The 113,875-nt window shown below is 66.5% G+C and carries 116 protein-coding genes and 4 pseudogenes (2 of these 120 running past the window's edge); 53 read left to right on the forward strand and 67 right to left on the reverse strand.

All coding sequences use genetic code 11. The annotated features are described in order from the left end of the window. The 3 genes from AB431_RS25190 to AB431_RS31065 all read left to right on the forward strand — a co-directional run. Positions 1 to 575: the 3' portion of a GAF domain-containing protein gene (locus AB431_RS25190; protein WP_144418364.1), read on the forward strand. 91 nt of this gene lie to the left of the window's left edge; only the last 575 of its 666 coding nucleotides appear in the window; the start codon falls outside the window, past its left edge; its stop codon occupies positions 573 to 575. A gap of 98 nt (positions 576 to 673) precedes the next feature. Then, a complete protein-coding gene (locus AB431_RS25195) occupies positions 674 to 2,158 on the forward strand; it encodes a sugar transferase (RefSeq protein WP_047332237.1) in 1,485 nt (494 codons plus the stop codon). Between the two features lie 115 nt (positions 2,159 to 2,273). After that, the gene (locus AB431_RS31065; protein ID WP_200902667.1) at positions 2,274 to 2,432 is read left to right on the forward strand and encodes a hypothetical protein; all 159 of its coding nucleotides are present in this window, start codon (positions 2,274 to 2,276) and stop codon (positions 2,430 to 2,432) included. Between the two features lie 247 nt (positions 2,433 to 2,679). On the opposite strand, the gene AB431_RS25200 is transcribed toward AB431_RS31065, so the two are convergent. Then, the gene (locus AB431_RS25200; protein ID WP_047332238.1) at positions 2,680 to 3,714 is read right to left on the reverse strand and encodes an oxygenase MpaB family protein; all 1,035 of its coding nucleotides are present in this window, start codon (positions 3,712 to 3,714) and stop codon (positions 2,680 to 2,682) included. Between the two features lie 70 nt (positions 3,715 to 3,784). On the opposite strand from AB431_RS25200, the gene AB431_RS25205 reads away from it, so the two are divergent. Continuing rightward, complete coding sequence (locus tag AB431_RS25205) at positions 3,785 to 4,381, forward strand: TetR/AcrR family transcriptional regulator (protein WP_047332239.1); 597 nt, start codon at positions 3,785 to 3,787, stop codon at positions 4,379 to 4,381. Here AB431_RS25205 and AB431_RS25210 read toward each other — a convergent pair. After that, the gene (locus tag AB431_RS25210; RefSeq protein WP_047332240.1) at positions 4,363 to 4,833 is read right to left on the reverse strand and encodes a hypothetical protein; all 471 of its coding nucleotides are present in this window, start codon (positions 4,831 to 4,833) and stop codon (positions 4,363 to 4,365) included. The two genes, AB431_RS25205 and AB431_RS25210, sit on opposite strands and share 19 nt — an antisense overlap. 214 nt (positions 4,834 to 5,047) lie before the next feature. Here AB431_RS25210 and AB431_RS25215 point away from each other — a divergent pair, with 214 nt between their 5' ends. The 4 genes from AB431_RS25215 to phoU all read left to right on the forward strand — a co-directional run bounded on the left by AB431_RS25215 (position 5,048) and on the right by phoU (position 10,185). Next, entirely contained in the window at positions 5,048 to 6,043 is a 996-nt protein-coding gene (locus tag AB431_RS25215) for an acyl-ACP desaturase (protein WP_047332241.1), read from the forward strand. Positions 6,044 to 6,069: 26 nt separating this feature from the next. Then, on the forward strand, positions 6,070 to 7,203 hold the full coding sequence (gene dusB / locus AB431_RS25220; protein WP_047332242.1) for a tRNA dihydrouridine synthase DusB: 1,134 nt from the start codon (positions 6,070 to 6,072) through the stop codon (positions 7,201 to 7,203). A gap of 229 nt (positions 7,204 to 7,432) precedes the next feature. After that, complete coding sequence (locus AB431_RS25225) at positions 7,433 to 9,424, forward strand: LCP family protein (protein WP_047332243.1); 1,992 nt, start codon at positions 7,433 to 7,435, stop codon at positions 9,422 to 9,424. Between the two features lie 95 nt (positions 9,425 to 9,519). Next, the gene (gene phoU / locus AB431_RS25230) at positions 9,520 to 10,185 is read left to right on the forward strand and encodes a phosphate signaling complex protein PhoU (protein ID WP_047333790.1); all 666 of its coding nucleotides are present in this window, start codon (positions 9,520 to 9,522) and stop codon (positions 10,183 to 10,185) included. Positions 10,186 to 10,242: 57 nt separating this feature from the next. On the opposite strand, the gene pstB is transcribed toward phoU, so the two are convergent. The 6 genes from pstB to AB431_RS25260 all read right to left on the reverse strand — a co-directional run bounded on the left by pstB (position 10,243) and on the right by AB431_RS25260 (position 16,132). After that, entirely contained in the window at positions 10,243 to 11,019 is a 777-nt protein-coding gene (gene pstB / locus AB431_RS25235; protein ID WP_047332244.1) for a phosphate ABC transporter ATP-binding protein PstB, read from the reverse strand. A 9-nt stretch (positions 11,020 to 11,028) separates the two neighbouring features. Beyond that, positions 11,029 to 11,943: a phosphate ABC transporter permease PstA gene (gene pstA, locus AB431_RS25240; RefSeq protein ID WP_047332245.1), complete on the reverse strand. Its 915-nt coding sequence runs from the start codon at positions 11,941 to 11,943 to the stop codon at positions 11,029 to 11,031. Then, positions 11,940 to 12,995 (reverse strand): phosphate ABC transporter permease subunit PstC, encoded by a 1,056-nt coding sequence (pstC, locus tag AB431_RS25245; protein ID WP_235435757.1) that lies wholly within the window; start codon positions 12,993 to 12,995, stop codon positions 11,940 to 11,942. The genes pstA and pstC overlap by 4 nt, the downstream gene beginning before the upstream one ends. Positions 12,996 to 13,040: 45 nt before the next feature. Next, the gene (gene pstS, locus AB431_RS25250; protein WP_047332247.1) at positions 13,041 to 14,174 is read right to left on the reverse strand and encodes a phosphate ABC transporter substrate-binding protein PstS; all 1,134 of its coding nucleotides are present in this window, start codon (positions 14,172 to 14,174) and stop codon (positions 13,041 to 13,043) included. A gap of 186 nt (positions 14,175 to 14,360) precedes the next feature. Then, positions 14,361 to 15,329, reverse strand: coding sequence for a mycothiol synthase (gene mshD / locus AB431_RS25255; protein WP_047332248.1), 969 nt, complete (start codon positions 15,327 to 15,329; stop codon positions 14,361 to 14,363). Next, positions 15,326 to 16,132: a response regulator transcription factor gene (locus AB431_RS25260; RefSeq protein ID WP_162489462.1), complete on the reverse strand. Its 807-nt coding sequence runs from the start codon at positions 16,130 to 16,132 to the stop codon at positions 15,326 to 15,328. The genes mshD and AB431_RS25260 overlap by 4 nt, the downstream gene beginning before the upstream one ends. 186 nt (positions 16,133 to 16,318) lie before the next feature. Between AB431_RS25260 and lmeA the strand changes: the two genes are divergently transcribed. From lmeA to AB431_RS25305, 9 genes are all read left to right on the forward strand, one after another. Next, on the forward strand, positions 16,319 to 17,134 hold the full coding sequence (gene lmeA, locus AB431_RS25265; RefSeq protein ID WP_047333792.1) for a mannan chain length control protein LmeA: 816 nt from the start codon (positions 16,319 to 16,321) through the stop codon (positions 17,132 to 17,134). Beyond that, positions 17,131 to 17,550, forward strand: coding sequence for a thioredoxin family protein (locus tag AB431_RS25270; RefSeq protein WP_047332249.1), 420 nt, complete (start codon positions 17,131 to 17,133; stop codon positions 17,548 to 17,550). The genes lmeA and AB431_RS25270 overlap by 4 nt, the downstream gene beginning before the upstream one ends. Positions 17,551 to 17,570: 20 nt before the next feature. Beyond that, a complete protein-coding gene (locus tag AB431_RS31635) occupies positions 17,571 to 17,672 on the forward strand; it encodes an Ms5788A family Cys-rich leader peptide (RefSeq protein ID WP_350355560.1) in 102 nt (33 codons plus the stop codon). Between the two features lie 90 nt (positions 17,673 to 17,762). Then, the gene (locus AB431_RS25275; protein WP_047332250.1) at positions 17,763 to 18,239 is read left to right on the forward strand and encodes a DUF4395 domain-containing protein; all 477 of its coding nucleotides are present in this window, start codon (positions 17,763 to 17,765) and stop codon (positions 18,237 to 18,239) included. Positions 18,240 to 18,272: 33 nt separating this feature from the next. After that, complete coding sequence (locus AB431_RS25280) at positions 18,273 to 19,106, forward strand: sulfurtransferase (protein ID WP_047332251.1); 834 nt, start codon at positions 18,273 to 18,275, stop codon at positions 19,104 to 19,106. Between the two features lie 2 nt (positions 19,107 to 19,108). Next, positions 19,109 to 19,411 (forward strand): DUF1416 domain-containing protein, encoded by a 303-nt coding sequence (locus AB431_RS25285; RefSeq protein ID WP_047332252.1) that lies wholly within the window; start codon positions 19,109 to 19,111, stop codon positions 19,409 to 19,411. 263 nt (positions 19,412 to 19,674) lie between these two features. Beyond that, entirely contained in the window at positions 19,675 to 20,322 is a 648-nt protein-coding gene (locus tag AB431_RS25295; protein WP_047332253.1) for an FABP family protein, read from the forward strand. After that, complete coding sequence (locus tag AB431_RS25300) at positions 20,322 to 20,642, forward strand: hypothetical protein (protein WP_047332254.1); 321 nt, start codon at positions 20,322 to 20,324, stop codon at positions 20,640 to 20,642. The genes AB431_RS25295 and AB431_RS25300 overlap by 1 nt, the downstream gene beginning before the upstream one ends. 22 nt (positions 20,643 to 20,664) lie before the next feature. Next, positions 20,665 to 20,973 (forward strand): hypothetical protein, encoded by a 309-nt coding sequence (locus AB431_RS25305; RefSeq protein WP_047332255.1) that lies wholly within the window; start codon positions 20,665 to 20,667, stop codon positions 20,971 to 20,973. Positions 20,974 to 21,263: 290 nt separating this feature from the next. Here AB431_RS25305 and AB431_RS25310 read toward each other — a convergent pair whose 3' ends face one another. After that, positions 21,264 to 22,124, reverse strand: coding sequence for an aminodeoxychorismate lyase (locus AB431_RS25310; protein ID WP_235435967.1), 861 nt, complete (start codon positions 22,122 to 22,124; stop codon positions 21,264 to 21,266). 56 nt (positions 22,125 to 22,180) lie between these two features. On the opposite strand from AB431_RS25310, the gene AB431_RS25315 reads away from it, so the two are divergent. Further along, positions 22,181 to 23,269 (forward strand): folate-binding protein YgfZ, encoded by a 1,089-nt coding sequence (locus tag AB431_RS25315; RefSeq protein WP_047332257.1) that lies wholly within the window; start codon positions 22,181 to 22,183, stop codon positions 23,267 to 23,269. A 137-nt stretch (positions 23,270 to 23,406) separates the two neighbouring features. Then, positions 23,407 to 23,592 (forward strand): DUF3073 domain-containing protein, encoded by a 186-nt coding sequence (locus AB431_RS30180; RefSeq protein ID WP_082135802.1) that lies wholly within the window; start codon positions 23,407 to 23,409, stop codon positions 23,590 to 23,592. 34 nt (positions 23,593 to 23,626) lie between these two features. On the opposite strand, the gene purM is transcribed toward AB431_RS30180, so the two are convergent. After that, entirely contained in the window at positions 23,627 to 24,697 is a 1,071-nt protein-coding gene (gene purM, locus AB431_RS25320; RefSeq protein WP_047332258.1) for a phosphoribosylformylglycinamidine cyclo-ligase, read from the reverse strand. 48 nt (positions 24,698 to 24,745) lie between these two features. Further along, positions 24,746 to 25,363: a DUF2461 domain-containing protein gene (locus AB431_RS25325; RefSeq protein ID WP_047332259.1), complete on the reverse strand. Its 618-nt coding sequence runs from the start codon at positions 25,361 to 25,363 to the stop codon at positions 24,746 to 24,748. 29 nt (positions 25,364 to 25,392) lie between these two features. Between AB431_RS25325 and AB431_RS25330 the strand changes: the two genes are divergently transcribed. Further along, positions 25,393 to 25,827: a cupin domain-containing protein gene (locus AB431_RS25330; RefSeq protein WP_047332260.1), complete on the forward strand. Its 435-nt coding sequence runs from the start codon at positions 25,393 to 25,395 to the stop codon at positions 25,825 to 25,827. 58 nt (positions 25,828 to 25,885) lie between these two features. Beyond that, the gene (locus AB431_RS25335; protein WP_047333793.1) at positions 25,886 to 27,208 is read left to right on the forward strand and encodes a DUF2867 domain-containing protein; all 1,323 of its coding nucleotides are present in this window, start codon (positions 25,886 to 25,888) and stop codon (positions 27,206 to 27,208) included. Positions 27,209 to 27,211: 3 nt separating this feature from the next. Here AB431_RS25335 and purF read toward each other — a convergent pair whose 3' ends face one another. Next, the gene (gene purF, locus AB431_RS25340; protein ID WP_369802946.1) at positions 27,212 to 28,738 is read right to left on the reverse strand and encodes an amidophosphoribosyltransferase; all 1,527 of its coding nucleotides are present in this window, start codon (positions 28,736 to 28,738) and stop codon (positions 27,212 to 27,214) included. Positions 28,739 to 28,830: 92 nt separating this feature from the next. Continuing rightward, positions 28,831 to 29,223 (reverse strand): sterol carrier family protein, encoded by a 393-nt coding sequence (locus AB431_RS25345; protein WP_047332262.1) that lies wholly within the window; start codon positions 29,221 to 29,223, stop codon positions 28,831 to 28,833. A gap of 56 nt (positions 29,224 to 29,279) precedes the next feature. Between AB431_RS25345 and AB431_RS25350 the strand changes: the two genes are divergently transcribed. Beyond that, a complete protein-coding gene (locus AB431_RS25350) occupies positions 29,280 to 29,705 on the forward strand; it encodes a PPOX class F420-dependent oxidoreductase (protein WP_047332263.1) in 426 nt (141 codons plus the stop codon). A gap of 151 nt (positions 29,706 to 29,856) precedes the next feature. Continuing rightward, the gene (locus AB431_RS25355) at positions 29,857 to 31,002 is read left to right on the forward strand and encodes a hypothetical protein (protein ID WP_144418365.1); all 1,146 of its coding nucleotides are present in this window, start codon (positions 29,857 to 29,859) and stop codon (positions 31,000 to 31,002) included. Here the strand turns inward: AB431_RS25355 and AB431_RS25360 are convergent. From AB431_RS25360 to purL, 5 genes and pseudogenes are all read right to left on the reverse strand, one after another. Then, positions 30,947 to 31,408, reverse strand: a complete 462-nt coding sequence (locus tag AB431_RS25360; RefSeq protein ID WP_235435759.1) for a tail fiber domain-containing protein — start codon at positions 31,406 to 31,408, stop codon at positions 30,947 to 30,949. The two genes, AB431_RS25355 and AB431_RS25360, sit on opposite strands and share 56 nt — an antisense overlap. 88 nt (positions 31,409 to 31,496) lie before the next feature. Continuing rightward, complete coding sequence (locus tag AB431_RS30880) at positions 31,497 to 31,640, reverse strand: hypothetical protein (protein ID WP_158423561.1); 144 nt, start codon at positions 31,638 to 31,640, stop codon at positions 31,497 to 31,499. 144 nt (positions 31,641 to 31,784) lie between these two features. After that, complete coding sequence (locus AB431_RS25365) at positions 31,785 to 32,336, reverse strand: CPBP family intramembrane glutamic endopeptidase (protein ID WP_047332265.1); 552 nt, start codon at positions 32,334 to 32,336, stop codon at positions 31,785 to 31,787. Beyond that, a complete protein-coding gene (locus AB431_RS25370; protein WP_082135803.1) occupies positions 32,333 to 34,117 on the reverse strand; it encodes an alpha/beta-hydrolase family protein in 1,785 nt (594 codons plus the stop codon). The genes AB431_RS25365 and AB431_RS25370 overlap by 4 nt, the downstream gene beginning before the upstream one ends. Continuing rightward, positions 34,114 to 36,392: pseudogene (purL, locus tag AB431_RS25375) on the reverse strand (phosphoribosylformylglycinamidine synthase subunit PurL). Before purL ends, AB431_RS25370 begins: the two are co-directional and overlap by 4 nt. A gap of 409 nt (positions 36,393 to 36,801) precedes the next feature. Here purL and AB431_RS25380 point away from each other — a divergent pair. Further along, entirely contained in the window at positions 36,802 to 37,647 is an 846-nt protein-coding gene (locus AB431_RS25380; RefSeq protein WP_047333796.1) for a DUF4436 domain-containing protein, read from the forward strand. A 22-nt stretch (positions 37,648 to 37,669) separates the two neighbouring features. On the opposite strand, the gene AB431_RS25385 is transcribed toward AB431_RS25380, so the two are convergent. Further along, the gene (locus AB431_RS25385) at positions 37,670 to 38,944 is read right to left on the reverse strand and encodes a M18 family aminopeptidase (RefSeq protein ID WP_047333797.1); all 1,275 of its coding nucleotides are present in this window, start codon (positions 38,942 to 38,944) and stop codon (positions 37,670 to 37,672) included. 42 nt (positions 38,945 to 38,986) lie between these two features. On the opposite strand from AB431_RS25385, the gene AB431_RS25390 reads away from it, so the two are divergent. After that, the gene (locus AB431_RS25390; RefSeq protein ID WP_047332266.1) at positions 38,987 to 40,009 is read left to right on the forward strand and encodes a Dyp-type peroxidase; all 1,023 of its coding nucleotides are present in this window, start codon (positions 38,987 to 38,989) and stop codon (positions 40,007 to 40,009) included. Further along, positions 40,009 to 40,806 (forward strand): family 1 encapsulin nanocompartment shell protein, encoded by a 798-nt coding sequence (locus AB431_RS25395; RefSeq protein ID WP_047332267.1) that lies wholly within the window; start codon positions 40,009 to 40,011, stop codon positions 40,804 to 40,806. The genes AB431_RS25390 and AB431_RS25395 overlap by 1 nt, the downstream gene beginning before the upstream one ends. Positions 40,807 to 40,860: 54 nt before the next feature. Here AB431_RS25395 and purQ read toward each other — a convergent pair whose 3' ends face one another. The 3 genes from purQ to AB431_RS25410 are packed head-to-tail and all read right to left on the reverse strand — an operon-like array spanning position 40,861 to position 42,500. After that, positions 40,861 to 41,532 carry a phosphoribosylformylglycinamidine synthase subunit PurQ gene (purQ, locus tag AB431_RS25400; protein ID WP_047332268.1) on the reverse strand — a complete coding sequence of 224 codons (672 nt, stop codon included), beginning with the start codon at positions 41,530 to 41,532 and terminating at the stop codon, positions 40,861 to 40,863. Next, positions 41,529 to 41,768 (reverse strand): phosphoribosylformylglycinamidine synthase subunit PurS, encoded by a 240-nt coding sequence (purS, locus tag AB431_RS25405; RefSeq protein WP_047332269.1) that lies wholly within the window; start codon positions 41,766 to 41,768, stop codon positions 41,529 to 41,531. Before purS ends, purQ begins: the two co-directional genes overlap by 4 nt. Positions 41,769 to 41,819: 51 nt before the next feature. After that, positions 41,820 to 42,500 (reverse strand): ATPase, encoded by a 681-nt coding sequence (locus AB431_RS25410; RefSeq protein WP_235435760.1) that lies wholly within the window; start codon positions 42,498 to 42,500, stop codon positions 41,820 to 41,822. A gap of 10 nt (positions 42,501 to 42,510) precedes the next feature. On the opposite strand from AB431_RS25410, the gene AB431_RS25415 reads away from it, so the two are divergent. Together AB431_RS25415 and AB431_RS25420 are read left to right on the forward strand one after the other, a co-directional pair. Then, on the forward strand, positions 42,511 to 43,149 hold the full coding sequence (locus AB431_RS25415) for an MBL fold metallo-hydrolase (protein WP_047333798.1): 639 nt from the start codon (positions 42,511 to 42,513) through the stop codon (positions 43,147 to 43,149). A gap of 25 nt (positions 43,150 to 43,174) precedes the next feature. Continuing rightward, a complete protein-coding gene (locus AB431_RS25420; protein ID WP_047332271.1) occupies positions 43,175 to 43,981 on the forward strand; it encodes an SDR family NAD(P)-dependent oxidoreductase in 807 nt (268 codons plus the stop codon). Here the strand turns inward: AB431_RS25420 and AB431_RS25425 are convergent. From AB431_RS25425 to AB431_RS25440, 4 genes are all read right to left on the reverse strand, one after another. After that, positions 43,970 to 44,674: a DUF2334 domain-containing protein gene (locus tag AB431_RS25425; RefSeq protein WP_047332272.1), complete on the reverse strand. Its 705-nt coding sequence runs from the start codon at positions 44,672 to 44,674 to the stop codon at positions 43,970 to 43,972. The genes AB431_RS25420 and AB431_RS25425 overlap by 12 nt on opposite strands. 68 nt (positions 44,675 to 44,742) lie before the next feature. Then, positions 44,743 to 45,231, reverse strand: a complete 489-nt coding sequence (locus tag AB431_RS25430) for a glutathione peroxidase (RefSeq protein WP_047332273.1) — start codon at positions 45,229 to 45,231, stop codon at positions 44,743 to 44,745. Between the two features lie 10 nt (positions 45,232 to 45,241). Continuing rightward, complete coding sequence (locus tag AB431_RS25435) at positions 45,242 to 47,344, reverse strand: S9 family peptidase (protein WP_047332274.1); 2,103 nt, start codon at positions 47,342 to 47,344, stop codon at positions 45,242 to 45,244. Then, on the reverse strand, positions 47,341 to 48,231 hold the full coding sequence (locus AB431_RS25440; protein WP_047332275.1) for a phosphoribosylaminoimidazolesuccinocarboxamide synthase: 891 nt from the start codon (positions 48,229 to 48,231) through the stop codon (positions 47,341 to 47,343). Before AB431_RS25440 ends, AB431_RS25435 begins: the two co-directional genes overlap by 4 nt. 51 nt (positions 48,232 to 48,282) lie before the next feature. On the opposite strand from AB431_RS25440, the gene AB431_RS25445 reads away from it, so the two are divergent. From AB431_RS25445 to AB431_RS25460, 4 genes are all read left to right on the forward strand, one after another. Further along, on the forward strand, positions 48,283 to 48,921 hold the full coding sequence (locus tag AB431_RS25445) for a hypothetical protein (protein WP_047332276.1): 639 nt from the start codon (positions 48,283 to 48,285) through the stop codon (positions 48,919 to 48,921). 188 nt (positions 48,922 to 49,109) lie between these two features. Then, entirely contained in the window at positions 49,110 to 49,301 is a 192-nt protein-coding gene (locus AB431_RS25450; protein WP_047332277.1) for a ferredoxin, read from the forward strand. Continuing rightward, positions 49,301 to 50,863: a GMC family oxidoreductase gene (locus tag AB431_RS25455; RefSeq protein WP_047332278.1), complete on the forward strand. Its 1,563-nt coding sequence runs from the start codon at positions 49,301 to 49,303 to the stop codon at positions 50,861 to 50,863. The genes AB431_RS25450 and AB431_RS25455 overlap by 1 nt, the downstream gene beginning before the upstream one ends. A 6-nt stretch (positions 50,864 to 50,869) precedes the next feature. Continuing rightward, positions 50,870 to 51,619, forward strand: a complete 750-nt coding sequence (locus AB431_RS25460; RefSeq protein ID WP_047332279.1) for an amidohydrolase family protein — start codon at positions 50,870 to 50,872, stop codon at positions 51,617 to 51,619. On the opposite strand, the gene AB431_RS25465 is transcribed toward AB431_RS25460, so the two are convergent. Then, on the reverse strand, positions 51,607 to 52,260 hold the full coding sequence (locus AB431_RS25465; protein ID WP_047332280.1) for a TetR/AcrR family transcriptional regulator: 654 nt from the start codon (positions 52,258 to 52,260) through the stop codon (positions 51,607 to 51,609). The two genes, AB431_RS25460 and AB431_RS25465, sit on opposite strands and share 13 nt — an antisense overlap. 51 nt (positions 52,261 to 52,311) lie before the next feature. On the opposite strand from AB431_RS25465, the gene AB431_RS25470 reads away from it, so the two are divergent. Further along, positions 52,312 to 53,133 (forward strand): mycofactocin-coupled SDR family oxidoreductase, encoded by an 822-nt coding sequence (locus AB431_RS25470; protein WP_047332281.1) that lies wholly within the window; start codon positions 52,312 to 52,314, stop codon positions 53,131 to 53,133. Here the strand turns inward: AB431_RS25470 and AB431_RS25475 are convergent. From AB431_RS25475 to purB, 3 genes are read right to left on the reverse strand one after another with little or no spacing between them, the layout of a single operon-like run. Continuing rightward, entirely contained in the window at positions 53,101 to 54,042 is a 942-nt protein-coding gene (locus tag AB431_RS25475) for a tellurite resistance/C4-dicarboxylate transporter family protein (RefSeq protein WP_047332282.1), read from the reverse strand. The two genes, AB431_RS25470 and AB431_RS25475, sit on opposite strands and share 33 nt — an antisense overlap. A 1-nt stretch (position 54,043) precedes the next feature. After that, entirely contained in the window at positions 54,044 to 55,270 is a 1,227-nt protein-coding gene (locus AB431_RS25480; protein ID WP_047332283.1) for a cytochrome P450, read from the reverse strand. 6 nt (positions 55,271 to 55,276) lie between these two features. Then, positions 55,277 to 56,695, reverse strand: a complete 1,419-nt coding sequence (purB, locus tag AB431_RS25485) for an adenylosuccinate lyase (protein WP_047332284.1) — start codon at positions 56,693 to 56,695, stop codon at positions 55,277 to 55,279. Between the two features lie 38 nt (positions 56,696 to 56,733). Here purB and AB431_RS25490 point away from each other — a divergent pair, with 38 nt between their 5' ends. Continuing rightward, complete coding sequence (locus tag AB431_RS25490; protein WP_047332285.1) at positions 56,734 to 57,468, forward strand: DUF429 domain-containing protein; 735 nt, start codon at positions 56,734 to 56,736, stop codon at positions 57,466 to 57,468. A gap of 54 nt (positions 57,469 to 57,522) precedes the next feature. Here the strand turns inward: AB431_RS25490 and AB431_RS25495 are convergent, their stop codons facing one another. Both AB431_RS25495 and AB431_RS25500 read right to left on the reverse strand, forming a co-directional pair. Beyond that, positions 57,523 to 58,521: an SDR family NAD(P)-dependent oxidoreductase gene (locus tag AB431_RS25495; protein WP_047332286.1), complete on the reverse strand. Its 999-nt coding sequence runs from the start codon at positions 58,519 to 58,521 to the stop codon at positions 57,523 to 57,525. Positions 58,522 to 58,539: 18 nt separating this feature from the next. Next, positions 58,540 to 59,169: a TetR/AcrR family transcriptional regulator gene (locus tag AB431_RS25500; RefSeq protein ID WP_047332287.1), complete on the reverse strand. Its 630-nt coding sequence runs from the start codon at positions 59,167 to 59,169 to the stop codon at positions 58,540 to 58,542. A gap of 105 nt (positions 59,170 to 59,274) precedes the next feature. Between AB431_RS25500 and AB431_RS25505 the strand changes: the two genes are divergently transcribed. After that, a complete protein-coding gene (locus AB431_RS25505) occupies positions 59,275 to 60,186 on the forward strand; it encodes an alpha/beta hydrolase family protein (RefSeq protein WP_047332288.1) in 912 nt (303 codons plus the stop codon). Here the strand turns inward: AB431_RS25505 and AB431_RS25510 are convergent. Continuing rightward, positions 60,183 to 60,971 (reverse strand): maleylpyruvate isomerase family mycothiol-dependent enzyme, encoded by a 789-nt coding sequence (locus AB431_RS25510; RefSeq protein WP_047332289.1) that lies wholly within the window; start codon positions 60,969 to 60,971, stop codon positions 60,183 to 60,185. The genes AB431_RS25505 and AB431_RS25510 overlap by 4 nt on opposite strands. An 87-nt stretch (positions 60,972 to 61,058) precedes the next feature. Here AB431_RS25510 and AB431_RS25515 point away from each other — a divergent pair, with 87 nt between their 5' ends. Continuing rightward, the gene (locus AB431_RS25515) at positions 61,059 to 62,330 is read left to right on the forward strand and encodes a cytochrome P450 (protein ID WP_047332290.1); all 1,272 of its coding nucleotides are present in this window, start codon (positions 61,059 to 61,061) and stop codon (positions 62,328 to 62,330) included. Here AB431_RS25515 and purD read toward each other — a convergent pair. After that, positions 62,317 to 63,588 carry a phosphoribosylamine--glycine ligase gene (gene purD, locus AB431_RS25520; RefSeq protein WP_047332291.1) on the reverse strand — a complete coding sequence of 424 codons (1,272 nt, stop codon included), beginning with the start codon at positions 63,586 to 63,588 and terminating at the stop codon, positions 62,317 to 62,319. The genes AB431_RS25515 and purD overlap by 14 nt on opposite strands. 27 nt (positions 63,589 to 63,615) lie before the next feature. Then, the gene (locus AB431_RS25525) at positions 63,616 to 65,154 is read right to left on the reverse strand and encodes an acyl-CoA carboxylase subunit beta (protein ID WP_047333799.1); all 1,539 of its coding nucleotides are present in this window, start codon (positions 65,152 to 65,154) and stop codon (positions 63,616 to 63,618) included. A gap of 218 nt (positions 65,155 to 65,372) precedes the next feature. Between AB431_RS25525 and AB431_RS25530 the strand changes: the two genes are divergently transcribed. Beyond that, on the forward strand, positions 65,373 to 66,017 hold the full coding sequence (locus AB431_RS25530; protein ID WP_047332292.1) for a TetR/AcrR family transcriptional regulator: 645 nt from the start codon (positions 65,373 to 65,375) through the stop codon (positions 66,015 to 66,017). Here the strand turns inward: AB431_RS25530 and AB431_RS25535 are convergent, their stop codons facing one another. The 6 genes from AB431_RS25535 to AB431_RS25560 all read right to left on the reverse strand — a co-directional run bounded on the left by AB431_RS25535 (position 66,018) and on the right by AB431_RS25560 (position 72,256). Then, positions 66,018 to 67,337: an amidohydrolase family protein gene (locus tag AB431_RS25535; protein WP_047332293.1), complete on the reverse strand. Its 1,320-nt coding sequence runs from the start codon at positions 67,335 to 67,337 to the stop codon at positions 66,018 to 66,020. A gap of 19 nt (positions 67,338 to 67,356) precedes the next feature. After that, positions 67,357 to 68,538 (reverse strand): thiolase family protein, encoded by a 1,182-nt coding sequence (locus AB431_RS25540; protein WP_047332294.1) that lies wholly within the window; start codon positions 68,536 to 68,538, stop codon positions 67,357 to 67,359. Next, positions 68,538 to 68,960: a Zn-ribbon domain-containing OB-fold protein gene (locus AB431_RS25545; RefSeq protein ID WP_235435761.1), complete on the reverse strand. Its 423-nt coding sequence runs from the start codon at positions 68,958 to 68,960 to the stop codon at positions 68,538 to 68,540. The genes AB431_RS25540 and AB431_RS25545 overlap by 1 nt, the downstream gene beginning before the upstream one ends. Further along, positions 68,953 to 70,365, reverse strand: a complete 1,413-nt coding sequence (locus AB431_RS25550; protein ID WP_047332296.1) for an SRPBCC family protein — start codon at positions 70,363 to 70,365, stop codon at positions 68,953 to 68,955. Before AB431_RS25550 ends, AB431_RS25545 begins: the two co-directional genes overlap by 8 nt. Before the next feature lie 19 nt (positions 70,366 to 70,384). Beyond that, complete coding sequence (locus AB431_RS25555; protein WP_047333800.1) at positions 70,385 to 71,290, reverse strand: SDR family NAD(P)-dependent oxidoreductase; 906 nt, start codon at positions 71,288 to 71,290, stop codon at positions 70,385 to 70,387. Positions 71,291 to 71,365: 75 nt separating this feature from the next. Beyond that, entirely contained in the window at positions 71,366 to 72,256 is an 891-nt protein-coding gene (locus tag AB431_RS25560) for an enoyl-CoA hydratase/isomerase family protein (RefSeq protein ID WP_047332297.1), read from the reverse strand. Positions 72,257 to 72,379: 123 nt separating this feature from the next. Between AB431_RS25560 and AB431_RS25565 the strand changes: the two genes are divergently transcribed. From AB431_RS25565 to AB431_RS25575, 3 genes are read left to right on the forward strand one after another with little or no spacing between them, the layout of a single operon-like run. Beyond that, positions 72,380 to 72,817: an SRPBCC family protein gene (locus tag AB431_RS25565; RefSeq protein ID WP_047332298.1), complete on the forward strand. Its 438-nt coding sequence runs from the start codon at positions 72,380 to 72,382 to the stop codon at positions 72,815 to 72,817. After that, positions 72,814 to 74,007: an acyl-CoA dehydrogenase family protein gene (locus AB431_RS25570; protein ID WP_047332299.1), complete on the forward strand. Its 1,194-nt coding sequence runs from the start codon at positions 72,814 to 72,816 to the stop codon at positions 74,005 to 74,007. Before AB431_RS25565 ends, AB431_RS25570 begins: the two co-directional genes overlap by 4 nt. Then, complete coding sequence (locus AB431_RS25575; protein ID WP_047332300.1) at positions 73,997 to 75,052, forward strand: acyl-CoA dehydrogenase family protein; 1,056 nt, start codon at positions 73,997 to 73,999, stop codon at positions 75,050 to 75,052. The genes AB431_RS25570 and AB431_RS25575 overlap by 11 nt, the downstream gene beginning before the upstream one ends. A 4-nt stretch (positions 75,053 to 75,056) precedes the next feature. Here AB431_RS25575 and AB431_RS25580 read toward each other — a convergent pair whose 3' ends face one another. Then, positions 75,057 to 76,271: a cytochrome P450 gene (locus AB431_RS25580; protein ID WP_047332301.1), complete on the reverse strand. Its 1,215-nt coding sequence runs from the start codon at positions 76,269 to 76,271 to the stop codon at positions 75,057 to 75,059. Positions 76,272 to 76,401: 130 nt separating this feature from the next. Here AB431_RS25580 and AB431_RS25585 point away from each other — a divergent pair, with 130 nt between their 5' ends. Genes AB431_RS25585 through AB431_RS25595 form a run of 3 tightly spaced genes read left to right on the forward strand, consistent with a single transcriptional unit; the run spans position 76,402 to position 79,809 of the window. Beyond that, on the forward strand, positions 76,402 to 78,474 hold the full coding sequence (locus tag AB431_RS25585; RefSeq protein ID WP_047332302.1) for a CoA transferase: 2,073 nt from the start codon (positions 76,402 to 76,404) through the stop codon (positions 78,472 to 78,474). Continuing rightward, positions 78,461 to 78,694 (forward strand): hypothetical protein, encoded by a 234-nt coding sequence (locus AB431_RS25590; protein WP_047332303.1) that lies wholly within the window; start codon positions 78,461 to 78,463, stop codon positions 78,692 to 78,694. The genes AB431_RS25585 and AB431_RS25590 overlap by 14 nt, the downstream gene beginning before the upstream one ends. Further along, entirely contained in the window at positions 78,691 to 79,809 is a 1,119-nt protein-coding gene (locus tag AB431_RS25595; RefSeq protein ID WP_047332304.1) for a thiolase family protein, read from the forward strand. The genes AB431_RS25590 and AB431_RS25595 overlap by 4 nt, the downstream gene beginning before the upstream one ends. A 9-nt stretch (positions 79,810 to 79,818) precedes the next feature. Here AB431_RS25595 and AB431_RS25600 read toward each other — a convergent pair whose 3' ends face one another. Continuing rightward, positions 79,819 to 81,039: a CaiB/BaiF CoA-transferase family protein gene (locus tag AB431_RS25600; RefSeq protein WP_047332305.1), complete on the reverse strand. Its 1,221-nt coding sequence runs from the start codon at positions 81,037 to 81,039 to the stop codon at positions 79,819 to 79,821. An 87-nt stretch (positions 81,040 to 81,126) separates the two neighbouring features. Between AB431_RS25600 and AB431_RS25605 the strand changes: the two genes are divergently transcribed. The 5 genes and pseudogenes from AB431_RS25605 to AB431_RS30640 all read left to right on the forward strand — a co-directional run bounded on the left by AB431_RS25605 (position 81,127) and on the right by AB431_RS30640 (position 86,885). Continuing rightward, positions 81,127 to 82,350, forward strand: coding sequence for a CaiB/BaiF CoA-transferase family protein (locus AB431_RS25605; protein WP_047333801.1), 1,224 nt, complete (start codon positions 81,127 to 81,129; stop codon positions 82,348 to 82,350). After that, positions 82,326 to 83,567, forward strand: coding sequence for a CoA transferase (locus AB431_RS25610; protein WP_047332306.1), 1,242 nt, complete (start codon positions 82,326 to 82,328; stop codon positions 83,565 to 83,567). The genes AB431_RS25605 and AB431_RS25610 overlap by 25 nt, the downstream gene beginning before the upstream one ends. After that, a complete protein-coding gene (locus AB431_RS25615) occupies positions 83,564 to 84,010 on the forward strand; it encodes a VOC family protein (protein WP_047332307.1) in 447 nt (148 codons plus the stop codon). The genes AB431_RS25610 and AB431_RS25615 overlap by 4 nt, the downstream gene beginning before the upstream one ends. A 51-nt stretch (positions 84,011 to 84,061) precedes the next feature. Then, the gene (locus AB431_RS25620) at positions 84,062 to 85,255 is read left to right on the forward strand and encodes a cytochrome P450 (protein WP_047332308.1); all 1,194 of its coding nucleotides are present in this window, start codon (positions 84,062 to 84,064) and stop codon (positions 85,253 to 85,255) included. A gap of 2 nt (positions 85,256 to 85,257) precedes the next feature. Next, positions 85,258 to 86,885: pseudogene (locus AB431_RS30640) on the forward strand (AMP-binding protein). Positions 86,886 to 86,906: 21 nt separating this feature from the next. Here AB431_RS30640 and AB431_RS25630 read toward each other — a convergent pair. Both AB431_RS25630 and AB431_RS25635 read right to left on the reverse strand, forming a co-directional pair. Then, a complete protein-coding gene (locus AB431_RS25630; protein WP_047332309.1) occupies positions 86,907 to 88,235 on the reverse strand; it encodes a phosphotransferase family protein in 1,329 nt (442 codons plus the stop codon). Continuing rightward, on the reverse strand, positions 88,232 to 89,029 hold the full coding sequence (locus AB431_RS25635; protein WP_047332310.1) for an SDR family NAD(P)-dependent oxidoreductase: 798 nt from the start codon (positions 89,027 to 89,029) through the stop codon (positions 88,232 to 88,234). The genes AB431_RS25630 and AB431_RS25635 overlap by 4 nt, the downstream gene beginning before the upstream one ends. A 130-nt stretch (positions 89,030 to 89,159) precedes the next feature. Here AB431_RS25635 and AB431_RS25640 point away from each other — a divergent pair, with 130 nt between their 5' ends. Then, on the forward strand, positions 89,160 to 90,203 hold the full coding sequence (locus tag AB431_RS25640; RefSeq protein WP_047332311.1) for an acyl-CoA dehydrogenase: 1,044 nt from the start codon (positions 89,160 to 89,162) through the stop codon (positions 90,201 to 90,203). 13 nt (positions 90,204 to 90,216) lie between these two features. Beyond that, on the forward strand, positions 90,217 to 91,356 hold the full coding sequence (locus tag AB431_RS25645; RefSeq protein ID WP_047332312.1) for an acyl-CoA dehydrogenase family protein: 1,140 nt from the start codon (positions 90,217 to 90,219) through the stop codon (positions 91,354 to 91,356). Here AB431_RS25645 and AB431_RS25650 read toward each other — a convergent pair. Continuing rightward, the gene (locus AB431_RS25650; RefSeq protein WP_047332313.1) at positions 91,353 to 91,550 is read right to left on the reverse strand and encodes a hypothetical protein; all 198 of its coding nucleotides are present in this window, start codon (positions 91,548 to 91,550) and stop codon (positions 91,353 to 91,355) included. The genes AB431_RS25645 and AB431_RS25650 overlap by 4 nt on opposite strands. A 101-nt stretch (positions 91,551 to 91,651) precedes the next feature. Here AB431_RS25650 and AB431_RS25655 point away from each other — a divergent pair, with 101 nt between their 5' ends. Beyond that, positions 91,652 to 92,947, forward strand: coding sequence for an amidohydrolase family protein (locus tag AB431_RS25655; RefSeq protein ID WP_052960392.1), 1,296 nt, complete (start codon positions 91,652 to 91,654; stop codon positions 92,945 to 92,947). On the opposite strand, the gene AB431_RS25660 is transcribed toward AB431_RS25655, so the two are convergent. From AB431_RS25660 to AB431_RS25705, 9 genes are all read right to left on the reverse strand, one after another. Beyond that, positions 92,910 to 94,424: an adenylate/guanylate cyclase domain-containing protein gene (locus AB431_RS25660; RefSeq protein ID WP_047332314.1), complete on the reverse strand. Its 1,515-nt coding sequence runs from the start codon at positions 94,422 to 94,424 to the stop codon at positions 92,910 to 92,912. The two genes, AB431_RS25655 and AB431_RS25660, sit on opposite strands and share 38 nt — an antisense overlap. A gap of 4 nt (positions 94,425 to 94,428) precedes the next feature. After that, the gene (locus AB431_RS25665) at positions 94,429 to 95,367 is read right to left on the reverse strand and encodes an SMP-30/gluconolactonase/LRE family protein (RefSeq protein ID WP_052960393.1); all 939 of its coding nucleotides are present in this window, start codon (positions 95,365 to 95,367) and stop codon (positions 94,429 to 94,431) included. Further along, positions 95,364 to 95,867 carry a nuclear transport factor 2 family protein gene (locus AB431_RS25670; RefSeq protein ID WP_047333804.1) on the reverse strand — a complete coding sequence of 168 codons (504 nt, stop codon included), beginning with the start codon at positions 95,865 to 95,867 and terminating at the stop codon, positions 95,364 to 95,366. Before AB431_RS25670 ends, AB431_RS25665 begins: the two co-directional genes overlap by 4 nt. Before the next feature lie 15 nt (positions 95,868 to 95,882). Then, positions 95,883 to 96,659, reverse strand: a complete 777-nt coding sequence (locus AB431_RS25675; RefSeq protein ID WP_047333805.1) for an SDR family NAD(P)-dependent oxidoreductase — start codon at positions 96,657 to 96,659, stop codon at positions 95,883 to 95,885. A 5-nt stretch (positions 96,660 to 96,664) separates the two neighbouring features. Continuing rightward, positions 96,665 to 97,486, reverse strand: coding sequence for an SDR family oxidoreductase (locus AB431_RS25680; RefSeq protein WP_047332315.1), 822 nt, complete (start codon positions 97,484 to 97,486; stop codon positions 96,665 to 96,667). A gap of 372 nt (positions 97,487 to 97,858) precedes the next feature. Next, positions 97,859 to 99,157, reverse strand: a complete 1,299-nt coding sequence (locus AB431_RS25690; protein WP_047332317.1) for a cytochrome P450 — start codon at positions 99,155 to 99,157, stop codon at positions 97,859 to 97,861. Further along, complete coding sequence (locus AB431_RS25695; protein ID WP_047332318.1) at positions 99,154 to 100,083, reverse strand: LLM class F420-dependent oxidoreductase; 930 nt, start codon at positions 100,081 to 100,083, stop codon at positions 99,154 to 99,156. The genes AB431_RS25690 and AB431_RS25695 overlap by 4 nt, the downstream gene beginning before the upstream one ends. A gap of 28 nt (positions 100,084 to 100,111) precedes the next feature. Beyond that, positions 100,112 to 100,912, reverse strand: a complete 801-nt coding sequence (locus AB431_RS25700) for an enoyl-CoA hydratase/isomerase family protein (protein ID WP_235435762.1) — start codon at positions 100,910 to 100,912, stop codon at positions 100,112 to 100,114. After that, positions 100,909 to 102,105: a cytochrome P450 gene (locus AB431_RS25705; protein ID WP_047332319.1), complete on the reverse strand. Its 1,197-nt coding sequence runs from the start codon at positions 102,103 to 102,105 to the stop codon at positions 100,909 to 100,911. Before AB431_RS25705 ends, AB431_RS25700 begins: the two co-directional genes overlap by 4 nt. Positions 102,106 to 102,209: 104 nt before the next feature. Between AB431_RS25705 and AB431_RS25710 the strand changes: the two genes are divergently transcribed. Next, positions 102,210 to 103,022, forward strand: coding sequence for an enoyl-CoA hydratase/isomerase family protein (locus tag AB431_RS25710; protein WP_144418366.1), 813 nt, complete (start codon positions 102,210 to 102,212; stop codon positions 103,020 to 103,022). A gap of 2 nt (positions 103,023 to 103,024) precedes the next feature. Further along, on the forward strand, positions 103,025 to 104,227 hold the full coding sequence (locus AB431_RS25715) for an acyl-CoA dehydrogenase family protein (protein WP_047332321.1): 1,203 nt from the start codon (positions 103,025 to 103,027) through the stop codon (positions 104,225 to 104,227). On the opposite strand, the gene AB431_RS25720 is transcribed toward AB431_RS25715, so the two are convergent. The 12 genes and pseudogenes from AB431_RS25720 to AB431_RS25770 form a co-directional block, all read right to left on the reverse strand. Continuing rightward, the gene (locus AB431_RS25720) at positions 104,224 to 104,970 is read right to left on the reverse strand and encodes an enoyl-CoA hydratase/isomerase family protein (protein ID WP_047332322.1); all 747 of its coding nucleotides are present in this window, start codon (positions 104,968 to 104,970) and stop codon (positions 104,224 to 104,226) included. The genes AB431_RS25715 and AB431_RS25720 overlap by 4 nt on opposite strands. Beyond that, positions 104,970 to 105,767: an enoyl-CoA hydratase/isomerase family protein gene (locus tag AB431_RS25725; RefSeq protein WP_047332323.1), complete on the reverse strand. Its 798-nt coding sequence runs from the start codon at positions 105,765 to 105,767 to the stop codon at positions 104,970 to 104,972. The genes AB431_RS25720 and AB431_RS25725 overlap by 1 nt, the downstream gene beginning before the upstream one ends. Next, on the reverse strand, positions 105,764 to 106,735 hold the full coding sequence (locus AB431_RS25730; RefSeq protein ID WP_304413802.1) for a nitronate monooxygenase family protein: 972 nt from the start codon (positions 106,733 to 106,735) through the stop codon (positions 105,764 to 105,766). Before AB431_RS25730 ends, AB431_RS25725 begins: the two co-directional genes overlap by 4 nt. Before the next feature lie 14 nt (positions 106,736 to 106,749). Then, a complete protein-coding gene (locus AB431_RS25735; RefSeq protein ID WP_047332325.1) occupies positions 106,750 to 107,595 on the reverse strand; it encodes an enoyl-CoA hydratase/isomerase family protein in 846 nt (281 codons plus the stop codon). Next, positions 107,592 to 107,831, reverse strand: coding sequence for a lipoyl domain-containing protein (locus AB431_RS25740; protein ID WP_047332326.1), 240 nt, complete (start codon positions 107,829 to 107,831; stop codon positions 107,592 to 107,594). The genes AB431_RS25735 and AB431_RS25740 overlap by 4 nt, the downstream gene beginning before the upstream one ends. Before the next feature lie 14 nt (positions 107,832 to 107,845). Beyond that, positions 107,846 to 108,754 (reverse strand): annotated as a pseudogene (locus AB431_RS31640) (alpha-ketoacid dehydrogenase subunit beta); the annotation flags it as partial. Positions 108,755 to 108,916: 162 nt separating this feature from the next. Then, a pseudogene (locus tag AB431_RS31645) lies at positions 108,917 to 109,879 on the reverse strand (thiamine pyrophosphate-dependent dehydrogenase E1 component subunit alpha); the annotation flags it as partial. A gap of 22 nt (positions 109,880 to 109,901) precedes the next feature. After that, entirely contained in the window at positions 109,902 to 110,303 is a 402-nt protein-coding gene (locus AB431_RS25750; RefSeq protein ID WP_235435763.1) for a nuclear transport factor 2 family protein, read from the reverse strand. 6 nt (positions 110,304 to 110,309) lie between these two features. After that, complete coding sequence (locus tag AB431_RS25755; protein WP_047332328.1) at positions 110,310 to 110,714, reverse strand: Zn-ribbon domain-containing OB-fold protein; 405 nt, start codon at positions 110,712 to 110,714, stop codon at positions 110,310 to 110,312. Then, complete coding sequence (locus AB431_RS25760) at positions 110,711 to 111,880, reverse strand: acetyl-CoA acetyltransferase (protein WP_047332329.1); 1,170 nt, start codon at positions 111,878 to 111,880, stop codon at positions 110,711 to 110,713. The genes AB431_RS25755 and AB431_RS25760 overlap by 4 nt, the downstream gene beginning before the upstream one ends. Beyond that, the gene (locus tag AB431_RS25765) at positions 111,877 to 113,379 is read right to left on the reverse strand and encodes a class I adenylate-forming enzyme family protein (protein ID WP_047332330.1); all 1,503 of its coding nucleotides are present in this window, start codon (positions 113,377 to 113,379) and stop codon (positions 111,877 to 111,879) included. Before AB431_RS25765 ends, AB431_RS25760 begins: the two co-directional genes overlap by 4 nt. Next, positions 113,376 to 113,875, reverse strand: the 3' end of a protein-coding gene (locus AB431_RS25770) for an LLM class flavin-dependent oxidoreductase (protein WP_047333808.1). 574 nt of this gene lie beyond the right edge of the window; the window shows 500 of its 1,074 coding nt (coding positions 575-1,074); its start codon lies beyond the right edge, outside the window; it ends in the stop codon at positions 113,376 to 113,378. Before AB431_RS25770 ends, AB431_RS25765 begins: the two co-directional genes overlap by 4 nt.

Consider the following 113,875-nt stretch of genomic DNA (forward strand, 5'->3'; position numbering starts at 1 on the left):
GTCTGGCCGGCCCAGAACACGACCAGACCGTGCGGGCGGTCGTCGACCTGATTTCCGGCGAGCAGAGCGCAGTCGACTCAATCGTCGAAGACGCCCTATCAGAGCCCGAGCGGCTGGAGACGTTGGAGCGCCTCGGCAATCACGACGACAACCGGAGCGCGACCCTGGATCGGGTGGCCACGCTGACCGTCGAGGCGCTGGGCACTCAGTTCGCAGCGGTGTCCGTCGTCTACCCCGACCGTCAGGTGCTGGCGGGATGCAATGCGAGCGACGAAGAAATGCCGCGGGTTCGCCCCATCGAGATGTCGATCTGCAAGTACACCGTGGCCAGCCGGGAGCCGCTGGTGGTCGACGACACCCGAACGCATCCATTGCTCGCAGATCATCCGGCGGTAGCCGATGGGGTGTTGGCCTACGCGGGAATTCCGTTGATCGACAACAACGGTCACGTGGCTGGGACGTTGTGCACGTGGGACACGCGCCCGCGGCATTGGTCCAGTGGCCAGGTGCAGATCCTCAACGATCTCGCCGCAGTCGCACGCCAACGACTACTCGCGGAACCACACGACAAGTGACTGTTGTTGAAGTTCGCCACACGGGGGGATATATGACTCGATGGGTAGTGAAGCCGGGTAGCCTCCCGCTTGTGGTTCGGTGGGTGAAGTGAGCGGTCATGGCCATACGAACACTTCACGTCGAGCGTCCGCCGGCCACGCCGGTTCATAACAGCAAGCTGGCCCCGCGCAAAAAGACCTTTGCCGAGCGAGTCCGCACCGACCCGCTGAGCACGATCATCACCGTTGCCATCGATGTCTTGTCCGTGTCGATCGCGACCGCCCTCGGCACCTGGTGGGCAGTCTCCAAGCACGAGTACCCCCCGGGCCAATGGTGGGTGATCCTGTTCGTGCCGGTCGTGATCGCCATGCTCGGCGCGCGCGGCGTATACCGGCGGCGTCTGAACCGGGAATTCCTCGACGAGCTCGGCCCCATCGAAGCCACGGTCGCCATCTCGACGATGTTCCTGCTCGGCGGCATGCTGATCGGCAACGAAACCGGGCGACCCGGCGCGACGGTGGTCAAGATCTGGCTTTGCGCCGCGGTGTTGATGCCGTTCGGCCGGTTGGTCCGGGTGATCATTCAGCGCAGCCTGCGGCGCCACCACCATTTGGTCGCACCGACGCTCATCGTCGGCAACGGTCGCGTCGCCGGTCACATCATCAACCGCCTCGAGGAATTCCCCGAATACGGTCTCGGACCGGTCGGCATCATCGACGCCGAGCCATGGTTCGGCCAGCCCGGTGATCCACGTCCGGACATCCCCTACCTGGGGCCGCCGGAAGACATCAACAAAGCCATCCGGGACACGGGCGCCCAGAACGTCGTCATTGCGTTCTCCCGGACGCAGGACCAGGTGCTCACCCATGTCGTCCGGGCTGCCCACCAGAACGGGCTGCGGGTTTGGGTGGTGCCGCGGATGTTCGACACGATCGGCGAGCGAGCCCGGATAGAGCACATCGGCGGTACGCCGCTGCTGGCGCTACCCCACACCAACCCCCGCGGCTGGCAGTTCACGGTCAAGCACATATTCGACCGGGTGGCGTCTTTCCTTCTGCTGCTGCTCATTTCCCCGGTGTTCCTCAGTCTGGTGCTTCTCGTGAAGTTGAGCTCGCCCGGGCCGATCTTCTTCCGGCAGCCCCGGGTGGGACGCGACGGCCGCGTATTCGACTGCTTGAAGTTTCGGACGATGCGAGCGCCCGACGCCGCCGATGCCGCCTTCCGGCTCAAGACCGGTGCCGCTCCCGGCGGCGTCGAAGGTGTCGACCGGCGCACCAAGATCGGCAAAATCCTGCGCGCCACATCACTGGACGAACTGCCGCAGTTCCTCAACGTCCTCAGGGGCGAGATGAGCCTGGTGGGTCCGCGACCCGAACGGCCGGAGTTCGTCGAGTTGTTCGAGGCGCAGATCCAACGCTACGGCGAGCGGCACCGCGTACGAGCGGGTGTCACCGGTTGGGCCCAGGTGCACGGGCTACGTGGGCAGACGTCCATCGCCGATCGTGCCGAGTGGGACAACTACTACATCGAGAACTTCTCGATCGCCCTCGACCTCAAGATCCTGGCGCTGACCGTGCCGGCAGTGCTGCGCCGTGCCGAGTAAAGGTTCGATAACGACGCGGTTAGCTGGTGTGTGAAAAATACGGGGAGTGGGTAACCGCCAGTTAACGCATCGGGGAGCGGGGCAGTCCTGTTTCACGCGCGCCTCAGGAGTTAACATGAGTCACCCCTTGCTCACCTCGACCGATGTTATTCGTCACGCCATCGCCGACGAGGTCCGGCGCCTCGGCGGCACCGACGAGAACATCGATGACATTGCCTTCGCTGCGTCATATGCCGTCATGTGCTGGGGATTGACTGCGTCAGAAGCCAATTGACGTCTTCGTCAGTTCCGCGACGCAGCCGCCTTCGAAGCTTGATCGAGCCCGCCCGCGTGATCGGACAGGCGACGGGCGAGTGCCGCAATCCATTTGCCTGACGACGCCTCACGATCAGCCGCGCTCAGCGCGAGAAGCCATTGTTGCCGTCGGCAAAAATTGCGCTGGCAAGCATTGGCGGGTTCCGAGCCCGAAGTTGCTGGCATGACCGGCCATTGGGGCTTTGACTTCTGATTTCGTCGTCAAACTACGATATTGCCGCGTTTTCCGCCGGGCATGCGTCGCCCAAGTAATGAATTCCCTTGTCACGCTCCGCCTCTGGCGGCAGATTCCGCGGCGGGGTGTGAACCAGCGGGCTGTCGAGCGGAATTCGCCCGGTGGCCCGGTCCCAACCCCCACGAGCGCGCGGGTGCATCCGGCGACGCTTGGGCAACGTCTTGAACGCCAAATTCACCATTCGGCCGAACAGCCAATGCAGTCGCTCGTCTCGCTTGGACCATGTGTAGCCCATCAGGTCGCGGACCGGCTGATCGTAGAGACCGACCGTGACCCACACCGCGAAGGGGCCGAACGCCTTGAGATACGCCGACCACAGGAAATCTGGAATCCATTGCAGTGAAGGATGTTTCGGCATTGTCGATAGGTCAAGCACCTCACGGGTAGCCCAGTTGTTCTCCAACACGTTGCGGCACATATGGTCCCAGTAGGCTTGAAAATCCTCCCAGCTGGCCGGCACCGGCCGCATGCTCATGCCATACATTCGGTACCACGTGACGTGCTCGTCGAACAGCTGGCGCTTCTGGTCCTCGGTGAGGCCGTCCCCGAAGTGCTCGGCGGTCAGGATGGTGCCCATGAAGAACGTCGCGTGCGCCCAATAGAAGACGTCGGGATTCAACGCGCTGTAGCGACGGCCTTGGGCGTCAACACCTTTGATCGGGATGTGGTAGTCGCGCACTTCCGCTCCGGTCATGGGCGCCCGATCACCGTCGAACACCACCCCGCCGATCGGGTAGAGCGAGCGCAACAAGCGCGGTAGGCGCTCCATGAAGAAGATCGAGTGCTCCTCGACAGCGGCGCCGAGTTGGGGATGCATATTCTGCATCGAGCCGGCCCACGGCCCCTGCAGCAGTCCGCGCCAGTCGCCGAAATACTTCCACGTCAGCGAATCAGGACCGAGCGCCGCGGGCGGCCCGGAATACCCTCCGTCCGTCACCGGGCAGCCGGCTGCCGCCTGCGCGCCCTCGCTGGTGACGGGGCACGTTGGGGACGTATCTTGACTCAACTGGTGACCTTCCCGGGAAACGCCGTGGCATTTTGACTACATGCGTTGTCACCAAGAGCTTAGGAGGGATGTGACGTCGGGTCAACGACGGGGCCGCTGGTCCGGCGTTCCGCTGCCGGACCGCCAGGTGCTGCGCCGCGACGAATTGATCGCCGCCGGTGTCACGCTGCTCGGCAGCCCCGACGGCCCGGCGCTGACGGTACGAGCCGTCTGCCGTGAAGCCGGCCTCACCGAGCGGTACTTCTACGAGAGCTTCCCCGACCGGGACGAGTTCGTCCGGGCGGTCTACGACGATGTCTGCACTCGCGCCATGACGGCGCTGATGTCCGCCGCGACCCCTCGCGACGCGGTCGAACAGTTCGTGGCCCTGATGGTCGACGATCCAGTGCGAGGACGCGTGCTACTGCTGGCGCCGCAGGTCGAGGCCGTGCTGATCCACTCCGGCGCCGAGTGGATGCCGAGCTTCATCGAACTGCTGCAAAGCAAGCTGACCGCGATCAGTGATCCGATGCTGCAGAAGATGATGGCCACCGGGCTGATCGGAGCTCTGACCGCACTGTTCACCGCCTATCTGGATGGCCGGTTAACGCCGTCGCGGGACCAGTTCATCGACTATTGCGTCGACCTCCTGCTGGCCCGGGCCGCGGGTTATCCGCCGGCGACCTGACCCGCCTCGCCCGGAACATTGCCGGTCTGCTCGAGTTCGCTGGCCTGGCTCTGCTGCGCTTCAGCCTGGGCCTGAGCCAGTTTCTCCTCGTAATCGGAGCGTGCAGCGCGACCTTCCGGGCTGCCCATCGAATTACCCGGCACGCCGGCCGTCGCGAAGGTGTTGTTGCAGTTCAGGTACAACAGAATCCGGTTGCCGGGGTTGGTACCGCTGGAGTCGAGAAAATCGGCACTGCGCGATCCGGTGACGACGCATTGGTCGGTCGGCAGGAAGCTGCCGACTCGGGTGGCGATGGTCGCCGACTGGCCGGCCTGGCTGATCTTCTGCGATGCGTCGGCGTACGTCATGCCGGCGTATTCATTGATCGCGAAGGCGGTGCCGGAGCCGAACACCACAACCGATGCCGCCGTTGCGGCCACGCCGCCGATGCCGAGGACCAGGTAGTTCTTCATCGCGACCTCCGGACATATGCGTTGCCTGTGGATTTACGTACCGGATGCTGGTACTCCCTAGTGCGCAGATAGTACGCCGCGTCGCGGACGCGCGCAGCGCACCGAGGCGCCATGACTGCCAGGTAACGACATGCCCAACAATCGGAACTTGAATGTCACCGGAGTACACAGATATATTGAGTGCAACCACTAGGAACAGATAACTGGAGGGCTCATGTCGCAAGACCTGACCGACCTCGAACTTTTGCACGAGCTGGAACCGGTGGCGGAGAAGCTCATCAACCGCCACATCACGATGATGAAAGACTGGAATCCGCACGACTACATCCCGTGGTCGGATGGCAAGAACTTCTACGCCCTCGGCGGCCAGGACTGGGATCCCGAGCAGTCCAAGCTCTCCGAGGTCGCCCGCACGGCGATGGTGCAGAACCTTCTCACCGAGGACAACCTCCCGGCATATCACCGCGAGATCGCGATGAACTTCTCGATGGACGGCCCCTGGGGGTACTGGGTCAACCGGTGGACCGCCGAGGAGAACCGGCACGGCATCTCCATCCGCGACTACCTGGTGGTCACCCGCAACTGCGATCCCGTGGAGCTCGAAGAGCTGCGGATGGAGCAGATGACCCGTGGCTTCTCGCCAGGGCAGAACCAGCAGGGCGATCTGTTCGCCGAGAGCCTGTTCGACTCGGTCATGTACGTCAGCTTCCAGGAGCTGGCCACCCGGGTGTCGCACCGCAACACCGGAAAGGCGTGCAACGACCCCGTCGCCGAGCAGCTGCTGGCCCGGATCTCGAACGACGAGAACCTGCACATGATCTTCTACCGCGACGTCAGCGAGGCCGGCTTCGACGTGGCCCCCAACCAGGCGATGAAGTCGCTGCACCGGGTGCTGCGCAACTTCAAGATGCCCGGATACACGGTGCCGGACTTCCGCCGCAAGGCCGTCATCATCGCCATGGGCGGCGTGTATGACCTGCGTATCCACCTCGACGACGTCGTGATGCCGGTGCTCAAGAAGTGGCGCATCTTCGAGCGCGACGACTTCACCGGCGAAGCGGCCGCGATGCGCGATGATCTTGCGAACCTGATCACCGAGATCGAAGAGGCCTGCGACAAGTTCGAAGAGTCCAAGGCGCGCAAGCTCGAACGGGACGCGCGCCTGGCCGAGAAGCGCAGCGCCAAGGCATTGGCAGGGGCGGCGACATAGTCGACTACGCACCAGCGGCCACCGGGCTGCGGATCGGGCCCTTCGCCCTCCGCAGCCCGGTCGTCTTGGCGCCCATGGCCGGTGTCACCAACGTCGCCTTCCGCACGCTGTGCCGCGAACTCGAGGAAGAACGAGCCGGCACCGTAGCGGGGCTGTACGTGTGCGAGATGGTCACCGCCCGCGCGCTCGTCGAGCGCCATCCCGTCACGATGCACATGACGACGTTCGCTCCGCAGGAGTCGCCGCGCTCGTTACAGCTCTACACCGTCGACCCGGCGACCACCTATGAGGCCGCCCGGATGATCGTCACCGAGGACCTCGCCGACCACATCGACATGAACTTCGGCTGCCCGGTGCCCAAGGTCACCCGCCGCGGCGGCGGGGCCGCCCTGCCGTACAAGCGCCGCCTTTTCGGCCAGATCGTCGCGGCCGCAGTCCGCGCCACCGAGGGCACCTCGGTGCCCGTGACCGTCAAGTTCCGGATCGGAATCGACGACGACCACCGCACCCACCTGGATGCCGGCCGGATCGCCGAGCAGGAAGGCGCTGCTGCGGTGGCGCTGCACGCCAGGACCGCCGCCCAGCGCTACTCCGGAACCGCGGACTGGGACGAGATCGGCCGGCTCAAAGAGGCGGTGACGACGATCCCGGTCCTCGGCAACGGCGACATCTTCGAAGCCAACGACGCCTTGGCGATGATGGCCGCGACCGGGTGTGACGGAGTCGTCATCGGCCGCGGATGCCTGGGCCGGCCCTGGCTGTTCGCCGAGCTGTCCGCGGCGTTCACCGGTTCACCCGCCCCGACCCCGCCGACCCTCGGCGAAGTCGCCGACATCGTCCGCCGCCACGGCAAGCTGCTGGCCGATCACTTCGGCGAGGACAAGGGCATGCGCGACATCCGCAAGCACGTCGCCTGGTATCTGCACGGCTTCCCCGCCGGTGCCGACATCAGAAGAGCGTTGGCACTGGTCAAGACGCTGGCAGAGCTCGACGGCCTGCTGGACCGGCTCGACCGGGACGTTCCGTTCCCGGACGCCGGGACCGGACCGCGCGGACGTCAGGGCTCGGCATCATCGGTCACCCTGCCGGAGGGCTGGCTCGACGACCCCGACGACTGCACGGTGCCGGCGGGCGCCGACGTCATGCACTCCGGAGGCTGAACCGAGACAGTCTCGACATCAGTGCGAGCTGGCGATCGGACCGCTTGTCTCAGTACGATGGTGATCTTGTTGTGGGGCCGCTGGAGTGGCGGACACCCACCGACTGCTGCTAGAAGACATAGGACAGTTGAGACGGCCGCGCATCGTCGCCGGCCGAGGTGCCGAGACAACCGCACCAAGATTGCAAGCGCAGAGACGCGCACGACCACGAGTCGGAGGCGACTGGAACATGAGTGATGGCGGCAACGCCACGCCTGGCCAGCACCGCGCCCCCGATGAGGGCGAGCGGGTGACGCGCACACCCCGGGCCGCGGCCGGCTCCGCGCCGTGGGAACGCGTCCCGCCGGCCGCCCCGCCGAGCGGTAATCACACCAAGGGCGTCACGGTCGCCGATCTGATTGCCAAGGTGTCCGGCTCTCGGCCGCCGATCGAGCCCACCCGGCACCGCGCCGAGGCCGACGATCACGACGACGACGCCACTGACCTCTTCGTCACCGACCTCACGGTGCCGATCCCCGTCGTCACGGCCGCGTACGCCGACGAGGTGCCCGACCTCGAGGCGATCAATCGCGCGCGCGGATCGCTGGCCGCCGACCCCGGCCCGGCCACCCCACCGTCGAGCCCCAAAAAGAAGAAGGCCAAGTCACGTCGCAAGCCCGTGCTGTTGGCCGGGCGATCCGCAGCGGCGATCTTCGCGGTGTCGGCGCTGGTGCTGACCGGTGGCGCCTGGCAGTGGCAGTCGACCAAGAATGATCTGCTGCGCAATGTCGCGGCGCTGGACACCAATTCGCGCGACATCATCGACCCCGGTGCCCAGTTCGGCGACGAGAACTTCCTGATAGTCGGCGTCGACAGCAGGACCGGCGCAAACGGCGAGATGGGTGCGGGCACCACGGAGGACGCCGGTGGCGCCCGCTCGGACACCGTGATGCTGGTCAACGTCCCCGCCGACCGAAAGCGTGTCGTTGTGGTGTCCTTTCCCCGCGACCTGGCCATCACCCCGGCCTACTGCCAGGCGTGGGATCCCGACTCGGGCAAGTACGGCCCGGTCGCGGACAAGATCACCGGCGAGATGAGTGACGACTACCGCTACACCGAGACGAAATTGAACTCCGCGTACGCCTATGGCGGACCGAAGTGCCTGGTCAAGGTCATCCAAAAGATGTCGGGGCTGTCGGTCAACCGATTCATGGCCGTCGACTTCGCCGGCTTCTCCAAGATGGTCGACGCGGTCGGCGGCGTCGAAGTGTGCAGCACCACCCCGCTGAAGGACTACGAGCTGGGCACCGTGCTGGAGAACGCCGGGCGCCAGACGCTCGACGGCCACACCGCGCTGAACTACGTCCGGGCCCGCCAGGTGACCACCGAGGTCAACGGTGACTACGGCCGAATCAAGCGCCAGCAGCTGTTCCTGTCCTCACTGCTGCGTTCGATCATCTCCAAGGACACCCTGTTCAGCCTCAGCAAGCTGAACAACGTGGTCAACGAGTTCATCGACGACACCTACGTGGACAACGTGCGGACGAAGGACCTGGTCGATCTCGGCCAGTCGCTGCAGGGCGTCAACGCCGGCCGGATCACGTTCGTGACCGTGCCCACCACCGGCATCACCGACAGCGACGGCAACGAGCAACCCCGCACCCAGGACATCCGCGCCCTGTTCGACGCGATCATCAACGATGACCCATTGCCCGGCGAGAACGACACCAACGCGACGACGAGCCCGATGACCGCGTCACAGAACGCACTTCAGGCCGCCAAACCCAGCCCGGTGCAACAGCAGGCCGAAACGACGCAGACCGAATTGGTCAACGCGGTGACCACCGACCCGCACGACATCACCGTGCAGGTGTCGAATGCCACCGGGCAGGACGGACTGGGCTCCACCGCCGCCACCGCCTTGAAGCTGCATGGCTTCCACGTGCTGGCCCCGGACGACTACACGGGCACCGTCACCGCGACGACGGTGAAGTTCTCGCCGGGCAACGAACAGGCCGCCGCCACCGTCGCCGCGGCCTTCCCCGCTGCCCAGATGGAGCGGGTGTCCGGCCTGGGCGATACCGTTCAGGTGGTGCTCGGACCCGATTTCAGCAGCGTGGCGGCGCCGCCGCCGAGCGGATCAGCGGTCAGCGTGCACGTCAGCCACACCTCGAAGAGCACGCCCACCGAACTGCCCGAAGACCTCACTGTCACCAACGCCGCGGACGTCACCTGCGAATAAGCCGGGCTTCGCATGACCGGCGTCTGCTTTCATTCACCGTTCGTTCATGCCGCCTCGGCATACTGGGTGCACTGGCAGAAAGTAGGGTGGACGCCATGCGGACCGCATACCACGAGCAGCTCGATGCTCTGACCAACCAGCTGGCCGAAATGTGTCGGATGGCCGGACTCGCGATGGAACGAGCGACACAGTCGCTGCTCCAGGCCGATCTGGTGCTGGCTGAACAAGTGATCACCGACCACGAGCAGATTTCGGCCGCCAGTGCGCGTGCAGAGGAAGCCGCCTTCGTACTGCTTGCCCTGCAGGCACCGGTCGCCGGCGACCTGCGGGCGATCGTCAGCTCTATTCAGATCGTCGCCGACGTCGACCGGATGGGAGCGCTGGCGCTGCACGTCGCCAAGATTGCCCGCCGCCGCCATCCCCAGCACACCCTGCCGGAGGAAGTCAACGGTTACTTCGCTGAAATGGGCCGTGTCGCAGTCGATTTGGGCAACAGTGCGCGCGAGGTGCTGCTGTCCAGGGATCCGGAGAAGGCGCGCCGTATCCGCGAAGAAGACGACGCGATGGACGACCTGCACCGGCATCTGTTCACCGTGCTGATGGATCGCGAGTGGAAGCACGGCGTGGCCGCCGCGGTCGACGTGACGCTGCTGGGCCGCTTCTACGAGCGCTTCGCCGACCACGCCGTGGAGATCTCCCGGCGGGTGATCTTCCAGGTCACCGGCCGACTGCCCGAAGAAGAGGAAATCGCGGCCACCTAGAGACATGCGAAAAAGGCCGGTATCGCTTTGCGATCCCGGCCTTTTCGCTGTGCGGGCCTAGCCGAACCGGCCGGAGATGTAGTCCTCGGTGGCCTTCTGGCGCGGGTTGGAGAAGATCTTCTCGGTGTCGTCGATCTCGACCAGGCGCCCCGGCTTGCCGGTGGCCTCCAGATTGAAGAATGCGGTCTGATCGCTGACGCGCGCGGCCTGCTGCATATTGTGCGTGACGATGACGATCGTGAACTCCTGCTTGAGTTCGGAGATCAGGTCCTCGATGGCCAGCGTGGAGATCGGATCCAGCGCCGAGCACGGCTCGTCCATCAACAGGACGTCGGGCTGCACGGCGATCGCACGGGCGATGCACAGCCGCTGCTGCTGGCCGCCGGACAGACCACCACCAGGCTTCTCCAGGCGGTCCTTGACCTCGTTCCAGAGGTTGGCGCCCTTCAGCGATCGCTCGCAGGTCTCGTCGAGCACCTTCTTGTTCCGAACGCCCTGCAGCTTCAGGCCGGCCACCACGTTGTCGCGAATCGACATGGTGGGGAACGGGTTTGGCCGCTGGAAGACCATGCCGATGGTCTTGCGCACACCCACCGGGTCGACACCGGAGCCGTAGATGTCCTCGCCGTCGAGCAGTACCGAACCCTCGACCCGGGCACCCGGGATCACCTCGTGCATGCGGTTGAGCGTGCGCAGCACCGTGGACTTGCCGCAACCAGAGGGCCCGATGAACGCGGTGACGTTGCGCGGCGGCACCGACAGCGACACGTCGGCGACAGCGTGGAACGCGCCGTAGTAGATGTTGACGTCTTTGAGATCAAGCCGCTTGGCCATCGAAGGCTCCTAAACCTTTTTGGGGGCAAAGAATTTGGCGATGAAGCGCGCGCCGACGTTGAGGATCGCGATGAGCACGATCAAGGTCAGCGCCGCGCCCCAGAGCCGGTCGGTCGGGACGGGATTGGCGCCGGCGCCTGCTGATGTCTGGTCGTACATCATGCCGGGCAGGGAGCCCATGAAGCCGTTGAACATGTCGAAGTTCATCGCCTGCGAGTAGCCCACCAGGATCAGCAGCGGTGCCGTCTCGCCCATGACGCGGGCCAGCGCGAGCATGATGCCCGTGACGATCCCCGACAGCGCGGTCGGGATGACAATGCGCGCAATGGTTTTCCACTTCGGCACACCGAGTGCGTAGCTGGCCTCGCGCAGATCCATCGGAACGATCCGCAGCATCTCCTCGGTGGAGCGCACGATCACCGGGATCATCAGAAGCACCAGGGCAAGCGAGACCGCGAAGCCCGAGCGCCCGAAGCCCAGCGTTGCCACCCACAGCGCATAGATGAACAGTGCGGCGACGATCGAGGGCACACCGGTGAGGATGTCGACCATGAATGTGGTGACCTTGCCCAGCCGGGTGCCACCGCCGTACTCGACCAGATAGATGCCGACGAACACACCGACCGGAATCGAGATCACCGCGCAGAAAAGACCTTGCAGCAGCGTGCCGATCAGGGCGTGATAGACACCGCCGCCGGACATGAACGCCGTCATGCCGGACTGCGAATGCGTCCACCATCCGCTGTCCAACACGATGCCGATGCCCTTGGTGATCACCGAGTACAGCACCCAGATCAGCGGCACCACCGCGACGAACACCGACAGTGTTACCAGAACCGTGGCGGTGTTGTTGGTCAGCTTGCGACGCAGGCTGACCGACTGGAAGGTGGGCGCCTTGACCGGCTTGTCCAGCGTCGAGGTCATCGGGCTCCCCTTCCGGCCACCGCGGCACGGGCCGCCGAGTTGACCACGAACGTCAGTACGAACAGCACCAAGCCGGCGGCGATGTAGGCGCCCGCCTTGTACTGGTCGTTGAATTCCGATGCCGCCGAGGCGATCTTGCTGGCGAAGGTGTAGCCGGCGTCGAACAGCGACCAGCCGAACGCCTTCTGGGTGCCGCGCAGGATGATCAGCAGCGCGATCGTCTCACCAAGGGCACGACCGAGCCCGAGCATCGCACCGCTGATGTAGCCGGACAGCCCGAACGGAAGCACCGTGGTCCGGACGACCTCCCAGCGGGTCGCGCCCAGCGCGAGCGCGGCCTCGATCTGACCGCGCGGAGTCTGGACGAAGACCTCGCGGGTGACCGCGGTGATGATCGGCAGGATCATCACCGCCAGCACGATCCCGGCGGTGAAGATCGTCCCGCCACCGGCCACCGATGCGTTACCGGAGTCGAACAGGAAGAACCAGCTGAGGTTCTTGTTCAGCCACAGCGCGAACGGCTTGAGCACCGGGGCCAGCACGTAGAGGCCCCAGACGCCGTAGATGATCGACGGCACGGCGGCCAGCAGATCCACCATGTAGCCCAGCGGGCCGGACACCCGGCGCGGGGCGTACTGCGTCAGGAAGATCGCGATACCGAGCGCGACCGGCATCGCCAGGACCAGCGCGAACAGTGAGACGAACACCGTCACCTGCAGCAGGTCCAGGATGCCGAACTTCATGTGGGCGGTGTCGGTGGTGACCCAGTTTCCGCCGTAGGTGAAGAAGTTCGCGTCGTTTCGCCCCAGTGCCGGTACCGCACGCCAGACGAGGAACAGGCCGATTGCGGCGATCAGCGCGATGACGAGAATGCCGGAGCCTTCGGACAGCGCCCGGAAGACCCGGTCGCCGAGGCGCACCTTCGCGTGTCCGGACGGGTTCGTCGGGATCGAAGGCTTCGTCGGGAAGGGTGCGGCCACGACCTCGCCCGATCCAGCCTCCGCCGGATTAGGCCCGGGCACGTCTTGGGTCACATCCACCCCATCGCTCACTGATCTCTCCATCGTCACCGCAATCGACCTGCCTCGCCAGCGCTGTTACTGAATTGCGTTGACGGCGGTGAGCAACCGCTGCTTGAACGCGTCCGGCAGCGGGACGTAACCGGCAGCCGCCAGACCCGACTGACCGTCGTTGGCCGCCACGGTCAGGAACGACTTGACCGCGGCCGAGGTGTCGGCGTCATATCCCTTGGAGCAGACGATCTCGTAGGTCGCCAGCATCAGCGGGTAGGCACCCGCGGCCTTGGTGGCGTACAGCGAGTTCAGGTCCAGCTTCAGATCATTGCCTTCGGCCGCGAACTTCGCGGAGTCGATGGCGGCCTTGGCGGAGTCGTCACTCAGCGCGACGGGTCCGCCGCCATTGTCGATCTGGGCGGCGGTCAGCTTCGCCTGGTCGGCGAAGCCCTTCTCGACGTAGCCGATCGCACCCGGGGTGGCCTGCACGGCCTGCACGACGCCGGCCGACTTCTGAGCGCCCTCACCGGCGCCACCCTGGAACTCCTTGCCCGCACCCTTGGTCCAGGTCTGCGGAGCAGCGGCGGTCAGGTACTTCTGGAAGTTGTCGGTGGTGCCCGAGGAGTCCGACCGGTAGATCGGCGTGATCTTCTGGTCCGGCAGCGAAGTTCCGCCGTTCAGCGCGGCGATGGCCGGGTCATTCCAGTTGGTGATGGCACCGGTGAAGATCTTGGCCAGCACATCCGGGTTGATGACGAGCTTGTCGACGCCGGGCAGGTTGTAGCCCAGCGCGACGGGGCCGAAGACCAGCGGTAGGTTCCAGGCCGGGTTGCCACCGCAGCGCTTGGCGGCGGGATCGACCTGATCCTTGCCCAGCGGCGAGTCCGAGCCCGCGAAGTCGACCTGGCCGGCAATGAACTGGGTGACGCCGGCGCCGGAGCCGGTCGGGTTGTACGAAAGGTTCTTGCCCGCGCACTTCTGGCCCCACACCTGGTTGAACACCGCGATGGCGTTCTGCTGGGCGGTCGAGCCCTCGCCGGTGAGAGCGTTCTTGCCACCGCAGTCGGCCGACGCGCTGGACGAACCGGACGCCTTGGTTCCCGACGTGCCGGACGACGACGAGTTGTTGTCGCTCCCGCAGGCGGTGAGCGTCAGGCCGGTGATGGCCGTTGCTGACGCAGTCACGAGGAACGCCTTGCCAAACCTGTTCAGATTCACCTATCCCACTTTCTCCAGTGTTGCCGTGTTCGCCCCGGTAGGAGCACATGCACCACCCGGCAAGTTAGGCGTTGGTAGTGGACGGAACCCACCCGGAATATGAACGGAAGGTGAACAGGTAGATGAACGCGGCGTTGCGGCCAGCCGCTAACTCGCTGTGACCACCGCAGTAGTTAATATTTGCTGTTAGACCGATTGGTAGGCGGTGTCGATGTTTGAGACAGCAAATCCAAGGCGCTCATAGGTTTTCACCGCGGCAGTGTTGTCCGCTTCGACGTAGAGCATGACTTCCGGAGGGCAGGAGCGCAGCGACCCGGGAATGTCATCCGGAGGGCAGGAGCGCAGCGACCCGGGAATGTCATCGGGTTTTTCCTGCGAACCGAGCCGCCGCGCGAGGTGTTGGATGCCCACCAGGGTCAGCAGGCCGCCCAGCCCGCGGCCCTGCGCGGCGGGGTCGACTCCGACCACATAGACCTCCCCGAGGCCGGGGTGGTCGGCATGCACCTTCGTCCAGTGGAATCCCAGCAGCCGGCCGGTCTCGGCGTCGATGGCCAGGAACAGACCCTCGGGATCGAACCACGGCTCACGACGTCGTTCGTCCAGGTCGGCCTGGTCCCAGCCGCCCTGTTCCGGATGCCACGAGAAGGCGGCGTTGTTGACCCGCAGCAGCTCGGCGTCGTCGGCTGAACCGGCGTAGGTACGGATCCGAACGCCGTCGGGTACGCCGGTTTCCGGGACGTCGCGAAGCGTCCGGCGCATCTGCATCAGCTCCCGAACGACCGTCAGCCCGAGCCCGTCGGCCAGCGCCCGGGCCGCGGGCAGGGTGCCGTGTGCCCAGAATCGGACCGGACCGTCACCGGTGTCGGTGGCCGCGCGCAGCAGCGCCGTGCCGATGCCGCGACGACGCGCACGCGGTTCCACGACAAGCTCACCCATCGCCTCGCCGCCGTCACGCCCCGGGGTCAGATTGAGGTAGCCGACCACTCGGTCGCCCTCGGTGGCCACCAGATGCCGGGTGCGAGACAGGGGCAGCTCGCGTAGCACCTGCTCGCCCACCGGGGCGATCCCGTCGGTTCGGGTAGCAGCCTCGATGACGGCGCGCACCTGCTCCTGTTCAGCCGATGTCAGGGCGGTGCGCCAGCGCGGCGCGGTCACTGACTGCGCAGCGGCTGGGACACCGAGCCCGACCGCACGCTCAGCGAATCGGAGATCGCGTCATCCCCGTCGTCGAACGCGTCCTCGTCGTCGTCCTCGACGAAGTCCGACTCGACGGGCGCGGGTCGGCCCTTGGCCGGACGGACCGCCTTGTATCCCACGTTGCGAACGGTGCCGATCAGCGATTCGTATTCGGGCCCGAGTTTGGCGCGCAGTCGGCGCACGTGCACGTCCACGGTGCGAGTGCCGCCGAAGAAGTCGTAACCCCAGACCTCCTGCAGCAGCTGCGCACGGGTGAAGACCCGGCCCGCGTGCTGCGCCAGGTATTTCAGGAGCTCGAATTCCTTGTAGGTCAGGTCCAGCGGGCGGCCGCGGAGCCGCGCTGTGTAGGTGCCCTCGTCGATGACCAGTTCACCGAGGCTCACCTTGCCCGCGCTCTCCTGGCTGGCCACTCCGCCACGGCGGCCGACCAGCAGCCGCAGCCGGGCGTCGATCTCGGCCGGCCCGGTGCTGGGCAACAGGATCTCGTCGAGACCCCAGTCCATGTTGACCGCGACCAGGCCGCCCTCGTTGACGACGGCCACCACGGGCACCGACGTACCGGTGGTCCCGAGCAGGCGGCATAGGCCACGGGCGGCCGCCAAATCCGTGCGGGCATCGACGATCGCGACGTCCGCCGAGCCTGCTTCCAGCAGCGACGAGACTTCGGTGGGCGCGGCCCGCACGGAGTGCGCAAGCAACGCCAGCGACGGCAGCACCGATTCGGGGTGCGGGTCGACGGTGAGAAGTAGCAGGTCCAACAAATTCTCCAATGCCCCGGATACTCATCGCCAACAGCGTCGTCGCGGTGACCTACCAGACTCATGGGCGACATATGGCCGTTACCCGGCCATGAGTCAACTAACTTTAACCCGCTACCTGCTATTTAGCTGATCTGACCGACGCAGCCCACTATCCCGGGTGTGCGCACTGACCGCATCGGGCCGGCGATGGGCCAGAATGTGCAGGTGCGAAAGCTGCTGATCACTCTGGGTGCCACGCTGCTCACCGTGGTCGTCGGGGCGGTCGGCGTCGATTTCGGGGCGACGATCTACGCCGAGTACCGGCTGGCCCGTACTGTCCGCAGCGCCGCGGGACTCTCCTTCGACCCGTCGGTGGCGATCCTGGGCTTTCCCTTCATCCGCCAGGCCATGCAGCACCACTTCGACGAGATCGAGATCAAGGCCAATGGGGTGAGCCACCAGGTGGTCGGCAAGGCCTCGCTGGAAGCCACCCTGCACAATGTCGACCTCACCGAGGCTTCGTGGCTGATCCGCCCTGGTGCGAATCTGCCGGTCAGCAAGCTCGAGAGCCGCATCATCATCGAGTCCGGCCACCTGGGCCGATTCATCGGAATCAACGATCTGATGGTGGAGGCCCCGTCGAAGGAGACCAACGACGCCACCGGCGGCACCACCGAGTCGGGCATCTCCGGCAGCAAGGGCCTGGTGTTCACCGGCACGCCGAAGAAGGCCGGCTTCGACAAGTCGGTCAGCGTCGCCGTCGACCTGTCCGTGTCCGGCCCCGACCAAACCACGCTGGTCTTCACGGCCACCGACGTCCAGACCGGGCCGGGCACCGCTGACCAGGCCGTACCCGAGGACAAGAAGGCGGCGGTGCTGGCGGCGTTCAGCGGCAGCCTGCCCGGCCAGAAACTGCCGTTCGGGGTGCGCCCGACCACCGAAGGCGCCCGGGGGTCGGACATCATCATCGAAGGAATCACCGAGGGAGTAACCATCCGCCTCGACGGGTTTATCCAGACATGAGTCCAGCACTGGTCACCGCGATCGTCGCCATTACCGCCGCATTGGTGGTGGCCGGCGTCGCCGGCATGCTGCACAACCGGCGCTCCGGCGTCGTGCGCGAAGCCGAACCGCTCGACATCGACGTCAGCGACCTGGGCTTATCCCGTACCGGACCGACTGTCGTGCATTTCAGCGCAGTGTGGTGCGGACCCTGCGCCGGAGTGCGGCGAGTGGTCAACCAGGTCTGCAGTGACCTGCGTGACGTCGCGCACGTGGAAATCGACATGGATGCCAATCCGGCTGCCGCACGCAAACTTTCGGTGCTGTCGCTGCCGACCACGTTCATCTTCGATGCCGAGGGTCGCCAGCGATACCGGACGGCCGGGGTCCCCAAGGCCGCTGACCTGCGCTCGGCGCTCGAGCCTCTGTTGGCTTGAGACCCGGGTCATTGGGTACCATGGCTCGCGTGTCGGCCCGCCTCGAGCTCATGCTCACCAAGCGTCGCGCAGTTGATCTGTGCCGCGTTGCGGGTTGTTGCTGTTGTTGCTGTAGCTGCTGAGTAGCCGCGCCTTCCCTTCGCGCCGCCACTCTGGAGCGGCCGTTTGCGGCTCGTCTCCGTCCAGCCCGATCAGCAACAGGAGAAAAGATCATGTCGACCAGCACCACTACCAATCCCCCCGCCATCGCACAGGTGGACGTGCGCGGGCCCCGCTTCGCGGCCTGGGTCACCACGGCCGTCCTGGTCGCGGTGCTCGTCGTCTCGGGGTTCAGCACAGTCGCCGCGACCGTACTGCTGGCGCTGCAGGCCGTTGTGTTCGCGATCGGCGCGGTGCGCGGGCCCCGTCAGCACCCGTACGGTCTGATCTTCGCCAACCTGGTGGCACCGCGCCTGAGCCCGGTCTCGGAGCGGGAACCGGTGCCGCCGTTGAAGTTCGCGCAGCTGGTGGGCTTCGTGTTCGCCGTCGTCGGTGTCGCCGGCTTCGGCCTGGGTGCGCCGCTGGTCGGCACCATCGCCACCGCCTTCGCCCTGTTCGCCGCATTCCTCAACGCAGCCTTCGGCATCTGCCTCGGCTGCCAGATCTACCCCCTTGTGGCCAGGTTTCGCCGCACTCCGGCCACCACCTGAGCTCTCAGACAAGCAATCGAAAGGAACCACTTCATGGCACGCTCCGACGTCCTGGTCTCCACCGACTGGGCCGAGAGCAATCTCGACGCGCCGAACATCGTCTTCGTCGAGGTCGACGAGGACACGTCGGCTTACGAAGACGGCCACATCGCCGGCGCCGTGCGACTCGACTGGAAGACCGAGTTGCAGGATCAGGTCAAGCGCGACTTCGTCGACCAGCAACAGTTCTCGAAGTTGTTGTCGGACAAGGGAATCAGCAACGACGACACGGTGATCCTCTACGGCGGCAACAACAACTGGTTCGCGGCCTACGCATACTGGTACTTCAAGCTGTACGGCCACGAGAACGTCAAGCTGCTCGACGGCGGCCGCAAGAAATGGGAGCTCGACGGGCGTCCTCTGGTGACCGACCTCCCCAATCGCCCCGCCACGTCGTACACGGCCAAGGCCCCCGACAACAGCATCCGCGCGTTCCGCGACGAGGTGATCGCGGCGATCAACACCAAGAACCTCGTCGACGTCCGCTCCCCCGACGAGTTCTCCGGCAAGATCCTCGCGCCGGCCCACCTGCCGCAGGAGCAGAGCCAGCGCCCCGGGCATATCCCCGGCGCCATCAACGTTCCGTGGAGCAGGGCTGCGAACGAGGACGGCACCTTCAAGTCGGACGAGGCTCTGGCCAAGCTGTACGCGGAGGCCGGCCTGGACGGCGAAAAGGAGACCATCGCCTACTGCCGTATCGGCGAGCGGTCTTCGCACACCTGGTTCGTGCTGCAAGAACTGTTGGGGCACAAGAACGTAAAGAACTACGACGGTAGTTGGACCGAATATGGCTCCCTGGTGGGGGCCCCGATCGAGTTGGGAAGTTGATCATGTGCTCTGCACCTAAACAAGGACAGACCCTGCCCGCCGGTGTCGACCTGGAGAAGGAGACCGTGATCACGGGCCGCGTTGTGGACGACGCGGGCCAGACGGTCGGCGGCGCCTTCGTGCGACTGCTGGACTCCAGCGACGAGTTCACCGCCGAGGTCGTCGCCTCGGCGACCGGTGACTTCCGGTTCTTCGCCGCGCCGGGCACATGGACCGTGCGCGCACTGTCCAAGGTCGGCAACGGCGACGCCACCGTGGCCCCGACCGGCGCAGGCATCCACGAAGTCGACATCAAGGTCGCGTGACGCCGAAGCCGGCGAGGAACGAGCCGGTGAGAAGTCGCGCCATCAGACAGCGCGTGACGCCGAAGCCGGCGAGGAACGAGCCGGTGAGAAGTCGCGCCATCAGACAGCGCGTGACGCCGACGGTGGCTCGGGCGACGACACCGCCCGAGCCCCGGATAGACTGACACCGTGGTTCTTTTCTACGAGATCCTGCTGGTTGCGACGGTCGTTCTGATCACCTGGTTCGCGTTGTACGCGCTCTATCGACTGATCACCGACGAGTCGTGAGTTCCGAGGACATCCCCCGTAGCGGCGATCGCGCCGTAGCAGCAGCGGCCGAGCGCGCCAAGGAGACGGCCGGCCGCAATATCCCGGTTTTCGATGACCTTCCGCTGCCCGCTGACACCGCCAATCTTCGGCTGGGCGAAAATCTCAACGATGCCCTGTTGGCCTTGTTGCCGTTGGTGGGCGTGTGGCGCGGCGAGGGCGAGGGCCGCGGCGCCCATGGCGACTACCACTTCGGACAGCAGATCATCGTCTCGCATGACGGCGGCGACTACCTGAATTGGGAATCCCGGTCCTGGCGTCTCGACGCGGCCGGTGAGTATGAGTCGCCCGGGCTGCGCGAAACCGGCTACTGGCGGTTCGTCAACGACCCGACCGACCCGGGCGAGTCACAGGCGATCGAGCTGCTGCTGGCCCACTCGGCGGGCTACATCGAGTTGTTCTACGGCGCCCCGCTCAATCAGTCGTCCTGGGAACTGGTGACCGATGCGCTGGCGCGCAGCAAGTCCGGGGTGCTGGTCGGCGGCGCCAAACGGCTCTACGGAATCGTGGAGGGCGGCGATCTGGCGTATGTCGAGGAGCGGGTGGACGCCGACGGCGGCCTGGTCCCCCACCTGTCGGCGCGGCTGACGCGATACGTCGGCTGATGCGCAGCCTCCACCTCGGGGTCGCCGCGGCGGCCTCCGCGATCCTCGCCGGTTGCGCCCCGGCCCCGACGCCGTCGCAGCCGACCGCGATCAGTCCGGCGCCCAGCAGCACGAGTGCGCCGCCTGCCACCACGTCCGCGCCGAGTGCCACCGGTCCGGCACCGGCAGAACACGGGTCGCTGGCCCACTGCCTGCACGAGCACGGTGTGCCTGATTCGGCGGGCAGCGGCGTGCTGGGTCCCCCGCAGGGCGTCGACCCCGGTGTTTGGGACCAGGCGAAGAAGGCGTGCTCACCGTTGGAGCCCGGCCCGGCAGGCTAGCGTCCGCTCGTACCCTCGAGTGATGGGTGTGCACGCGTTTCCGGCGATCGGAGTGCTCGCGTGCACGGCGGCAATCCTTGCTGCCCCGCTCGCCGCCGCCGAGCCGCCGTGGCCGGTGGCGGGCACCGAGTCAGCGGCCGACACCATCCGCGACTTGCAGAGTCAGGGGTATCGCGTCGGCATCAACTGGGTCTTCGGCTATACCCGGTCATCGCTCGACAGGTGTTCGGTCACCGCGATCCACAATCCCGGTGGGCCACCGCCCGATGAATCTGCCGAGCCGACAACCGTATTCATCGATGTGTCCTGCCCGGATCACGACGAATGGTGACCGTTCGGGTAGGGAGTCAGGCGATTCCGTAGCGGCATCGCACCGCTGCCTGGAAATGGGGCGGCCCCCGAGCCGTTTTCCTTGGTCGGACTAACCAAGAGCTCGGGGGCCGGGTAGCTGCCTGGAATTCGCCAGCGCGCTCAAGGCGTAGGTGATTCCATGCACCTGGTGCTGCTAGCGGGCAGCCACCTCACATGTCCTAGAAGCTATCAATTTTCCGGACCACCTCCCTTCTTGTGTACCGACGAAAGTACCCGCGTCAGAAGGCTTGTGCCAACAGGTTTTCGCGATCAGCGATCGTGAAAGATCGCCGCGTCGACCAGTGCCGTCATCTCGGCGGCCAACCGGCTGGGCGGCAAGGCACGCCCGTCAAGGGTGTGCACCCGCGCCGCCAGGGTCATGCTGGACACCAGCCAAACCCCCTGCGCGTCATACAAGTCCGACGGCCGCAGCGCACGAAAATCACAGTCATAGCCCTTGTCCCGGGCTACTTCGAACAACGCCTGCTGAGTGGTTCCACGCAGGATCGGGTACCAGGGCGGCGGCGTGAGCAGCATCGTTCCCGAACCCTCGTCAGTGGCGATGACGACCGTCGAGCGTGGCCCCTCGAGCAGATAGCCGTCGGAACTGACGAAGATGACATCACCGGCGCCCTTCTCGGCGGCGTGCCGCAGCGCGGCCATGTTCACCGCATAGGACAACGTTTTGGCGCCCGCCACCAGCCACGGCATGGCCTCCACCCCGGTGGACGGCAGCGCCCGCTCGAGCAGCACCGCGGCGATACCGTCACGGCGGGTAGCCACGACTCGGTCCGGCACAGGATTCACCATCAGATACGCGGTCGGAGGCGAACCGCTTTCGCGGCCGCGGCTGTAGACCAGCCGCAGCGCACCCTCTGCGGTCGTCGCCGATGTCCACTGCTCGACCGCGATGCCGATCGCCCGCCGCCAGGCGGAAGCGTCCGGCTCGGGCAGATCCATCATCTTGGCCGACTGGCCGAGCCGGCGCAGGTGCGCTTCGACCAGACATGCGCGGCCGTCACGGACCAGCAGCGTCTCGAACACGCCGTCGCCCCGCACCGCGGCGAGGTCGTCGGGGTACAGCAGCGGCTGCGCCGGGTCGTGCACCTCGCCGTCGAGCGTGACGATCACCGGTGACGGGTCGGACATGAGCTCACAGCGTAGTGGCAGCCCCGTAGAGTTGATGTGTGTCAGCCGTTCCCGTACCGGACAACTCCCCCGATGCCGGTGCCGTCTGGCATTACGGCGACCCGCTCGGTGAACAACGCGCCGCCGAGCAGAATGCCGTCGTGGTGGATCGCTCGCACCGCGCGGTCATCACGCTGACCGGAACGGACCGGCAGAGCTGGTTGCACTCGATCTCCGCACAGCACGTCAGCGCGCTGCCCGACGGCGCCTGCACCGAGAATCTCAGCCTCGACGGGCAGGGTCGTGTCGAAGATCACTGGGTGCAGACCGAGTTGGGCGGCGTCACCTATCTCGACACCGAACCCTCGCGTGGTGAACCGCTGCTGACGTATCTGCGCAAGATGGTGTTCTGGGCCGACGTCACCGTGGAGGCCGCCGACCTGGCCGTGCTTTCGCTGCTCGGCCCGCGCCTGGCCGACGCCGCGGTCCTCGAAGCGCTGGGCCTCGACTCGCTGCCGGCCGAAGCTACCGCGGTGGCAGTCCACGGCGGTTTCCTGCGCCGCGTACCGTCGCAGGCCGGGCAGATCGAGCTCGACCTGGTGATCCCGCGCGCCGACGTCGCAAGCTGGCTGACCAGGCTGGAAGCGGCCGGCGTACGCCGCGCCGGGGTTTGGGCCTACGAGGCGCACCGGGTCGCCGCGCAGCGACCACGCCTCGGTGTGGACACCGACGAGCGAACGATCCCGCACGAGGCGGGGTGGATCGGTGGCCCCGGGCAAGGAGCCGTGCACCTCGACAAGGGTTGCTACCGCGGCCAGGAGACGGTCGCGCGCGTCCACAATCTGGGCAAGCCACCTCGAATGCTGATCCTGGTGCACCTCGACGGCTCCGTCGAGCGCCCCGTCACCGGTGATCCACTGCTGGCCGGTGGGCGTGTCGTCGGCCGGCTGGGCACCGTCGTCGACCACGTGGATCTCGGCCCCATCGCCCTGGCGCTGGTGAAGCGGGGAATCCCGGCCGGCACCGCGCTGACCACGGGCGGCGAGCACGAAGTCGCCGCGGAGATCGACCCGGAATCGCTGCCGCCGACGGACGCGGTGGGCGCCGGGCGGCTCGCCGTGGAGCGTCTGCGCCGCGGCGCATCCTGACGTTCACGCACGGCCGAACGGGCCTGCCAGCACATCGCAGCGGCGCACGGTAAGGTGTGGACAGGACAATAACGAACACACAGATCGGAGCCGCCTGCATCCCGGGCCGCTCCGTTATTGCGCGAGGGGGTTCCCCCATGGGCCGCGGCCGGGCAAAGGCAAAGCAGACCAAGGTTGCTCGAGAGCTGAAATATAGCTCTCCGCAAACCGATTTCGAGCGGCTCCAGCAAGAGCTGTCCGGGTCGGAGTCGCGAGAGTCTGACACCGCAGACAACGGGTTCGATGAGGACCCATGGGCCGACGAAGGCAGTTGGCGGCGCTGAGCCGCCTCCTCTCGAAGCGCTGGGCCTCGATCCTCTAAAAGCGGGGATGTAGCCCGACGAGCTTGGCTCGCGGGCCGTCCTTCCCCTTGGTGACAGTGCCCAGCGTCCAGCAGTTCAGGTGGCGTGCGGTCAGGATCGCCAGCGCGCGGTCGGTGTCCTCCGGCGCGACGACGGCGACCATGCCGACGCCCATGTTGAACGTCTTCTCCATCTCCGGCCGGTCGATGCGTCCGCGCTGGGCGATCATCGCGAATACCGGTGCGGGCGTCCACGTTCCGCGATCCAGCTCCGCGACCAGGCCGTGCGGGATGACGCGTTCGAGGTTGCCTGCCAGCCCGCCGCCGGTGACGTGGCAGAAGGTGCGGACCTGTGTCTCGGCAGCCAGCGCCAGGCAGTCCTTGGCGTAGATGCGGGTGGGTTCGAGCAGTTCCTCGCCGAGCGTGCGGCCGAACTCCTCGACATGGCCGGCCAGGTTCATCCGGTCGATCTCGAGCAGCACCTTGCGAGCCAGCGAGTAGCCGTTGGAATGCAGGCCTGACGAGCCCATCGCGATGATCACGTCGCCGGGTCGTACCCGTTCGGGACCCAAGACGTCATCGGCCTCGACGACGCCCACACCGGTGGCGGAGATGTCGTAGTGGTCGGGCTCCATCAGCCCGGGATGCTCTGCGGTCTCCCCACCCAGCAATGCACAACCGGCCGCCACGCAACCCTCGGCGATGCCGGCGACGATCGCGGCGACGCGCTCCGGAACCGTGCGCCCGACGGCGATGTAGTCCTGCAGAAACAGCGGCTCGGCGCCGCACACGACAAGGTCGTCGACCACCATCGCGACCAAGTCCAGGCCGACGGTGTCGTGCTTGTCCATCGCCTGGGCGACGGCGAGCTTGGTCCCGACCCCGTCCGTCGACGCGGCCAGCAGCGGCTCCCGGTAGTCTCCGCGCAGCGCGAACAGCCCGGCAAAGCCGCCCAGCCCGCCACGCACCTCGGGCCGGGTGGCCCGCTTCGCCAGCGGCTTGAACAGCTCGACCGCGCGGTCACCGGCCTCGATGTCCACCCCGGCCGATGCGTAGGAGATCAGGTTGTCTTCCTCGCGATCCGTCATCGCGCATAAGGCTACCGGTCGACGTCCGCGGCCGATACGGGCCAGCCGTCAGCCGACGTAGCGGGCCAGCCAGTCGCGCAACGACGCCCCGGCCCGCAAGGTGGTCACCACCCGGTCCTTGGCCTTCGCGGTACCCAGCCAGGCGCCGACCGGCCAGGTCTTCATCATCGCGATGCCCTTGTAGCGCAGCAGCTCGATGCGCGGATGATCCTTCGGATAGCCCTTCGGCGCGGTTTTGAGAACGTCGTGCGCCATCGTCTCGTAGCCGCCCTTGTGCAGCGCGTCGACAATCGCGACGAGCTCAGCGCCGGACTTCTCGGCGTCGACCGCCGACCGGTAGCGGGCCAGCGCCGCGGCGTCGGGCATGTACAGACCGCTGCCCACGGACAAACCGTCGGCCGAGAACGAGACGTAGCCGGAGCCGAGCCGTGCCGCGCAGTTGGTCTTGTAGGGCGCCTTGTCGGCGCTGAACCGGACATCGCGGTGGGGCCGGAACAGCTTGCCTTCACCAAACTCTGCGGTCAGCTCGGCGAGCAGCTCCTCCATCGGCGCCTTCACCTGACGGTCATAGACCTCGCGATGGCGGGTCCAGTAGACCTTGGAGTTGTCGGCCTCCAACCCCTCGTAGAACTCCACCGCCTCGATCGGCCAGCCCCGGAACGCCATAGCCACATTGTGTGACACGCTGATGCCCGATGAAACCGGTCTGGTGGTTCCCCGTGTCGATGACCTTCGCATTGGCCGGCGCGATGGTGATGCCCGCTTCGGCCACGGCGACTCCCAGCTCGGGAATCGAGGCGACCACTCTGGTGCAGTCCACGCTCGACGGCAGGGACTTCGTCACCCGCGAGCTGACGGTGGCCCCGGGCGGCACCACCGGCTGGCACTACCACCCCGGCCAGGTGTTCGGCGTCATCAAGCAGGGCACCTTGACCCACTACAAGGGCGACTGCTCGGTCGATGGCGTGTACAACGCCGGCGACGCGATCAGCGAAGGCAGCGGCGACGGCTACATCCACGAGGGCCGCAACGAGGGGACGATCCCCCTGGTGATGACGGTGCTCTACATCAAGCCGGCCGGCAGCCCGCTGGCGGTTGACGCGCCGAATCCGGGTTGCCCTTTCGAATAAGCGGGCAATCCAACTGCTCATCGGCTCCGAATCACGGATACCGATGAACGGAGGATCCATGGCGGCACAGCAAACCCGATGCCTGGTGACCGGTGCCACCGGTTATGTCGGCGGCCGTCTGGTGCCACGGCTGCTGGAGGACGGCTTCGCGGTGCGTGCGTTGGCGCGAACACCGGACAAGCTCGACGGCGTGCCGTGGCGCGACAAGATCGAGATCGCGCGCGGGGACCTCACCGATGCCGACTCGCTCGCCGAGGCTTTCACCGATGTCGACGTCGTCTACTACCTGGTGCACTCGATGGGGACGTCAGCGGACTTCGCCGCCGACGAACGCCGCGCGGCCCAGAACGTCGTCATCGCCGCCCGTGCGGGCGGCGTCCGGCGCATCGTCTACCTCAGCGGCCTGCACCCCGAAGGTGCCCAGCTGTCAACCCATCTCGCGTCGCGCACCACAGTCGGTGAGATCCTCATCGCCTCGGGTATCGAGACGGTGGTGCTGCAGGCCGGGGTCGTGGTCGGCTCGGGCTCGGCTTCATTCGAGATGATCCGTCACCTCACCGACCGACTGCCGGTGATGACGACCCCGAAATGGGTCCACAACAAGATCCAGCCGATCGCGATCCGCGATGTGCTGCACTACCTCGCCGCCGCGGCCACCGCGGAGGTGCCGTCCTCGCGGGCCTGGGACATCGGCGGTCCCGACGTGCTCGAGTACGGCGACATGATGCAGATCTACGCCGAAGTCGCGGGGCTGAGCCGACGACACATGGTGGTGCTGCCGGTGCTGACCCCGCGGATCGCCGCACTGTGGGTGGGGCTGGTGACGCCCATCCCGTCGGGGCTGGCCCGTCCGCTGGTCGAATCGCTGCACTGCGACGCGGTCATGGGCAACCACGACATCGACACCATCATCGACCCGCCGTCCGCCGGTCTGACCCCCTACCGGCGGGCGGTCTCACTCGCGCTGGCCCGCATCGCCCGCGGCGACGTCGAGACCACCTGGGACACCGGCACTGCGGCGTCGGCGCCCAGCGATCCCGACTGGGCCGGCGCGATCGTCTACACCGACGTCCGCTCCCGGCGCACCACCGCCAGCCCGCAGCAACTCTGGCAGGCGGTCGAGGACAACGTCCCACCCCGCTGGCATGTCGAGAACCGCGACCCGGGCGCGGTGCTGCGGCTGCGCGCCGAGGGCCGCAGCCCCGGCGTGCACTGGCTGGAGATGCGGGTGACACCCGAAGCGGCCGGCAGCCGTTATCACCAGCGGGCGATGTTCTACCCGCGCGGGCTGCTGGGCAGGCTGTACTGGATCGCCGGGCGGCCGCTGCACGCGGCGACGCTGAGTGCGCAGCTGCGCAAGGTCACCGAGGCGGCCGGGTGAGCGTCAGGGACGCCGCAGCGCCGAGACGTTGTCGTTGTCGGAGGCCGGCTGGATCGGCAGGCCGGTGCGGGCCGCGGTCGCCAGCATGTGTTCGATGACGTTCTTGCCCAGGGCCGTCTCACCGGGCAGTTCGATCGGATAAGTGCCGTCGAAACAGGCGCAGCACAACCGCGTCGCGGGTTGTTCGGTCGCCGCGATCATGCCCTGCTTGGAGATGTAACCGAGGCTGTCGGCGCCGATCGCATGCCGCACCGCCTCCAGCATTTCGCCCTCTTTGTCGACGGCGTTGGCGATGAGTTCGGCGGGCGTGGCGAAATCGATGCCGTAGAAGCACGGCCATTTCACCGGCGGCGACGCGATGCGCACGTGCACCTCGACGGCGCCGGCCTCCCGCAGCATCCGCACCAGCGCGCGCTGGGTATTGCCGCGCACGATCGAGTCGTCGACGACGATCAGCCGCTTGCCGCGGATCACTTCCTTGAGCGGGTTGAGCTTGAGCCGGATACCGAGCTGGCGGATGGTCTGCGACGGCTGGATGAAGGTACGCCCGACGTAGGCGTTCTTCATCAGGCCCTGGCCGAAGGGGATGCCGGAACCTTGCGCATAGCCGACCGCGGCGGGCGTCCCGGACTCCGGGACGCCGATGACCAGGTCGGCCTCGACGGGTTTCTCGGCGGCCAATCGACGGCCGATGTCGACGCGGGTGGCGTGCACCGACCGACCGCCGATGATGCTGTCGGGGCGGGCAAGGTACACGTACTCGAAGACACAGCCCTTGGGCGTCGGGTTGGCGAACCGGGTGGAGCGCACCCCGTCGGCGTCGATGGCCAGCAACTCACCGGGCTCGATGTCGCGGACGAAGGAGGCGCCGACGATGTCGAGGGCCGCGGTCTCCGAGGCCACCACCCAGCCGCGGTCCAGCCGGCCCAGCGACAGCGGGCGCACACCGTACGGGTCGCGGGCGGCGTAGAGCGTGTTCTCGTCCATGAAGGTCAGACAGAAGGCGCCGCGCACGCTGGGCAGCAGTTCCAGCGCGGCCTGTTCGATACTGGAGTCCGCCGCGCCGTGTGCCAGCAGGGCACCGAGGATGTCAGAGTCGGTGGTCGCCGCGCCCGGCATGTTCGGGTTGATCAACCCAGCTTCCCGCGCCCGCGTGGCCAGCTCTGCGGTGTTGACGAGATTTCCGTTGTGGCCCAACGCGATTCCGGTGCCTGCGGCGGTGTTGCGAAACACCGGCTGAGCGTTCTCCCAGGTCGTGGACCCGGTGGTGGAATAGCGGCAGTGGCCGATGGCGACGTGGCCTTCCATGGCGGCCAGCGTCTGCTCATCGAACACCTGGCTGACCAGGCCCAAGTCTTTGAAGACCAGCACCTGCGAGCCGTCGGCGACCGCGATGCCTGCAGCCTCCTGGCCCCTGTGCTGCAGCGCGTACAAACCGTAATAAGTGAGTTTGGATACATCCTCGCCCGGAGCCCACACGCCGAAGACGCCGCACTCTTCCCGAGGGTCGTTCTCCACGTGGTCGGTCACGATATCGGCTGCTCCCTGGCGCAGGTTGGTGACGTAAGCCAGTTTACGGGCATCGGCGGGAAACGCGGAATCGAACGGCGAGTGTCGGGGCCTCAGTCATTGAGTGACACGACGGGAAGCCAGCCCGCCACCTCGCCGGCCCGCGACCCGGACAACCGCAGCGCCCCGCCATGGGACGCGTCGTCGACGTCGAGCAGACCCGTCGCGAGCCGCAGCCAGGTCCGGGGATCGGTCTCCACCACGTTGGGCGGCGTGCCGCGGGTGTGGCGGGGCCCGGAGATACATTGCACCGCAACGAAAGGTGGTATTCGCACCTCCACGCTTGCACCCGGTGCCAGTGCCGCGAGAGTACGGGCGGTCAGTCGCACCGCCGTCGCGATCGCCGGGCGGTCGGGAGCCGCTGCGGTCTCGTCGCGCAGCCAGTTCGCCACGGCGCGCACGGCGGCAACCGTCGCTTCGGGGTCGGCGTTGCTGCGCGCGGGCACCAATCGAGCCTAATGACAGTTGACGTCAACCGAAGTTGAGGTCCTACGTTGACTTCATGGCTTTCAAACCGCACGAAATCGAGTACCTGAAGTCGGCGGCCCTGGGCCGGCTGGCCACCATCCAGCCGAACGGCACGCTGCAGAACAATCCCGTCGGCTTCTCCTACAACGATGAGCTCGGCACCATCGACGTCGTCGGCTACCACATGTCCAAGAGCCGCAAGTTCCGCAATCTGACCAATAACAACACCGTCGCGTTCGTGGTCGACGACATCGCCTCGCGCAACCCGTGGCGAGTGCGCTGTCTGGAGATCCGCGGCACCGCCGAGCAGGCCGAAGTCGAGGCGCCCGGCCAGGGCATCGACAGCGCGATCATCCGGATCACGCCCAAACGGATCATCAGCTTCGGCATCGACGACACCGAAACCGAGCCGCACGAGTTGGTACCGGACAGTCGCGACGTGCCGACGACGGCGGACTAGCGCTTTTGGTAACTCAAGGGAAAACCCGGTATCGGCCTGGTCTGCACGTTTTTAGTCTCAGGGTGGCAATGATGTGTGGTCAACGCCGGAGGGGACCGAGCGGTGCGAGAGCTGGACGAGAACTTCGCCCCCGACGTGGGGCGGATCGGCCGTGGTTAGGCTCGACCCGCACGCCTCTTGGCGTCTGAGCAAGCGGGGGCTGTTGTTGGCGGGAGGCAACGGCGACACCGTCCTCCTGGAACACCCGCGGGCCGGCGAGCTGCCCGCGATCCTGGCTGACGACCCCGATCCCGCCCAGCTCGAGCATCGACTGGGGCCGCCGACGCACCCCGGGCTCGTCCCGGAACTCATTTCCCGGGGAATGCTGACCGATGGTTCGGTGACGGCAACACGATCCGATACGGACGGGGCAGCATCGCGTTGGTCGGTGACCCGGTCGGGGTTGATGATCGGCGGCGTGGAGCGGCCTGCACGCTGGCTGGATCGCCATCTGCTGCCGCTGCTGCTTCACCCGGTCGGCCGGGTCGTTGTGGTGGCGATCATCGTAGGTGGTGTGGCGGCATTGCTGGCCGGGAGACCAGACGTGCCGGCAGCCAGTGACCAGCCTGTCGTCGAGGTGCTTGCGATGATCGTGATCGGCTTGGCGGCAACTGCCTGTCACGAACTCGGTCACGCGGTCGCCTTGGTGCACTACGGCCGGACGCCCCGTCGAGCCGGTTTCGGATTCTATTGGGGCGCAGTCTCTTTCTTCGTCGACTCCACTCCGGCTCTCACCCTGCACCGGAGTGCTCGCGTCGTCCAGGCCTTGGCAGGTCTGATGGTGGACACGGTCACGACCGCGTTGTTCGCGATCGCGGCCCAGCTGACCTCCAGCACTCTGTGGGCAATTGTGTTCTGGCGCTTAGCGATTCTGGCGATATTGGACATGTTGATCAACCTGGCCCCGATATTGCAGGTCGATGGTCATTGGGCGCTGGCCGACTGGCTCGACGAGCCTGATCTGGCGACGCGATCACGTGCCGCATTGGGTGCGGCGCTGGGCGGGCGGATGGGCCCGGGCCGGGGCTGGCTCGCCGCGTACGGCGCAGTCAGCCTGGTGGCGGGCGCAGGGTTGCTCGCCGTACTCATCACAGTGTTCTGGGACAACGCCGGGGCGCTGGTGGTGAATCTGTTCTCAGGCGGGGTGGCGGAGATCGTCCTCGGCCTTTACTACATCGCGCCGGTGACGCTGGGCATCCTGTTCAGTGCTGCCGGACTGCTGCTGGAGACGGTGATTCCGATGTCACGGCAGCCCTGATCGGCTCTGCGCCGACAATCCGGCCGAGCTGATCTTCGAGTTCCGATACCCGTCGGGTCAGCGCTTGCAGGGCGGCCATCACCACACCGTTGGCGTCGACGAGGTTGATCCGGCGATCGTTGTCTCCGAGGCCGAACGCCGCTGCGAAATCTTGTGCCATCGGCCCAAGGTGGCGAACGGAGTCATGGTCGTAGCCATAGGTCCACACGCTGATCGGCAGCTGGGTCAGCCGATCGAGGATCTCCTGGGCGCTGACGGGGACCTCCACACCGGCGGCGACTCCCCGTTGGCGGCGGATGACGCGTGCGGCCCATGCCTGCGGATGTCGGATCAGCGCTTGCGCCTTGGCGCGACGGCGAGTTGGGCTGTCAGCCCAGTTCGTCGGCGCCTGAGGGGATTCGGTCATTGGTTACGATCCTCTCCTACTTCCAGCAGCGAAGGGTGTGCGGTGTGCTGCCCGGTCACGGCCGGGGCAGCACACCGCACACTGCTTTTCAGATCAGCGGTACCACGGCGTGCTTGATCGATACGTCGCTGCGCGACGAAAACGCGCGGCTGAGCCGGCGCACATCGTGCTTGATCGACGCGTCGCTACGCGACGAAAGCGCCCGGCTGAGACGAGTCAGGATCCTGATCATGGAATCACCCCCTTTGAAAACTCGAGACCTACCTGCTGCGGGAAGCGCCGACTGTTCGACGACCGTCCCCCGAATTCGACACTAGGAGCGGGTGACTGCCTGCGATACAGGGTTTTCCCTGGCTTTCCGGACGACGACCGCGGACTAGCGTCGCTGCACCACCATCGCCGCCACCGCGGCGGACTCGTTGAACCCGACATGGGCGAGCGTCGGGGCCAGCACACTGCCCGACCGTTTGGCGAGCCAGCCGAACACCCATCCCGCCACGCCGGTCACCAGCACGGTGCCCAGCACCGGATCGCCGACCCTCCTCGCGTCGGGGATATGCCAGAGCCCGAAGGCGGCCGCCTGCAGCAGTGGGCCGGCGGTCGGACCGAGGGCACGCACGGCGAGGGTCTGCAGCGCGCCCCGAAACAGCATCTCTTCGGTCCAGGCCGTCGCGACCGGGATCTCCAGCACCAGCCAACGGACCGGATGCGCTGGTACCCGACGGTCGTTCATCCCGCGGCGCACCCGGGGCACCGCGGCTGTCAGCGCCGCGATCGCCGTGGCCGCCACCCCGGCGGCCACACCACCGGTGCGCAGCCCCGACCACAACTGAGGCGGCCGCAAGCCCAGCGATGTACCGACGGCGACCGCCAATCCGGTACTGACGATTGCGCGCACGGCCGGGGTGCCAGAGTCCTTGGTGATCATTGGAATTCGGGACCGCCGGCGGCGACGAGCTTCTCCAGCGAGGCCCGGATCCGTTCGGTGTCGGCGGGTGTCCACCCGGTGGGGGCGGCGACCGCGACCCAGCCGTCGAGTGGGCTGTTGCCGTAGCTGTGCCCGTGCCCGTTCGGTGACGCCTGCGCGCTGGTGACATTGCCCGCCATGTCAGCGCCGACCTGCCAGAACGTGACGATCGGATACCAGCGCATGGCGGGGCTGCGGTCGAAGCCGGGCGGTTCTTTGAGCCAGTCCGGCTTGGTGAAGAGCAGGCGCGGTGACCACCACACCACCGGGTCCGACGGGTGCTGAAGGAACATCACCCGAGTGCCCTTCCACGTCGGGGACGCCGCGACGCCCGCGATCTCGGCCGGACCGGCCCCCTGTGCGAACCGCACCGTGCGGCCGCCGTCGTAGCGCGGTTGATACTCCGGGGTCCCCGGGTCGCGTCGCACCGTCAACGCCTTCCACAGCGTGCTCGCGTTCGGCGGCCCGACCCACAACACCGACGAGAACCCTTTGTCGACGACATCGGGCAGATATCCGAACGCGCCCTGGCCGGCCAGCGAGCCAAGGCTTTCGCCATAAAGCATCAGCTTGGGCCGGCTGGACTCCGGCCACTGCAGCCACCGGCGCTGAATGCCGTTGACCATCGCCCGGCCCGCTTCGACGGACTTGTCCCTATCGGCCAGAAACGAGATCCAGCTCGGCAGGTACGAGTACTGCATCGCCACAAGTGCGGTATCGCCGTTGTACATCGACTCGATCGCGCGGGCGGCCACCGGGTCGACCCAGCCGGTGCCGGTGGTGGGAATGATCACCAAAACCTTGCGCTCGAATGCCTTGGTGCGCTGCAGCTCCGAGAGCAATGCGGCCACCCGGCCCTCGGTGGTGCCCGCGGTCTCCAGTCCGGCATAGATCCGGATCGGCTCCTTGGCGGGGCGGCCGTTGAGTTCGCTGAGTTCGGCTGCGTGCGGACCGGTACCGACGAAGTTGCGGCCCTGGTAGCCCAGGGTGTCCCAGCGTGCGAATGATGCTGCGCTGCCCGATCTTTCGGGCTGAACCGGTTGTTCGACACCGGGGCGGGTGGTGTCGTTCTCGGGTTGGAACACCGCACTGGCGCCGGCGATGAAACCCCGGTAGAGCACACCGTTGACGAGGGTGATGACCAGCACCACGACGATCGCGGTCCCGATGAACATCGCGACCTCGTCGTTGATGTGCCAGCGCCGGATCATCACCCGGGCGAGGAACTTGATGGCATCCTTGATCACCCGGGCCGCGCTGACCAGTAGGCCGCCGGCGACCAGCGCGGCCGCCAGCGTGCGCAGGTAGATCGTCGTGGACGGCCCCTCGATGCCCATGACGGCCGCAATCTGGCGCTGCCATGCGGCTGCGGGCACGAGCATCAGCACACTGACACCGATCGACAGCACCACCGTCACGGCCTTGAGGAGAAAGAGAACTCGCGCACTCGGTGGCCACCACGCCCGGTTCTCGAGGAACAGCCGCCGCACCACCTTGCCGGTGAGCACTCCGATCCCATAGCCGATCGCGGCGTTGATCCCGCCGATCACGCCCCCCAGCACCCAGTCCCGCGGCATCAGTGACGGGGTCAGCGACAGGCAGAAGAAGAAGGCGCCGAACGCCACGCCGACGAAATCCAGCCGGACCAGGCTCCACGCCCATTCGATGAACGACTCTCGGCGGCGCTGCGACGCGGGCGGGGCCACGGCCTCACCGGTGACGTCGTCGACCGCACTGGTCATCCGAACAGCCCGGGCAGCACTTTCTCAGAGGTCGCGCGCAACTCTTGCAACGTCACAGTGAACAGGCCCTGCACCTCAACGGAATCCGAACCCGGATCGGAGACCCCGATCCGCGTCACCGGCAGCCCACGGGCTTCACACATCGACACGAAGCGACTCTCCTCGGTGCGCGGCACGGCGACCAGGGCGCGGCCGGCGGACTCGGAGAACAGCTCGACGAACGGATCGGCCTGTTCAGGAAGCACGATGCGGCAACCGGTTTCACCCGCCAACGCCGCCTCCACCACTGCCTGGACGAGGCCGCCTTCACTGAGGTCGTGGGCGGCCGAGGCCAGGCCGCCAGCACCTCGGCCAGCAGCCTCTCCCGCTCCAGGTCGACCTGCGGGGGCACTCCACCGAGATGGTCACCGGTCACCTGCGCCCAAATCGAGCCGTCGAACTCGTCGCGCGTCTCGCCCAGCAGGAACAGCGTCTCGCCCGGCTCGTTGCCCAGCCCGGTGGGCAACCGACGTGTTACGTCGTCGATGACGCCGAGCACACCCACCACCGGGGTCGGCAGGATCGCCGTCGCGCCGGTCTGGTTGTAGAAGCTGACGTTGCCGCCGGTGACCGGAATGCCAAGGGCCGCACAGCCGTCTGCCAAACCGCGGACGGCCTGCGAGAACTGCCACATCACCCCGGGATCTTCGGGCGAGCCGAAGTTGAGGCAGTTGGTCACCGCGATCGGAGTGGCCCCGGTGACTGCGACGTTGCGGTAGGCCTCGGCCAGCGCCAGCTGCGCGCCGGTGTATGGGTCGAGCTGCGTATAACGCCCCGACGCGTCGGTGGACACCGCGATCCCTCGGCCGGTGGCCTCGTCGATGCGCAAGACGCCGCCGTCGGCATGTTCGGCCAGCACGGTGTTGCCACGCACATAGCGGTCGTACTGCTCGGTGATGAACGCCCGGCTGCACAGATGCGGACTGCCAACCAGCGCAAGCAAAGTCGCGCGCAGTTCGTCACCGGTTTGCGGCCGGGGCAGCTTGGCCGACGTGTCGGCGATCAGGGCGTCCTGGCTGTCGGGCCGCCGCACCGGGCGCTCGTAGACCGGACCCTCGTGGGCGACGGTGCGCGGCGGCACGTCGACGACGGTCTCGCCGTTCCAGGTGATCTGCAGCCGGTCGCCGTCGGTGACCTCGCCGATGACGGTGGCCAGCACGTCCCACTTGCGGCACACCGCCATGAACTTCTCGACATTCTCCGGGGTGACCACCGCGCACATGCGTTCCTGCGACTCGCTGGAGAGCACCTCGGCCGGGGTCATGTCCTTGGCGCGCAGCGGCACCTGGTCCAGCTCGATGCGCATACCGCCGTCACCCGCGGACGCCAATTCGGATGTTGCACAGGATAATCCGGCCCCGCCGAGGTCCTGGATACCGACCACCAGACCGGCGGCGTACAACTCCAGGCAACACTCGATGAGCACCTTCTCGGTGAACGGGTCACCGACCTGAACGCTTGGCAGCTTCTTGCGGCCCGCGCCGGACTCGTCGCCGGAGAAGGTGTCCGAGGCCAGCACCGACACCCCGCCGATACCGTCCAGGCCGGTGCGCGCGCCGAACAGGATGATCTTGTTGCCGGTGCCGGAGGCGAACGCCAGGTGCAGGTCCTCCTTGCGCAGCACGCCGACACACAATGCGTTGACCAGGGGGTTGCCGGCATAGGAGGCGTCGAACACGGTTTCGCCGCCGATGTTCGGCAGGCCCAGCGAGTTGCCGTAGCCACCAATGCCGCGGACCACGCCGTCGAGCACGCGGCGGGTGTCGGGGGCGTCGGCAGCGCCGAAGCGCAGCTGGTCCATCACCGCGACCGGGCGCGCGCCCATCGCCATGATGTCGCGCACGATGCCGCCGACTCCGGTGGCCGCACCCTGATAGGGCTCGACGTAGGACGGGTGATTGTGCGACTCGACCTTGAACGTCACCGCCCAGCCGTCGCCGATGTCGACCACACCGGCGTTCTCGCCGATACCGGCCAGCATCGACTGGCGCATCGCTTCGGTGGTGGTCTCACCGAAATAGCGCAGGTGCACCTTGGAGGACTTGTACGAGCAGTGCTCGCTCCACATCACCGAGTACATCGCGAGCTCGGCATCGGTCGGCCTGCGGCCGAGGATGTCGCGGATCCGCTGATATTCGTCGTCCTTGAGGCCGAGTTCGCGGTAGGGCTGCGGGTGCTCGGGGGTGGTTGACGCGTAGTCGACGGTGTCGACTGCTCCAGAGAGCCCAGATGTCACGCCGAACAGTCTAGTGGCGCAGCTGGCGGCTGCCGTGCCGTCGCGCCCGGGAACGGCGAAAGTTCGCGACGCCGTCCGCGCACAGGCCGCGGACCAGCCCCGGCCGGCACCCCACGATGGCCGGCGTTCAGCCCGGCACCGCACTGCCGCCGAGCGTGGATGGTTGTCGCATTCACCGCGCCACAGCCCGCACCGTGGCGGCACACCGGCCCGCGCCGCAGCCGGCTTCGCCGCCGCGGCCAAGCGTGTCGCCGCATCGATGTTTGTTCAAGTGCGCCAACATCATCGGCGCCGCCCCCAGCTTGATTGCCGGGTAGCCCGGTACCCAGATCGATGTGCTTACATTGCGGTGGTCCGCATGCGCGACGCTGTGTGCATCACGTGCAGCACTCTGGGGGAAGGCTTGAGAATGAAGGTTCGCCTCGTGGCGATCGTGGTCGTCCTGGTTGCGGCATACATCGCGACGATCTCGCTGTACGCGAACACTGGTCTCGGCGAACCTGCCAAGCTCATCCAGGGGGCACCCACGGCGGATGGGACAACCGTCAGCGCCAATCTGGATGAGGTTCATTCCGCGCGGGGCGAGTTGGTCGCCAACGTGACGGTGGCCCCGGGCGCGACGTTGGTGGACCCGGTCACACACGGGCTCACCGAGGATCTCACCCTGACGGTCGATTCCGGGGTCACCCCAACCATCAGGACATGGACCAAGGGCTCGACGCCGGGAGTCGTTCCGGTCACGTTGACGATGACGGGCGACCCCGGCTCCTATCCGTTCGATCACTATCATTCGGGTCCGCTCGGTATCGAGCTGACGGTCGGCAACAGCCGCGCGCCGACCCGGGTATCGCCGTCGATCTTCGACCGGACGCCCGGATGGCAGTTCAAGGCCCAGCCCAGCACCGGCGCCCCCGCGCTGGGGGCGTACCAGCTGGATATCCGGCGGTCGCCCAGCACCGCCGCCGTTGTGGCGATCCTGTTGGCCGCGCTGGTCACGATTGCGGTGCTGGCCATCACGGTCTCGGTTCAGACAGTGCGCGATCGACGCAAATTTCAACCACCGATGACCACCTGGTTTGCCGCGATGCTTTTCGCGGTGGTGCCGCTGCGCAACGCCCTTCCCGACGCCCCGACGATCGGAACGTGGATCGATGTAACCGTGATCCTGTGGGTGGTCGTCGCACTGGTGTCGTCGATGGCGCTCTACATCGTCTGTTGGTGGCGGCACCTCAACCCGAAGTTCGACAAGCTGTAACCGAGCAGACTCTCCTGCGCGGCTATGCCGGACTCAGAAACGCTTGTAGCGCAGCCGTATACGCGATGATGTCGGCCGCGCCCATGAGTTCGCGGGCGGAGTGCATGGCCAGCTGGGCCGCCCCGACGTCGACGGTGGGAATGCCGGTCCGCGCCGACGTCATCGGCCCGATCGTCGAGCCGCACGGCAGGTCGGCGCGATGCTCGTAGCGCTGCAGCGGCACGCCGGCCTGCCGGCAGGCCAGCTCGAAGGCGGCCGCGGTACGGCCGTCGGTGGCATACCGCAGGTTCGGTTGCACCTTGAGCACCGGTCCGCCGTTGACCGCGATCCAGTGCCCGGGTTCGTGGCGGTCGGGGTAGTTGGGGTGCGTCGCGTGCGCCATGTCGCCGGAGGCCACCATCGACGCGGTGAGCCGGCGCAGGAAGTCCTCCCGGTCGCCGCCCGACGCCAGCACGATGCGCTCCAATGTGGTCAGCAGCAGGTCGGACTGGGCGCCGTGATCGGACGTCGAGCCGACTTCCTCGTGGTCGAACAGCGCCAGCACCGGCAGGTAGCCGCCCGGCTCGGCGGCCAAGAACGCCTCCAGCCCGGCGTAGCAGGTGCCCTGGTTGTCCAGCCGGGGTGCGCTGACCAACTCGCCGTCCGCGCCGATCAGCGCTGACGGGGTCAGGTCGTGGGTCATCAGATCCGCGGACAACAGATCGGCCGCGTCAACGCCGGCGTGCTCGGCAACGTAAGTGAGGAACGACCGGGGCGTGTCCCCCAGCCCCCACACCGCGTTGACGTGGCGCTGCGGGTCGATCTTCACCGCTGCGCGATCCTCGGCGAGGTGGATGGCCAGCTGCGGCACCCGCAGGATCGGCGCGTCGATGCGTACCAAGCGGTGCGACACCCCGCCGTCGACGGCGCGGTCTCGCACCGAGAGCCGGCCGCTGATGCCGAGGTCGCGGTCCAGCCAGGAGTGCAGCCACGCGCCGCCATACGGTTCGAGCGCCACCACCTGCCAGCCGGCCACCACCCGGTCGGGATGCTGCTTGACGCGCAGGTTCGGGCTGTCGGTGTGGCCGCCGACGATGCGGAACGGCCGGCCTGGATCCTCGCCCGAGTTCCAGGCGACCAGGGAACCCGCCCGCACCGTGAAGAAGCGGCCACCCCCATCCGGCCAGCGATCGGTCTCGGCCAGCTCGGTGTAGCCGGCGTCGCGCAGACGTCGCGCCGCCGTCCGGCAGACGTGGAACGGTGACGGCGACGCATCGATGAATTCGCACAATCCCCGCGCGCTGGCAGCTGTGGACATGATCACCATCATCGCCGACATCATTTTCGTTAGGGTCAGACGGTGCCCTCCCCGCTACCTCAACCGGTACTGGCTCCCCTGACACCGGCCGCCATCTTCTTGGTCGCCACGATCAACTCCGGCGGTGAGGCCGCGGTGCATGACGCACTGCCCGACCTCGCCGGTCTGGTCCGCGCGATCGGGTTTCGCGATCCGTCCAAGAACCTGTCGATGGTCACGTCGGTCGGATCGCAGGCGTGGGATCGCTTGTTCTCCGGGCCGCGGCCGGCGGATCTGCACCCGTTCGTCGAGCTGCGCGGGTCGCGGCACCACGCTCCGGCCACGCCGGGCGACCTGTTGTTCCACATCCGTGCCGAGGTGCTCGACGTGTGCTTCGAGCTGGCCGGCCGGGTGGTCAAGGCGATGGCCGGGGCGATCACGATCGTCGACGAGGTGCACGGTTTCAAGTTCTTCGACAACCGCGATCTTCTCGGATTCGTCGACGGCACCGAGAACCCGGACGGCCCACTTGCGGTGAGCGCCAGCCAAATCGGCGACGAGGACCCGGAATTCGCGGGCGGCTGCTACGTCCACGTGCAGAAGTATCTGCACGACATGACGTCGTGGGAGGCGCTGTCGGTGACCGAGCAGGAGCGGGTCATCGGACGCACCAAGCTCGAGGACATCGAGATGGCCGACGACGTGAAACCGGCCAACTCCCACATCGCGCTCAACGTGATCTCCGACGACGACGGCAACGAGCTCAAGATCGTCCGGCACAACATGCCGTTCGGGGAGATCGGCAAGGACGAGTTCGGCACGTACTACATCGGTTACTCGCGCTCGCCACGCGTCACCGAGAAGATGTTGGAGAACATGTTCATCGGTGACCCGCCCGGTAACACCGACCGAATCCTGGACTTCTCCACCGCCGTCACCGGCACCCTGTTCTTCACTCCCATCACCGATTTCCTCAACGATCCGCCGCCGAGGCCGGGCTACGACGACGTCGCCGCGGCTCCCCCGGCACCCACCCCCACTTCCGACGGCTCATTGGCGATCGGCAGCCTGAAAGGACAGTCCTGATGAACAACCTCTACCGCGAGCTCGCTCCGATCACCGAATCCGCTTGGAGTGAAATCGAATTGGAGGCTTCGCGGACATTCAAGCGGCACATCGCCGGGCGCCGCGTGGTCGACGTCAGCGAGCCGGGCGGTCCGGTGACTGCCGCGATCAGCACCGGTCACCTGCGCGATGTCGCCGCGCCGGCCGACGGCGTGGTGGCGCACCTGCGGGAATCCAAGCCGCTGGTGCGGCTCCGGGTGCCGTTCACGGTGTCGCGCACCGCAATCGACGACGTGGAGCGCGGCGCACAGGACTCGGACTGGGATCCGGTGAAGGCCGCCGCCAAGAAGTTGGCGTTCATCGAGGACCGCGCGATCTTCGAGGGGTACACCGACGCCGCGATCGACGGCATCCGCACGTGCAGCTCGAACCCGGCGTTGGCCCTGCCCGAGGACGCCCGCGAGTACCCCGATGTCTTCGCCCAGGCGCTCTCGGAGCTTCGGCTCGCCGGCGTGGACGGCCCGTATTCGGTGCTGCTGTCCGCGGACGCCTACACGAAGGTCAGTGAGACCACCGAGCACGGCTATCCGATCCGCGAGCACCTCAACCGGCTGGTGGACGGCGAGATCATCTGGGCGCCCGCGATCGACGGCGCGTTCCTGCTGAGCACTCGCGGCGGCGACTTCGACCTGCAGCTGGGCACCGACGTCGCGATCGGCTACCTGAGCCATGACGCCGACACCGTGCAGCTGTATCTGCAGGAGACGCTGACGTTCCTGTGCTACACCGCCGAGGCCTCGGTCGCGCTCACCGCGTAGCCGCGATTTCGGCGCGCTTTCGTTCGCTCAGCGGCGGTTTGCGCGCCGAAATCGCTAGATCAGGACGGCGTCCAGCGCGGAGTAGAAGATGCCGAGCCCGTCGTCCGACGGGCCGGTCAGCGCTTCGGTGGCATGCTCGGGGTGCGGCATCAGGCCGACGACGCGGCCGTTGGCGGAGCTGATCCCGGCGATATCGCGCATCGAGCCGTTGAGGTTCTCGGCGTAGCGGAAGACCACCCGGCCTTCACCCTCGAGTTCGTCGAGCACGGCCTCGCTCGCCACGTAGCGGCCCTCACCGGATTTCAGCGGCACCAGCAGTTCGGCGCCCCATTCGTACCGCGACGTCCACGCACTGGTGATGGAGTCCACCCGCAGCCACACGTCGCGGCAGATGAAGTGCAGGCCGGCGTTGCGCGTCAGCGCACCGGGCAGCAGCCCGGCCTCGCACAACACCTGGAAGCCGTTGCAGATGCCGAGCACCGGCAGGCCGGACTTGGCGGCCTCGATGACCTCGCCCATGACGGGCGCGAACTTCGCGATCGCGCCGCAGCGCAGATAGTCGCCGTAGGAGAAGCCGCCCGGCACCACGACGGCATCGACCCCTTTGAGGTCGGCGTCGCCGTGCCACAGGTTGACCGCTTCGGCGCCGGCGAGCCGCACCGCGCGGGCGGCATCGACGTCGTCGAGCGTGCCGGGGAAGGTGATGACACCGACGCGCGCGCTCACGACGGATCCCGGGTGACCGACCAGTCCTCGATCACGGTGTTCGCCAGTAGCGATTCGGCGATCTCCGCGAGCGCCGAGTCACTGATCGAATCGTCGACCTCGAGCTCGAATCGCTTGCCCTGCCGGACATCTGAGATTCCGGCGTGTCCCAGCCGGCCCAACGCACCGACGATCGCCTGACCCTGGGGGTCGAGGATCTCGGCTTTGGGCATCACGTTGACCACTACACGGGCCACAGGCGCTCCTGCTGACGTCGACGACTATTGCGGGTCAACTCTACCGGCGGCTCACGCACACGACCCGATGTAGGCGGTGCACAGCGGCGCGCCGAGGGCGTCGAGCAGGTTTTCGTCGCTGGCCATCGGCCACGCCGTCTGGGGAGGTGCGGTTGACCACATCGCCAGCTCGGTGACCGTGCTGTTGGCCGAATTGTCCACGATGTACTCGCGCAGGATCACCGGTCCGCTGATCACCGCGGCCATCCGGTCGTAGCCGGCGAAGGTCACCGACGGCGACGACGACGGGTTGGTGCGCTGGCAGGACCGCAGCGCGGCGACCGCGGTGCGAAAGACGTCGTCCGCAAGCTGACCGCCGCGCCAGGTCTCCCCGCGCCAATGCATCACCTGGGCCTGCAGCTGCCACTGACCGTCCGGATTGACCACGGTGGCGCGTTCGGCGACGGAGTAGGCGCGCGGGTCGTCGGCCACCGGGGCGCTGCCGCACAGCTCCTCGAACCGGAACCGGGGCGCGACTGCGGTCACCGCCACCCCGGCCAGCCGGGGCCAGGTGTAACGGGCGTTCAGCGGCATCGCCCACGGCGCAATCCAGGCCGCGTCGGGGATGCGGTCACAATTGGGCGGGCAGGTGTCGGAATCGGCGGCAGCGTGCGGCGGGACGGTGAGCCCGCAGGCCACCAGCATCATCGCGATGACCAACCGCATGTATTCGACGCCTTCCGGTGCGCGCACAATCGTAAGCATGGAGCTGACGCATTTCGGGCATTCATGCCTTCTCGCCGAGTTCGACGGCGCAACGCTGTTGTTCGACCCGGGCAACTTCTCGCACGGCTTCGAGGGTGTGACCGGCCTCTCGGCCATCCTCATCACCCACCAGCACCCCGACCACGCCGACCGTGAACGGCTGCCCGCGCTGGTCGAGGCAAACCCGGACGCGATGCTGTACGCCGACCCGGCGACCGCCGCCGAACTCGGCGAACCCTGGCGCGCGGTGCACGTCGGCGACGAGCTCGACGTGGCCGGTCTCTGCATCCGCGGCGTCGGCGGGCAGCACGCCGTCATCCACCCGGAGATCCCGATCATCGACAACATCTCCTACCTCGTCGGCGACGCCGAGCACCCGGCCCGGCTGATGCACCCCGGCGACGCGCTGTTCGTCCCGGGCGAACCGGTGGACGTGCTGGCCGCCCCGGCGGCCGCACCCTGGATGAAGATTTCCGAGGCGGTGGACTATCTGCGGGCGGTCGCACCGGAGCACGCGGTTCCGATCCATCAGGGGGTGGTCGCTCCGGAGGCGCGCGGGATCTACTACGGTCGGCTCACCGAGATGACCGACACCGACTTCCGGGTGCTGCCCGAAGAGAATTCGTTCCGGTTCTGAAACATACTGCGCTGAAGGGTATTTGATGAGCTCAGCTGACTTGGACCGCCTGTTCGGACTGTCCGGCAAGACCGCTCTTGTCACCGGCGGAAGCAGTGGCATCGGGGTGATGATCGCGCGTGGCCTGTTGCAGGCCGGAGCCCAGGTGATCATCAGTTCCCGTAAGGCCGACAAGTGCGAGCAGGTCGTCTCCGAGCTGTCGGAGTTCGGGACGATCCGCGCGATCCCGGCCGACCTGTCCCGCCAGGACGAGTGCAAGCGACTCGCCGCCGAGGTCCTCGCCGGGACCGACACGCTGCACATCCTGGTCAACAACGCCGGAGCGACGTGGGGCGAACCGCTGGAGTCGTTTCCGGCATCGGCCTGGGACAAGGTGCTCGACCTCAACGTGAAGTCGCCGTTCTGGCTGGTGCAGGAGCTGGTCGGCGCGCTGCGCAAAGCCGGGACGCAGGACGATCCTGCACGGATCATCAATATCGGCAGCATCGACGGCATCCACGTCCCGGTGATGCACACCTATTCCTACTCGGCCAGCAAGGCGGCCGTGCATCAGCTGACCCGTGTCCTCGCTAAAGAGCTTGGCCCACAACACATCACGGCCAATGCCATCGCCCCCGGTCCGTTCCAGTCGAAGATGATGGCCGCCACGCTGGACGCATTCGGAGACGCGATTGCGGCCTCGTCGCCACTACAGCGCATCGGCCGCGACGACGACATGGCCGGCATCGCGATCTTCCTCGCCGGGCGGGCCGGCTCCTACGTGAACGGGGCGATCATCCCGGTAGACGGCGGGATGGCGACGACGGCGAGTGGGTCCGGCTCACGCAGCTGACGTGGCGGGGATCTCCGGATCCCGGCGGTACACCCTCGGCGTGCAGCCGTGCATCAGGGCCAGATCGATCGCGTCGAGCATGGCCTGACGAGGCCCGACCTTGCGCAATTGCTTTGCGGTGACGGCCAATCGGACGTCTCCGCCGCGGCGGGCGGTCCGTTCGGCCGACAGCACCAGGGTGCGACACCACCACGGTTCGGTGACGAATCCTTCGCCGATACCCACAACCCGGGCGCGCGTCGTCGTTCCGGTCACCAGGTCGGTGACGCCGTGCAGGTCCACGAGCAGCCGGAAGCCATTACGCGGCAGGGCGAATGCCGTGCCCGACGAGACCGTCCAGCCGGGGGCGGCGAACAGCCGGGTCCGCAAGCCGACATGTTCGAGGACCCGGTCGGCGCCCATCAGCCGCAGATTGGCCTCATGTGCGGGCAGGGTGGCGAACTCGCCGCGGCGTTTCTTGGTGGCCGCCGCATCGAAACCGTGCAGCACCACCGCATCACCGCCGGCGCGCCGACCGGTCAGCCAGCCGATCGTGCGAGGGTCGGATTCCAGGCGATACCCGTCCTTGAGCCTCGGCGCGACGAGCAGCGACAGCGGAACCGCGCGGCTTTCGAGCGCGCGGGCGAAGTCTTCGACATCGCCCAGCGTCCGGTCACTGATCCCGGACACCGACACGAAGAGTTGTCCAGCCACCCGCGCAGTGTGGCAATTCCAGGTGTCCGGACAGTGTCGGCAACCTTGAGGTCAGGCAACCATCGGGTTCAGCCCGGCAGGACGGCCTCGATCGCGGCAACCACCTCGGGGGCATTCGGCTCGGTTTGCGGCCGGAACCGCTTGACCTCCGTCCCCCCGGGCGCGATCACAAACTTCTCGAAGTTCCACGCGATGTCGCCGGCCTTGCCGTCACCGTCGGCGACGGTGGTGAGCTCGGCGTACAGCGGGTGCCGGTCGTCGCCGTTGACATCGGTCTTGGCCAACAGCGGGAACGTCACGCCGTAGGTGGTGGAGCAGAACGTCTGGATCTCCTCCGCCGTCCCCGGCTCCTGACCCATGAACTGATTGCAGGGCACGCCGATCACGGTCAGGCCGCGGTCGCCGTAGTCGCGGGCCAACTGCTCGAGCGCGGTGTACTGCGGGGTGAGGCCGCACTTCGACGCGACGTTGACCAGGAGGATCGCCCGGTCGGCGTAGTCGGCCAGCGAGGTCGCCTTGCCGTCGAGAGTGGTGAGCGGGATGTCGGTCAGACTCATGCCGGTGAGGTTACGCGAAGTGCTCGGCGTCGGCGGTGGCCAGTAGCCAGGCGTACTGGAAGGCCGCTTCCTTCCACCGCTCGTAGCGGCCGCTGATGCCGCCGTGGCCGGCGGCCATCTGCGTCTTCAGCAGCACCGGGTGTCCGTCGGTCTTGGTGTGCCGAAGCGCGGCCACCCATTTCGCAGGTTCGACATAGAGCACCCGGGTGTCGTTGAGCGACGTCATCGCCAGGATCGCCGGGTACTCCTTGGCTTCGACGTTCTCGTACGGCGAATAGGACTTCATGTAGAAGTAGACTTGCGCGTTCTCCAACGGGTTTCCCCACTCGTCCCATTCGGTCACCGTCAGCGGCAGTGAGGGGTCGAGAATCGTGGTGAGCGGGTCCACGAAAGGAACCTGCGCGAGGATCCCGGCGAACAGCTTCGGCGCCAGATTCGCGACCGCGCCCATCAGCAGACCGCCGGCGCTGCCGCCCAGAGCGACCAGGTTCTGCGGCCGGGTAAGGCCGGTGTCGACCAGATGCTGTGCCACCGCGATGAAGTCGGTGAACGTGTTGCGTTTGTCCAGCAGCTTGCCGCGTTCGTACCAGAGCCTTCCCATCTCACCGCCGCCTCGGACATGGGCGACGGCGAAGACCATTCCGCGGTCGAGCAGCGAGAGGCGCGCCACCGAGAAGCGCGGATCTTCGGATGACTCGTAGGCGCCGTATCCGTAGAGCACTGTCGGAGCAGGGAATTCGATGCCCGCTTTGTGGACGATCGAGATCGGGACCCGGGTGCCGTCCTCGGCAACCGCCCAGTCCCGACGTTCGACGTAGTCCTCGCGACGGTAGCCGCCCAGCACCGGTTGCTCGCGCAGCAGCGTGCGGTCGCCGGTGGCGAGGTCCAGGTCGTAGATCCGCAACGGCGTCACGTACGACGTGGTGCCCACCCGCAACTTGGGCGTCACCCAGTTGGGGTTGCCCGCCAACCCAGCCGATGCCAACTCGGAGTCGAAATGTATCTCCTCGGGCGTGCCGTAACCGTCGGTACCGATGGGCCACAGCTGGATTCGCGGCAACGCCTCACGACGGTAGCTCACCACGAGGTGGTCGGCGAAGACGTCGACGCCGTCGAGTCGCACATCGTCGCGGGCTTCGATCAGCGTGCGCTGGTCGGTTGGGTTGCCGACCGGCGCTTCGACGAGGGTGAAGTTGACCGCGCCGTCGTTGTGCAGGATGAGGAATCGGTCCTCACCGCCGATCACCGCGTGGTCCACCGAATACTCGACACCGTCGCGGCGCGGCAGCACGGAGGTGAACTCCGTGTTCGGATCGGCGGCGTCGCCGATCCACACCTGCGAGGTGATTGCCGAGCCCGCGGCAATGATCAGGTACTTGTTGCTGCGGGTGCGACCCATGCCGACCCAGAACCGTTCGTCGGGTTCGTGAAACACCTGCTCGTCAGGTTGACCCGAGCCGAGCCGGTGGCGCCACACGGTGTCGGGACGCCACGCCTCGTCGACCGTCGTGTAGTAGACGCATCCGTTGTCCGCCGCCCACGTCACCCCCGAGGAGATTCCGGCGATCTCGTCCGGGTACAGCTCTCCGGTGCGTAAGTCCTTGAACCGCAGCGTGTATCGCTCGTCGCCGACGGTGTCGACCGAATAGGCCAGCAGGTGACCGTCGATGCTCACACTACTGGCTCCGAGGGAGAAGAACTCGTATCCGTCGGCCTCGGCGTTCTCGTCGAGCAGCACCTGCTCGCCGGGTACGTCGGTGTCGGAGTCGAAGACCGGCGGATCCCAGTCATCCGGCCCGGCGACCGGGCAGCGGCAATGCGCGCCGTACTGCTTGCCTTCGAAGCTGCGCCCGTAGTACCACCACTGTCCGCGGCGGGTGGGAACCGACATGTCGGTCTCCTTGGTGCGCGCCTTGATCTCGTCGAAGATCTTCTGCCGCAGCGGCTCCAGGTGGGCGGTTGCCTTGTCGGCGTAGGCATTCTCGGCTTCGAGGTGCGCGATGACCTCAGGGTCAGACTTCTCGCGCAGCCATTCGTAGGGATCGACGAAGACGTCCTCGTGGAAGACGCGCCGGGTGTCAACCCGCTTGGCGATGGGTGGATTCATGCTCATGATCCGATCCAGTCGGCGAACGACAGTCCCGAGATTCGTTCGTAGGCTTCGATGTAGCGGGCACGGGTGGCTTCGATGATGTCGGCGGGCAACGGCGGTGGCGGTGTCGAACCGTAACGGTCCCAGCCTGATTCGGGCCCGGTGAGCCAGTTGCGGACGAACTGCTTGTCGAAGCTGGGCTGCACCTCACCCTCTTTGTAGTCCTCGGCCGGCCAGTACCGCGAGGAGTCCGGGGTGAACACCTCGTCGGCCAGCACCACCCGGTCGTCGGCGTCGACACCGAACTCGAATTTGGTGTCGGCGATGATGATTCCCTTGGTCAAGGCGTGCGCGGCGGCCTGGCTGTAGATCTGCAATGTGCGCTCACGAAGCTGGTTGGCGCGCTCCGCACCGACGATGTCGATGGTCCGGTCGAACGAGATGTTCTCGTCGTGCTCGCCGAGTTCGGCCTTGGTCGCGGGAGTGAACAGCGGCTGATCGAATCTGCTCGCCTCGACCAGGCCGGGTGGCAGCGCGATGCCACACACCTTGCCGTCACGCTGGTAATCCAGCAGGCCCGAACCGGTCAGGTAACCGCGGGCCACGCACTCGATCGGCACCATGTCGAGCTTGCGGACGACCAGCGCGCGGCCCAGCACCTCGTCGGGGATGCGCGGGTCGTCCGGCGGGCCGGCCAGATGGTTGGGCGCGTCGATGTAGTCGAAGAAGAACACGCTCATCGCGGTGAGGATGCGGCCCTTGTCGGGGATCAGGCTGTCCAGGACGTAGTCGTAGGCCGAGATCCGGTCGCTGGCGACGAACAGCAGATGCTCGCCGTCGATGGAAAAGATCTCGCGCACCTTACCGCTGGCCAGGTGCTGATAGTCGCTCAGAGCGGGGCGGGGCATCGCGTCAGCCTAACGGCCGCTGAGTCGGCGCGACTGTGCTGGGATCGAGCCATGAGATCGCGGTTCCTGCCCTACGCCACCACCCCGGGCCGGCTGCTCGGACAGTTGGTCAGCGACGTGGGCGTCGCGTTGTGGATCACGGTATGGGTTCTGGTGGGGTTGGCGGTGCACAGCGCGGTCGCGACGATCGCTGACGTGGGTCGCCAGGTCAATGACGGCGCCACCGGGATCTCGGACAACCTGCACTCCGCCGGAGACAGCGCGCACAAGATCCCGCTCGTCGGCGACACGGTCGCCAAACCGCTGCGGGCGGCGAGCGAGGCCGCCCTCGATCTCGCCGGCGCCGGCCACAACCTCGACACCACGGCTACCTGGTTGGCGGTGCTGCTGGCCATCGCGGTGGCCGCGCCGCCGATCCTGGCGATCGGCATGCCGTGGCTGTTCCTTCGCATCCGGTTCTTCCGCCGCAAGTGGACGGTCATCGCGCTGACCCGAACGCCCGCCGGCGAGCAGTTGCTGGCGCTGCGGGCGCTGGCCAACCGGCCCCTGCGCAAGCTCACCGAGGTCAGCGTCGACCCGGTCGGGGCGTGGCGGCGCGAGGATCCGTACGCGATCAGAGGCCTGGCCGCACTCGAACTGCGTTCGGCCGGCATCGCAGTGCCCCGCTCCTGGCGGAATCCGGCGCGCTGACGAGCGCTGAGCGCAGGTAACCGCGCCCAACCTTGACACCTCGACGGCGCGGCCCGATAGTAATTAATCAATCGATTGATTAATCGCCTCCCCAGGAGGCCGTATCGACGTATATCTCCAGATGGCCCTGCCCCATCCCGATATGCTCGCCAGTTACGAGGGTGTCGAGATCTGACGATAGGGAACCGATGAAGGCTTCGGTCGATCCGGACCGCTGCGCCGGACACGGCGATTGCGTGTCGACCTGCGCGGAGGTGTTCGCCTGGACCGCTGACGGCTATGCCGAGGTGGTGCTGGACGAGATTCCCGCGGAATACCGAGATCTCGTGGCCAAAGCCGTGCAGGACTGCCCGGAGCACGCAATCAGCGCGGAAGAGTAGTGGTCGACTACGACTATGTCGTGATCGGTGCCGGGTCGGCGGGCTGCGCCGTGGCGGCGCGTCTGGCCGAAGGATCGTCGCGCGTCCTGCTGCTGGAGGCGGGCGGCTCCGATCGGCGGCTGACGGTCCGCGCGCCACTGGCCTTCGCCGCTCAGCTGGGCGGCTCCACCGACTGGGACTACCGCACCGCGCCCGAACCGGCATGCGACGGCCGCGTCATTCCGCAGCCCCGCGGCCGTGTCCTCGGCGGGACCAGCTCGATGAACGCGATGGTGTGGATCCGGGGCACCCGAATCGACTACGACGGCTGGGACCTGCCCGGCTGGGGCTGGTCCGATGTCGAGCCGGTGTTCCGCCGCATCGAGTCGCACTACCTCGGCGGCCCGTCGCACGGGACCTCCGGTCCAGTGCGCGTCACGAGGCTCGCGGAGCCCGATGTGACGTCCACCCGGTGGGTCGACGCCGCCCGCGCCGCCGGCGTCAGTGCCAACGAGGACATCGGCGGCCCCGATCTCGACGGGTCATCCATCGCACCGGTGACGGTGTGGAAGGGGCAGCGCTGGAACACCGCGCGCGCGTATCTTCCTGCGGCACGTCGTCGTTCGAATTTCAGCGTGGTCACCGGCGCATTGGTGCACCGGGTGGTGATCCGTGACGGCCGCGCGGTGGCCGTGAAATATGAACGCAGGGGGCGATCGCACGTCGTCAACGCCAACCGTGAGATCATCCTGTCAGCCGGCGCCTACGGCACACCGCAACTTCTGCAACTCTCCGGCATCGGTGCCGCCGACCACCTGACGTCGGTGGGCATCACGCCGGTCGTCGACAGTCCCCGAGTGGGAGCCAATCTCACCGACCATCCCGCTACAGCGATGAGCTGGGATGTGCGGCCGGGCTTCGTCGGGTTGTCGGATGCACAGAAGCCACAGTGGTTGCTGCGCTGGATCTTTCGCCGCAACGGAAAGTTCACCAGCAATGCGATGGAAGCGATCGCACAGGTCAGGTCCGATCCCGGTCTGCCGGCGCCGGACTTCCAGTTGATCCACTCCCCCAGTTACATCAACCTCTCGGCCATGGAACGGGAACTGCGCCGCGCCTCGTCGGTCCTGCAGTCCTACTGGACGCCGAAGAGCCGCGGCACGGTCATGGCGCAATCCTCGGATCCGCTTGTGCCACCGGAGATCCGGCTCAATACGCTGGCCGCCGCCGACGACGTGCGGGCGTTCATCCGTATGGTGCGGCGAACCCGCGAGATCGTCGCAACCGAGCCGTTCGCCTCGGTTACCACCACCGAACTCCACCCGGGCGGGGATGTCGTCACCGACCCCCAGATCGAGGCGTGGCTGCGCAGTTCGGTCGCCACCACCGGGCACCCCGCCTGCTCGGCGGCCATGGGCAGCGGGGCTGACAGCGTGCTGGACGAGAAGCTGAAAGTGCGTGGCGTGGAAGGTCTGCGGGTAGCCGACGCATCGGCGTTCCCGTGCATTCCCCGGGCCAACACCAACGCCCCGGCCATCATGGTCGGTGAGCGGTGCGCCGACTTCATCAAGGATGATCGGTGAGCCCCTGTGCCCGATCATTTTGATGCCCACTTCCACATCATCGATCCGCGCTTCCCATTGGTGCCCAACAACGGTTTCCTACCCGATCCGTTCACCGTCGCCGACTACCGAGAGCGCGTCGAGCCACTACGCGTCGCCGGCGGCGCCGTGGTCAGCGGGTCGTTTCAGGCCTTCGATCAGGGTTACTTGAAAGCTGCTCTGACACAGCTCGGTTCAGGATTCGTCGGCGTCACTCAGATCCCCGCCGACACGACCGACGACGACATCCTCGCACTGGCCCATGCCGGTATTCGCGCAGTCCGCTTCAATCTGTACCGCGGTGGATCGGCAACACTCGATGACATCGATGCCCTCGCTCGTCGCGTGCACGAGGTCGCCGGCTGGCATTGCGAGTTCTACCTCGACGCCGCCGACTTGACCGAGCTCGAGCCCATCCTGGCGGCGCTGCCCCAGATCAGCATCGACCACCTGGGCATGTCAGACGACACGACGGGAGCCCTACTGCGGCTGGTGGAGTCCGGAACCGTAGTCAAGGCAACGGGATTCGGTCGGATCAATATCACCGATCCTGATGCCCTGATGCGCGACATCGTTGCCGTGAACCCCGCCGCATTGATCTTCGGCAGCGACCTGCCCTCGACCCGGGCGGCAATTCCGTTCCGCGACAGCGATATCGATCGCATCGCCGGTGCAGTCGGCGCCGAGCACGTCGATGCCGTGTTGGCCACCAACGCGCACGCCTTCTACCGGCTCTGACCGAAGAGCTGGCCCCGCAGCAGCTGTTTGAGTGCAGCCACCGTCGCGTGATACTCCTCGGGCGGCGGTGCGCTGGCGGCGTATTCGTTCAGTCCGCGGAAGATCATGTACACGGCGTTGGCCGCACTCTCCACGTCGACGCCACGGCCCAAGACCTTCTCGCGGGCGCCTTGGTCGAGGATGTCGCGGATCAGGTTGCGCAACGCCACGAATCGGGTGTCGCTGTTCTCGGCAAGGTGCAGGTGCTGCGGGCTCTCGGCCCGGATGGCCCGGTCGAACGCGACGGCAAGCGGGTAGTCCTGCATCACCCGCACGCTCTCGTCCAAGACGGCCATCAGCTTGTCCAGGGTCGCGACGTTGTCTTCGGCGGCCTGTTCGAGCCTCGGCACGGCGATCGTCGCCACCTCGTCGAAGGTGGCCTTGACGAGCTCGGCCTTGTTCGGAAAGTAGTGATAGAGACTGCCACTGGTCATATTCGCCTCGCGGGCGATCTCACGGATCGTCGTCCTGGAGTAGCCGACCGCCGCAACGCAGCGCATGGTCGCCTCGAGGATCCGCCGCCTCGTCTCCTCGCTGTTGGCGCCCACCGGCCGGCCCAGGAGCGAGGAATTGGCCGACGCTGCACCTTTGGGTTTCGCCATCGCTTCCAGAAGCTTCTCACAGTCGCCGGCCGATCGGTTAGAGTCCGCGTCGTGGGAGACCTCATCGACACCGTCGCCGTCGTCACCGGCGCAGCCCGCGGCCAGGGCCGCAGTCATGCCGTTGCGCTCGCCGCAGAGGGCGCCGACATCATCGCCATCGACCGCTGCGCCGACATCGACTCCATTCCCTACCCGTTGGCCTCCAAGGAGGATCTCGACGAGACCGTCCGCCTCGTCGAAGCCCAGGGCCGGCGCGTCGTTCCGGTCGTCGCCGACGTGCGCGACCTCGAGGCCCTGCAGGCCGGCGTACAGGGTGGCGTGGACGCGCTCGGCGAGATCGACATCGTCGTGGCCAATGCCGGGGTGGTGGCCATCGGTCTCAAAGATCCGCTCGACACCGAGGTGTACCGCGACATCGTCGAGACCAATCTCAACGGGGTCTGGCACACCATCGCGGCCACGGTGCCCTCGATCATCCGCAAGGGCCGCGGCGGCTCGATCATCTTGACGAGCTCCGCGCAGGGCCTCGTCGGTAAGGGCGGCGACGGCAGTGCCGCGATGTTCGCCTATGCCGCGGCCAAGCACGGTGTCGTCGGGCTGATGCGCTCGGCGGCCAATGCCTACGCCGCGCACAGCATCCGGGTCAACACGGTGCACCCCAGTGGCGTCGGCACCCCGATGATTCTCAACGACCACACGCTGCGGACGTTCCAGGAGAATCCGAACGGTGCCGCGCTGTCGGCCAATCTGTTGCCGGTCCCCTTCGTCGAGGCCGAGGACGTCACCAATGTCGTCGTGTTCTTGGCGAGCCCGAAAGCCCGCTACATCACCGGGGTCGCGCTACCCGTCGATGCCGGACACGCGGTGATGTGAACGCAGGTAGAGCAGCCCGCTGACGGTCACCGTCACCCACGTCGCGAAGGCCACCCAGAAGAACACCTGCGACGCGGCGATGAACGCGAGTACCCCGGTTTCGCGCGACATCGCAAAGGTCGCGGCCGAGTACATGCCGAGCGGGAAAACCATCGCCCACCACACGCCCCTGAATTGGAGGGTGCCGGGAAGATTGATGCGCCCAATAGCGAAGTAGAGCAGCGCCGGAATCCACAGTGTCGCAACCACCCAGGTGAATACCGTGATCACGACGACGACGTCCGAGGGCCACACCCGGTGGATCCGATCGCCCGCCAGCGTTGCGATCGCGAGGCCGCCCATCAGTATCCAGCCGTCCGGTTCGAAGCCGCCGGGGTCGAGCCGTTCGTGGAACGCCCGCCACAGGATCAGCGCCGTCATCGCGGCGTACACCGCCAGCGCCAGTGCCCAGAACAGCAGCGCACCGAACAGCCAGTGCAGATCAGCGGAGAGGATGGCCAAGCCGGATGTCGCCACACTGGCCAACTCCCACGCGCCATGCGCTCGGTCTCGTAACCCGACCCAGCGGATCCGCCACATCCGCCGAACCACCACCGGCGTCAGCGTCAGCCAGAACTGCAGTGCCAGAGCGGCCAGGATCACCAACGCGATTCGGTACTCGGCCAGCCGCGCGCCGAGCACCGCGCACGCCGCCACATAGGTGAACATCCGCAACAGCACGTCGGGGTCGTGGAAGTCCGGCGGCGACCGGCGCCACGACACCGCACACATCACGACGAGTACCGGCAGCGCACACCCGGCAATCACCGCCAGGGCCAGGCTGATCCAGCGGTACCCGTGGTCGGCCGCCGAAATCGAGACGATGCCCGTTGCCATCACCGCCGCGAACACGTCGGGCGGTGGCCGCATATCAGCCAAGTTCGGTGAACATGTGCCGGATACCGGTGTGCCGGTTGCTGCGGGCCCACTCGACCGGCTTGACCACGTTGATCTCCGAGAACCGGCTCAGCAGTTCCTCGTAGAGCACCCGCAGCTCCAGACGGGCCAGGTTGGCACCCAGACAATAGTGCACACCCTGTCCGAATCCCAAGTGCGGATTGCGTTTCCGTCCCACGTCGAAACAATCGGGACTGTCGAACACCGATCCGTCGCGATTGGCCGAGCCCTCCCACACCAGCACTTTGTCGCCCGCCCGGATCACGCATCCACCGAGCTCGGTGTTCCGGGTTGCGGTGCGCCGCTTGGACGGTGACGGCGAGGTCCAGCGCACGATCTCCTCCACCGCCGTCGGCAACAGTCCGGGATCATCCTGCAGGCGCCGACGCTCGTCGGGATGCTGGGCCAGCGCCAGCAGTCCACCGGCCACCGCGTTGCGGGTCGTTTCCGCGCCGGCGCTGAACAGCAGATTGAAGAACAGGTACAGCTCGATGTCGGTCAGTGACGGCGCATCCGGGTCGTCGACGGTGGCGTTGGCCACCACCGAGAGCATGTCGTCCCCGGGCTCGGCGCGCTTCTTCGCGATCAGCTCCGAGCCGTAGGCGAAGATCCGCGACCCCGCCTCCTCAATGGACATGGTGCCGACCTCACCCTTGCGGGAATCGCCGAAGTCGAAGCTCGGCTCGATGGCACGGAAGAGCCAGTGCCGTTCGCTCTCAGGCACTCCCAGCAGAATGCAGATCATCTGCATGGGCAGCTCGGCGGCGATGTCGACCAGGAAATCGAAGGGCACCCCGGGCTGCACGGCATCGAGCAAAACCCGCGTACGGCGGCGCAGATCGTCTTCGACCCGGCGGATCATCCGCGGGGTCAGGCCCGAGCTGACCAGTCGCCTGATGTGGGTGTGCCGCGGATCGTCCATCATGTTCAGCACCTGCCCGGCGATCGACAGGTCCTGCAGCAGGGTGCCGCCGAACGGGCGCTCCCCGCCGGTCACCGACGAGTAGGCGTCCTGATCCCGAAGCACGGCAAGGGTTTCCGGGTAGGTGGCCACCGACCAGAAGCCCTCGCCGTCCGGGGTGTTCTCGGTGGGCTCATGCCAGTACACCGGCGCGTCACGACGGTGGATCGCGAACAGCTCGTGCGGGAAGCCCCCGGCGAAGTTGTCGAGGTCGGTGAAGTCGATGTCGCTGAGCAACATTGGCGTCTACAGGATCGCGCCAGGGGTGTACTTCGCCGCGTCCGGGTAGGCGCTGACCAGCTCGTCCACCGCCGCGATCACCTGGTCGACCTGACTGCCGGCCGCCCCGGTGAACGCCTGCCTGTCGGCCAGCGCGGCGTCCAGTGCCGCCCGGTCCAGCGGCAGCCGGTCGTCGGCAGCCAAGCGGTCCAGCAGATCCGGTTCGGCGCCCTTCTCCCGCATCGCGAGTGCGACGGCGACCGCATGCTCCTTGATGACCTCGTGCGCAGTCTCGCGGCCCACGCCGGCCCGGACCGCCGCGATGAGCACCTTGGTGGTGGCCAGGAACGGCAGGTAGCGGTCCAGTTCCCGCTTGATCACCGCAGGGTAGGCACCGAACTCGTCGAGCACCGTCAGGAACGTCTCGATCTGCCCGTCGATGGCGAAGAACGCGTCGGGCAATGCCACCCGGCGCACCACCGAGCAGAACACATCACCCTCATTCCATTGCGCGCCAGCCAGTTCCGCGGCCATCGACGCGTAACCGCGCAGAATAACCTGCAATCCGTTGACCCGCTCACAGCTGCGGGTGTTCATCTTGTGCGGCATCGCCGACGAGCCGACCTGTCCCGGAGCGAACCCTTCGGTGACCAGCTCATGGCCGGCCATCAACCGCACGGTGTGCGCGAACGACGACGGCCCGGCGCCGAGCTGAACCAGGCTCGAGAGCACATCGTGGTCCAGCGAGCGCGGATAGACCTGGCCGACGCTGGTGAAAACGGCTTTGAAGCCCAGGAATTCGGCGACCCGGCGCTCCAGCTCGGCCAGCCGCACGGCATCACCGTCGAACAGATCGAGCATGTCCTGGGCGGTGCCCATCGGGCCCTTGATGCCGCGCAGCGGGTAACGGTCGATCAGTTCGCGAACCCGCCGCAACGCGACCAGGGTCTCCTCGGCGGCCGACGCGAACCGTTTGCCCAACGTGGTGGCCTGCGCGGCGACGTTGTGACTGCGACCGGCCATCACCAGTTCGCGATAGAGCAGCGCGCTTTCGGCAAGGCGGGCCACAACGGCCACCCCGTGGGCGTGCACGAGTTCCAGCGAGCGGCGGATCTGGAGCTGTTCGACGTTCTCGGTGAGGTCCCGGCTCGTCATGCCCTTGTGCACGTGCTCGTGTCCGGCCAGGGCATTGAATTCCTCGATGCGGGCCTTGACGTCGTGGCGGGTGACCCGCTCGCGCGCGGCGATCGACGCGAGGTCGACCTGGGTGAGCACCCGCTCGTAGTCCTCGATCACAGAGTCGGGTACCTCTACGCCGAGTTGAGATTGGGCGCGCAGCACCGCCAGCCAAAGCCGGCGTTCGGCGACGATCTTGGCTTCGGGCGACCAGATCGCGACCATCTCCGCGCTGGCATAACGTCCGGCCAGGACATTAGGGATTGTCACAACGCATTAGCTTACGGTCGTCGGGCAAGCTGGCCTGCGTGTACTTCGCCGGCGTCGACCTCGCCTGGGGTGAGCGCAACCCGACCGGTGTCGCCGTCGTCGACGACACCGGGTCGCTGCGGCATGTCGCGGCCGCCGGCAACGATGCCGACATCCTGGCTCAACTCGCGCCCTACACCGCCGGCCCGTGCGTGGTCGCGGTCGACGCCCCGCTGGTCGTGACCAATCCGACCGGCACCCGGCCCGGCGAGACGTTGCTGAACCGGGATTTTCGCCGCTTCCACGCCGGGGCGTATCCCGCCAACACGGGGCTGGCGTGGTTCGCCGACGGCGGCCGAGGCGCTCGGCTGTGCCGGGCGATGAACCTGGACCTCGACCCGCGCTCCTCGGCACCGCGAAAAGCCTTGGAGGTGTTTCCGCATGCGGCGGGCGTGGTGCTGTTCGGACTGGATCGCACGCTGAAGTACAAGCACAAGTCCGGCCGCGATTTCGCGCAGCTGCAGGCCGAGCTCCTGCGGTTGATCGGGTATATCGAAGCGCTGCGTGCAGCGACGCCGCCACTGCGTGTCGCAGATGACGACGGCTGGCGTCATCTCGCCGACTCGGTGCGCGCCGCGACCCGCAAGTCCCAACTGCGCCGGGCCGAAGACCCGATCGACGCGGTGTTGTGCGCCTACGTCGCGCTGTTCGCGACGACTCGGCCCGGCGACGTCACGATCTACGGCGACCCGGGCAGCGGCTGCATCGTCACCCCTACGCCGAGATCGACGTAATGTCGTGCCGCACTCGCAACTTCGCGGCCGTTTGTCGGTTTCGGCGCAAGGGCGCTACGCCCGAAGGCCGGGCCACTCTTCCGACGTCCCGGTCAACCGGCTGACCTGTTCCAGCAGACGCCGCACCTTGGCCGGATTCTCGTGACGCTGCCAGCCGAACGTCGTAGGCCGCTGGCTGCGGTCATGCCAGAAATGGCCGGGCTTGGACTCCGGCCGCGTTGCGACCAGCCACACCGCGGTGTCGGCGCCGTCGGCCACATCGCGCAGCAGCGGCCGGGTGACCGCGCGGAACCGCGGCAGGTATTCGGCCACGCCGGGAGTGTCGACCCAGCCGGGATGCATGCTCTCCACCCGGATATCGGTACCGGCCAGCCGGCGCGCCCACGAGTCGGCCAGCACCACCTGCATCTTCTTGGTGCGCGCGTACGCCCGCACCCCGTTATAGCCGCGCCTGAACTCCAGGTCATCGACCACCAGCGGCGAACCGTACATGCCGCCCGAGGACACCCACACCACCGACGCCCCGCCCGCCGCACGCAACAGCGGCAGCAGCCGCTCGGTCATCAGATGCGGACCCAGCACGTGGGTGGCCAGCTGCACCTCATGACCCTGACGCGTGACACTGCGCTCTTTGGGCATCAGACCGGCGTTGTGCACCAACCCGTTGAGCGCAGGCACCCGGTTGGCGAAGTCGGCCGTCCACGCGCGCACCGCATCGAGGTCTGAGACGTCACAGACCTCGGCCACCACATGCGCACCGGCCACCGAGTCCCGGATCGTGGCCGACGACTCGTCAACCTTGTGCGGATTGCGACCCAGCAGGTGCACGGTCGCGCCCAGTCCAGCGAACGAGCGCGCCATCGCCAGGCCGATTCCCGCGGTCGCCCCGGAGATCAGCACCCGCTTGCCCAGCAGCGCCCGCGGTCCGGCGTCGGCGGCCCACCAGTGCCTGCGCAAGCCTGAACCGATTTTGGTGTAGCCGAGGATCAGTGCCCGGTCCATCACGCCGTCGAGTAGTTCCGCGGCAGGCCGGGCGAGCCCGGAGAAATCCATGTCTTCGAACGTAACCGCTCAGACGCGCACAGTGCGCTCATCGATCGGTGCGAGTACGTCGATCACGTCCGTCACCGTCGCCCGGGCAACCTCTTGCGGGCCGTCGCCGTCTCTGACCAGAGCCGAGACGACTGCGCCGTCGATGGCGTTCACCAGAGCCGTCACCAGATCGACGCGCATGTTGCGGCCCGACCTGGCCATCGCCGCCACCACGGCATCGACCCGCTGCTGCGCCAGCCGGTGCTGGATTTCGCGCAGTTCGGCATGGCGGGCACACGCGATGTAGCGCTCGTAGCGGGAGATCAGTTCTTCGCTGCTGGCCTCGCCGTCGGGATCGCCGACCAGCAGGTCGACCAACACGTCGGCAATCGCCTCCGCACCGCGCCGCCGGCGCGGGAGCGCATCCACCCGGGCCCGCAGCTGCGCGGTTTCCACCGCACAGATGTACTCGACGGCCTTGAGCACCAGATCGTCCAGCGAGGAGAAGTAATAGGTGGTCGACGCCAGCGGCAAACCTGCGCGACGCGCCACCGCGCGATGTCGCACCGCTTCGAACCCGCCTTCACGCAGCAGCTCGGCGGCAGCGCTGATCAGCGCATACCGACGTCGTTCCCCCTTGGGGGTCATCGCTGCCGTCACGTTCAGCAATGCTGCCAGCAGCGTCAGCGGGACATTGCTCTTTGGCGAAGAATCATCAACTTGGCTTGACGTGCCGCTTGGCTCGACGGCCCCACACCCGACCGCTTTGGCAAGATGAATCGCATGGCGAACCTGAGCCGTCGCGCAGTTCTACGACTGGGCGCCGGAGCCGTTGCGGGTGTCGGGGGTGCCTTCGCGGGCGGCCGCATGCTGGACTCTGCGACAAACGTTGCCGGCCCGGACGTCGCGATGACCGGTGTCGGCGCTCCGCTGGCACCGCCCGCCCCGCTGGAGCCTGCTGCGTCCGGCGTCGCCGCCCCAACGATGGTGACCGGCTCGTTCGTGTCGGCCGCGCGTGGCGGGGTGAGCACCAACTGGGCCATTGCCCGCCCGCCGGGGCAGACGGCGCCCCTGCGCCCCGTCATCGCGCTGCACGGTAAGGGCCAGGATGCCGCGGGCGTGATGGCCGGTGGTGTCGAACAGGGCCTGGCCCAAGCGGTTCAGGCCGGACTGCCACCGTTCGCGGTGGTCGCTGTCGACGGTGGCGGCAGCTACTGGCACAAGCGTGCCTCGGGCGAGGACTCGGGGAAAATGGTGCTCGACGAGCTGATCCCGATGCTCAGCAGTCAAGGGTTGGACACCTCCCGGGTGGCGTTCCTGGGCTGGTCGATGGGCGGTTATGGCGCGTTGCTCCTGGGCGCGCGGCTCGGACCGGCCCGCACCGCGGCGATCACCGCGGTCAGCCCGGCCCTCTGGCTGTCGTCCGGCGCGGCGGCGCCCGGCGCGTTCGACGGTCCCGACGACTTCGCCGCCAACTCCGTCTTCGGCCTGCCGGCGCTGGCGTCGATCCCCATCCGGATCGACTGCGGCAACAGCGACCCGTTTTATTCAGCAACCAAGCAGTTCATCGCCCAGCTGCCCAGTCCGCCCGCCGGCGGCTTTTCCCCCGGCGGCCACGACGGCGGCTACTGGAGCTCGCAGTTGCCCGGCGAGATCGCCTGGATGGCGCCGCTCCTCACGGCCTAGATCACGTTGACGGTGTCGAGGAACGCCGTCGCGTAGTCGGTGTCGCCGCTGATCTGAACGTCGCGGTCTCGCCAGCCGGCCCGCCGGGTGCCCCACTCCGGGAACTCCAGTGCCACACCGGTGATCTGCGCGGCCGACCCTTGCGTCGGGCCCGCCGCCACCGTGCCGTCGGGCGCCGCCCGCCAGGTGCCGCCGCCGGGCCCGGTCAGGGTGATCGCCAGCGGTCGGTCCAGCCAGGCCGGGGATGCCGCTCGGATCTGGTTCGACAGCACGGCCATCATCCACTCGCATACGACGGCCATCCGGTTGGCGTCGGTGCCCGGGGCGGGCCGGTCCAGCGCCGGCGCCATATCGTGACGCAGGTGGGTGTGGTGGTCGAAGACCATGGCGCCGGTGAGCACCCGCAGCGGAAAGCGGCCAAGCTCCCCCAACGCCATCGGCACCCCACCGATCGGCCGGCGCGCCATGAGCGGGAAGACGGCGGCCGCGACGCCGCTCCACCGGCGGTACTCGGCCAGCACCTCCGGCCCGGACCGATCCCGCCGGGTGTCGACCATCAGGTCGTTGGCGGCTTCGATGTCGTTGGTGCGCATCAACTTTGCCGCGGCGGGACTGAACAGCGCACGGCAGCCGGTGCCCATGTGCGCCACGACGTCCTGGATGCGCCAGCCTGGGCAGCGACTGTCCATTCGCCACTGCGCAGGCTCGAGACCCGCGCAGAACGCCAGCAGCTCGGCCCGCTCGGCCTTGAACGCCGCACCGCGGTCCGGACTCACCTGCGCCATGATTGTCTCCCGTTGTGGAATTGTCTACAGTCGCAGTTACTGTCAACCATTCGATAAGCCTTCCGACAAGCGCGTTGCGAGGAGATCATGACCGTCGAAAGCCCACCGCTCTCCCCGCGGCCGTACCACCCGCTCGACATCTCGGCACCGGACTTCTGGACGGCCGACTTCGCCACCCGCGACCGCACATTCGCGCAGTTGCGGGCGGCCGAAGGATTGTCCTGGCATGCGCCAGTGTCTTCGGTGTTCCCGCACTCAGAGACCGGATACTGGGCGGTCACCCGGCACGCCGACATCAAGTACGTCAGCCAGCACACGGAGATCTTCAGCTCGGCATTGGGCATGAGCGTCGACCCCCTCCCGGCCGAAGTGCAGCAGGCGACGAGTTTCTTCCTGGCCATGGATCCGCCGGAACACACACTGTATCGGCGGTTGATCAGCGCCACGTTCACTCCCAAGCAGGTCCGTCGCATCGAGGCCCAGATTCAGGCCAACGCCGCCGACATCGTCGACCGGTTGATCGAGCGGTTGCGCGACGGTGAGGAGATCGACTTCGTCACCGAATGTTCGGCGAAGCTCCCCATGCGGACCGTCTCGGACATGATCGGCATCGCCCCCGCCGACCAGGAAGCCGTGGCGTACGCGGCCGAAAGCTTGTTCAGCGCCACCGATGACGACTACGCCAGCTTCGAAGAACGCGCCACGCACGCGCTGACCCAGATCGGGATCCTCACCAGTTCCGGCATCGAGCTGGCCCAGCTGCGCCGCCGCGAACCGCACGACGACCTGATGACCAACATTGTCAACGCCGAGGTCGACGGCCACCAGCTCACCGACGTCCAGATCGGCTCGTTCATGGTGCTGTTGGCCTCCGCCGGTAACGACACCACCAAGCAGACCACTTCGCACGCGTTCAAGGCACTCGCTGACAACCCGGGCCAACGAGCTTGGCTGATGGAGGATTTCGACGCACGGATCGGTCCCGCCGCCGAGGAGTTCATCCGCTGGGCCACCCCGGTGCTCAACTTCGCCCGCCACGCCACGGCCGACACCGAACTGGCCGGCACACAGATCAAGGCCGGCGAGAAGGTGGCGCTGTTCTACTGTTCGGCCAACCGCGACGAGGCGGTGTTCCACCATCCCGGCGAGTTCGACATCACCCGCTCGCCCAACCCGCACTTCGGCTTCGGTGGCGGCGGCCCGCACTTCTGCCTGGGGGCCAACCTCGCGAGAGCCGAGCTGCGGCAGTTGTTCCATCAACTGCTCACCCGGCTGCCGGACGTTCAGGTCGGTGAGCCGGAGTACCTGCACAGCAATGTGATCCACGGCGTGAAGAGGCTGCCGGTCAAACTGGTGTAATGCGCCCCTCGGCGGCAGCCAGCGCGATATCGCTGCGAAAATGGCTGCCGGGCAAGCGAATCGACGATGCGATTCGGTAGGCAACCTCCCGGGCCGCCACCAGGTCCGCTCCGGTACCGACGACCGAGAGCACCCGTCCTCCTGAGGACACGATGGTCCCGTCGGCGCGCCGGGTGGTACCGGCATGCAGGACGCCGTCGGCCTCCGACCCGGTGATCACATCGCCCACCCGGGGACGACCCGGATAATTCTCGGCGGCCACCACCACGGTGACGGCATAACCGTCGCGCCACTCCAGCGGGGCGGCGTCGGCCAGCGTTCCGGTTGCGGTGGCGTGTAACAGCTGCCCCAGCGGGGACTCCAGCAGCGCCAGCACAGCCTGCGTTTCGGGATCGCCGAACCGGCAGTTGAATTCGACGACGGCCGGGCCGTTCGATGTGATGGCCAGCCCGGCATACAGCAGTCCGGAGAACGGGCAACCACGTCGAACCAGCTCGGCCGCAACGGGTTCCACGACCTCGCTGACAATCGCCGACGTCGCTTCCGCAGACAGCCACGGCAGCGGTGAATACGCGCCCATACCACCGGTATTGGGCCCGGCGTCAAAGTCAGCGACCCGCTTGAAATCCTGGGCGGGCAGCAGCGGAACCACCGTCGACCCGTCGACCAGACAGAACAGCGACACCTCGGGCCCGTCGAGGAACGACTCCAGCAGCACCGGATGCCCGGAGTCGAGCAGCGACGCCGCGTGCGCGCGGGCCACGTCGCGGTCGTCGGTGACCACCACACCCTTGCCTGCGGCCAGCCCGTCGTCCTTGACCACCCACGCGGGCTGACCGGCGGCCGGACCAAACCGGTCCAGCGCCGCATCGAGGTGGGCGGGGTTGTCGACGGTCTCGCTGCCCGCGGTGCGCACACCGGCGGCGGCCATCACATCTTTGGCGAACGCTTTCGAACCTTCGATTCGGGCGGCATCTTTCGACGGGCCGAAGCAGGCGATCCCGGCTGCGCGGACCGCGTCGGCGACGCCGAGAACCAGCGGAACCTCGGGGCCGATGATCACCAGATCGACCTCGAGCTTGCGGGCCAGCGCGGTGACCGCCTCGGCGGAGGTGACGTCGACGTCGTGCTGTTCGGCGACCGCCGCGGTGCCGGCGTTACCGGGCGCGACGGCCAAGAAGTCGACTTGTGGATCTTTGCGCAGGCCCAGCAAGAGGGCGTGTTCGCGGGCACCGGATCCGATCACGAGGACGCGCACAGGTTCACACCCTATCGCCCGACTCGACTACCAGGTGTCGACGAATCGCCTCGGCGGCGGGAGTTCATCACGCGCTGCCGCGGCGGCCAGGGTCGCGATGATCAGGCCGCGGGTCTCTGCCGGGTCGATGACGTCGTCGACCTCGAAGATCTGTGCGGCGTTGAGCGCTTTGGCGTTGTCCTCCATGGCGGCCGTGGCCTCGCGCACCCGCTGTTCCCGCTCGGCCTCGTCGGCGATGGCCTCCAGCTCCTTGCGCATGCCGAGGCGCACCGCGCCCTCCAACCCCATCGGCCCGAGGTGCGCACCTGCCCACGCGACCGTCAGCAGCGGCTCGTGCAGGCTGCCGCCGGTCATCGCCTGCGCGCCCAGGCCATAGCCGCGGCGCAGGATCACGGCCACCAACGGCACCCGCAGTGCGGCGCCGGCGACCAGCATTCGCGAGGCACGCCGCACCAGCGCCTCGGCTTCGGCGGCCGGGCCGACCATGTAGCCGGGACAGTCGATGAGCGAGATCACGGGCAGGCCGAAGGTGTCGCACAGTTGCAGGAAGCGCGCCGCCTTGTCGGCCGCCGCCGCGGTGATCGCACCGGCCATCACCATCGTGTTGTTGGCGATGACGCCGACCGGGCGGCCGTCGATCCGGGCCAGCGCGGTGACCATCTCGGCGGCGAACTTCTCCCGCAGGAAGGTCACCGTGCCTTCGTCGGCGATGGTCTCGATGACGGGCTTGATCGGGTAGGCGCGCCTGGCGCGCTCGGGAATGACTGTGCGCAAGGAGGTTTGGTCGGCGACTGCACCAGGCGCCGTGATGCCCTGGAAGTAACCGATGAGTCGCTTCGCGACGGCCACCGCCTCGGCTTCGTCGGCGACGACGGTGTCGACGACGCCGTTGGGCGACTGCACGGAGATCGGGCCGACGTCATCGGGTGCCACGTCACCGAGGCCGCCGCCGGCGATCATCGCCGGGCCGCCCATGCCGATCGAGGCGTCCGTGGTGGCAACGATGAGGTCCGAGCAACCGGCGATCACCGCGTTGCCGGCGAAGCAGCGGCCCTTGACGATCGCGATGCGCGGCACCACACCCGACAGCGCCGCCCAGAGTTTGAAGGCCCGGGTCTCCAGCGACGAGACGCTTGGGACGTCGGTGTCGCCGGGCCGGCCGCCGCCGCCCTCGGCGAAGAAGATCGTGGGCAGTCGCATTCGCTCGATGAGTTCGAAGAGCCGGTCCTTCTTGCGGTGTCCGAGCACTCCCTGGGTGCCGGCCAGCACCGTGTAGTCGTAGGACAGCACCGCGCACGGGTGCCCGTTCACCTGTGCGGTACCGGCGATCAGCCCGTCTGCCGGGGTGCGTGCGATCAGGTCGTCGAGGTCGCGCTTGCGCCGCTGCGCGGCGATCGCGAACCGGCCGTACTCGACGAACGAATCGGCATCGACCAGGTCGGCGATGTTCTCCCGGGCCGTCCGCCCGCCCGCGGCATGCCTGCGCTCGACCGCGTCCGGGCGTGCCGCGTCTTCGGTCAGCGCGCGGCGGCGCAGCAGTTCGGCCAGATCGGGGCGGTCTGTCATCAACCGAAAGTACCCGTACATCGTGGGCACTTGCGCGCGCGCCGGGATGGCAAAATACACTCATCGTTGCTGGCGAGCGCGCAGCTGCCGGCATATTGTGCTCGGTGATCGCCGCCGTCCGCGGTGCAGCCCCGGCAAGGGATCGGGAGTGCCTGCTGGAAGTGACTGACCGCGTAACACTGACATGACGTGCGACGGCGAAGGGTTTTTGACGGCGGATGCGTAGTCGCGGCTGGGCAGGGGCAACACCCGCCTCCGACGAAGAGGCGATCACTCGAATCTTGGATGCCGTCGACGACATAGTCGCGGACCAAGGGGCAGCGATACGCCTTGCCGACGTCGCTCGAAAGCTTGGGGTTACTCGGCAAACGGTGTATCACTACTTTCCCAATGCCGACGCGCTTCTCGTCGCCAGCACCATGCGGGCAGCCGATGGCTTCCTCGACCAAGTTGCAGACCATGCTCACGGGCTAAAGGATCCAGTCGCGGCAGTTACCGAGTGCATTTCGTTCGCGACCGAAAGCCTCGCCGGTGACCCGCAGCTGGAGAATCTCTTGACTCGCCGGCGGAAAGAAGAAGGCGACGTCTCCCTCACCGGCGAAACCGCAATTGCATTCTGCCTGTCAATATTTCATCGGCTCGACGTGGATTGGGAGTTGCACGGCTTCGACGGCACTGCGCTCGATGGACTCGCCGAAGTGACGCTTCGCACAGTGCAATCGCTGCTGATCAACCCGAGTTTGCGGCGCGAAGGAAACGAACTGCGCGGCTTCGTGGCTCGATGGATTGGTCCAGCAATCCTCTTCCAGAGATGCTCGTCGCTGTCGTCAGCCGATGGGCAAACGCCCGTCAATCCGCGGTGATTACGATCCAGGTTTTCCGCCGGTCATGATCGTGGCCATCCGGGCCTTCATATCGCCATAGGTGATGGCCTGCGAACCCGGCCTCGGGATCCGGTCGACGTCAACCTTCGGGGTCGACAAGTCCCTACCCGCCACGTTCGCACGCAGCGCGGCGACCGTGCAGTTGTCGCGGCCCAGTCGCTCGACGCCGGTGTAGCCGAAGGCCTTTGCGGCGTTGCGCCACGAGATCGCCTCGATCTCGTCGGCGGTGCAGCCCTCGAGCTCCTTGGCGAGCTGCTCGGGCGCATCCGGCCAGCTCGAATCGGAATGCGGGTAGTCCATCTCCCAGCAGATCGTCTCGACTCCGATTCGGTGCCGGTTCTCGATGCCGACGCGGTCGCGGATGAAACAGGACAGAAAGTTGGCGCGGAACACATCGGTGGGGGTCCGGCCGTCGCCGAGGTCGTCGCCGGTCCAGGCACGCTGGCGGCTGTACACGTCCTCGAACCGTTCCAGCAGGAACGGGATCCAGCCGATGCCGCCTTCGGAGAGGGCGAACTTGATCGTCGGGAAGTCCTTGACCACCCGGGAGAACAAGAGGTCGGCAGTGAACCGTCCGGTGTCCAGCACGAGCATGGAGTTGTAGGCCAGGTAGCTGGTGTGGTCTGACGGGACGGCCATCCCACCGCCGGTGCCGATGTGGATGTTGACGACGGTGTTGTTCTCACAGATCGCCTCCCACATGACATCCCACTGCCGGTCCTGCCACGCCGGTTGGCCATAGTTGCCGATGTGCTGGGGGACAGTCACCGCACGGCACCCCAGCGACGCCAGCCGACGCACCTCGTCTGCCGCGAGCTGGGCATCCCACAGCGGGAGGATCCCCATCGGGATGAAGCGGTCCGGATGGGCGCCGCACCAGTCCTCGATATGCCAGTCGTTGTAGGCCTTGACCATCACCGCCGAGATCTCGCGCTCACCCTTGTAGGTGAACAACGCCCCCGAGATCGTCGGGAACGACGGGAAGCACACCGAAGCCAGCACGCCCGAGGCGTTCATATCGTCGACGCGGGCATCGACGTCGTAGCAGCCCTTGCGCATGTCCTCGAACCGCGACGGTTCGAATCCCCACTCGTCGTTGGGCCGGCCGGCGACCGCATTGAGACCGATGTTGGGCAGCTTCATCCCGTCATAGACCCAGGCGACCGAGCCGTCGGCCTCTTCGACGATCCGCGGCGCGGCGTCGGCATACCGGGCGGGCACCCTCTTTTCGAACATGTCGGGCGGCTCGACGGTGTGGTCGTCAACACTGATCAACACCAAATTCGAGGGATCTACCATCACGGTTCTCCTACCCTGATCATCGGCTGCGTCGCAGCAGCATCATGGTCGTTCCGCTGTTAGCGCCACCCACGCCGCACGCCGCGAGTTCAGCGCCGGCGACCTGCCGCGCACCCCCATCGCCGCGGACCTGCACACACGCTTCGTGCAGATGGCCGAAGCCGTGCAGCCGGCCGCCCGAAAGCTGGCCGCCCGCAGTGTTGATCGGCAGCTGCCCGCCGAGCGAGAAGCGCAGCGGGTCGGCCACCCACTCCCCCGACTCACCGACGCCGCAGAAGCCGAAGTCCTCGAGGAAGCACAGCACGAACACACTGAACCCGTCGTACAGCGAGGCGTAGTCGACGTCGTCGGGCGTGAAGTCGGTTCGGTCCCACATCGTCGACCACCGCGAGTTGAGCCGGGTGATGTCCTCGCCACCCTCCCAGAGGAACCGATCGTGATGGGCACAGTCGAGCGACTCGACCGTGATTGCCGGATGATCAAGGGCGGCAGCGTGTTCAGCGCGGGAGACGACGAATGCGGTGGCACCGTCGCAGGCGATGTCGCAGTCGTAGAGGCACAACGGGTCCGACACCATCCGGGCATCCAGGTACTCGTGCACGCTCAGCGGTTCGGTGTAGATGGCCTTGGGGTTGAGCTTGGCATGCGCGCGCTGTACGACCGCGATATTCGCAAGCTGCTCGCGCGTCAGACCGAACCGGTGCATGCGTGCGCGGATTTGCAGCGCCGCCAGATTGGCCGCGGACGCACCGAAGGGCAATTGCCAGCCGAGCTGACCCGCGGCCCGCGATCCTGATGGGACGCCGTAGCCACGGCGGCGGTCAGCGCCCTGGGCGGTACCTTCCCAGATACTGCGCCAGCACAGCACGTGGTTGGCCATTCCGCCGGCGACCGCGAGCATCGCGTCCACCACGGCGCCGAGTTGCCCGGGATACTCGACACCACCGGCCACCCAGTTGGGCCGGATACCCAGCGCGTCGTGAAGTTCGCGCAGACCGGCACCGGAGAAGCCCTTGCCCGCCATCGAGGCACCCGGGTAGGTGGTGAGTCCGTCGATGTCGGCCAGTGTCAGACCGGCGTCCTCCACCGCGGCAATGCAGGCATCAGCGGTCAGCTGCAGCGGATCTCGACCCAGCCGGCGACCGATATCGGACTGCCCGATCCCGCTGATGATCACGTTCTCGGTCAGCGCCCCCGCCATCAGCGCTCCGCCGTGAACAACGGAAACCAGACGACGTCGGATGGATCACCGTCGTCACCTGGCTCGAACGTAACCTGGACCGGCATACCGACCGAGATCTCGTCCGGATCGACCCCGACGAGATTGGTCAGCACCCGAACGCGGGAGTCTTCGACGGGATTGACGAAGGCGATCACGTACGGCGTGGGGAACCCAGGATAGAACGGGTGGTGATTGACCGTCCATGACTCGACGGTGCCCCGGCCGGATAGGGCAACCCACTGCGGCGTCGCGTGATCGTGCTGACAGCGCAGGGCGGGCGGATGGATCAGCCGGGCACAGTCGGGACACTGCTGCAGCCGAAAGACTCCTTCGGCACCGGAAGTCCAATAGGGGCGGTTGATTTCAGTGACGGCAGGCAGCGGCCTGCCCGTACTAGTCACCGGCGGGCTCATCATCGTCGGTGACGCCGAAGATGAACCGGTCGGCGATGGCGTGCTCGTTGCGAATGGACATCTCCTGCGCGGTGTTCAACCACAGCCCGGTGAATCCCCGCGAGTGCATGCCTGCGTGGATCGCATCGATGTTCCGCAGATCCTGCGTCGGCAGTTCGCCCCAGCCGTCGTGGTCCTGCCAGCGTTGCACTTCCAGCCAACTGGTCTGCGGAACCTCGCCGGGCGGGAAATGCTCCAGCGAAAACATCTCGAAGACACAACGATTCGGATCATCGGCATCGGGCAGCATGCGGTAGCCCAACAAGCACGACTTCTCCACCAGGATCACCAGGGTCGGGAACACATGCCAGTCCCCGTTGCCGGCGAAGTATTGCTCCATGGTCATTTTCGGGAAGTCGACGCCCTCGGCCAGCGCCAGTTCCTCACACATCTGGTGGTAGAGCACGAACGGCGGGATGTCACTGGGCTCCATCTGCGCCAGCTGCTGAGCCGCCCGATAGTCCCGCTCGGTGACCAGCGAGCCGACCTCGAGATAGTTGTACTGCATCGAGTTCGCGAACACCTCGGGCCTGGCAGCCTGCTGCTTGCGTGCGGTGTCCTTGTTGCCGCTGTCCGGTCGTGCGGTGTAGATGAACCGGGAATGGTTCTTGTACGCGATCGTCGGGGTGTACGGGGCGTAGACGAACTCCTGCGGCGGCGCGGGCTCCGCGGAGGGCCGCGGGCCCTGGACCGGTCGCAGCGTCTGCGGATGCGTGCCAGGAGTGTGGTAACCCTCGATGAACGCGTCGATGACGGTCTTGTAGTTGGCGTTCAGGAACGTGCGCTTGCGCCAGCGAAAACGCATGTCCTCCAACCGGAACGGCGCAAGCGCGGTCGGCAGGGGGTCGAGCCACTCCAGCAGATCCGGTGGGTCCTCGGCCATGCTGATGAACACCCAGCCGCCCCACGTTCCTACTGCGACCGGGCGCAGCGACCACTGCTCACGCGGACGGTCCAGGAACTCATCTCGGGACGGGACGAATGACGAACGCCCGTCGAACGCGAATCGCCAGCCATGGAACTCGCAGCGCAGTTCGTTGCCCGCCGCGCACCCGGCGCCGCGTACCACCTTCATCCCGCGATGCGCGCATGCGTTGTAGAACGCCTTGATACCGCCGTCCTTCTGCCGCAGCACCATGATCGACTGCCTGCCGATGGTGTACTCGTAATAGCTTCCCGCGTCGGGGATCTCCTCTTCCCGGCACGCGGGCTGCCAGACCGCGGAGAACAACCGCTCGAGTTCGAGCTGGAGGAACTCGGGATCGAGGTAGCGGGTCTTGGGCACGAACGTGTCGCCACATGCGTACCGCGGCGGCACCTTTCCCATCACCGCGGGCTCATCAATGGCGGTCATCGCACGCCCCTTCCGACGCTCAGCTGGCGGGTGGCTTGTCGAAGATGTTGGGGTACAGCACCGCTTCCTTGAACGAGGTCTCGATCTCGGCGAATGCCGTCGGAATGTCCCAGGTACCGGACGCGGACACGATCTCCCGCTCGACGACGGGGTTGGACATCAGGCTGATCCGGCCGTTGCCCGCGAAGATCACCCGGCGGTTCAGCCAGTCGGACTGCTCGCTGGCCAGGTAGACCACGGGTGGCACCACGTTCTCTGGGGCCAGCCGACGGTTGGACGCCGAATAGTCCATGCTCCCACCACCTTTGATGCCTTGTGTCATCCGGGTACCGGCGATCGGCGCGATGGCGTTGGACCGCACCCCGTAGCCCTTGAGCGCGTTCGCGCACGAGAACGTGAGTCCCACGATGCCCATTTTTGCGGCGGCATAGTTGGGCTGGCTGGGCGCACCCTGGAGCCCGGACATCGAGGTGAAGTTGATCAGGCGGTACTGCCCGCCGCGGTTCTCCCGCCACCACGCGGCGGCGTGCCTGGTCAGGTTGAACGTGCCCTTCAGATGGACGGCGATGACCGTGTCCCAGTCCTGCTCGCTCATCTTGAACACCATGCCGTCCCGCAGGATGCCTGCCGCATTGACCATGATGTCGAATCCACCCAGGGTCGCGGCGGCACGCTCGATCAAATCACCGCAGGCCGAGAAGTCGGTGATGTCGGTGGCATCCGCGAATGCCTTGCCGCCGCGTTCGTTGATCGCCGAGACGACCTCCTCGGCAGGTCCGGCATCGTGACCGGAGCCGTCGACCGCCACCCCGGCGTCCGACACCATCACCGTGGCCCCCTCCGCCGCCAGGCCCTCGGCGATCGCGGCCCCGATACCGCGTCCGGCCCCGGTGACCAGCGCGGTACGGCCGTCGAGAACACCCATGTTCACCCCTTGCGTTTCAGTGACTCGAGCATACAGAACATCAGTACACGATCTGTATATCTGTTGCCTGTCGAATTACTCGAAGCCCCATTCGGTATACCGACGCTCGAGCTCGGCCATCGCTTCGCGCCCGCCCCTGGCGGAGCGCTCCTTCATGAAGTTGAACTCGTCGTCCCGCCAGGTCAGGTTGCTGAACACGCTGTGCCCCATCGGCACCCAATCACCGAATTGCGCCATCCCGACGGCATTCCAGAAGGTGATGAGCGCATGCTTGCCGACCATCAGCCCGTCGGCCGAGTGGTGCGCGATCGCCCGCGCGTAGCGCATTGCCTCGTCACGCAAGCCGTCGACCGGGACCACCGACGCGGCAACCCCCCACTCCTTCAGTTCCGCCGCGCGCACTTTGCGCCCGGTGATCATTGCCTCATAGCCACGGTTCGGGCCGAGTTTGAGCAAGGCCAACGGCATGGCAGTGGAGAACCCGGCGAAGCCGATCCGCGCCTGCGGGCGTGCCAGGTACATGTCATCGGAGACGACGAGGATGTCCGCTGCCAGCGCGAGGTTCATCCCCGCACCCAAGGTGGCTCCCTGGCACGCCGCGATGACCGTCTTCGGGAACTCGAGCCAATTGGTGAGGTGCCGGTGCAGCCGGCGGGCATTGGCCAAGCGCGCCGTCTGCGGCAAGCGCGTGCCCTTGACCAGCCCGGCTTGTTCAACCGGGAGGCGCCGCACGTCGTCACCACTGGAGAAGTCCTTGCCCTCGGCCGCCAGCACGACGACCTTCACGTCGTCGTCGTCCTCGGCCCGATCAAGGCGCTCCTTGAACAGCACGTGCATATCGGGGGACAGAATCGCGTTGCGCCGGTCCGGCCGGTTGATCGTGATCTGCGCGATGTGGCGTTCCACAACCTCATACCGCACCCAGTCCTCGTCAGCCTCGAACTCGTTCGCCGCCTCGTCACCCACGTGAATCGCCTCCGTATTTGTGAAACACCAAGACACTATCCGACCAGGTGTACAGCAACACGTTCCTATAGAACACCAGGACAACATGTGTTGCTCTGTTTAATTGAGTGATAGTTTTCCCCCATGCCGCAGGTCACCATCTCCAAGGACGTCCCCGCGAACCCGCATACGCTGTGGGGCGTCCTGTCGAACTTTGCGGACGTCGGCTGGATCCCGGTCGCCGGACAGGTCGACGTGCACGGCGAAGGCGTCGGGATGCGCCGGGCGATCCACGGGAACGGCGCCACGCCCGTCGTCGAAACGCTGACCAGCATCGACCACACCCGGATGCAGCTCGGCTATTCAATCTCCGACAACCCGTTACCCGTGAGCCGATTCGAGGCGCTGGTCACGGTCGGCGGCTCGGATACCGGCGGCTCCACGTTGACGTGGCTCGTCGACTATGACCCGAGCGGGTCCACCGAGGCCGACGCAGCCGCCGCCCGCGACGCGATCGAAGCAGTCTACGAGATGATGGCCGGATGGTTGGCCGATGCGGCCTCGGCTAAGGGCTCGCCGTGAGCGACGGTGACTACGGTGTCTCCTTGTCGGCCGCCGATCGCGACTTTCGGGACGAGGTGCAGGCATTCCTGGCATCGGCACTGACGACGGAGATCCGATCGAGCCAGGGTGGTGAGACAGGGCGTCTCGACCGAATGCGGTTGTGGCAGAACCTGCTCCACCAGGCGGGCCTCGCCGCCATCTCATGGCCAACGGAGTTCGGCGGGCGCAGCGCCACTCCGGTCCAGCAATTGATCTTCAACGCCGAGATGGCTGCCGCCCGCGCGCCAGAACCGATCAACCGAAGCGCGATCAACCAACTCGGTCCGACGATCATCCAATGGGGCACCGACGAACAGCGCTCGCAGTACCTGCCACGCATTCTCTCGGCCGAAGACGTATGGTGCCAGGGCTTCAGTGAACCCGACGCCGGCAGCGATCTCGCGGCGCTGAAGACGAAGGCCGCCATCGACGGCGACGATCTCGTGGTCACCGGCCAGAAGGTGTGGACGTCCAAGGCGCAGTATGCGAACCGGATCTATTTCCTGGCACGCACCGATCCGCAGGCCGAGCCCCGCGACGGGATCAGCTACCTGCTCGCCGACCTTGCCACCGATGGCATCGAGGTGCGGCCCATCCGACAGATCACCGGCGACGCCGAGTTCAACGAAGTCTTCTTCGACGGTGCACGAGTTCCGTTGGCCAACGTTCTCGGCCCCCTGCACCAGGGCTGGCGAGTGGCGAAGTCGACACTGGGTTATGAACGCGTCGGCCAGAGCCGTACCCACCGCATCGAGCGCCGGCTCGACATCTTGGTCGCCATGGCGCAGGAACCGAATGCGTTGAGCGACAGCGGATTGAACGATCAATACGTCGCCGACCATATCGTCCGCTTCGCCGCCCAGGTCGAGGCGTTACGCCAAATTGCCGCTCAGGCAACCGCGGCCGGCGTGCGCGGCGTCAGCCCCGGACCGGAGGCCTCGGTCGCCAAGCTGCTGACCTCCGAACTGGACCAGGCGATGGCCAACTTCGGACTCGACCTCGCCGGTCCGGCCGGCACCCTCGAACGGGGGTCCCCTGGCGCCGCGAAGAACGGCAACGTCGCCAAGAGCTATCTGCTGATGCGTGCCGCCACCTTTGGCGCCGGGACCTCAGAGATCCAGCGAAATGTCATTGCCGAGCGACTCTTGGGGCTGCCGCGTGACCCCTGACTCCGAACCGTCGTTGATCGACGTCGCGGATACCGCCGCGGAATTGGCCGAATTGCGGTCCGCTGCGGACGACATCCTCGCGCACGCGTGGTCCGTCGAGCGCACCCGCCGACTGCTCGGCCAGACCGGCGGGTGCTTCGACGCTGACGCCTGCAAAACCGTCGTGGACGTGGGCTGGCCCGATGTCATGGTTCCCGAATCGCGGGGTGGCGGCGGGGGCGGGCTGCGCGAACTGTGTGTGCTCGCCGAGGCGGCGGGCGCGGTCGCGCTGCCCGTTCCGCTGGTGTCGATGGCCGCCGCAGCCTGGTGCGAGGCGCGGTGCGTCCAGGACGTCACCCTGCTGCTCGACGACACCCAAGCGACGGTGACCGACTCCGGTGTGACAGGACACTGGCCGCTGGTTCCGTTCGGAGCGATCGCCAACCGCCTGCTCGTGCTCGCCTATCGCGACGGCGAGCCTCTGCTGGGCGTTGTCGACGCCAGCGGCCCCGGCGTCCGCTGTGACGCCGAGCGGCCGCTCGATCAATCGCCGGCGGGGCGCATTTCGCTCGACGATGCCCCGCTGGACGTGATCGCCACCGGCGCCGAGGCGGCGAACCGCCACCGGGACGCCCGGTTTCGCGCGCAGCTCGCGACAGTATCGGAGTTGATCGGGATCGCGTCGGCCGCCAACGAGGCCGCGGTCGACTACGCGAAGGTGCGCGTGACGTTCGGCCGGCCGATCGGCAGCAGGCAGGCCATCAAGCACCGGCTGGTGGATCAGCGCTCAGCGATCGAAGTGGCTCGCGCACTGGTGAATCGCGCCGCCGACGCGTGCGAACTGGGTCATCCGGACACCGAGGCGCTGGTGTCGTTGGCCGTGTTCTGGGCGATCGACTCACTGCGCCGCGTCCCCGAAGGCGCGACCCAGGTGTTCGGGGGAATTGCATACACGTGGGAGCACGACGCCCACGTCTACCTGCGCCGCGCGGCGACCTGCGTGGCGATGCTCGGGTCGCGCGCGCACCATCGCGAGGTGGTGACGCGCTGGCTGCAATCGCGCTAGACGCTCAGCGGTAGTCGAGTGTCACCGGCAACCGGTCGTAGGTGTGCACCAGTGACGAGGGCCGCAACTCCGCCACGCCGGTGACATGAATACCCTTGGCCCGCTTGATCACTTCGTCGAGAACCATGCGGGCTTCCCGGCGAGCGAGGGCGGCTCCCATGCAGAAGTGCTCTCCCACACCGAATCCGAGGTGCCCGGCGGCGTCAGCTCGGTGGACGTCGAACAGTTCGGCGCTGGGCCCCCAGTGCTCGGCATCGCGGTTCGCCGAGGCATAGGCCAACAGCAGCCCGTCGCCCTCGCGGATCGTCGCGCCGCGGACTTCGACATCTTGGGCGGCCTGCCGGGCCATGCTCATCACCGGGGTCCACCACCGCAACACTTCTTCGACGGCGTTGGTGCCCACCTCCGGGTCGGCAAAAGCCTGCTGTGCTTGTTCAGGGTGCATGTCGAAACATGCTGCGATGCCTGCGATCAGGCTCTGCGTGGTCTCGCTGCCGGCGGCCAGCAGGGTCAGCGCATAGGTCATCACCTGAATCTCGTTGAACGGCTCGCCATCGATCCGCACCTGCGACAGCATGCTCAGCAGGTCGTCGGTCGGGTCCTTGGCCCGCTCGGCGACCAGTTCCATCAGATACGGGGCGACCTCACCGAAGATCAACTCCATGTCGCCGTCCTCGGCAACTCCGCTGCCCACCTTGGCGATCGTCGTCGCCCACCCGGCAACCTTCGGCCAATCCGCCTCGGGCACCCCGAGCAGGTACGCGAAAACGTAGACCGGGAACGGTTCGGCGACCCGTTCGATCCAGTCGAACTCCCCGGCGGGCAGATCGTCGAAGATCGTGGCGATCACCTGCCGCACCCGCGCTTCGAGCTTCGCGACGGCCGCGGGCGTGAACCTGACACCGATTGCCTTCCGGTGGGCGCGGTGCTCCGGCGGATCCATGAACAAGATGCCCCGGCCCCCATAGCCCTGCGGGTCGCGGCCCTCGCGATGGGCGATGAGATCCATCATGATCGCGATTCGCTCGGACTTGAACTTCTCCGGTCGCGCCGAGATGGTCTTGATGTCGTCATACTTGGTGACGACCCAGAACTTGCCCTGCTCGTACCAGTGCACCGGGTCGGTCTCGCGGAGCTCGCGGAACGTCGCGTTGGGATCGCCGAGATAGAACTCCGCGTCGTCGAAACGGGCGTCGGACAGGGCTTTCATGGTCACCATGACTATGAACACTAGAACATCAACTGTGAATGTGTGAAGCATCCGGGGCCGGGCGCCAATGGACATCAATAGAACGTTTACTGTTCAATTGTCTATTGTGATCGACCGCCAGCACAGGAGCTGACCGCGCATGACCGACACTGTGCCATCCGCCGGATTCCTTTCCGGCGTACGGGTGCTGCAACTCGGTGACGGCGTTGCCGCCTCCGCGGCGGCCGCGCTGCTCGCAAGTCTCGGAGCCGATGTCACCCGTTCGGCAACCTCGGACATTCCGCGAATCGGACCGCTGATCGACACTCCTGCAGGGTCGCGACCCGCCGTCGATCTCGTACTCGACAGGCAGAAGCACCTTCTCGAGCATGCCGCCGAACCGGCGACGGTGGCTGCCGACATCGTCATCGCCGACGGGGCCACGCCGCCGCCGGACACCGCCACCGTGCTCGTCACGATTTCCCAGTTCGGCCTGGACGGTCCCGACGCCGGTGGGGCCGTCGCCGAATTGGTGGCACAGGCCAGCGGCGGACTCCTGGCCACGATCGAGGACGGCTCCGGCAGCCCCGTCCCGGCCCCGGGGTACATCGCGTCCAAGGCGGTCGGTGCCGTCGCCGCCCTCGCCGCGCTGCACGGCTTGGACCGCCGCCATCGCGACCACGACGCCGTCCACATCGACGTGTCGGCTCAAGAAGCGGTGATCTTCACTGCCGCGCTGCCCGAGTGCGCGCATGTGATGTACCGGTGTCCCGGCCGGGCCGGCAGCGGGCGCTATCTGGCGCCGTCGGGCGTCTTCGGATGTCGTGACGGTCTGGTCCGGATCACCGCGGTCGAAAACCACCAGTGGAAGGGCCTGCTCGCCGCCCTCGGCGATCCGGACTGGGCGGCCGGCCTCGACGAGCGATCGGCCCGTATCGAGCACGCCGACCTGATCAACTCTCACGTGACCGACTGGACGCGCACGCGCGCCAAAGCGGACTGTGCGGCGATCCTGCAGGCCAATGGTGTGCCGTCCACTCCGGTCAACCAGCCGGGAGAACTACTGACCTCCCCGCAGCTCGATCACCGGTCGGCACTGCAAACCGCAAGCCTCGCCGGGCAAACCGCCACAGTGCTCGGGCCGCCGTGGACGGTCACGCGCGGTCACCACGCAGACCATCAGCCAGCGCCAGGGCTGCAGGGGTTGCGGATCGCCGAGCTCACCCATGTACTCGCCGGACCGATCGTCGGGGCGCTGCTGGGCGCCATGGGGGCCGACGTGACGCGTCTGGAGGATCCCGACCGGCTGGACATCTATCGGCGCACCGGACCGTTCGCGGACGGGATCGCCGGACCCGAGCGCGGGGCCTACTACGCGGTCGCCAATCACTCGAAGCGCAGCGTTCTGATAGACGGCGCCGCCGATGTCGCTGCTGCGCTGGCCTCGTCCGACGTGCTGATCGAGAATGTCGGCACATCCCGGCTGCAGCGACTGGGTGTCGACCCGACCGCCCTCGCCGACTCAGGGCGATTGACGCTTCGGGTGTCAGGCTTCGGCTCCGATGGCCCGCTCGCCGGATACCGGGTGTACGCCAACAACGTTCAGGCGTATGGCGGCCTTGCGGGGCTGACCACCGGCGCCGACGGAGAACCCGCGCGACTCGGAACCGTCATCGCCGATCCGCTGTCGTCGGTGGTTGGTGCTGTCGTCATCGCCGCCTGGGCAGTGGGTCCGCTCAGATCCACCGGTGCCGTAATCGACCTGTCGATGTCGGAGGTGGTGGCGTCGACCGTCGCCGAGTATCTCGCGGCGGCGTCCACGTCGGACGTGGTTGCTGAGCTGCCCGCGCACCGCGGCGCGTACGCCACCACCAACCAACGGTGGGTTGCCGTCGAACTGACGGGCGCGCAGTGCGAGCCCGACCGGATCGAAACCGTCGCAGCCCTGATCGCGACCAACCGCGCCGACGACGCGGTGCTCAAGTTGCGCGGCGCGGGCATCGTCGCGGCGAAGATCCGCCGGGCCGACGAACTGGTGAGCGATCCGCACCTCGCTGCCCGTGGTTTCTTCCCCGAGATCGACCACCCCGACCCTGACGTGCGCCGCGGTCGATTGGTCGGTCTCCCATGGCGATTCGCCGGGGAAGGTGCCGTACCGCTCGGCCCGCCACCGGCACTGGGAAGTTCACGTATCGACGTCGAGAGGACAGTGCGTTCCAATGCCACCGCCTGACCGCCCCGCGACCGTATGGTCGTCGACGTTCGTTCCGTCGAAGTCCCCGCTCGCCGGATTCGGAACGGACGGCTACAGCGTCGCGTGGGTGGACACCCCAGCCGGCAGATTGCAGGTCCTGGTCGACGGTGACCGGCCGGAGCCCGGCACCGAAGGCAACATCGTCAATCGCCGGCTCGACGACGAACAGGTCGAGATGTTCGTGGCGGGCACATCATGACGGGCACCCATATCGCAGGTATCGGCGTCACCCCGTTCGGCAAGCATGGCGACGTTTCAGTAGCCGAGCTCGGCGTCAGGGCCGCGCAAACGGCGCTCGAGGATGCCGGACTTGGCTACCCCGACATCGGAGAGGTGTTCACCGCGTCGGCGTTGGCCGGACCGCAGACCGGGCTGAAAGTCGCATTGGAGTTGGGCCGCACCGGAATTCCGGTGACCGCGACGGAGAGCGCGTCGGCGGGCGGGATGGTCGCGCTGCGGCACGCGGTCTGGGCGGTCGCTTCGGGTCGGTGTCGCACCGCGCTGGCGATCGGCTACGAAAAGACGACATCGCTGGAGCCGGGCGGGGTGGTCCCGGCCGCGGTGGGCTTCTGGGATCGCTTCCCGCCACAGACGCACTACGCCATCGAGGCGGCGCGCTGGCTCCACGACGCGGGCTGCGGGCCCGAGGTGATCGCCGCGGTCGCGGCCAAGTCGTACAACCAGGCCCGTCTCAATCCGCTCGCGGCACGGCGCAACGAACAACCCGTCACGGTGGACGAGGTACTCGCGGCGCGCATCGTGGCCGAGCCGCTGACGAAGATGATGTGTCACGCCTCGGTGGACGGCGCGGCTGCCGTCGTTGTGTCCCGCGACGCGACGGCCCGTTCGGTGGCCGTGTCGTCGATCGAACAGACCAGCTGGCCCGAGGACCCGCGATGGCCGCTGGTCGGCCCGGTGGTCGGACCGCCTTCGCAAATCACCGCCACCGCGCAACGCGCCTATGCGTCGGCCGGCGTGCAGCCGGGCGATATCGGTGTGGTGTCGTTGCACGACATGTGCGCCAGCGAAGAGATCACCGCGCTGATCGCCATGGGACTGACGGATTCGGATGGCGTGATCAAGCTGGCCGAATCAGGCGGTTTGGGACACGACGGTGTTCTGCCCACCAATACCGACGGTGGCTGCATCGCCAGGGGCCATCCGATCGGTGCGACCGGACTCGCCCAGGCGGCAGAGATCGTGCGCCAACTTCGTGGCGAAGCGGATTCGCGCCAGGTCGCCAACCCCCGCGTCGGGCTCGCCCAGTCCGTGGGCGGCGGCGGCTCGTGCGCGATCGCAGTACTCGGCGCCTGACGCACCGCGTCAGGCGATCGTGCCGCTTTCCTTGAGCGACATGATGCGGTCCCAGTCTCCGCCCAATTCGAGAATGAGTTCCTCTGTGTTGGCGCCGAATTCGGGCATCGGACTCAGCTCCAGCGCTGTCTCGTCGAACAGCACCGGGCTGGCCGCGAGGTCGAAGGTCTCGCCGTCCTGCTCGACGTTGACGACGTTGCCATTCGCGCGCACCTGAGGATCGGCCGCAACTTCGACGGTGTTCTGGACGGGCGCCCATTGACCGTCGAAGCCGTCGAGCGCCTTCCGCCAGTGCTCCAGTGGATGGGCTCCGATCACGTCGCGGAGCACCGCGATGGCCTCCGGTGCGTTGGCGGCGAGCAATTCGTGGCTTGCGAAGCGCTGGTCGGCGGCAAGGTCAGCCAGGCCAACGCGCCGACAGAACTCGCCGAAGAACCGGTAGCCCTGCAGCATCGAAAGACTAAGGAAGCGGCCATCACTGGTGCGATAGAAGCCGACGAGTGGATTGTTCGGGGTGACGTTCGCACCACTCGGGTTGGTCACCCACGGTTGTCCACTGACCAGAGCGGCGTTGATTGCCACGCCATTTGCCCAGACGCCGACACCGAGCAGCGAGATATCGACCACCCGCGCGCGCCCGGTACGTTCCCGCTCGAAGAGGGCGGCCGAGATTCCACCGGCGATCGTCATGCCACCGATCGAATCCCCATACGCCGGGCCGGGCTGCGGCACAACGCCATCCAAATCACTTGGGGTCGAACCCAACGCGCCGCCCGCACGGCTCCAGAAGCCGGTCATGTCGTAGCCGCCGGTGCCTGCGTCGGATCCCAGCGGCCCGTAGGCGCTTCCACGTGCGTAAATCACTTTCGGATTGACCGACCGCAGGTCGTCGACGTCGATCCGCAACTTGCGCCGCGCGTCGGGAAGGAAATTGGTCAGGAACACGTCGCTGGTGCGGGCGATGTCCATCAGCAACTCGTGACCATCCGGCGTCGATATGTCCAGTGCCACCGATCGTTTACCGCGATTTGCATGCTCCATCACCGGGTTGCGGTTGCCCTCGATTGCGACGTGTCCGAGCTGGCGCAGCCCCCGCTGCGAGTCACCCGTCACCGGATGTTCGATTTTGATGACGTCGGCTCCCCAGTCCGCGAGCACCGCCCCGGCGGCAGGGACAAATGTCCACTGAGCGACCTCGAGCACGCGCACGCCGGACATCGGGCCGCTCATCGAACTCCCTGCGGCAACCCCGCCGTGATCGTCGTCATACCTGAACAATAGAACACGAAATGTATATTTGCGATACAGTTGTACACCGTGACAGGCGCGTTGTCCCACCTGCGGGTGTGCGATCTCAGTGGCCAACTGGCCGGCGCGGGCGCCACCAAGATCCTGGCCGCATTCGGCGCGCAGGTCATCCGGGTCGAGGACCCGGCAACCAACGGACTGTGGGACGCGCTGCGCGGTGTGGGCCCGTACGTCGACGAACGCCGCGGGATCAACCTGGGTGCCGGATTCAACAACCACAACGTCGGCAAGTACGGGGTCACGATCAATCTCCGATTCGACGAGGGCCGGGAGCTGCTGCGCGAACTCGTCGCCGTCAGCGACGTGGTGTGCGAGAACTTTGCCGCGGGCGTGATGGAAAAGCGCGGGTTCGGTTACGACCAACTGCGCGCGATCAAGCCGGACATCGTCTACGTGTCGAATTGCGGCTTCGGCCACACCGGTCCCTATCGGGAGTTCAAGACCTGGGGTCCGATCGTGCAGGCGATGAGCGGCTTGACCTACACCTCAGGTCTGCCCAACACCGAGCCGGCAGGCTGGGGCTACTCGTATATGGATCACGGGTCCGCGTTCTACATGACCATCGCCATCATGGCCGCCCTGCATCATCGCGCGCGCACCGGGGAAGGCCAACACGTCGATCTGGCAACGGTGCCGGCCGGCATCTCGATGCTGCCGACCGAAGTTCTCAATTGGACAGTCAACGGTAAACCGACTGCGCCACAGGGTAATCGGGCGGACTTCGGCGAATACGCACCGCACGGCATTTATCCCTGTCTCGGTGATGACCGCTGGATCGCCATCGCGTGCCGCGATGACCGCGACGTCGCGCTGCTCGCCAAGGTGCTCGACGAGCCGGGCCTGACAGCCGACCGGTTCGCCACCTTATCCCAACGGCTGGCCGCCGCCGACGAACTGGACGCCTTGATCGCAGCAGCCAGCGGGAACCACGACTCCCAAGCGCTGGCCGCCGATCTCGCTTCGGCCGGTGTTCCGGCCAGCGTGGTCAAGAGCCCGCCTGAGCGAATCGACGGCGATCCCGATCTCGCGGCACTCGGCCTGTTTCCTCGAGTCGTGCACCCGGAAATGGGACCCGTTCACGTCGAAGGGGTGCCGATGAGATTCTCGGCAACAAACTGGGAGATCAGCCAGGCCGCACCCACATTGGGACAACACAACCGGGAGATTCTGGGGGAGTTGTTGGGCCACAACGACGGCGAGCTGGAGCGATGGGCGCAGCGAGGTGTGATCTGAGCACGCTCGCCGATCTCCGGGTGGTCGAAATCGGTGGTCAGTTCACCGCGATCGGCGGCCGGGTGCTGGCCGAGCTCGGTGCCGAAGTCATCGTCGTCGAGCCACCGGAGGGCTCGCCACAACGCCTGCGCCCGCCCTTCGTCGACGACGAGCCCGGGACCGATCGCAGCCTGCGCTGGTGGGCTGGTAACGTCGGGAAGCACAGTGTCACAATTGATTTGAAATCGCCCTCGGGAATCGATGCATTGCGCACGCTGATCCACAGCGCCGACATCGTCATCGCCGCGGGAGACCGGTTGGCCGAGGGAGCCATCAACTATCACGATGCCGCGGCAGCACACCCGCGTCTGATCTGGGTATCGGTGACGCCGTTCGGACTTGGCAGCGCCCGCGCCGATCAGCCGGTCACCGACCTGACCGTCCTGGCCGGCGCTGGTCCGGTGTGGAATTGCGGATACGACGATCACTCCCTGCCGCCGATGCGTGGCGCGGGTGACCAGTCCGTCAACATCGCCGGTATGTACGCGGCCATCGGAGCGCTGATTGCCTTGGCGCATCGCGACCACACGGGCGTCGGTCAGCTCGTCGACATCAACGTGACCGCCGCCTGCAACGTGACCTGCGAACAGACGACCTACCACTGGCTGGTCAACCAAGCCATATGCCTGCGCCAGACCGGCCGCCACGCCTACCCGACACCCAGTTCACCAGTCCAGGTGCGCTGCGCCGATGGGCATTACGCGACCACCGGTGTGCTGCCGCGCAAGCCGGAGGATTTCCGTGGGCTGATCCAGTGGCTCCAGGAACTCGGGCTCACCGACGACCTACCCGAAGCGGTGTTCCTCGAACTCGCCGCCAGCCGGGACACCCCCGTCGACATATCACTCATCGGCGAGGACGACGAGACCACCGCGATTCTGTCCGCGGCGCGAGATGCCGTCAGGTTGATCGCCTCACGGCTGCCCGCCAAGGAATTCTTCCTCGCCAGCCAACGTCGCGGGTTCGCCGCCGGGGCGATCCTTCCGCCCCACGAGGCCTTCGACGACGAGCACACGGTGGCACGAGGGCTACACGTTCAGGTGCCGCACCCTGAGCTCGACCGCACGATCGTCTACCCCGGGCCCCCGTACCTGTTCAGCGCGTCTGAGCCCGGCAAGCCAACGCGAGCACCGCTGTTGGGCGAGCACAATCACCTTCTCGACGACCTCGCCCGGTGAATCACCGGCTGACGCACATCGGCGTGTGTGTTCGCGATATCGCAACATCAACCGCGTTCTACTGCACCGCGTTGGGGTTCACCAAGATCGGCGAAATGCATGTCGACGACGAGGCCAGCGCCCGATTACTCGAGGTGCCCGACCTGTCACTGACGCTGGTGTATCTCGAGCGCGACGGGTTCCGCATCGAACTGCTCGGTTACGACACGCCGGAGACGAGCGAAGGCCCACCTCGGCGGATGAACACGCTTGGCTTGACCCATCTCTCATTCCGGGTTACCGACATCGACGGGCTCGCCGAGACGATTGTCGCGCACGGCGGTCAGCTACTCGCCGAGCGCACCGTGACCTTCGGCGGCGGGAATCGCGCAATGATGTTCACCGATCCGGACGGCAATTTCATCGAGCTCGTCGAGCGGGTCACCCCACCGGTGCATGACTGATCAATTGTGCACACTTCGTTTATCTGTTCCGTCGGATGGTAAAGTCCATTGATGCCCGCGATCAGCGAGTTGGTGTACTCGCCTTTCTCCAAGGCGATCTTCGATGACCCGTACCCGGTATACCGGCGCTTGCGTGACGAGGCCCCGGTGTACCGCGATCCCGAAGACCGCTGGTGGGTTCTGTCCCGATTCGAAGACGTCGCCGGCGCGCTACGCGATTGGGAGACGTACTCCTCCAAGTTGGGCCCCGCCCCGGAAAATCCCGACAACGACGGCCGCAAGTATTCGGTGATCTCGATGGACCCGCCACGGCACGACCGCATCCGTGGCGTACTCAAGGGGTTTTTCACACCCAAAGCTGTTGCCGCCATGGAGGGCGCCCTGCGTGCGGTCGTCGACCACCACATGGACCGTCTCAAGCCCGGCACCACAGTCGACGCCATGGAGGCGTTCGCCTTCTCGGTGCCCACCGATGTCATCGGCGACCTACTGGGCGTTCCTCAGGCCGACCGCGAGCAACTGCGGGTGTGGTGGGAGGCATTCCTCACCCGGCACGAGGGCGAAGTGGCGATGCCGCAGAGCGCCGTCGACGCCAACCGCAAGATCAGCGCCTACATCGGGGACCTCATCGAAAAACGGCGTACCAACCCCGGCGACGATCTCATCAGCATCGTGCTGCAGGCGACGTTTCACGACCCGGAGGTCGGCCGGGACCGGGCACTGACCGCGCACGAGGTGCTGATGTTCTGCAATCTGTTGTCGGCCGCGGGCTCGGAGACCACGCAGAAGCTGATCTCGAACGGGCTGGTCGCAATGCACGACCACCCCGACCAGTGGCAGCGAATCGTCAACGACCACAGCCTGATTCCGACTGCGGTCAACGAGGCGCTGCGCTACGACACCCCCAGCCACTGGGTCGCACGCACATTGACTCGGCCGGTCGAACTACACGGCGTGCCGATGGCCGCCGGCGATTGGGTCTTGTTGCTTCTCGGCAGCGCGAACCGCGACGAGCGCCGCTACGACGAACCCGACCGGTTTGTCCTCGACCGGCCGCGCGGTACCGACGTGTACTTCGGCTGGGGCATCCACATCTGCCTGGGGCAGTGGTTGGCCCGGCGCGAGGCGCAGATGGTCTTCGAGTACGTGGCAAAGAACTTCCCCGACTACACCATTGGCGCACACGAGCGTGTGTTGACCGCGACGGTTCGCGGTTACACCAGCGTCGAAATGACCCTTCGCTGACCGTGTCGAGCACTTCCGCTCTCGAGCTCTGGGAGCTTCGCGACACACCAGGTGATCTCCGTGAGAGGTACCTCCGTCAGGGCTGGTGGGACTCGCGAAGCCTCGGCCAGCTGATCGACGACGCCCTCGCACCGTGCGCCGACCTTCCGTTCGTCGTGCATTCGGCTCAGCGCCCCTGGCGTGGCTCGATCGGCGAGGTGGCCCGTTCTGCACGGAACTTCGCTTCGTGGTTGAGGCATCACGGAATTGGCGAGGGCGACGTCGTTGCGTTGCAGTTGCCGAACTGCGTCGAGGCGGCCATCGCTTTCTGGGGAGCGGCGATGGCCGGCGCGATAGTCGTTCCGGTTGTGCACTTCTACGGTGCACGAGAACTCGACCACATCCTCCGCACGACCCATCCTGCTCTTCTGGTCAGCCCTGATCGATTCGGCGGACTGGACTATCTCGAAGCACTGTCGCCCCTGGTGGCCGAACTCGATGTCCCCTGGCTCGTGGTTGCCGAGCGGCACGCCGCTCTGCCTCAGTATGTTTCGTGCTTTGAGGCGACGCTCGACACTTCTGCGACCGGACATGCGTTGCCTGTCGCCCCGACGGTCCGGCGATCGTTGCCTTCACGTCCGGCACCACGCGAGCCCCCAAGGGCGTCATTCACTCGCACCGCACGATCGGTTTCGAGGCCCGACAGAGTGCGGGCATCTCGCCGGTCGGCGGGCCGCCGCCGTTGGTGGGCGCACCTGTCGGCCACTTCATGGGAATGTTGAGCGCCTTACTCGGATCGCTGATTCGACAGACGCCGGTTCATCTGCTCGACAAATGGGATCCACAGCGGGTCTTAGGTCTGATGCTCGAGGAACGGATCGGTGTCAACGGTGGAGCACCGTACTTCTTCACCAGCCTGCTGGAACACCCGAACTTCACCCCAGATCACCTGCGCTACATGCCAGCTGCTGGCCTAGGGGGTGCGCCGGTACCCGCACCTTTCACACGCCGGTTGGACGCCATGGGTATCGCGGTGATGCGCTGCTATGGCAGCACGGAGCACCCCACCGTCACCGGGTGCGCATTCCAGGCGCCCGCCGACAAGCGGCTCACCACCGACGGACACGCGCTGACCGGTGCGGAATTCAAATTGGGTGAACACGACGAGATCTTGTCGCGCGGTGCGGACCTCTTCGTCGGGTACACCGACGCTGAACTCACTGCCGAGGTATTTGACGACGACGGCTGGTATCGGACCGGGGACGTCGGCTGCATAGATGCCGACGGTTACCTCACCATCACCGACCGTATCTCCGACATCATCATTCGCGGCGGCGAGAACATCTCGGCCAAGGAGGTGGAGGAGGTGCTCATGACGATTCCGAATATCGCTGAAGTCGCCGTCGTCGGCGTGACGGATGAGAGATTGGGCGAACGCCCGATCGCTGTGCTCCGCACATCCGGTGGCGATTCCGCGCCCGATCTCGAAACAGTGCGCCGGCAGCTGGCTTCGGCCTCGTTGGCGAAGCAGAAATGGCCGGAGGCCATTCGACAGGTGTCGGAGTTTCCGCGGACCCCGTCGGGGAAGATCCAGAAGTTCAAGCTTCGCATGCAACTGCAAGCACACGATCTGGACAACGAGATCTGTTAGGGCGGTTCGGAATCGTGACCGTCAAGTCAGCGCGGCGAGATGCCCGATTCCGCCCGGGGCGCTCAATACCGGTTCGAGCAGCAACATCTGGCGCATGCATCGGCGATGCAGCAACCGGATCAGAGCGGCATCGTGTTCCGGGCCGGCCTCGCGGATGAAGTCCTCCAGCAGTGCGTCGCCAGTTACCCGATCGACAAGTCGCTGCCCGGTCAACGTGCCGACATCGGCGAGGTCGGCCGATACGATCGCTGGCTCATACTCGTTGATCCGGGCCGCGAACCGGGCCACGGAAGCGACTGTGTCACGGTGGTATTCAGCGATGCCGGGCGCAGCGTCGAGCCCCTCGATCATGGCGGGCAATCCGCCAACCACTCCCAGGTACTCGTGCCTGGCGGGGGCAGGTAACGACACCTCTTCCAATCGGACGTCGGCCTGGCGTGCAATGGATTCGATTGCGTGCAAGGACAACTGATGAAACCACTCGACGTACTGCAAGATCTCCGGGAGCGCCAGGTCCAGGTGCAGTGCGATCACCAGACCAAGCGGGGTGCACAGCGCGAACTTCGCGGTATGGAATTCGATGGCGGCCCGATCGAGCGGCTCGCCGGAAATTTCCTCGTAGCGATTCAGCACCCTGGCGAGATCGCCCATCGGCTCAGTCGCGTTGCGCAATCGAAGTCCCGCAAGGTCGTGAGCGACGTCGCCGATATGCGCCAGTTCCACATCGAGCAGCCCGGTGATCCGCCGGTCATCGAACATGAACTGTCCGGAGTCGCCCAGGACAAAGCGCGCTTCGCCCCGGCCGGGCGGGATGTTCCGCCGCAGCCAACCGATACCGAACTCCAGCAACGGTTCCGGGCGCCGCTTGAATTCACGGTAGCGGGTCACGAATCCGTCGAAGAAGTCCAGCGCGACCGCCTCGGCCGTCGTTGGGATGCCCATTCCGAGGTCCCCGAATGCCGTCGGATCGATCCGGTGCACGGCCGCAAGAGCGTCGACGTAGCCGTCCATCACCGCGTCGACTTCACGGTCGTCGGCCACCGTACCGAGGTTCGCTTCACCGGGCAGCCAGTCCATCACCACCGGCCCGCCGCCGCCGATTTCGGCGTGCACATGTGGGACCGGGATCGAGTGAGCCTCCATCACCCGCAGAATCGCCGCCTCGCGACCGACGTCCATCGTGCCGAAACCGTCACGGTTGCCCCGCACATACAGACGAACTGCCCTGCCCTCACGGTGGGCGACGACAAACCACGCCGGCCGCCAACGCTGCTGGCGCTCGAAACTCGCCACCTCGCCGACGTTGTCGGTCACCCAGTCACGGACGACGTCGTCCAACGGTTGCGTCAAGGACCGAACACGCCTGGCGACTTGGAGTAGTCGACCGTGGACAGCTCCGTCATTCCACCGTCGATGTGCAACACCGTGCCGGTGACGAAGGCAGCGTCGTCACTGGCCAGGAACGCCACCGCCGGCGCGATTTCGGTGTCGGGGTCGGCGCCCCGCTTCATCGGCGACGCATCGGCGGTCCGGGTGTAGTTGTCCCACTCGGTGCCGATCATGTCGCGCTGGACGTCGGTGAGCGCGAACGGGCACACCGCGTTGACCCGGATACCGTCTTGGGCCCACTCGTTGGCGGCCACTTTGGTGAGTGCGCCGATTGCGCCCTTGGCCGCCGAGTAGGGCCCGGTATAGGCGATACCGGCCAACGCCGAGCCGGACACGAAGTTGATCACCGATGCTTTGCCCGCGGCTTTGAGGAACGGATGTGCGATCTGCATGAACCGGAACGTCGCCTTGGGCCCGGTGGCCTCGGATAATTCCCAGTCCTTATCGGTCACCAGCTCCAGGGCCTTCGGCATCGCGAAGTACTGTGCGGCATTCACCAGGACGTGCAGCACACCCGAGGCCGCGGCGGCCTCGACCGCACCGGAGATTTCGTCACGCTTGGCCACATTGGCTTTGACGAACGAGGCGGCGCCGCCGTCCCGCTCGATCAATTCGATGCACTCAGCCGCCTTGTCGTCATTGAGGTCGACGATGGTGACGTGGGCACCCTCGGCCGCCAGCCGTCGCGATATCGCCCGGCCCAGCCCTTGAGCGCCGCCGGTCACCAATGCTTTTCGGTCATCGAGCCGTGCCAAGGGGATCCTCCCGCATGTAACAGTTGAACACTTTGCGTTCTATCATTCAGTATGATGGCAGACCGTCACGGCCAGCGCCAGGAAGGGTTCCGAATGCGGGTACCAGCGGAGCGCGATTAGGAGCATCCGGATGTACATCGGTCTCACCGACGAACAGGAGCTGCTGCGCGACACGACGGCGCGCCTAGCCGACCAGCTGGCCACCGTCGATCCCGACGCGATATCCAGCGGTGATCAGCTCGACAACGACTGGCGCGAAGTCGTCGCGCTCGGCGTTCCTGCACTGCGGGCGCCGGAGGTATGGGAGCTGGACGCGAGCGGCGTCGAAACTGCCGTCGTGGTCGAGGAATTCGCGCGCCGCCTCTGTGCTGTCCCGGTACTGGGCCAGGGCGCACTCGCGACAGAACTGTTGCACGCAGCCGGGGCGGACAAAGAGATCGAACTGGTCGCCGACGGGACACTACGCCTGGCGCCACTGCTGAGCCCTGATCTCACCGGGTTCGCCGCCCGGCCCGAGGGTGCGATCGCGTTCGATGCCGCCGGAGCCACTCATGCCCTGGCAGCGATCGACGACGACGGACACCGACGCTTGGTGTACGCCCCGATCGACGCAGTGCAGGCCGGCGGCCTCGACCTCACCCGCGCATTGGGCACCGTGAGCACGTTTGATCTGGACTCCGCCACGACGGCCGGGCAGCCGATCGACGCCCAGCGCTGGACCAAAGCCAACGCGCTGGCACTGACCGTCGTCGCCGCAGACCTGGTCGGTGTGATGGCGGGCGCGCTCGACGATGCCGTGCGTTACGCGGGTGAACGAGTCCAGTTTGGCGTCAAAATCGGCTCATTCCAGGCGATTCAGCACCTCCTTGCAGACTCCCTTGCCCGGCTCGAAGGCGCCAGAAGCTGCCTATGGCACGCCGCCTGGGCTGTTGATCACCTTCCGGCCGATGAGGCCATGCTCGCCGCGCGCACCGCGAAGGCCTACTCGTCGGCGGCCGGGCGAGACGTCGTCGAGACCGCTATCCAGGTGCTCGGCGGGATCTCGATCACCTGGGAGCATCTGGCGCATGTGCGGCTGCGCCGAACGTTGTTGAACCGCCGGCTATTCGGCGATGAAGCCGCCCACTATCAGGCGATCGCGCAGCTGCGCCTCGCCGACCGAGACCTGGGTTAGCCCGCGGAGGACCATGGACTTCACCGATACCCCCGACGAGGCGGACTTCCGGGCGCGGTTGCGCACGTGGCTTGCCGCGCACGCCGCCGAGGCTCAGGTGCCCGACGATCCCGGCGCGCGTGCCGATGCGGCCAACGCGTGGCACCACACGTTGTACGAGGCCGGCTACATCGGCCTGTCCTTTCCCACCGAGTACGGCGGTCACGGTTTGTCACCGATGTATGAGGCGATCCTCAACGACGAACTCGGCCGCGCCGGCGCACCGCCGATCGAAGGCGTCGGCCATCTGTCGAACGCGTTGCGGCTGTTCGGATCCGATCGACAGCGCACCGAGTTGCTACCGGGCCTGCTCTCCGGAGCCGTTCGCTGGTGTCAGGGGTTCAGCGAACCGGAGGCCGGGTCGGATCTGGCCAGCCTGCGGACCAAGGCCGAGTTGATCGACGTCGACGGCCGACCGACGTTCCGGGTGAACGGCCGCAAGATCTGGACGAGTTTCGCCGCTGTCGCCGACTGGTGCTTCCTGCTGTGCCGCACCGAGCCCGACGCGGCCAAGCACGCGGGAATCTCGGTGCTGCTGGTGCCCATGTCGACCGAGGGCATCGACGTTGCGCCCATCGTCAACGCGGCCCGCAACCGTGAGTTCGCCGAAGTCACCTTCACCGACGTCGACGTGCCCGCGGAGAACCTACTCGGTGAACGTGGGCAGGGCTGGTCGATCGCCAACCAACTCCTGGCATATGAACGCGGCCCCAGTGACATCAACTGGATCAGCCGCCTTGCCGTTCAGCTCCGGGCGCTCGAGGAGGACGTGCGCGCGGGACGGGTGCCGGATACCGCCGTCGCGCGAGCGAAGCTCGGTGAGGCGTACACCGAATTGCGCGCGCTCCAGGTCAAGGTTCAGCGGTCGCTGACCGAACGCGTCAACGGCGCGCTGCCCGGAGCCGAGGGCTCAGTGGACAAGCTGCTCATGGCTCGGGCCGACCAGGCTTTCGGCCACACGATGATGGATTTGCGCGCAGCCGCACCGCTGCTGAACGAGGGCCTGGAATGGGACCTATACGTATGGTCTCGAGCCGCGGGCATCTACGGCGGTACCGCTCAAATCCAGCGCAACATCGTCGCCCAACGGGTGCTGGGGCTCCCCCGCAGCTAGTCCGGAGCGGTCATCCGCGCGTAGGACTCCTTGAGGGCCGCAAGCCGGCGCTCCGCGATCTCATCGCCGCCGCCGTCCGCCAGCGTTGCGGTGACCTGCTCGATCTCGGCGGCCAGCCGTTCGGCGGCCTCGCTCTTGGTGAGCAAGTCCTGATCCGCCCAGTCGTCGTGCGGAATGCGGTCCTTCGGATCCATCACGTTGTCTCTCCACCGCCCGCGGCGGTATAGTCAATTGTGCATCTGGTGTTTAATTGTTCATTCGAACAATACAGGCGAAGGAAGCTGGGGACCAAGCGATGCCGCTGCAACCGTCGATGAAGCTGTTGTCCGTTGACGACCATCTCATCGAGCCGCCCCACGTCTGGGCGGACCGCCTGCCGAAGAAGTACCTTCACGACGGCCCCCGCATCGTCGAATTCCCTCGCGACGGCGCGCCACCGGTTCAGCAATGGGTGTACGAGGGCCGGTCGTACCCGAACATCGGATTGAACGCTGTTGCCGGTAAGTCACCCGAGGAGTTCGGCGTCGACCCGGTTCGCTACACCGAGATGATCCCCGGCTGCTACGACCCCAAGGCTCGGCTCGTCGACATGGATGTCGATGGCGTTCACGCCATGCTGTGTTTCCCGTCGTTCCCCCGGTTCTGCGGCACCGTGTTCCTGGAAGGCACCGACAAGGACCTGGCGCTGCTCTCGGTACAGGCGTGGAACGATTTCTCGCTCGACGAATGGTGCGCGACCGATCCCGCCCGCTTCATCCCGATGGCGATCACACCGCTATGGGATGTGGAACTCATGGTCGCCGAGATCGAACGTGTCGCGGCCAAGGGGGCGCGAGCCGTGGGACTGCCCGACAACCCGATGAACCTGAAATTGCCCAGTTACCACACCACGCACTGGGATCCGGTCTGGTCCGCGCTCGAGGAGACCAACCTGACCGCCGTGATGCACTTCGGGTCGGGCGGCATGCCGCCGGCCACTTCGCCCGAGGCGCCGTTCGCCGTGATGGTCACGCTCATGGGGACGACGTCCATGGCGGCCGCCATCGAATTGGTGTTCTCGCCGGTGTTCCACAAGCACCCGAATCTCAAGGTCGCCTTTTCCGAGGGCGGAGTCGGCTGGATGCCGTACCTCGTCGAGCGCGCCGACTATGTGTGGCGTAAACACAAGTTCTATCAGAACATCCATCCGGATGTGCCACCGTCGGAGTTGTTCCACCGCAACATCTCTGGTTGCTTCATCGAGGACGAGGTCGGCATGGCGATGCGCCATCAGATCGGAATCGACAACATCACATGGGAGTGCGACTATCCGCACTCGGACTCGTTCTGGCCCAAGAGCCGCGCACGTGCCGAGGAGATGCTTGCCGATGTTCCCGACGAAGACGCCGCCAAGATTGTCGAACTGAATGCCCGGCGTTGGTATGCGTTCCCCGAGGAGGGCTTCAAATCCTGCACTGCCGACTCGGGCTGGCGACCCAACGACGGCCAACCCCTGGGCTACGACTACGACGCGGACATGGCCGAGCACGGCGGCATCAACAACGAGCAGTTCGTCAACAATCTGGCTCAGCAGATGACGAATAAGGAGTGATCGGGTAGGCGATCTCTGTCGGGCTCGAACGCCCACGCAGACAACGGCTCTCCGCAACGCGCCACCGTGACACCTCATCCGCCCCTGCGCGGCGCAGCGCGGCCCCGGATGCGGCGATACCGCCCGCCCCCTTGGCGACTTCACTCAGCCTGGCCGCCTCGTTCACCGGGTCGCCCATCACCGTGTACTCGTAGCGGCGCGGATCGCCCACGTTTCCCGCAACGACCACCCCCGCAGAAACGCCGATGCCGGCTGATAAGTGTTGAGAGCCGGCGCCCAACGCGGCTGCGAGCTGCCGGGCCGCGGCTAGCGCGTCGCCGGCTGGATCCGGAGTCGCCTCTGGCGCACCGAAGACCGCAAGTATGGCATCGCCCAGGAACTTGTTGACCCATCCGCGATGTCGCTCGACCACGTCGACGGCGACGACAAAGAATTCGTTGAGCCGGCCAACGAACTCCTGCGGCCCGACGTCTGAAGCCAGCCGCGTCGAGCCGATGACATCGACGAAAACAACTGCCACGTCGCAGCTGACGCCGCCCATCACCGGGTCCGACTCACTTTGCTCGGCCAGCCGTGCGACATCCCGGCCGACCTGACGGCCGAAGATGTCGCGCAGGCGTTCGCGCTCGCGCAGGCCGCCTGCCATCGAGTTGAAACCGGCTTGCAGCAGGCCAAGTTCGGAGGCGTCGAACACCGGCACCCTCGCGTCGTAGTCACCGCGGCCGATGCGGTCCATCCCTTTGCGCACCGCTTCGATCGGTTCGGCGTTGGTAGCAGCGGTGAAGACAGTGATGGTGAAACCGCTGACCACCGCTGCGCCGCCGAGTGCCAGCACCACCGCAGCGAGCCGATCACCCGGATAGTCGACGACGAGGGCACTGACGGCGACAAGCAAGACCATCAGCAGCGGGACACCGGTACCGACCGCCCAAGCCGCGACTGCCCGCATCCGCAGGCCGGGTCGGCGTGGTCGGGTCGGCGGATGCGTGGTGAGGACCGGGGCCACGAACGGGCGCAACACTCTCGTGCACCACCAGTACGTCAACGTCGCGGTGACGATGCTTCCGAGCAGCGTCGAGATACCCAAGGTTGCGGCCAGCCAGGGTCTTTCGATGTTGACCGCGACCAGCAGCACACTCGCAGCGGTCCACACGACGGCATTGATCGACGTCAACCGGATCGGCGTCCTCACCAGCGCACTGTGGCGCACTGCCGTGGTGGCTACGGTGGGAACCGTCACCGCGAGTAGCCCGCAGGCACACCCGATCGGCACGGCGACCATGGCATACAGCGCCGCGGCGATCACGTTGGCACGAAGGACCGTCGGGTCGCTGAGCGCGGCGCCGGTGGGAAGTCCTCGTGAAGCCATCACACCGATCACCGATGCGCCGAGCATGCTGGGCACGAGCGCACCGATGGCCAAAGCCGTCCGGGTGCCCGGGTTGACCGCGAATTCCCGCCCGGGCCAGACCTTCATCGGTTCAGCTCGGGATCGTGACTGCGGCACGCCAGTCGTCCACAGCGACCAGGCGCCCGGACGACGCCAATGTGAGATACAGGGTGTGCTCGTCGGTACTGAGCGTCATATTCGTGGTCATCGGATCGTCGGTGGTGATCGCGCCGAGTAGCCGCCCTGCCGCCGAAAACACGGTCACCCCACCGGCTCCGAGTGTGGCGACCACGATCGTGCCGTCACCAGCGACGCACAGTCCGTCCGCGCCACCGACGTTCAGCGGGCCACCGCTCGGCACAGTCGCCAGCCCGCGCGCTCCCGCCACGCGCCCCGGCTCCGACAGCCGAAATTCCCATACCCGCCTGGTTCTGGTTTCAGCGACATAGACTAGCGACCCGTCCGGTGACAACGCGACGCCGTTCGGCATCTCCAGGGGATAGACGACTTCGGTCAGCCGGCCATCGGCGGTGCCATAAAGCAATCCGGTGAGAGCGCGGGTTCGCCCGTGTGTCGTCCCGCCGTCAGTCAGGTAGAAGCCGCCGTCGCGGTCGACACATACATCGCTGGGACGGACCAACGGTAGGACGCGGCCGTCGCGGGTGACGAACTCGGTCGCCAGGGTCCGAACCTCCCCACCCGGGGTGACGATCTGCACCTGCGGGGTCATCGGCTCCGTGGCCGGTCCGACCGGACGGAACAGCTGCGCACAGCCGTCGAAATCGTAGGGCCACGGTCCGATCCCGAACGTCGATCCGCCGTTCTGGCATACCACGAACCGCCCGTCGGGCAGTTGAGCGACGCCGTTGGGGCCGCCCCCGACGCTGCCGATCACTTCGATTGCGCCATCGGGCCACACTCGCGAGAGCCGTCCGACGGCCATCTCGGACAGCACCACCGATCCGTCCGGGAGCGCGATGGGACTCTCCGGAAAAGCCAGACCCTCTGCGACACAGCGCATGCCGGTCATATGAGTGACTTCCACCAATCGGCGAACTCGGGGTCGGCAAGCGGGAGGTCACCGACACCGACTTGGCTCTTCGGCCAGTTCGCCGCGGGCTGCGCGAGCGGCGACAGGTCGTGCGCGGTGCCGTACCACAGCCGATGTCGCCGGTGTGCGAACAGCCATCGCCCGTCCACCCGTTCATACTGATCGTCATATCTGATCAGTTGATCCACAAAGCCGTCCGCGCGAGTCTGCGCGTAGCAGTGCGCCCACACCTGCCCGGTCGCATGGTCGTCGTCCAGGAGCTCGATGAGGTGATTGGCAACCAGGATCACAGCGAACAGGCTCCCCTCCAGACTGCCTGCCATCAACCGGCGCAATCCGTCTGGGCCCACACCGAATTCGCCGAAGCGGGCCTGTGGGGAGAACAATTCCGCCATGCCGTCGATGTCGCGAGCCTCGATCGCGTTGGCATATCGCAATGGCAAGGCGCGGATCTCGTCACGGGCGAGAAGGGCGGTCATCGGATCGGGCACAGCTCAACCCCCCGTTACGTTGATGTCCTGGCCGGTGATCGCCGATGAGGCGTCGGATGCCAGCCACATCGACACCTCGGCGACCTCGTCAGGTTGGACCAGCCTGCCGATCTTGTTCAGCGCGGCCAGGCGCTGCCTGAGTTCACCGGGGTCGATGTCCTCCTCACGCGCACGGCGCCCGACATAGTTGTCGAACAACTCACCGGCCACGCTTCCGATCACGAGCGTGTTGACCCGGATTCCGCTCGGCCCGACCTCGAGCGCGAGCGTCTGGGCCAACGCGCTCAGGCCCAGCTTGGCGGCTGCGTAATGTGCTTTGCGCGGCTGGACGATGCGTGCCGCAGCTGACGACATGAATTGGATGTTCCCGTGTCGAGCTTCGATCATGCTTTGGCACAGCGCTTCTCGCGTCAGCACCATGGGTGCTACCAAGTTCGTCGCGAGCACATCCTGCCAATTGTCGACGGTCGCCTCCGACACCGGCTGGTCGGTGCCGGGCACCGCGGCATTGTTGATGAGAACATCGAGACGTCCCCAACGTTCCATCACGCCGGCCACCAGCTCGCGACATTGCTGCTCGTCGCGGATGTCGACGACGTGAGTGGACGCCGCCCCACCCTCCTCGGCGATCGCACCCGCGGTGATGGCGAGTTCATCGCGCCTGCGGGCGACCAGAGCGACGTTCGCGCCGTGTCGTGCATACCGTCGGGCGAGGACACGACCGATGCCGCCGCTGGCACCGGTGATCACCACGGTCTGCCCCGAGAAGTCGGCGCTCATCGACATCATCCGTCCAGCAGCATTTTCGCCATCGGCGTGCCTGCCGGGAAGGCCTCGGTGATCCCGGCGCTCAGATATCCCGAATCGGTGATCATCGTGATGCCGTTGACCACGGTCGCGGCATCGCTGCACAGGAACAACAGTGGGTAGGCCTGTTCCATCGGCGTCGCGGCCGTCACGCCGACCTTCTCTCGGTAGTCGGCACCGAAGTCCAGCCAGAGCTCGGCGTTCGCTTGTGCCAGCGGTGTGTCGGTGGGCCCGGGGCAGATGGCGTTGATGCGGATGCCGTCGGAGATGAAGGCCATGGCCTCCCGAGCGACGTAGGCACAGACCGCCTGTTTGGTGAACATGTAGTGCGCACACCCGTTGTCGACCGCCCATGACGCAGCGGCCTCGAAGTCGGTGATGTCGAGGAACTCGTTGAGTTGGGCCATGTTCGCGCGCCATGCCAGCCCGGCCGCCGACGAGATGAACCCGATCGCGGAGCCGCGCGGCAGCATGCCGCCGGCCTTGAGCCGGTCGATGAGATAGCGGTGTCCGATGAAGTTGATTCGTTCGATACCTACCCCGTCGGCAACACCGGCACAAGCCAGCACGGCATCGAGCCGGCCGCCGCACTCACCCACCGCCGCATCGATGCTCGCCGCGTCGGCGAGGTTGACATGGATTGCCCGCGCGCCGGGCAGGTCGACATCGGCGTAGTCCATCACCACGACCTCGGCGCCGGCGTCGACGGCCAACTGCGCGGCGGCATTGCCCATCCCCGTCGCACCGCCCACGACCAAGACGCGCTTACCGCGATAGGAAAAGGCGTCAAACAAACTCACATTGGCTCCCGAGGTGTCGTGGCCGCGGTGGCCGGCTTGGGTTTCAACCCTACACAAGGGTACATATTATGTACTGTTGTTTATCTATGAAAATCGCTCGCAGATACCAACAGGGACATGCGCTGCGGGTACAGCCTGCCCTGGCCACGTCGATCGGACTGGCGCATCTCATGTATCCGGCTGCCTTCGAGCCCCTCAACCGTGCGTTGGGCTTCCGGCGCAACACCCGTTGGCACGTCTACATCCACGGCCTGATTGAGATGTCGATCGGACTGCTGTCGGCTAGCTCAATGACGCGGAGGTTCGCCGTGTTGGTCGGCGCCGGATACATCTTCTACCTGTCGAGCCACGCCGTGTCCGGTCGAATTGCCGCTAGGCTCGAGTCAGGGCTATCGGTAGGTACGTAGGTCCTCGCAACGAAGTATTGGTCGACCACCTCGCCTCCCCAGCCGGTTCGATGCCGGACGCTTGAGAAACCAGTTCGCGTAGCACGGCTTGGGCTTCCATCCGGGCCAGCGGTGCACCGATGCACATGTGAGCCCCGTAGCCGAATGCGATGTGGTTGCGGGGATTTCGGTCCACCTGAAATGTGTCCGGATCGGGGAACACCCGGGGATCTCGATTCGCGGCACCAAACGACAACAGGATTCGCGATCCGGCGGGGATCGTCACGTCACCGACGCGGTAGTCGAGTCTGGTGTAGCGGTATAAATTCTGGATCGGACTCGAGATACGCAGCTGCTCCTCGACCGCCATCGGGACAAGATCTGGGTTGGCCCTGATCAACTCGAATTGGTCCGGATGGTTGGCCAGCGTGTCGAACAGTCCGCCGAGCAGATTGGTCGTGGTTTCATTTCCGGCGATCAGTAACAGCATCGCGATGTGAAACAGTTGGTTGTCTGTCAGCGAACCGTCCTGCGCGTGCGCGAGCAGGCGCCCCATGGCGGTGTCCGAATCCTTCAATCCGCCAGCGGCGAACTGTCGCATGAAGTAACGCTGCAATTGCACAATCGAGCCGAGGGCCTTGGCGGAACGAGCAATTCCCTTGCGTGTCGGTTCGAAGTCAACGATGTGCATGCCCGCCTCGGACCACGCGCGGAATTGGGCCACATCGGCATCGGGTACTCCGAGGATGTGCGCGATCATCCGCACCGGCAAGGGGATGGTTAGCCGCTCCACCACGTCACAGCCGGGATTCGCCACAACCTCCGCAACCATCTCGGCTGCGAGTTTGTCGGTCATCTCCTGCCAACTCGCCATCGCCCCCTTACTGAATCCAGGCTGAACTTGTTTGCGCAGGCGGGCGTGTTCTTCGCCGTCGGTCAAAACCAGGACCGGCGCCGCGATCTTCAACCGTGTCACGCCCTGTTCGCTGGTGACCGCATCGGTGTCGCGAAGAGCGGCGCGCACGTCCTCGTGGCGGCTCAATATGAACGTGGCTCGTCTGGGGTTGAAGTGCACTCGGCCCGTCCGATGGAGATTTCGGTAGGCCTCGAAAGGTTCTGCTGCCGTGACCCGGTCAAGCGGATCGTAGTCGGTGTTGACCGCTCCTACCCAGCCCTGATGACCGCGGCGCCAGGTTCGTAGGGCGCCATCGATATTCAGCCGAGCAGCGGAGGCGAATGGGGCGAAGATGGCAGCCGAGGCACTCAACCGCTCGTTCGCTGTCACGTCAAACTCCTCGAGCGGTGGTGTGCGACGACCGTCGCGCCGAACTCGTCGATCGCCTCCAGAGCCCGCGCGAGGCTGTCTCCGGGGACGCTTAGCTGAATCGCCGTGACACCGAGATTTTCGAGACGCTCGACCTCCTCGAGGTACGCGCCCGAGTTGAATTCGGCTGTACCCGGCGTCCCAGCCAGCCCATTGAAAGCGATGTCGACCGTCGCGATGTCCCGGCCGATCGCATCGCAGCGGCGGCACAGATCGTCGATTCCGGCAGCCAGCGCATCCTCGGCGTCCATCGTCGCAGTCCGGGTGACCTTGGCTAACGCGTCCGGCGCCGCGAACGGGCACCAGCCGTCTCCGTGCGCCACCACCCGCCGGCGCGCGGCAGCGGTGTTGCCACCGACCCAGATCGGCGGGCACGAGGCGGGCCTTGGATGGGCGGTGATGCCGCGGGCCTCGAAATGCGAACCCGAAAAGCTCACGTCGTCTTCGGTCCAGATCTGACGAATCACCTGCAGTGCCTCATCGACGAGCGCGGCGCGTTGATCGAAATCCACACCCAAGGCCGCGAATTCGCCCTTGAGATACCCAACACCGACCGCCAGAGTGAACCGCCCGCCGGACAACACATCCAGACTGGCGCCCGCCTTGGCCACCAGGAACGGATTTCGATAGGGAAGTACGACGAGATTCGGGACCAACCGCAGTGTCGTGGTCACCGCGGCGGCATACGCCATGGCGACGAACGGGTCGAGCGCATCATGGCCGCCGGACTCCAGCCACCGTTGTGTGGGCGCAGGGTGGTCGGTGAAGCCGAAGCCGTGAAAACCGGCCTTCTCGGTGGCGACGGCCACCGCCGCCACACCTGATCCGGTGACCAGTTCCGGATGATACGGATGGGTGTGCATCGGATGAGTCAGGATGAACCTCACGTCGAATTCCTTTCGACACCAGCCGTCGTCAGCGACCCTCGAAGCGAGGCTCGCGCTTCTCGGTGAAGGCCGCGACGCCCTCGGCGACGTCGGCTGTGCCTGCCACCTGCTCGACCAGCAAGGCCTCGGTGGTGAAGGCCGCCGCCCGATCTACGTCGAGCGCCTGGTTGAGCATGGCCTTCGCCGCGGCGAGGGCCCGGGTCGGGCCGTTCGCGAGTCGCGTCGCCCATTCGTTGGCGGCGTTCTGCAACTCCTCGTTATTGGCCACCACCTTGTTCACCAGCCCGATGCGATGCGCCTCGCCCGCCGACAGCTCCTCACCGAACAGGATCAGTTGCTTGGCAACATTGAACGGCACCTTGCGCGTTAGCAGATATGCGGCTCCGCCGTCAGGCGCGAGTCCGCGCCGCACGAACAACTCGATCAAACGTGCACCTTCGACGGCGATGATCAGGTCGCACGCCAAGACCATGCTGGCGCCCACCCCCGCCGCAACCCCGTTCAGCGCACAGATCACCGGCTTGTCACAGTCGAGGAGTGCGGCGACCACCGCCTGCGATCCGGAGCGCAAGATCCGCGCGGCGTCGCCCGGTATCCGGTCCTGACTGGGCCGCATGTTGGGGTCGCGCAGGTTGGGACCCGTGCAGAAATGCTTCTCACCACTGGCGGTGAACACCACGGCACGTATCGCAGGGTCGCGTGACGCCTCCGCCAGGTTGTCGATCAGGTCGCGCTGCATGGCGCGGGTGACCGAGTTGCCGACCTCCGGGCGGTCGAGCACCAGCCACAGCACTGCCCCGTCAGTGCGGACGGTCAGGCCGGTGCTCACAGCGCGACGGGCACGCTGGCCGGCCCCCGCACGGAGTTCGTGTGCACGAAGGCGACGTTGTCCTCGTCGACGTCCCAAGTTGGGAACCGCTTGAGCGTTTCCTCCAGTGCCACTCTGGCTTCCAGTCTGGCCAGTGCCGCGCCGAGACAGAAGTGCGAGCCGTGGCCGAAACTGATGTGCTTGATGCCGGTGCGGGTGACGTCGAACGTGTCAGGGTGCTCGTACTGCCGTTCGTCTCGGCCGGCCGAGCCGGTCAGCAACGCGACCTTGCTGCCCGCGGGAATGACGGTGTCGTGGAACGTCCTGTCCTGCAGCGTGAATCGTCCCTGGATCGGTGACGGCGCGTCGTAGCGGAGCAGCTCCTCGACGGCACCGCCGATGAGCCCGGGGTCCTCCACAAGCTTGGCGCGCTGATCCGGATTGCGGGCCAACGTCAGCGCGGCCCATCCCAGGAGCCGCGCGACCGTCTCATTGCCCGCAACGTTGACCATCGCGATGAAGACCAGCAACTCACCGTCGTCCAGCCGACGCGGGTCGATGTCGGGCATTACGAGATCGGAATCCATGAGATCACTGACGATGTCGGCCGTACGGGTATGCCGTCGCAATTCGATCTGCTGCCGGTAGTAGTCGAACAACCTCACCTGGGCTAGCTCCCCGGCTTCATTGCGCTCCGTATTGCCTTCGTCCCGATGTAATTGCGCATCCGACCACTCGCGGAGGTTGTCGTGATCGGACTCAGGGAAACCGAGCAGGGAGCTGATCACCATCACCGGGAGTTTGGCCGAAAAGTCCCGAACGTAGTCGAAGCCGTCCGAGCCGACATGCCGATCCAGATAGCCGCGGCACAACGTCCGAACGTAATCCTCCAATTTGGCGATTCTGCTCCGGAAAAAGGTGCGATTGACCATCTTCCGCATCGCAGTATGGTCGGGTGGGTCCATCATGATCATCGCCTTGGGCGCACCCCAGGGGTCGTCAGTGATCATGTCCAGGGTGATGCCGTGCTCGGAGGAGAAGGCTTCGGTGTCCAGCGATGCGGTCAAGACGTCGTCGAACCGGCTCAGAGCGTAGAAGTCGTACTCCGGGTTGTAGTACACCGGCGCTTCGTCGCGCATCCGCTTCCACACCGAGTACGGTTCGGCATGCAAGAGGCGATCAAAAGGATCCCATCGCAGATCCGTCGTCGTCATCGCACCGTCCTTCCCTGCTGAACACTATTACACTCAATGTCTTATTGCACCACCATGCGCTAGCATCTCAGGCACTGCCGACACGACATCGAGGAGAGTTTCTGGTGGAAACGCGGGAGATGGACCACGTCGTTTACGAGAAGGACGGGGCGATCGCGCGGATCATCCTGAACAACCCCGAACGCGCAAACGCGCAGACCTCGGAGATGGTGCACAGCGTCAACGCCGCGCTCGATGACGCGCAATACGATTACGACATCAAGGTCGTGATCATCAAGGCCAACGGCAAGGGCTTCTGTTCCGGCCACATCCCAGACGGTAGTTATCCGGAATTCAAGGCCGAATTGGACGCATCCGGGAAGGTCTGGCGATCGGCGGCTCAACTGTTCTTGTGGCCGGTGCTCAAACTGTGGGAGTTCCCCAAGCCGGTGATCTCGCAGGTGCACGGCTACGCGATCGGCGGTGGCACGACATGGGCGCTGATCCCCGAAATCACCATCTGCAGTGACGATGCCTGGTTCCAGATGCCGCTGGTGCCCGGATTCGGTTTGCCCGGATCGGAGACCATGTTCGAGCCCTGGGTGTTCATGAACTACAAGCGCGCCGCGGAATACCTCTACACCGCCCAGAAGATCTCGGCGGAGCAGGCCCTCGAGTTCGGCTTGGTCAATCGGGTGGTGCCCCGCGAGCGCCTCGAGGCCGAGGTAGAAGAACTCGCCGCCAAGATCGCCAAGGCGCCGCTGATCACCCTGCAGGCGACGAAAGCCGGGATCCTGCGAGCGTGGGAGACCATGGGCTTCCGGACCCACCAGCAGGCCAGCAATGACCTTCAGGCTGTCGTGACAGGTTCGAAGGAATTCCAGAACTACATGGTCGAACTGATGAAGAAGGCGGCCAAGCCCGCGGATCGGGTCTGACAATGCCGCTCGACCCGATCGTCCGGTTCGGCGGCGGCCCCGAGGTCGAGGAGCTGCGGGGCCGAATCCGCGGCTGGTTGGTCGACCATCTGCCCGACGAGTTCCGCCGCACCGCCGCCAACCCCGACTATCTGCCGCGAGACGGACACGAACGCGCCGTTGAGTTCTGCCGAGCGCTGCACGCGCAGGGCTGGTTCGTTCCGCACTGGCCCGCACGGTTTGAGGGCGGTGGCCTTGACGTCGTGCGCCAAGTCGTGATTCGCGAGGAACTCGCCTATGCCGGCGCCCCGCTGGTGAACACCAACGGCGTCAACATGCTTGCACCGGTGCTGTTCCGGTTCGGAACGACTGCGCAGCAGGACGAGCACCTACCCAAAATCGCTCGCTCGGAACGGATGTGGGCCCAGGGCTACTCCGAACCGGAAGCAGGGTCCGATCTTGCCGCGCTGCGGATGACCGCGCGGCGCGACGGCGACCACTACGTGCTCGACGGCCAGAAGACGTGGACCAGCAACGGCGTATTGGCCGATTGGATTTTCGTACTGGCGCGAACCTCCCCGGTGGGCGCGAAGCGTCAGGCCGGAATCTCATTCTTTCTGGTCGACCTGGAGACTGCGGGGATCACCCGCCGCCCCATTCGCTCCATGACCGGCTATCCCACCTTCGCCGAAGAGTTCTTCGACGGCGTGCGGGTTCCGGCGGAGAACCTGGTCGGTGAGGAGGGCGAGGGCTGGAAGGTCGCCAAGGCACTACTGGACGCAGAGCGCTCCAACGTCACCCGTGCCGCGCAAGCACAGCGCTACCTCGACGAACTCGTCGACTGGTGCAAAGCCCAGCGCGGCGCGAAACATGATCCGTTGGCCAACCCGCTCAACCGCATGGCTCTGGCCCGCGCAGTGGAGCACGTGGAGGTCGGACGTGCACTGTCCTATCGGGTTGCCCACCAACAGGCTTCGGGGACGTTGGATCCCGCGCTACCTTCGTTGTCGAAGCTATATCACTCACAGCTGACCGCCGAGCTTCGCCAGCTCGGCGCGCGGATACTCGGGCCACTCGGCGCCCTGCTGCCCGACGACCCGGATTCAGTGCTCGACGGCCACTTCTCCGAAGGCCTGCTGTTGTCGTTGCTGCACACCATCGGCGGCGGCACCAGCGAGATTCAGCGCGATTTGATCTCCACGACCGGGCTCGGCCTTCCGCGCTAGCCGAACTCGGCCCGGCCCACAGCGGCAGCCGAACGCTGTTGCGCGACAGTCGCGATCGCCAGCTCAAGAGGATGGAACGACGCCAGCTGTGCTGACTCAACCGAGCCGATAAGCCGTTTGGTCAACTCCACCGCACCCGAATCCGTCTGTGTGAGTTCGCTTGCGATGGCCATCGCCACGTCGACCGCTGCGCCCGGTTCGGCGAGGTCGGTGACGAGTCCCCACTGGTGCGCGAGCTCCGCCGGCAGCCGGTTGCCTCGCAACAACAGCGATGAGGCGCGTTGCCGGCCAAGCTGCTGCGTCAATCGCCAGGCCAGTCCGCCGTCGGGCACGACCGCCCGGGCGACGAAAGGCGCTGAGAAGAAGGCGTTTCGCGCCGCGACAACAAGGTCACAGGAGAGCGCCAGGCTCCACCCGAGGCCGACCGCCGCGCCTTCGACTGCCGCGATCGTAGGCACGGCGACGGCGCGGAGCTGCTCCATCACGCGCTGTGCGTGCTCCACTCGGCCAGCCGGGCTGAGCGGGCCCGTTCCGTGGGCGGGCCCGGTCTTGAGATCGCCACCCGCACTGAAGAATCCATCCGCACCGGTGAGGACGATCGCGCGTGCGCCGCATGACGCCAGCGCATCCGATAGCTCGGTCCACGATTCGTAGCGCAGCGAATTGCGCTGGGACGGACGGTTCAGCGTTATCACCGCGGTCCCACCGCGGTCTTCGTAGCGGACGAGAGGTTCCGCGCTCATCAGCGGTTGAGAAATTTGTCGATTGCGGCCCGATGCTCCGGGGTGGTGAAGCATTCCGTCTCAGCGGATATCCCGAATTCGAGGATCGCGGTGACCGCACGCTCGGCGTGCAGATTCAGGGTGCGCTTCGTGTCCTGAACGGCGCGCGCGGGAAGCGCGGCCAACCGGTGAGCCAGGCGCAGGCCTTCGGTCTTGATGTCGGCGTGCGGTACCACGCGGTTGGCGAGCCCGAGTTCGACGGCGGTGTCGGGTTTGATGCGCTCGCCGAGTAGGAGGTATTCCTTGGCTTTGAGCAGACTCATCAGCAGCGGCCAGAGAACGGATCCTCCGTCGCCGGCGACCAATCCACTCGCGACATGCGTATCGGCGAAGAACGACCGGTCCGACATCAAGACGATGTCACAGAGCACCGCGATGCTGCAGCCGAATCCGACCGCTGGACCGTTGACCGCAGCGACGACCGGTAGGGGGAAGTCGATCATGTCCCGCACGATGCGGCGCGCGTCGCGCATACCCTCGCGTCGGGTGACGGGATTCTCCACGTGAGTGTGCAACCACTCGACGAGATCGCCTCCGGCGGAGAAGAAGTCCCCCGTACCCGTGAGGAGTACGGCACGAGCATCGGGGTCCTCGCCGAGAGTCGTCCAGAGCCTGGCGAACGCGCCATGCATGCGATTGTTGACCGCGTTGGCGTTACCTGGATTGTTCAGTGTGACGATCCGGACCGGGCCGTCGCTGGCCACCAGTATCTCGTCGCATCCTGTGACATCGGCGGTGCCCTGCGGTAGTTCGGTCACCGCACCGCACCGGCCAGTCGCTCCGCGATGATTGCCTCCGCATCAGCGACAATGCGGGCGACGACCTCCCCTGCCGACGGGATGTCGTCGATCAACCCCATCGCGGTGCCGATCCACCAGATACCCGCTTCCAAATCGCCTGTCTCATAGACCTTGACGCCTCGTTTCCCAGCGACGAGGTGTGCGATGTCCTCGAATTGTCCTCCACTGTTCAGGATTTCGACCACCTCGCGCGACACCGAATTGCTCGCTACCCGACCCGTGTTGCGCAGGGTGCGGAAGATCAGCTCAGTGCCCAACTCGTCACCGGCGACAATCGCTTCCTTCACTCTCTGGTGAATCGGCGACTCGACGGTGCACATGAACCGTGAACCCATGTTGATGCCGTCAGCGCCTAGTGCCAGCGCGGCGACCAATCCGCGTCCGTCGGCGAAGCCGCCCGGGGCGATCATCGGGATCTCGATCTCCTTGGCCGCGGCCGGGATCAGCACCAGGCCGGGGATGTCGTCCTCACCCGGATGCCCCGCGCACTCGAAACCGTCGATGCTGATGCCGTCCACGCCCAGGCTTTGCGCCTTGACCGCATGGCGCACCGAGGTGCACTTGTGCAGCACCTTGATGCCGTTGTCGTGGAACATCGGCAGATGCGGTGCCGGGTTCGAGCCGGCAGTCTCCACGATCTTGATACCGGCGTCAACGATCACCTGGCGGTACTCGTCATACGGCGGCGGGTTGATCGTGGGCAGGATCGTCAGGTTCACCCCGAACGGCTTGTCGGTCAGATCCCGGGCACGCGCGATCTCGTTGGCCAGGTCGGCCGGGGTCGGCTGAGTCAACGCGGTGATCAGCCCGAGCCCGCCCGCATCGGACACCGCGGCGGCCAACTCGGCCCGGCCCACCCACTGCATGCCGCCCTGCACGATGGGAGCCTCGATGCCGAAAGCCTCAGTGAATTTGGTGGTGATCAACGACATTCGTCCCTTCAGGAGTCCGGTTGCGCCGGCGCCCAAGCCGGCCTGCGGGTCGCCACAAAGGCGTCGCGCTCGGATGCGGTTGGCCAACTCGGCGGCCGCTTCTGCAGAAATGCGGTGAAGGCCTCGATCTGTTCGTCCGTACCCATCGACGCCCAGTACCCCGAGACATCGACGGCCGGCAGCGCACGCGACATCTCCCGCTTCATCGCGGCGCGTGCCGACGGACCGGTGTTGCGCACCCGATCGAGCAGGGCGGCCGTCTCGTCAACGAGCGCATCGTGCGGTACGACCTTGCCGACCAGCCCGAGCCGCTCGGCCTCGACGGCGTCGATCCAATCATTGCCGTAGATCAGGTGATTCGCGCGCAGCGTGCCGACGCGTTGAGGAATGCGAGCAGCGATAAAGGCCTCGTAAACCCCGCGCGTCAGATCGGGCACCCGCAGTCGGGCTCGCTCAGACGCGATGACCAGATCGGCGTACAACGTCATCACCAGACCACCGCCCAACGCGAGCCCGTTGACCGCGCACACCACCAGTTTGGGGATCTTGCCCAGGGTCTCGAACGGTGTCGCGTCGTAGGCCTCGGTGAACGAATCCCAACGCCGGTCGGGATTTCCTACCGAGTTCATGTCGCCGCCGGCACAGAAAACGTCTCCGGCACCGGTGATGACGAGGAATTGTAGGGCGGGTTCGTCGGCGACGATCATCGCTGCTCGTTTGATGCCGTGATAGCCGTCGGCGGTCAGCGCATTCCGCTTTTCGGGGCGGCTGATCGTGACGGTCAGCGTGTCGCCTGTGATGCAACCGGTGAGTTCCTCGGCGGCGAGGTCGACGTCGGCGGGTAGCTCCGTCACGAGATGACCGCGACGAGTTCGCCGACGTCGTAGGTGCCGCCCTCCTCGACCTTCCACGACACGACACCGGACGCAGGTGATTCGATGTCCATCTCGGCTTTGTCGGTGGCGAGCGAATACAGCGGCTCGCCCTCGGTCACCGAAGCCCCGTCCTCGACGAAGAATTCGGTGATCTCTGCTTCGGTGATGGCGTCGCCGGGCTTGGGCAACCGGACCTCGGTGGGATTGCCGCTCACACGATCCTCCTGATGGCTTCGACCAACTGGGCGGCGCCGGGGCGGCAGGCCGCCTCCAACGTTCCTGCCCTCGGCACCGGCGTGTAGCTGCCCGCGACCCGCTGGATCGGCGCGCTGAGAACGCCGAAGAGTTCTGTTCCGACGGCGGCTGCCAGTTCCGCGCCCGGGCCGCAGAAGCCCACTGATTCGTGTGCAACCACCAGCCGGGTCGTCTTACGCACCGAGGAGAGCACTGTGGCGAGATCGAGCGGCACGAGCGTGCGCAAGTCCACCACTTCGACCGAAATACCCTCGGATTCAAGCTCGCTCGCCGCGGCGAGCGCGGCATGCACCATGGCTCCGTATGTCACCACCGTGACGTCATCACCTGCTCGTTTGATGTCGGCTTGCCCAAGCGGGATGACGTAGTCGGCCACCGGCACCGGACCCTTCCCACCTCCGTAGTAGAGCTTCATCGATTCGATGAACAGGCATGGGTCCCCGTCGGACAGGCACGCATTCAGCAGGCCCGCCGCGTCGGCAGCAGTACTGGGCCAGACCACCTTCAGGCCCGGGGTGTGCATGGCCCACGCCTCGAAGGCCTGCGAATGTTGTGGCCCGGCCGCCATTCCCACCATGGTCCGGATCACCAGCGGCGCACCCGTGCGGCCACCCGACATGTAGCGCACTTTCGCGGCGTGATTGGCGATCTGGTCCATGGCAACACCGAGGAAGTCCATGAACATCAATTCGGCGACCGGCCGCAGTCCCGCCAGCGAGGCGCCGATCGCGGCACCGATGATCGACGATTCGGCGATCGGAGTGTCGAGCACCCGGTCGTCACCGTACTTCGCCGACAAGCCCGCCGTGATCTTGAACATGCCCCCACCCGAGCGGTCGGCGATGTCCTCTCCCAGCAGCACGATCGAGTCGTCGGCGGCCATGGCACGGTCCAGCGTGCGGTGAATCGCTTGTACCAGTCCCAGATCCTCGGTCTCGCCGGTCGGCAGTCCAACCGGCTGCGAGCCGGGGGACGCCACTTCGATTCCGTTGTCGGCGAACACGTCCCGGGTCAGTTCATCGGCATCCGGGGGCGCCGCGGTGACCGCAGCGGTGAAGGCCGCGTCGACCTGGTCGCTCAGTTCCTTGTCGATCGCGTCGAGCTCGGCCTCGGTCGCGACGCCTTGGTCGATCAGGCGGTTGCGGTAGCGCGCAAATGGTGGGTCGGCGCGCTTGGCCGCCAATTCATCCTGGTCCGCATAGGCCATGCTGTCCCCGAAGTAATGGCCCTGCAGTCGGTAAGCCACCGCTTCGACGAATGAGGGCCCCTGACCCGCCCGGGCGCGCTCGGCCGCCTCGGCGACCGCATCGTAGACCGCGTGCGGGTCCGTGCCGTCCACCGTGACGCCGACCATGCCGTAGCCCGTCGCGCGATCGGAGAGCCGAGCCGTTTTGGTGTAGCCGTCAGCCGCGGTGCCCTCCGCCCACGCGTTGTTCTGACAGAAGAAAACCACCGGAAGCGACCACAGCGCTGCCATGTTCATCGCTTCGTGCACGTAGCCGATGCTCGTCGCGCCGTCGCCGAAACTGACCAGGACCACCTGTCCGGTGCGCCTGCGGGCCGCGGCCAACGCGATACCGTTGGCGATCAACGGACCCGCGCCGACAATCCCTGTGGTCCAGGCGATTCCGTGCGCGGGGTCGTAGATCCCCATGGCGCCGGCCTTACCCTTGGACAATCCGGCACTACGGCCGAGAATCTCGGCGAAGTACCCGGTGAGATCGATGCCCTTCGCGAGCACGTCGCCAAGGCCCCGGTACGTGGTGACGAGCTGATCACTGTCCGAGAGCGCCAGCATGGCGCCGGCGGACATCGCCTCCTGGCCGTCCACCGGCCAGTAGCTCATCGCGGCCTCGCCGGACGACAACGCCTTGCGGACCCGTTTGTCTCCGTGCTGCACCTTGCTCATCAGGCGGTACAGCGCCAGGGCACGGTCAGTAGCCGACGACGGCCGTTCGGTGTCGAACTGGGTGGACATCCCACTCTCCCTTACCGGTTGGCGAGTCATTCTACAATAGAACGAATTGTGTTCAATCGTGTCGCCGGGTCGTCGCCAGCTGCTCGCCGAACAGCATCCTGTCGAAGTAACACCGCTCGACGATCAACCGATCCTCGTCGAAGCCGAACACATTCATGCTGAGCACGTCCATCGGCGTTCCCGGGCACGTGGTCCTGGTCTCCACGACCAGCCCGCCGGCCGAGTGGAAGATCTCCTCGGCGTCGAAACGCATCCGGGGCAGGTCCTCCCACTGCTGCAGGATCATGCCGCGTACCGCAGCGTCACCGTCGTAAACCGTTGCCGTGGGGATTATCTCGTAACGCGGATGGCTGAACGTCGACATGATGGCCTCGAGGTCGCGGTCGTTCTCACCGGCGACGTGCCGAAGCACCAATTCCTCACGCCGCCGCTGCATATCGAGATCAACGAACACCGACGATCACCTTCGTTCGAAAGAGGGCAGATTGCGCCCATCCGGCAAGGGAACCCATGCGAGGGTCACGGCATCGCCGACGGCGGGCGCGGGTCCGAATACGTTCGACATGATGCGAGCACCCTCCTCGAGGTCGACAAGCACCACCGAGTACGGCACCCGGTCGGCCAGGGCGGGCAATGCCGGGCGATGGTGCACACTCACCGCGTAGATCACTCCGCGCCCGGACAGCGGCTCCCACTGCAGGTCGAAGTCGCCGCAGTTCGGGCAGACAAATCTGGGGTACCACACCAACTCTCGGCAATTCCCGCAGCGTTGCATGCTGAGTTGGCGGTTGCGGGTTGCCTCCCAGAAGGGCGCCGAAGCGGCGCTCGGCTCGGGGACCGGGATGGTGGCAGCGTTCTCGGTCACAGCGTGGCTTCCGTCCCCAGAATGACCGTCGAGGTCGCCGACAACACCCCACCCGTACCGTGCGCCAGGGCCACGTTGGCGCCCGGCACCTGCCGGTCGCCACACTCACCGCGCAGTTGACGCGTCGCCTCGACCAAGAGGAACGCCCCGAACGCACCGGGATGGGTATAGGCCAGGCCGCCTCCGGTCGTCTGCCCGGGCAACTCCCCACCCGGTGCCAGCGCCCCGCCGGCCACGAAGGCCCCGCCCTCACCCTTCTTGCAGAATCCGAGGTCCTCCAGGGCGAGCAAGACGGTGATCGTGAACGAGTCGTACAGCTGCACCACGTCGACATCGGTTGGCTGGACGCCGGCGGCGGCGAACGCGGCAGGACCGGATATCGCCCCGGGCGTCACGGTCAGATCGGGCATCTGCGAGATCATGGCGTGCGAGGCCGCCGAGGCCGCGCCGAGTACGTGAACCGGCGGGCGAGCGAGGTCTCGAGCCCGTTCGGCACTGGTCACCACGAGGGCGCCGGCTCCGTCGGTGACCAGGCAGCATTCCAGCTTGTGCACAGGCTCGGCCAAATACCCGGACGCCAGGACGTCGTCGACGGTGATCGGGTCGCGCAGGTGTGCCCGAGGGTTACGAGTTGCCCACGTGCGGGTGTCCACCGCGATTTGGGCCAGCTGCTCGGCCGTCGTTCCGAAGCTGGCCATGTGCCGGTTGGCCGCCAGCGCGTACGCGCTGATCGGCAGCATCACACCGTACGGCGTCTCCCACTCGAGACGCTCCGGTGTGGCGAACACACCGAGCCCCTTCTCGCCGCGCTTGCGAGCAGCGCGCGGGGTGGACGCATACACGATGACGACGGTTTCAGCGAGACCGGCGGCAATCGCGGCGGCAGCATGCTCGACGTACAGCCCGTAACTGGCCCCGCCGGTCTGCGTGGCATCGGTGAATCGTGGCGCGATACCAAGGTATTCGGCCAGTTCCACCGAATGCATCAGAGTGCCGCCAGTGCACGTGCACAACCCGTCGACGTCGCGCAGCGACAACCCCGCGTCCGCGAGCGCGGCGAGTATCACGCGCGCCTCCAGCTCGCGCAGTGGCAGATCGATGACGCCGTCGGGAGAAACCTCGTCAGCCACTCCCACCACCGCGGCCGCGCCCCGTATCCCCGTCACACGCTCACCTCTTCGGCCTGGCCGAACATCTCGCGAAGCAGGGGTTGGCTGACCTTCAACGATGCGGTACGCGGCAATTCGCCCACCACGATCAATTTCATCGGCATTTGGTACTTGGTCAGGCGCTCCCGCAGGAACGCCAGCAATTCGTCCGGCTCGGCGGTCGCCCCTGCCGACAGCTCCACCGCCGCCACCGGAACGGCTCCCAACCGCTGGTCGGGCACCCCGGTGACGCCGGCATCTCGCACCGCGGGATGGCTGCGCAGCGCCTCGACGATGTCGGTCGGGGTGATCTTGAATCCCCCGCGGATGATGACGTCGTCGGTGCGGCCGTCCACGAAGACAAATCCGTCCGCGTCAATCCGGCCGAGGTCGGTGGTGCTCACCCACTCGCCACCGCTGGTCCTGACCTCGATCCGCCCCTGAACCCCCGCAGGCACTTCGGCGCCGTTGTCGAGGGAGATGATCCGCAACTCGCGGCCACGTTGTGGACGACCGACGCTGCCCCGCTTGCGCTGCGCCCATTCGCGGTGCATCGCCAGGTTCCAGCCCGCCACTCCCCCCGCGAACTCCGTCGCGCCGTACGACGGCAGGACCGCGACGCCATAGGTGTCCTCGAACGCCGCCTGCACCGGAACCGGCAAGTGGGCGGTACCCGAGGTGACCACCTCGACACTGTCGAATACCTCCGGGGCGATGCCGGCGTCGAGGATCATGCCGAGTGCCGACGGGACCAGGCTCACCGCTCGCGGCCGATGACGCTGCACCAGATCGACGAAATCAGGTACGCGGAATCGTTCGAGCATCGCGATCTTGCGTCCCTCACAGATGTTGAGCAACGTCCGGAACAGTCCGGACATGTGCACCAGCGGTGAGCTCACGATCGCAACACCCGATCGCAGCCGCGGCGGGGCGTCGGCCGCGCCGGAGTAATGCGCGGCTGCGGCAGCCACGGTGTTCTCAAAGGCACTGTACGTCAGCGGGATTCGCTTGGGGGGTCCCGTCGTTCCGCTGGTGAGCATCTCGACAGCGATACCCTCCGGCTCCTGTCGAAACGGTCCGGCACCGGGCGCCTCGAGTCCCGAGACTTCCGAAACCGGCACGCCGTCGGTGGCCACCCGCAGTCCGAGCGCGCCATCCGCGGCAGCCACCACGCCAGGCCGCCGCCAATCCGAATCGAGCGCTATCACTGCCGCGAGCCGGAGTTCGGCAATATCGGCGCAGAGGCCCGTGTCGCCGTGGGCCGCGTTGAGGGTGACGACGGTGGCTCCAGTCAGCAGTACTCCGAGCAATGCTCCGACCATCGCCGGATGGTTGCGGAGCACGAGACCGATGGGCGCTCCAGGACCGAGGTCGGCCGCCGCCAGGCGGTCCCGGACACCGTGGGAAACCGCCTGCAGCGCAGCCCAATCGGCCCATTCACCGTTGAATTCAATGGCCGGCGCCGACGGATCCAGCGCCAGAACCGTATTGAGCCGATCGGCCAGCTCGTTGCTCAAGCCGGGGCTGCCGCGAGTTCGGTCGCCACCGGAATCACCTCTTGGGCGAACAACTTCATCGAGTCGTACACCTTAGCGCGGTCCATCGCGCCACCACGCGACATCCGCAACATGATGTTGCGCCAACCCATGTCGATGACCGTCTTCATCTTGCCGATGATGCGGTCCGGGTCACCCATCAGCGTCAGATGGGAATTCAGAACCTGCTCATAGCTTTGCTTGTCGTGTTTTTCGAACCAGTCCGCATAAGCCTTGTAGTCGGCCGGGATCTCCCCTCCGCGTTCAAAGGGATTCGAGTACGCGCGATGTCGCTCGATGGACAGCTCGACACTGTCCCTGGGATAGCTACGGGCGAAGGCATCGTCGTTGTGGCAGAAGGCATTCAGCAGCGCCCAGACGTTCTCGGTGGCGGCGTCAAGACCCTTCTTGGCCTGGACGTCCAGATAGATGTCCAGTGCGCCCTGCAGATCGGGATCCACCGTGTACGGATTGCCGA

This window comes from Mycobacterium sp. EPa45 (assembly GCF_001021385.1).
Classification (GTDB): Bacteria; Actinomycetota; Actinomycetes; order Mycobacteriales; family Mycobacteriaceae; genus Mycobacterium.

Coding starts and splice junctions, on each gene's coding strand:
- AB431_RS25535 (WP_047332293.1), bottom strand. CDS start 67,337: ATGGTAGATCCCTCGAATTTGGTGTTGATCAGTGTTGACGACCACACC.
- AB431_RS25380 (WP_047333796.1), top strand. CDS start 36,802: ATGAAGGTTCGCCTCGTGGCGATCGTGGTCGTCCTGGTTGCGGCATAC.
- AB431_RS25505 (WP_047332288.1), top strand. CDS start 59,275: ATGAATCGCATGGCGAACCTGAGCCGTCGCGCAGTTCTACGACTGGGC.
- AB431_RS25195 (WP_047332237.1), top strand. CDS start 674: ATGGCCATACGAACACTTCACGTCGAGCGTCCGCCGGCCACGCCGGTT.
- AB431_RS30880 (WP_158423561.1), bottom strand. CDS start 31,640: ATGATCAGGATCCTGACTCGTCTCAGCCGGGCGCTTTCGTCGCGTAGC.
- AB431_RS25650 (WP_047332313.1), bottom strand. CDS start 91,550: ATGGATCCGAAGGACCGCATTCCGCACGACGACTGGGCGGATCAGGAC.
- AB431_RS25465 (WP_047332280.1), bottom strand. CDS start 52,260: ATGGCGAAACCCAAAGGTGCAGCGTCGGCCAATTCCTCGCTCCTGGGC.
- AB431_RS25435 (WP_047332274.1), bottom strand. CDS start 47,344: ATGAGCATGAATCCACCCATCGCCAAGCGGGTTGACACCCGGCGCGTC.
- AB431_RS25715 (WP_047332321.1), top strand. CDS start 103,025: ATGCCGCTCGACCCGATCGTCCGGTTCGGCGGCGGCCCCGAGGTCGAG.
- AB431_RS25270 (WP_047332249.1), top strand. CDS start 17,131: ATGAGTCCAGCACTGGTCACCGCGATCGTCGCCATTACCGCCGCATTG.
- AB431_RS25595 (WP_047332304.1), top strand. CDS start 78,691: ATGACGGGCACCCATATCGCAGGTATCGGCGTCACCCCGTTCGGCAAG.
- AB431_RS25550 (WP_047332296.1), bottom strand. CDS start 70,365: ATGACCGCCATTGATGAGCCCGCGGTGATGGGAAAGGTGCCGCCGCGG.
- AB431_RS25660 (WP_047332314.1), bottom strand. CDS start 94,424: ATGAAGGTCTGGCCCGGGCGGGAATTCGCGGTCAACCCGGGCACCCGG.
- AB431_RS25440 (WP_047332275.1), bottom strand. CDS start 48,231: ATGCCCCGCCCCGCTCTGAGCGACTATCAGCACCTGGCCAGCGGTAAG.
- AB431_RS25665 (WP_052960393.1), bottom strand. CDS start 95,367: ATGACCGGCATGCGCTGTGTCGCAGAGGGTCTGGCTTTTCCGGAGAGT.
- AB431_RS25565 (WP_047332298.1), top strand. CDS start 72,380: ATGCCGCAGGTCACCATCTCCAAGGACGTCCCCGCGAACCCGCATACG.
- AB431_RS25640 (WP_047332311.1), top strand. CDS start 89,160: ATGTACATCGGTCTCACCGACGAACAGGAGCTGCTGCGCGACACGACG.
- pstB (WP_047332244.1), bottom strand. CDS start 11,019: ATGGCCAAGCGGCTTGATCTCAAAGACGTCAACATCTACTACGGCGCG.
- AB431_RS25620 (WP_047332308.1), top strand. CDS start 84,062: ATGCCCGCGATCAGCGAGTTGGTGTACTCGCCTTTCTCCAAGGCGATC.
- AB431_RS25495 (WP_047332286.1), bottom strand. CDS start 58,521: ATGGATTTCTCCGGGCTCGCCCGGCCTGCCGCGGAACTACTCGACGGC.
- AB431_RS31065 (WP_200902667.1), top strand. CDS start 2,274: ATGAGTCACCCCTTGCTCACCTCGACCGATGTTATTCGTCACGCCATC.
- AB431_RS25705 (WP_047332319.1), bottom strand. CDS start 102,105: ATGACGACGACGGATCTGCGATGGGATCCTTTTGATCGCCTCTTGCAT.
- AB431_RS25720 (WP_047332322.1), bottom strand. CDS start 104,970: ATGAGCGCGGAACCTCTCGTCCGCTACGAAGACCGCGGTGGGACCGCG.
- AB431_RS25450 (WP_047332277.1), top strand. CDS start 49,110: ATGAAGGCTTCGGTCGATCCGGACCGCTGCGCCGGACACGGCGATTGC.
- AB431_RS25670 (WP_047333804.1), bottom strand. CDS start 95,867: ATGACCGCCCTTCTCGCCCGTGACGAGATCCGCGCCTTGCCATTGCGA.
- AB431_RS25215 (WP_047332241.1), top strand. CDS start 5,048: ATGTCGCAAGACCTGACCGACCTCGAACTTTTGCACGAGCTGGAACCG.
- AB431_RS25600 (WP_047332305.1), bottom strand. CDS start 81,039: ATGAGCGGCCCGATGTCCGGCGTGCGCGTGCTCGAGGTCGCTCAGTGG.
- AB431_RS25555 (WP_047333800.1), bottom strand. CDS start 71,290: ATGGGTGTTCTCGACGGCCGTACCGCGCTGGTCACCGGGGCCGGACGC.
- AB431_RS25645 (WP_047332312.1), top strand. CDS start 90,217: ATGGACTTCACCGATACCCCCGACGAGGCGGACTTCCGGGCGCGGTTG.
- AB431_RS25360 (WP_235435759.1), bottom strand. CDS start 31,408: ATGACCGAATCCCCTCAGGCGCCGACGAACTGGGCTGACAGCCCAACT.
- AB431_RS25480 (WP_047332283.1), bottom strand. CDS start 55,270: ATGTTGCTCAGCGACATCGACTTCACCGACCTCGACAACTTCGCCGGG.
- AB431_RS25330 (WP_047332260.1), top strand. CDS start 25,393: ATGAAACCGGTCTGGTGGTTCCCCGTGTCGATGACCTTCGCATTGGCC.
- purM (WP_047332258.1), bottom strand. CDS start 24,697: ATGACGGATCGCGAGGAAGACAACCTGATCTCCTACGCATCGGCCGGG.
- AB431_RS25370 (WP_082135803.1), bottom strand. CDS start 34,117: ATGACCAGTGCGGTCGACGACGTCACCGGTGAGGCCGTGGCCCCGCCC.
- AB431_RS25280 (WP_047332251.1), top strand. CDS start 18,273: ATGGCACGCTCCGACGTCCTGGTCTCCACCGACTGGGCCGAGAGCAAT.
- AB431_RS31635 (WP_350355560.1), top strand. CDS start 17,571: ATGGCTCGCGTGTCGGCCCGCCTCGAGCTCATGCTCACCAAGCGTCGC.
- AB431_RS25420 (WP_047332271.1), top strand. CDS start 43,175: ATGAGCTCAGCTGACTTGGACCGCCTGTTCGGACTGTCCGGCAAGACC.
- AB431_RS25210 (WP_047332240.1), bottom strand. CDS start 4,833: ATGAAGAACTACCTGGTCCTCGGCATCGGCGGCGTGGCCGCAACGGCG.
- AB431_RS25415 (WP_047333798.1), top strand. CDS start 42,511: ATGGAGCTGACGCATTTCGGGCATTCATGCCTTCTCGCCGAGTTCGAC.
- AB431_RS25475 (WP_047332282.1), bottom strand. CDS start 54,042: ATGCGGCCACCGCCCGACGTGTTCGCGGCGGTGATGGCAACGGGCATC.
- AB431_RS25225 (WP_047332243.1), top strand. CDS start 7,433: ATGAGTGATGGCGGCAACGCCACGCCTGGCCAGCACCGCGCCCCCGAT.
- AB431_RS25325 (WP_047332259.1), bottom strand. CDS start 25,363: ATGGCGTTCCGGGGCTGGCCGATCGAGGCGGTGGAGTTCTACGAGGGG.
- AB431_RS25540 (WP_047332294.1), bottom strand. CDS start 68,538: ATGGCGGGGGCGCTGACCGAGAACGTGATCATCAGCGGGATCGGGCAG.
- AB431_RS25350 (WP_047332263.1), top strand. CDS start 29,280: ATGGCTTTCAAACCGCACGAAATCGAGTACCTGAAGTCGGCGGCCCTG.
- AB431_RS25335 (WP_047333793.1), top strand. CDS start 25,886: ATGGCGGCACAGCAAACCCGATGCCTGGTGACCGGTGCCACCGGTTAT.
- AB431_RS25305 (WP_047332255.1), top strand. CDS start 20,665: ATGGGTGTGCACGCGTTTCCGGCGATCGGAGTGCTCGCGTGCACGGCG.
- AB431_RS30180 (WP_082135802.1), top strand. CDS start 23,407: ATGGGCCGCGGCCGGGCAAAGGCAAAGCAGACCAAGGTTGCTCGAGAG.
- AB431_RS25275 (WP_047332250.1), top strand. CDS start 17,763: ATGTCGACCAGCACCACTACCAATCCCCCCGCCATCGCACAGGTGGAC.
- AB431_RS25510 (WP_047332289.1), bottom strand. CDS start 60,971: ATGGCGCAGGTGAGTCCGGACCGCGGTGCGGCGTTCAAGGCCGAGCGG.
- pstA (WP_047332245.1), bottom strand. CDS start 11,943: ATGACCTCGACGCTGGACAAGCCGGTCAAGGCGCCCACCTTCCAGTCG.
- AB431_RS25610 (WP_047332306.1), top strand. CDS start 82,326: ATGGGCGCAGCGAGGTGTGATCTGAGCACGCTCGCCGATCTCCGGGTG.
- AB431_RS25385 (WP_047333797.1), bottom strand. CDS start 38,944: ATGTCCACAGCTGCCAGCGCGCGGGGATTGTGCGAATTCATCGATGCG.
- AB431_RS25585 (WP_047332302.1), top strand. CDS start 76,402: ATGACCGACACTGTGCCATCCGCCGGATTCCTTTCCGGCGTACGGGTG.
- lmeA (WP_047333792.1), top strand. CDS start 16,319: ATGGGCCAGAATGTGCAGGTGCGAAAGCTGCTGATCACTCTGGGTGCC.
- AB431_RS25590 (WP_047332303.1), top strand. CDS start 78,461: ATGCCACCGCCTGACCGCCCCGCGACCGTATGGTCGTCGACGTTCGTT.
- AB431_RS25365 (WP_047332265.1), bottom strand. CDS start 32,336: ATGATCACCAAGGACTCTGGCACCCCGGCCGTGCGCGCAATCGTCAGT.
- AB431_RS25430 (WP_047332273.1), bottom strand. CDS start 45,231: ATGAGTCTGACCGACATCCCGCTCACCACTCTCGACGGCAAGGCGACC.
- AB431_RS25300 (WP_047332254.1), top strand. CDS start 20,322: ATGCGCAGCCTCCACCTCGGGGTCGCCGCGGCGGCCTCCGCGATCCTC.
- AB431_RS25675 (WP_047333805.1), bottom strand. CDS start 96,659: ATGAGCGCCGACTTCTCGGGGCAGACCGTGGTGATCACCGGTGCCAGC.
- AB431_RS25580 (WP_047332301.1), bottom strand. CDS start 76,271: ATGGTGACCATGAAAGCCCTGTCCGACGCCCGTTTCGACGACGCGGAG.
- AB431_RS25530 (WP_047332292.1), top strand. CDS start 65,373: ATGCGTAGTCGCGGCTGGGCAGGGGCAACACCCGCCTCCGACGAAGAG.
- AB431_RS25445 (WP_047332276.1), top strand. CDS start 48,283: ATGAGATCGCGGTTCCTGCCCTACGCCACCACCCCGGGCCGGCTGCTC.
- AB431_RS25285 (WP_047332252.1), top strand. CDS start 19,109: ATGTGCTCTGCACCTAAACAAGGACAGACCCTGCCCGCCGGTGTCGAC.
- AB431_RS25515 (WP_047332290.1), top strand. CDS start 61,059: ATGACCGTCGAAAGCCCACCGCTCTCCCCGCGGCCGTACCACCCGCTC.
- AB431_RS25655 (WP_052960392.1), top strand. CDS start 91,652: ATGCCGCTGCAACCGTCGATGAAGCTGTTGTCCGTTGACGACCATCTC.
- phoU (WP_047333790.1), top strand. CDS start 9,520: ATGCGGACCGCATACCACGAGCAGCTCGATGCTCTGACCAACCAGCTG.
- AB431_RS25395 (WP_047332267.1), top strand. CDS start 40,009: ATGAACAACCTCTACCGCGAGCTCGCTCCGATCACCGAATCCGCTTGG.
- AB431_RS25525 (WP_047333799.1), bottom strand. CDS start 65,154: ATGACAGACCGCCCCGATCTGGCCGAACTGCTGCGCCGCCGCGCGCTG.